The organism is Nonomuraea sp. NPDC046570 (assembly GCF_040645915.1).
GTDB lineage: Bacteria > Actinomycetota > Actinomycetes > Streptosporangiales > Streptosporangiaceae > Nonomuraea.
Map to the genome: position 1 here is coordinate 111,670 of NZ_JBEYZF010000007.1, position 113,474 is coordinate 225,143.

Here is a 113,474-nt window from a genome sequence, read left to right on the forward strand (position 1 = left end):
GAGCCGACCGGCGACTCCGAGAACACGACCGACCCGCTGGCCCCCGACCCCGCGGCGGTCCCCGTGACCACGCCGCAGGCCCCGCCGGTCCAGTAGGCCCGGTCAGAGCAGCCGGTAGCGGCCCTCGTGGTACACCAGGGGGGCCGCTTCCGCCGGGGTGTCCAGCGCCACGACCTCGCCGACCACGATCGAGTGGTCACCCCCTTCGTGCACCGCCGAGGTACGGCACTGCAACGTGGCGATCGCATGGTCGAACAGCGCCACCTCTCCCTGCCCCCGGTGGTGCGCCCACCCGTCCAGGTGCCCCTCCAGCGAACGCCCCCGATGCGCGAAGGCCCGCGAGGCCTCCTCCATCGACGCCGCCAGCACCGACACCCCCCACACCCCGGCCTCGATCACCGCGTCGTGGAAGCGCGCCCGTTTCTCCGCGCAGAACAGCACGAGCAGCGGATCGAGCGAGACGGAGGTGAAGGAGTTCACGGTCATCGCGTGGTCGATCCCGCCGAGCCTGGTGGTGACGATCGTGACGCCGGTGGGGAACCGGCCGACGACCTTGCGGTAGACACCCGGATCGACGTCCAGGGAGCCGTTGGGGGGACCTTGGTGCACGCAGCCACTTTATGCCGCTATTTCAGGGGAGGTCCGTAGTGCCCCCTCAACAACCACGACTTGCCCGACGAGGGTGACAGCAGCACCCCGATCACCACGGCGGCCATGCCCCCGTACAGGTAGATGTAGCCCGCCAGGTCGCCCGAGATGACCAGGTCACCGGCGGACAGCTTGACCGAGAACAGCATCGAGACCAGCAGCCACCCGGCCGCCACCATCAGGGCGGCGAGCTTGCCGCGCATCATCCGGCCCACCAGCAGGCAGATCACCAGCAGCCCGATCACCCACCCCACGGCCGCCGCGGGGATCGAGTCGCCGAGATACCACGACTGGGTGAACCCACCCACCACACCCAGGACCACGCCCAGCACGAACAGCATGCCGTACGCCGCCCCGGCCAGGGCCGACTCGGCCTGGCTGCGTTGCTCCATGTCGGACGAGGCTAGTGGATGCCCGCGAACAGGTCGTTCTCGCGGGTGTGCGGCTCGCCGAGCCCGCCCGCCTCGACCGGCGCCCCCGGCCCTGCCGGACCGCGCGCACCGGCGTACAGGATGAAGTGCTCGACGCCGAGCGCCTCCTGCCCGATGTTGTTGGACAGCGCGAACCAGGGGGCCCGCACCGAGATCTGGGTGGCGTGCGCCCGCATCGCGTCGAGCTTCTCGCCCACGTACGGCCGGGCGTCGATCTCCGTCGTGACGACCTCGTCCGCGCAGCCGAACGGCATGTCCTCGACGCTCTCGGCGACGAAGGCGACATCGGCGGCGCGGATCGCCTCGGCCGTCCGGTGCATCACCGACCTGGGCAACGCCGTGTAGTACAGCTTCACGACCGCCCACGGCTCCCCCGCGCCGAAGGCCGGGTCGGCGGCCAGCTCGGCGGCGCGCACCGCGATCCGGTGGGCCTGGATGTGGTCGGGGTGCCCGTAGAAGCCGTTGTCGTCGTAGGTGACCAGGACCTGCGGCCGGACCTCCCGGATGACCTCCACCAACTGCCCGGCGGCCTCGTCCGGATCGGCCTGCCAGAACGCGCCCGGCCGGTGGTTGGAGGCGACGCCCATCATCCCCGAGTCCCGCCACCGGCCCGCCCCGCCGAGGAACCGGTGATCCTCGACACCGAGCGCCGCGCAGGCCGCGGCCAACTCCCCGACCCGGTACGGCCCCAGCGTGTCGTCACGGTCGGCGGCCAGGTACGCGAGGTGCTCGGGGATGACCTCGCCCTCCTCGCCGAGCGTGCAGGTGACCAGCGTGACCTGGGCTCCCTCGGCGGCGTACTTCGCCATCGTGGCCCCGGTGCCGATCGACTCGTCGTCCGGGTGGGCGTGCACGAGCAGCAGGCGTCGGTCGTTCATGGCTCAGAGCGTAGGGCACCCCCTCGGGCTGGCAGGATTGAGGCCATGAGTGAGAGCTTCCCGCGTCTGCACGCCAGGACCCGCCGGTTCACCCTCGGAGTGCCGAGAGGATTCACCATCGCCCCCGACGGCGACCGGGTCGTCTTCCTGCGCACGCGCTCGGGCACCGACCCCGTCACCTGCCTGTGGGAGCTCTCCACCGCCGACCACGTCGAGCGCCTGGTCGTGGACCCGCGCGCGCTCGACGCCGACGAGGAGAACCTGCCGCCCGAGGAGCGCGCCCGGCGCGAGCGCAGCCGCGAGCAGGCCGGGGGCGTGGTCGCCTACTCCACCGACACGGCCGCCGCCAGGGCGGCCTTCGCGCTGTCCGGCGGCCTGTACGTCACCGAGCTGGCCACGGGCGAGACGCGCCGGCTGGAGACCCCCGGCACGGTCATCGACCCGCGGCTGTCACCCGACGGGCGGCATGTCGCCTATGTCACCTCGGGTGAGCTGCGCGTCCAGGAGGTGGCCACCGGCGTCGACCGGGCGCTGGCCGTACCCGAGAGCCCGACCGTGACCTACGGTCTGGCCGAGTTCATCGCGGCCGAGGAGATGGACCGGCACCGCGGCCACTGGTGGTCGCCGGAGGGTGACGCGCTGCTGGTGGAGCGGGCCGACGAGGCTCCGGTGCAGACCTGGTACATCGCGGACCCGGCCAACCCGGGCCGTGCCGCGGCCGAGCAGCGGTATCCCTCGGCGGGGACGCCCAACGCCACGACCGAGCTGTTCGTGCTCGGGCTGGACGGCTCGCGGGTGGCGGTGCCGTACGAGGACGAGTATCTGACCACCGCCGCGTGGGACTCGCACGCGCTGTCGATCGTGACCATGCCGCGTGACCAGAAGGCGCTGCGCCTGTTCACCGTCGATCCGGCCACCGGCGAGTCGGCGCTGGTCCGTGAGGACACCGACCCGGCGTGGGTGGAGATCGTGTCCGGTGTGCCGGGCCACCTCGACGACGGGTCGCTGGTCTGGGTCGCCGACGCCGACGGCGGTCGCCGCCTGTTCGTCGGCGAGCGCGCGGTCACCCCGCCCACCCTGCAGGTGCGCGACGTGCTGGACATCGACCGCGACACCGTGCTGTTCAGGGCCAGCGGCGACCCGACCGAGATCCAGCTCTGGACCTGGGACGGCACCTCGCTGATGCCCGTCTCCACCCGCTCGGGCGTCTACTCCGGGCGGCTGTCCGGCGGCGTCGGCGTGCTGACCGAGCAGACCCTGGACAACGAGGGCGTCTCCACCACCGTCGTCATGCCGAGCGGTATGACCATCCCGATCCCCTCGCTCGCCGAGCGCCCCGGCCTCGACCTGCGCGTCTCCCTGGGCCGCTCGGGCACCCGCGAGCTGGCCACCGCCGTCGTGTTCCCCTCCTGGTACGAGCAGGGCTCGCGCAAGCTCCCGGTCCTGATGGACCCGTACGGTGGCCCGCACGCCCAGCTGGTGCTGGCCCGCCACGGCGGCTACCTCACCAGCCAGTGGTTCGCCGAGCAGGGCTTCGCCGTCGTCGTCGCCGACGGCCGGGGCACTCCCGGACGCGGCCCCGCCTTCGAGCGCGCCGTGCTGAACGACCTGGCCACCCCCGTCCTGGAGGACCAGATCGACGCCCTGCAGGGCGTGGCGCAGCAGTACCCCGACTCGCTGGACCTGTCGAAGGTGGGGATCAGGGGCTGGTCGTTCGGCGGCTACCTGGCCGCGCTGGCCGTCCTGCGCCGCCCCGACGTCTTCCACGCGGCCATCGCGGGCGCCCCGGTCACCGACTGGCGCCTGTACGACACCTGCTACACCGAGCGCTACCTGGGCCACCCCGACGAGCAGCCGGACGTCTACGACCGCTCCTCGCTGTTCGCCGACGCGGCCAAGCTGGACCGCCCGCTCCTGCTCATCCACGGCCTCGCCGACGACAACGTGGTCGCCGCCCACACCCTCCGCCTGTCCTCGGCCCTGCTGGCCTCAGGCCGCCAGCACAGCGTCCTCCCCCTGTCCGGCGTCACCCACATGACCCCCCAGGAGGTCGTCGCGGAAAACCTGCTCCTCCTGCAGGTCGACTTCCTCAAGAAGTCCCTGGACGTCTAGGACCCCTGGTAGAGACGCCCCAGATCGACCAACTCCAGGTCCGTACGGCTCCTCGCCGCCTCCACCACCTGCGGCATGAACCCGCAGGCGCTGAACAGGAGGAGCCGTACGCTTCCCCGGGCCCGGTCGTCGCGGCTCGCCAGCAGGTCGCGAAGCCTCTCCAGCCGCTCCAGGTGCCCGCGACCGACGACGTCACCGCACTTGGCCTCACCGATCGCGAGGATGACCTCCTTGCCGTTGTCATCCCGCCCGAAGACGACGACGTCGAGCTCGTGACCGGTCTGGTTCGCCTGATCGGGCAGCACGCCCGCCCCGACCCGGGTGCGCAGCCCGCCAAGGGTCCGCTCGTCGGCGTACCAGCGCGCCCAGGTGCGGGCCAGGTGCTCGAAGTGGGGTCCGAGCACCTTGCTCCGGAAGGTCCCCTGCGAGCGCTCCCACACCTGGGCCGCGTACCCGGGCCGCTCCAGGTCCGTCCACTCCGGACGCATGATCGCGTGGTAGAAGCTCAGGATGGGTTCGGTGATGCGGTAGGCGGAACGCTTGCCGTGGAAGGCGTCCTGCTCACGGGCGACCATGCCGACGTCCTCCAGGACCGTCAGCACGTGCCCGAGGTCGGTGGACTTGCGACCGAGGTATCCGGCGATCCCGCCGCGCGTGTGGTTTCCGAGCGCGATCGCCGACAGCACGCCGTGGTAGAGGGCGGTGTCGCGTAGTTCGGGCTCCTCGGCGAGCAGGAAACGGGCCTCGCGGAAGAGCGGGCGTCCCGGATTCAGCACGTTGCGAATCACCCATGGGCCGAAGTCGTCCATGTCCTGCGGCGCATCTCCCAGGGTGAACTCGCGCCGGTACGCCGGGGTTCCGCCCACCACGGCGTTGACCCGCAGCGCCAGAGCGTGGTCGGCCAGTTCCCAGAACTCCCCGGCCAGTCTGAAGTCGAGGGTCGGGACGACCAGCTCCAGACTGGCCCTGCCGCGCAGCGGAGCCGTACCCGCGAGCAGCGACCCCATGAACGACAGAGCGGAGCCGCACAGCAACAACCGCACCGGGCTGCCCGCCCGCTGCCCCTGGGGGCCGAGCGCCCGCTGGATCAGCGAGGGAAGCTGCGGTGAGGCTTTGACGAGGTAGGGGAACTCGTCGATCACCACCGGGGTGGGACCGGAGGCGACCGTCATGAGCACATCGACGGCCTCGTCCCAGCGAGAGAACCTCCGTGGCGCGGGCTCACCGAGGTAATGGGCGAGCGCCGTGCCGAACTGGTGGAGGGATTCGGCCTCGGTAGCCTCGATCGCGGCGAAGTAGAAACCCCCTGCGGCCCTGCAGATCGCGTCCATGAGAAAGGTCTTGCCTTGACGCCGCCGTCCGGACACCACACCGAGTGTCGCCTCCGGCCCGGGATAGCGCACGAACCTGGTCAGCTCTGCCCACTCGTAGTCGCGGGCGAACATCTCGACGGGCTTGTCCACCAGACCTCCGGCAATGATAGGTGGACCTATTATAGGTCCACCTATCATTGCCTCAGCGAGGTGGCGTGCCGTGCCAACTCGACCACAGGGCCGCGTACGAGCCGCCCGCCGCCACCAGTTCGTCGTGGGAGCCGAGTTCGCTGATGCGGCCGTCCTCCACGACCGCCACCCGGTCCGCGTCGTGGGCAGTGTAGAGGCGGTGGGCGATGGCGATGACGGTGCGGCCGTCGAGGACCGCGGCCAGGGAGCGCTCCAGGTTGCGGGCGGCGCGCGGGTCGATCAGCGAGGTGGCCTCGTCCAGCACCAGCGTGTGCGGGTCGGCGAGGACGAGCCTGGCCAGGGCGAGTTGCTGGGCGTGGGCGGGTGAGATGGCCGTGCCGCCCGAGCCGACCTCGGTGTCCAGGCCGTCCGGCAGCGCCTCGACCCACTCCAGCGCGTCGACGGCGCGCAGTGCGGCGGTGACCTGGTCGTCGGTGGAGTCCGGCCGGGCGATCAGCACGTTGTCGCGCAGGGTGCCGCGGAAGACGTGGTGCTCCTGGGTGACCAGGGCGACGTGGCCGCGCAGGTCGTCCAGCGGCAGGTCGACCAGCGGCGTGCCGCCGACGGTGACCGAACCGGCGCGCGGGCCGTGGATGCCCGCCAGCAGCCGCCCGAGCGTCGACTTGCCCGCGCCCGAGGGGCCGACCATGGCCAGCCGTTCGCCGGGCGCCACGGTCAGGTTCACGCCGTGCAGCACGTCGTGGCCCTCCCGGTAGGCGTAGCGGACGTCCGTGGCGGCGAGTTCCTCACCGGCGGGGCGGACCGCTCCGGCGACCCGGTCGTCGGGCACGTTGGCCACGCCGAGCAGGCGCGACATGGCCGCGCCGCCGACCTGCAGCTCGTCGATCCACATGAGGAAGCGGTCGAGCGGGTCGATGAGCTGCTGGGCGTACAGGGTGGCGGCGGTGACCTGGGCGAGCGTCACCCAGCCGTTGGTGTAGAACAGCCCGCCGACCAGCAGCGTCGCCACGATCGGGATCACGTAGCCGAGCTCCACCGCGGGGAACCAGCGCGTGCGCAGGCCGAGGGTGTAGCGCTCGGCGCCCCAGGACCTGCGGATGTCGTCGTCGGTACGGTCGCGCCGCCGCCGCTGCAGGTTCAGCGCCTCGACGGCCCTGGCGCCCTCGACGGTCTCGGCCAGTCCCTCGGTCATGTCCGCGTAGGCGGCGTTCTCCCGCAGGTAGCCGTCCCTGGCCCGGTTCAGATACCACCGCGTGGCCACCCAGATCACCGGTACGGCGAGCAGCATCGGCAGCATGAGCAGCGGGCTGACCAGCAGCAGCGCCCCGATCGTGATCACACAGGTGACGATCGCGATCAGCGTCTCTGGCACGGCGTGGCGCACCGTCCTGGACAGCGAGTCCACATCCCGCGAGGTCCTGGTGATCAGGTCTCCGGAACCGGCCCGCTCGACGGTCGAGAGGGGCAGCCCGAGCACCCGGTCCACGAACTCCTCGCGCAGCTCGGCGAGGACCTTCTCGCCCAGCCGGGAGGAGGCCAGCACGGCGAAGCGGACCAGCGCGGCCTGCCCGACCAGGAAGCCGCCGATGCCGAGGGCGACCAGGACCGGGGTGACGGGCTCGCCGTCCTGGACGTTCTGGACGAGCCGGCCGAGCTGCCACGGCACGGCCAGTCCGGCCACCGCGGCGAGCCCGTGCAGGAGCAGGGCGACGGTCAGCTGGCGCGGGTACTTCAGCGTGAGCCGCCTGGCGTAGGCGCGCACCTGCGCCTGGTCGGCGACCGGCAGGATCTCCCTGGCCATCAGTCCTCCCCCCTCGTCACGGTGGCGCGGTAGGCCGGGGCGGTCGCGAGCAGCTCGCGGTGGGCGCCTTCGGCGGACACGGTTCCGTCCTCGATGTAGATCACGTGGTCGGTGCGGTCGAGCACCAGCGGGCTGGTCGTGCAGACCAGCGTGGTCTTGCCGGCTCTGGCCTTGGCCAGGCGTTCGGCGATGCGCGCCTCGCTGTGCGCGTCGACGGCGCTGGTCGGCTCGACCAGGATGAGCACCTCCGGGTCGGCGATCAGCGCGCGGGCCAGCCGCAGGCGCTGCTGCTGGCCGCCGGAGAACTCGCGGCCGGCCTCGGCCACGTAGGCGTCCAGCCCGTCGGGCAGTGCTTCGACGATGTCGTCGGCGCAGGCGGCGTGCAGCGCCTGCCGCACGTCCTCGTCGGTGGCGCCGCCGCGGACGTCCAGTTCGGCGCGGAGGGTGCCGGTGAACAGGCGGGCGTGGTTGTCGGCGACCAGGATGCGCGAGCGGACCTCGGCGACGGGCAGGTCGGCCAGCGGCGTGCCGCCGAAGGTGACCTCGCCCTCGCTGTAGCGGCCGAGCCGGTCGGCGATCTCGATGGCGTCCTCGGGGCTGGCCGCCGCGATGGCGGTGAGCACGCCGGCCCTGACGGTGACGCCGCTCGCCTCGTCGCACAGGTCGCCGCCGTGGCTCTGGCCGGTGCCGCCGGAGACCTCGGGCTCGATCGACAGGATGCGGGTCACCCGGCGGGCGGCGACGTGGCCCTTGGTGAGCTTGTCGGCGGCCTCGGTGAGGGTGCGCATGGGGCCGATCAGGAAGACGGCGTAGCCGTAGATGGCGACGAGCTGTCCCACGGTGATCTCCTCGGCGACGGCGAAGGAGGCGCCGAGGCCGGTGACGATCGCGATGAGCACGCCGGGCAGCAGGATCTGGGCGCCTTCCAGCAGCGACTCGACGCCCGCGACGCGGACGCCGGCGTGCCGTACCCGCTGGGACTCCTCGCGGTAGCGCTGGGCGAAGACCTGTTCGCCGCCGACGCCGCGGAGCACCCGCAGGCCGGCCACGATGTCGGCGGCCCTGGTGGACAGTTCGCCGGACAGGTCGCGCTGCGCGTGCTGGCGGCGGTGCAGCGGCTTGAGCAGCGGGCTGACGGCGGCGGCCATGAGCGGAACGCCGAACAGCACGATCAGGCCGAGCGGCAGCGAGGTGGAGAGCAGGATCACGGTCACCGTGACGATCGCGACGATGGAGCCGGTGCCGCGCAGCAGGATGTCCATGGCGCTGCCGATGTGCGCGATGTCGGAGTTGCCGACGCTGACCACCTCGCCGGTCGACAGGCGCTTGGGCAGCGTGGCGCCGAGGCGGGTGGCGTGCCTGGTGGTGAGCTGGACGGTGCGGTAGGCGGCGGCCAGCCAGTTGTAGACGGCCATCCGGTGGCGCATGATGCCCGCGAAGGCCTGCAGGAGGCCCAGCGCTAACAGCACGGCCGACCAGGTGATCAGCGCGCCGGAGTCCTTGGCGGTGACGGCGTCGATGCCCTTGCCGAGGACGGCGGGGACGAGCGCCTGGCCGAGCCACCACAGGATCGCGAAGCCGATGCCCGTCAGCAGTGGTCTCGACTGCATGCGGGCGTTCCACCACAGGTACCGAAGCGGGCTGCGGATGTCAGGGGTGCCGGGATCGGCCTGAGGCAAGGAGCGCATAGCCGTTCAAGGCTGGCAAAGAACCCGCTGACCAGGCAAATCATTTTCGACCAGGTGTTTTACACTCTGTCACGGAACGCGGACCCGGTGTAGATGAGTGCCGCCAGTGCCGTGGCGGCGAGCAACAGGTAGCCGATGGTGTACGCGGAGGTGACGGTGTAGATAGCGCCCATGACCACCGGCGGGAAGTAGCCGCCGAGCCCGCCGGCGGCGCCGACCAGGCCGGTGACGGTCCCCACCCTGGACGGTTCGACGAGCTTGGCGACCAGTGCGAACACGCCGCCGGCGCCGAGTCCGAGGAAGGCGGCCATCAGCACGAAGCTGAGTCCGGCCGCGAACTCCAGCGGCGGCTTGAAGCTCAGCACGAGCGCCATGACGGCCGTCCCCGCGAGCGAGGCGAGCAGCACCCGCACGGCCCCGACCCGGTCGGACAGGATGCCGCCCACCGGCCTCGCGACGACGGCCGCGATGGAGAACCCGGCGGTGCGCAGGCCCGCCTCGGTCTGGACGAAGGCGTAGACGTTCTGCAGCAGCGTCGGCAGGTAGGTGGAGAAGGCGACGAACCCGCCGAAGCACACCGCGTACAGGAAGGCGCACTGCCAGGTGGCCGTGATCCTGGTGGCCTCGCGCATCCTCGGCAGGGCGGGCGCGACGGAGGGCTGCCAGGCGGGCGAGTCGCGGCAGAGCAGCAGCACGACCACGCCCAGGACGGCCAGCATGACGGCCATCAGCACATGCGTGGCGCCCCGGCCGATCCACTCGACCAGGCGCGGGGTGAAGAAGGCGGACAGCGCGGTGCCGCCCATGCCCGCGCCGAACACGCCGGTGGCGAAACCCCTGCGCTCCGGGGCGTACCAGGCGTTGACGAACGGGATGCCGACCGCGAACGAGGTGCCGGCGACACCCAGCAGGAACCCCCACAGCAGCAGCGCACCGTAGGAGTCCGCCCAGCCCACCAGCAGCACGGGGATGATGCTGAGGAAGCAGATGACGGGGAACATCACCCGCCCGCCGAGCCTGTCGGTGAGCACGCCCACCGGGATCCTGCCCAGCGACCCGACCAGCACGGGGATCGCGACCAGCATCGAGGTCTGCGTCGGGGACAGGCCGAGCAGCCTGCTGTAGCTCCCCGACAGGGGACCGATCAGGTTCCACGCCCAGAACGTCAGGGTGAACACGACCGTGGCGAGGACCAGGTTGCGTACCTGACCGTGACGGAGATCCGACATGCCACCCTGTGTACCAGATTCGTGACTGTGTGTGATGAACTGGGGTCATGACACAGGCGGAGGATCTTCTGCTGCGTACCGGACGGTTCTTTCGCAGGTCGCCCACCAGCGATGATCTGCGGACGATTCATCTGCGCGGCGGGCGCGAGGGGGACGCGTTCTACCGCGACCGGTGGAGTCATGTGAAGGTCGTCCGTTCGACCCACGGCGTGAACTGCACCGGCTCGTGCTCGTGGAAGGTGTACGTCAAGGACGGGATCATCACCTGGGAGACCCAGCAGACCGACTACCCGAGCGTCGGCCCCGACCGGCCCGAGTACGAGCCGCGCGGCTGCCCCCGGGGCGCGGCCTTCTCCTGGTACACCTACTCGCCGACCCGCGTCCGCTACCCGTACGCCCGCGGCCTGCTGGTCGAGATGTACGGCGAGGCCCGCCGCCGCGGCCTCAACCCCGTCGAAGCCTGGGCCGAGATCACTACAGACCCCGACAAGCGACGCGCCTACCAGTCCGCCCGGGGCAAGGGCGGCCTGGTCCGCGTCACCTGGGACCTGGCCACCGAGCTGATCGCCGCCGCCCACGTTCACACGATCAGCGCCTACGGCCCCGACCGGATCGCCGGGTTCTCCCCCATCCCGGCGATGTCGATGGTCTCGCACGCGATCGGCTCCCGCTTCGTCTCCCTGATCGGCGGCACCATGCTGTCGTTCTACGACTGGTACGCCGACCTGCCGGTGGCCTCGCCGCAGGTCTTCGGCGACCAGACCGACGTGCCGGAGTCGGCCGACTGGTGGGACGCCGCGTACCTGGTGCTGTGGGGCGCGAACGTGCCCGTCACCCGCACGCCGGACGCGCACTGGATGGCCGAGGCGCGCTACCGGGGGCAGAAGGTCGTCGTGGTCAGCCCCGACTACAGCGACGCGACCAAGTTCGCCGACGAGTGGCTGGCCATCAACCCGGGCACCGACGGCGCGCTGGCCATGGCGATGGGCCATGTGCTGCTCAAGGAGTTCTTCGTCGACCGCCAGGTCCCCTACTTCACCGACTATGTCAGGCGCTTCACCGATCTGCCCTTCCTGGTCCGCCTGCGCGAACGGGACGGCGTCCACGTGCCCGACAAGTTCCTCACCGCCGCCGACCTCGGCGACACCGGGGAGGGCGCGGCCTGGAAGACCGTGATGGCGACGGAGGACGGCGAGCCCTTCGTGCCCAACGGCTCGGTCGGCTTCCGCTGGACCGCCTCCGGCAAGGGCCGCTGGAACCTCGACCTGGACCACACCCCGGCCCTGTCGGTGTACGGCGAGGACGCGGTGGAGGTCGACCTGCCCCGCTTCGACCAGGGCCCCGGCGAGATGCGCCGCGGCGTCCCGGTCAGGCGCGTCGGCGACCACCTGGTCACCACCGTCTTCGACCTCATGCTCGCCCAGTACGGCGTGCCCCGCCCCGGCCTGCCCGGCGTCTGGCCCACCGGCTACGACGACGCGACGCAGCCGAACACGCCCGCCTGGCAGGAGCCGATCACCTCGGTCCCCGCGCAGCGGGCCGTGAAGATCGTCAGGGAGATGGCGGAGACCGCGGAGAAGACCCGCGGCCGGTGCATGATCGTGCTGGGCGCCGGGACCACCCAGTGGTTCCACGGCGACACGATGTACCGCGCGTTCCTGTCGCTGCTGCTGCTCACCGGCTGCCAGGGCGTCAACGGCGGTGGCTGGGCGCACTACGTGGGGCAGGAGAAGTGCCGGACGTTCACCGGCTGGGCGCAGCTCGCGGGCGCGCTCGACTGGTCGAGGCCGCCGAGGCAGACCCCGGGCACGCCGTTCTGGTACCTGCACACCGACCAGTGGCGCTACGACCGCTTCGACGCCGGGGAGCTCTGCTCGCCGCTCGGCCCCGGCACGTTCAACGGCGCGCACACCGCCGACCTGGTGTCCCAGGCGGTCCGCAGCGGCTGGATGCCGATGGCGCCCGCCTTCGACCGCAACCCGCTGGAGCTGGGCGAGGCCGAGGACCCGGTGGCCTACACGCGCGAGGAGCTGCGGGCGGGACGGCTGCGCCACGCCGCCGACGACCCCGACGACCCGCGCAACTGGCCGAGGGTGCTCACCATCTGGCGGTCGAACCTGCTGGGCTCCTCGGCCAAGGGCAACGAGTACTTCCTGCACCACCTGCTCGGCGCCGACTCCAGCCTGCCGAACCCCGACGAGCGGGCGCCGCGCGGCAAGGTGGACCTGCTGCTGTCGCTGGACTTCCGGATGACCTCCACGACGCTGTTCTCCGACATCGTGCTGCCGGCCGCCACCTGGTACGAGAAGCACGACCTGTCCTCGACCGACATGCACCCGTTCGTGCACGCGTTCTCGCCGGCGATCAATCCGCCGTGGGAGTCCAGGACCGACTTCTCGGCGTTCCACGCCATCGCGCGGGCCTTCAGCGAGATGGCGGGGGAGCATCTCGGGGTGCGGAAGGACGTGGTGTGCGTGCCGTACCAGCACGACACGCCCGGGGAGACGGCGCAGCCAGGGGGGCGGGCGCCCGGGGACGTGGTGCCGAACCTGGTGGTGGTGGAGCGGGACTACGGGGCCGTGGCGGACAAGCTGGCGGCGCTCGGGCCGCTGGCGGAGAAGGCGGGGCTGCCGGTCAAGGGGCTGACGTTCCGGCCTGAGCGCGAGGTGGCGTGGCTGGGGCAGCGCAACGGCGTGGCCGCCAACGGTGCGGCCAGGGGCCGGCCGCTGCTGGACACCGACGCCAAGTGCTGCGAGGCCATCCTGGCGCTGTCCGGCACCACGAACGGGCGGCTGGCCGTCCAGGGGTTCGCCGAGCTGGCCGAGCGCACCGGGCAGGACATGTCCGAGCTCATGCACGGCGACCACCGGGTCGTCTTCGCCGACACCCAGGCCCGGCCGCAGCACGTGGCCGCCAGCCCGGAATGGTCCGGCAAGGAGTCGCACGACCGCCGCTACTCCCCCTTCACCATCAACGTCGAGCACAGCAAGCCGTGGCACACGCTCACCGGCCGCATGCACTTCTTCCTGGACCACGACTGGATGCACGAGTACGGCGAGGCCCTGCCGGTCTACCGCCCGCCGCTGGACATCCTGGCCCTGTTCGGCGCCGAGCACGGCGACGGGCTCGTGGTGCGCTACCTGACGCCGCACTCCAAGTGGTCGATCCACTCGGAGTACCAGGACAACCTGCTGATGCTGACGCTGTCCCGGGGCGGCCCGACGATCTGGATGTCCGTCCAGGACGCCGAGCGGATCGGCGCGGCCGACAACGACTGGATCGAGGCGACCAACCGCAACGGCGTGGTCGTGGCGCGGGCCGTGGTCTCCCACCGGATGCCGCAGGGAACCGTGTTCATGTACCACGCCCAGGAACGGGTCATCGACGTGCCCAAGTCGGAGGCGAACGGGCGGCGCGGCGGCATCCACAACTCGCTGACCAGGGTGCTGATCAAGCCCACCCATATGATCGGCGGCTACGCCCAGCTCTGCTACGGCTTCAACTACCTCGGCCCCACCGGCAACCAGCGCGACGAGATCACCGTGATCCGTCGCAGGTCTCAGGATGTGGAGTACTGACATGCGGGTGATGGCCCAGATCGCCATGGTGATGAACCTGGACAAGTGCATCGGCTGCCATACGTGCTCGGTCACCTGCAAACAGACCTGGACCAACCGGGCGGGCATGGAGTACGTCTGGTTCAACAACGTCGAGACCCGCCCCGGCCAGGGCTACCCGCGCCGCTACGAGGACCAGGAACGCTGGCGCGGCGGCTGGGAGCTGGACCGGAGGGGACGGCTCAGGCTCAAGGCGGGCGGGCGGCTGAAGAAGCTGCTGACCATCTTCGCCAACCCGGTCATGCCGTCCATGCAGGACTACTACGAGCCGTGGACCTACGACTACGAGACGCTCATCAGGTCGCCGCTGTCCGACGACGTCCCGGTGGCCAGGCCGCGCTCGCTGCTGACCGGCGAGCCGACGAGCGTGCGGTGGAGCGCCAACTGGGACGACGACCTGGGCGGCGGCCCCGCGCTCGCCTCGGCCGACCCGATCGTGCAGCGGATCGGGGACAAGGTCAAGTTCGAGTTCGAGCAGGCGTTCATGTTCTACCTGCCGCGCATCTGCGAGCACTGCCTGAACCCGTCGTGCGTCGCCTCCTGCCCATCCGGCGCGATGTACAAGCGGGAGGAGGACGGGATCGTCCTGGTCGACCAGGACCGGTGCCGCGGGTGGCGGATGTGCGTGACCGGGTGCCCGTACAAGAAGGTGTACTTCAACCACAAGACCGGCAAGGCCGAGAAGTGCACGTTCTGCTATCCGAGGGTCGAGGTCGGGCTGCCGACGGTGTGCTCGGAGACGTGCGTGGGGCGGCTGCGCTACCTGGGCGTCATGCTCTACGACGCCGACCGGGTGGGCGAGGTGGCCGCCACCGCCGACGAGCGGAGTCTGTACGAGGCGCAGCTCACCCTGTTCGTCGACCCCGACGATCCGGCCGTGGCCGCCTCCGGGCTGCCCGCCGACTGGATCGAGGCGGCCCGCAGGTCGCCGGTCTACGACCTGATCGCGCGCTACCGGGTCGCGCTGCCGCTGCATCCGGAGTTCCGCACGCTGCCGATGGTCTGGTACGTCCCGCCGCTGTCGCCGATCGTGGACGCGCTGGCGGTCGGCGGGCACGACGGCGAGGACGCGGGCAACCTGTTCGGCGCGATCGAGTCGCTGCGCATCCCCATCGAGTACCTGGCCGAGCTGTTCACCGCCGGAGACCCGGTGCCGGTGCGGGTCTCGCTGCGGCGGCTCGCCGCGATGCGCTCCTACATGCGGGCGGTCAACCTCGGCGAGGAGCCGGTGCTGGCCGACGTCGGGCTGACCGAGCAGGAGATGCACGCCATGTACCGCCTGCTCGCCCTGGCCAAGTACGACGAGCGCTACGTGATCCCCACCGCCGCCGGGGTCGTGCCGGGCGCGGTCGAGGAGGTCGGCTGCAGCCTCGACTACGACGGCGGCCCCGGCATGCAGGGCCCGTTCGGCGAGACCTCGGGCCGCCCGGTGCCGGTGTCCATCGAGTCCTTCCATGGCCTCAAGCAGCGCCAGCGCGGCGACGAGGTCTCCCACGACCGGGTGAACCTCCTCAACTGGGACGGCAAGGGCGCCCCGGAGAAGCTGTTCCCACCAAAGAAAGGAGAGGGCGAATGAGCGCCCACGCCGTCGTACGGCAGGCCGCCGCGCACCTGCTCGCCTACCCTGACGAGCACTTCCGGCAGCGGCTGCCGATGATCCGCGCCGCCGCCGGACGGCACTACGCCGACTTCCTGCGCGAGATCGACCGGCTCGGGGCCGGCGAACTCGCCGCCCACTACGTGGAGACGTTCGACCTGCGGCGCCGGTGCTGCCTCTACCTGACCTACTACAGCGACGGCGACACCCGGCGCCGGGGCGAGTCGCTGACGGCGCTGAAGGCGCGCTACCGGGCGGCCGGGTGGGAGCTGTGCGAGGACGAGCTGCCCGACTACCTGCCGGTGGTGCTGGAGTTCGCGGCGCTCGATCCGGCGGGCGAGGAGATCCTGCGCGAGCATCGGGCCGGGCTGGAGCTGCTGCGGACGGCGCTGCACGAGCGGCGGTCGCCGTACGGGCTGCTGGTCGACACGGTGGCGGCGACGCTGCCGCCGGTCACCGACGCGGAGCGGGCCGCCGCGCTGCTGCTGGCGCGGCAGGGGCCGCCCGCCGAGTCCGTGGGGGTGTACCGATGACCTGGGCCGAGGTCGCCCTGTGGGTGGTCCTGCCGTACCTCACGCTGGTGATCCTGGTCGGCGGGCTGATCTGGCGCTACAAGTACGACAGGTTCGGCTGGACGACGCGCTCCTCGCAGCTCTACGAGAGCAGGATGCTGCGGATCGGCAGCCCGCTGTTCCACTTCGGCCTGCTGTTCGTGATCCTCGGGCATGTCGTCGGGCTGCTGATCCCCGAGAGCTGGACCGCCGCGGTCGGCGTCTCCGACTCGCTGTACCACGTCAACGCGCTGATCGTCGGCGGTATCGCCGGGTTCTGCACGCTCGCCGGGATCGCGCTGCTGATCTACCGCAGACGCACCACCGGCCCCGTCTTCATGGCCACCACCCGCAACGACAAGCTGATGTACGTCGTGCTGGTCGCCGCCATCGTCGCCGGGCTGGTCACCACCGTGTACAGCACGGTGAGCCCCGGCACCGACTACCGGCAGACCGTCTCGCCGTGGTTCCGCGGCGTCTTCGTGCTGCAGCCCGACGCCGTGGCCATGACGCGGGCCGACTGGACGTTCAAGCTGCACGCCGTCATCGGCATGCTGCTGTTCGCCCTCTTCCCGTTCACCCGCCTGGTGCACGCCTTCTCCGCGCCGATCGGCTACCTCTTCCGGCCGTACATCGTCTACCGCAGCCGCGACTGACCCCGGCTGCGAGAGGATCGGCGCCTATGAGGCGGCCGGCTGGCAGGAGTAGCGTTCAAGGACGAACCACTGGATCACCCGCGCCCAGCAGCGTGGGCAGGTCGACCAGGAGGACGTCCCCGCGGCGGCGGGCCGTGGCGATCAGGTCGGGGTGGAAGCCCTCCGTCGAGAAGACGGCCAGCACGGTCGGCGAAGTGTCGTGACCGTGCTGCGCCAGAAGATCCTTCAGGCGGTCCAACCGATCGAGATCCGCCGTGGTCCTCCTGGTCAGCGTGGCCTTGGCCTCCCCTATCAGGCTGACCCCGGCCCGGCCGGACCTCCTGTCCAGCGCGATGACGTCGATCTCGTGCTTGGCCTGCCCTTTGCTGTCGTTGACGACCGTCGCGCTGACCAGCCCGGCGTGGCCGCGGATGGCGGGGTCCGGGTGTGCGCGCAGCCAGTCCCTGGCGCACTCCTCGAAGTGCGGTCCGAGGATGCGCGAGGTGAACGTCGGCCGTGCCCGTTCCCACGCCTGCGCCCGCTGCTCGGTGGCGACGAGGTCGCGCTGCGGGACGGTGACGAGGTTGTGGAACCGGATGATGGGGTCCGCGATGGTGATCACCGGCCGCCGCTCCCACAGGGGGTCGGACTCATGTCGCAGGTAGCCCGCGCTCACCAGCGCCTCGATGGGCCGAGTCAGCGACGCCCTGCCCTGCTCCAGCAGGCCACCGATCTTGGCGGGGCTGGTCGCGCCGGCCGCCACCGCGTTGAGGATGGAGTAGTGCAGCGCGCTGCCGGTGAACTTGGGATCTTCCCGTAGCAGGTACTCCGCCTCGCTCGCCGAGAAGAGCGCCTGTCGCGGGTCGAGGACCGTACCGGCCACCCAGGCGTCCAGTTCCGCCGTCGTGCGTGGTGGCGCGATGTTGGCCAGGCTTCGGTATCCCGGCGAGCCGCCGAGGATGGCGTGCAGGCGCAGCGCGGTGGCCGCGTCGTCGACTCCCCAGTGCCGGGCGGTCGTGGCCAGATCGAACGGCCGCAGGCGGAGGTCTATCGCCGCACGGCCGCGCAACGCCTTGGCCCCGGACAGCAGGTGGTCCATCACCGACATCGCCGAACCGCACACGATGACGCGCCCGCCCGCGTGCCCCTGCCCGGCCTGCGACCTGTCGTAGAGCAGTTGGAGGAGGCCGGGAAGCTCGGGCGAGTGCGCCATCCAGTACGGCAGCTCGTCGATGACCAGCAGGCCCTGCGGCCCGGAGCTCCGGATGGTCAGGTCGATCGCCGTGGTCAGCAGGGACTCCCAATCCGCGTCCCCAAGAAGATCAGGACCGATCCCCGCATACCTGGCGATCTCCCCCGCGAACCGCCGCCGGGCCGCGACCACACTCTCCTCGGCGACAGCGGTGACGTAGAGCCCTCCGCTCGCCTCGGCCAGCGCCCGCAGAAGGTAGCTCTTGCCCACCCTGCGGCGCCCGGACACCACACCCAGCCGCAGGTGGTCGTCGTGGTGGCCGAGGAACTGCGTGAGCGCCGACCACTCCTCGTCCCTGGCCAGCACCCGATCCGGCTTGCGCATAGCTGTCACCTCTTTTGTATGTTTCCAAGCATACAAAAGAGAGCCGTGCCCTCGTTGACGGCACGGCTCGCGTGGGCCGAGCTAGTTGGCCTTCAGGTAGTCGGCGTTCATGCGGGCGATCGTGTCCAGGGGGATGCCCTTGGGGCAGACCGCGGTGCACTCGCCGGTGTTGGTGCAGCCGCCGAAGCCCTCGGCGTCCATCTGGTCCACCATCGCCTTGGCCCGGGTGAGCCGCTCGGGCTGGCCCTGCGGGAGCAGGCTCAGGTGGGTGATCTTGGCGGCGGTGAAGAGGGAGGCCGAGCCGTTCGGGCAGGCCGCCACGCAGGCGCCGCAGCCGATGCAGGTGGCCGCGTCGAAGGCGTCGTCGGCGTCCTCCTTGCGGACCGGCACACTGTGCGCGTCGGGCGCGGATCCGGCGGGTACGGAGACGAAGCCGCCGGCCTGGATGATGCGGTCGAACGCCGAGCGGTCCACCACCAGGTCCTTCACCACCGGGAACGGCGCGGCGCGCCACGGCTCGATGGTGATGGTGGCGCCGTCCTCGAAGTGGCGCATGTGCAGCTGGCAGGTCGTGGTGGCGACCTGCTCGCCGTGCGCGACGCCGTTGATGACCATGCCGCACATGCCGCAGATGCCCTCGCGGCAGTCGTGGTCGAACGCGATCGGGTCGTCGCCACTCAGGATGAGCTGCTCGTTCACGACGTCGAGCATCTCCAGGAAGGACATGTCAGGCGACACATCCTTAGCCTGATAAGTCACCATACGTCCGGAGTCTGAGGGGCCGTGCTGGCGCCAGACCTTGAGAGTGAGGTCCATTACTTGTAGCTCCGCTGGGTCATCTTGACGTAGTCGTACTCGAGCGGTTCCTTGTGCAGCACGGGCTCGCCCTCCGGCGAGTACTCCCAGGCCGACACGTGCGCGAAGTGCTCGTCGTCGCGCAGCGCCTCGCCGTCGGCGTCCTGCGACTCGGCGCGGAAGTGGCCGCCGCACGACTCGGTGCGGATCAGCGCGTCCAGGCACATCAGCTCGGCCAGGTCGAAGAAGTCGGCGACGCGGCCGGCCTTCTCCAGCACCTGGTTCAGCTCCTCGGCGGTACCGGAGACCTTGACGTTGTTCCAGAACTCCTCGCGCAGCTCGGGGATCCGCTCCAGCGCCTTGCGCAGCGACTCCTCGGTACGCTCCATGCCGCAGTAGTCCCACATGAGCTTGCCCAGCTCGCGGTGGAAGGAGTCGGGCGTACGGGTGCCGTTGACCGCCATCAGCCGGTCGATCTTCGTCCGTACCCTGATCTCGGCCTCGGCGACGGCCTCCTCGTCGACCTCGCCGTACGGGCCGCTCGCCAGGTAGTCGCCGATCGTCGTCGGCAGCACGAAGTAGCCGTCGGCCAGGCCCTGCATCAGCGCGGAGGCGCCGAGCCGGTTGGCGCCGTGGTCGGAGAAGTTCGCCTCGCCGATCACGAACAGGCCGGGGATGGTGGACTGCAGGTCGTAGTCCACCCACAGGCCGCCCATCGTGTAGTGCACGGCGGGGTAGATGCGCATCGGCGTGTCGTAGGGGTTCTCCCCGGTGATCCGCTCGTACATCTCGAACAGGTTGCCGTACTTCTTCTGCACGGCGTCCCGGCCGAGCCGGTTGATCGCGTCGCGGAAGTCGAGGTACACGCCCAGCCCGCCGGGGCCGACGCCGCGGCCCTCGTCGCAGACGTTCTTGGCGGCGCGCGAGGCGATGTCACGCGGCACCAGGTTGCCGAAGGCCGGGTAGATGCGCTCCAGGTAGTAGTCGCGCTCGTCCTCGGGGATGTCCGCCGGGAACCGGTCGTCGCCCTTGCGCAGCGGCACCCACACCCGGCCGTCGTTGCGCAGCGACTCCGACATCAGCGTCAGCTTCGACTGGTACTCGCCGGAGACCGGGATACAGGTCGGGTGGATCTGCGTGTAGCAGGGGTTGGCGAAGTACGCGCCCCGCTCGTGCGCCCGCCAGATGGCCGTGGTGTTGCAGCCCTTGGCGTTCGTGGACAGGAAGAACACGTTGCCGTAGCCGCCGGAGGCGAGCACGACCGCGTCGGCCAGGTGCCGCTCGATCTCGCCGGTCACCATGTCGCGAACGATGACCCCGCGCGCCCGGCCGTCGGAGACGATCAGGTCGAGCATCTCGTGCCGGGTGTGCATCTCCACGGTCCCGGCCGCGATCTGCCGCTCCAGCGCCTGGTAGGCGCCGAGCAGGAGCTGCTGACCCGTCTGGCCGCGGGCGTAGAAGGTGCGCGAGACCTGGGCGCCGCCGAAGGAGCGGGTGTCGAGCAGCCCGCCGTACTCGCGGGCGAACGGCACGCCCTGCGCCACGGCCTGGTCGATGATGTTCACGCTCACCTGGGCGAGGCGGTAGACGTTCGACTCGCGGGCGCGGAAGTCGCCGCCCTTCACCGTGTCGTAGAACAGCCGGTAGATCGAGTCGCCGTCGCCCCGGTAGTTCTTCGCGGCGTTGATGCCGCCCTGCGCGGCGATGGAGTGCGCGCGCCTGGGCGTGTCCTGGTAGCAGAAGGACTTGACGTTGTAGCCGAGCTCGCCGAGCGTCGCCGCGGCCGAGCCGCCCGCCAGGCCGGTGCCGACCACGATGACGTTGAGCTTGCGCTTGTTGGCCGGGTTGACCAGCTTGGCGTTGAACTTCCGCTTCTCCCAGCGCTCCTCGATGGGACCCTCGGGAGCCTTGGTGTCCCGGATGTCCGAGCCCTCGGTGTACTTCACTTGATCACTCCGAACGTGATGGCGAGGGGCGGCGCGAGGAAGCCGATGACCAGGACCGCGGAGAGCAGCGCCGCGGTGCCCTTGAGCGCCTTGTAGCGGGCGCCGTTGGCCAGGCCGAGCGTCTGGAACGCGCTCCACACACCGTGCCTCAGGTGCAGGCCGACCATGACGACGGCGATCACGTAGATGAGCGTGACCCACCAGCGCGAGGCGTCGAATCCGGCGACCATCCGGTCGGCGGGGCTGGCGTCGAAGCCCTTCGGGTTGACCACACCGAAGGTCAGGTCCAGCAGGTGCCAGATCACGAAGAGCAGGATGGTGACGCCGCCGTACCGCATGATGTGCGTGGCGTAGCCGCCGGCCTGCGACTTCTTGGCGACGTACTTCACCGGCCGTGCCTTGCGCGCCCGGCGCGACAGCGAGATCGCGGCCCAGATGTGCAGCACCACGGAGACGCCGAGGACGACCTCGACGATGGTCAGCAGGGTGCGGTACGGCGCGAGCGGCTCCAGCAGGGTGCGCAGCGCGTGCGCGTACTCGTTGAACGAGTCCCGGCCGATGAAGATCTTGAGGTTGCCGACCATGTGTCCGATGAGGAAGAGGACCATGACGGCACCCGTGACGGCCATCACGACCTTCTTGCCGTTCGACGAGCCCAGGAACCCGCCGGACTTCTTGGGCGTTGGGCGCTTCGATGAAGCACCCTTGGGGGAGGTAACCGGCGCGGTGGCGGACCCGCGCTCAATCGTGGCTGTCACGCCTTCCGACGCTAGGCACCCCGCAGGGTTCCGTCCAAGTCATCACCGATCTGGTTTCCATAGCCTACGGCTATGACCCCTTCATCCGTACGGCTGGCGGCCCGGAGCCGTGACCTCGGATGCGATCAATCTCACACCGCGAACCCACACGAAACGTGTTCTGGCGATAGCCGTACGCTATGAAGACCATGCAGCTCCAGCAGCTCGCCTACTTCGTCGCCGTGGCGGAGACGAGGCACTTCACCCAGGCCGCCGAACGGATGCGCGTCGCGCAGCCGTCGCTGAGCAAACAGATCAAGGCGCTGGAGGCCGAGCTGGGCGCGCCGCTGCTGTCCAGGGCGCGGGGCAACGTCACCCTGACCGCCGCCGGCGAGGCACTGCTGCCGCTGGCCAGGCGCATGCTGGCGGACGCCGACAGCGCCCGCCAGGAGGTGGCCGAGCTGGCGGGCCTGCGCCGCGGCAGGGTACGGCTGGGCGCCACCCCCTCACTCTGCGCGGGACTGCTGGCCGACGCGCTGGCCCGCTTCCACCGCGACTACCCGGGCATCGAGCTGCTGGTCGAGGAGGGCGGCTCGCGGGATCTGGTCCGCGTCCTGGCCCGTGGGCAGCTCGACCTCGCGTTGCTCATCATGCCGCTGCAGAGCGACGACCCCTCCCTGGTCACCGAGGAGATACTGCGCGAGAACCTGGTCGTCGTCTCCCCCTCGCACGAGCGCCCGCACCGCGCCCACCTGCGCATCGAGGACCTGCGCGGCCGGCCCATGGTGATGTTCAGGCACGGCTACGACCTGCGCGAGGCGACGCTGAGCGCCTGCCGCCAGGCCGGGTTCGAGCCGCGTTTCGCGGTCGAGGGCGGTGAGATGGACGCCGTGCTGCGATTCGTCGAGGCGGGGCTGGGCGTGGCCGTGGTGCCGTCGATGGTGCTCGACGGGCGCCCGGGGCTGACCGGCACCCCGCTCGCCCCTCCCGGCTTGCGGCGCACCGTGGCGCTGGCCCACCGCAAGGACGTCGAACCTACCCGCGCGGCCCAGGCGTTCCGCGCCACCCTGCTGTTCTTCCTGGCCGAGGCGGCCCATGAGGGCACCCTTCCCCAGGGCGTCGAGCTCATCGCTGGTGCACAATAGGATCCGTCGCCCTGCCACCCGCGATCAATGCCAGAATTGTCCAAGAACCCTTCTCCCCCGAAGAGGCGTGTGTGACGGCGACGCTTTCGGTGACACTGACGCTGCTCCTCATCGAGGACGACGCAGGCGACGCTTTTCTGGTCGAAGAACTCCTCAAGCAAGCCGAGGCACCCCCGAAGATCATCTGGGCGCGCAGTCTCGCCGAGGCGCGTACCCGGCTCACCGATGAAGTGCAGTGCGTCCTCGTCGACCTGTCCCTGCCCGACGCCCACGGCCTCGAAGCCCTCGAACAGGTCCTGGAGCTGGCACCCCCGCACGCCGCCGTCCTGGTGCTCACCGGACTGCGCGACGTCCAGGTGGGCGTCGACGCGGTCCAGGCCGGCGCCCAGGACTACCTCGTCAAGCAGGACGTCGACGCGCGACTGCTGGCCAGGTCCGTCCGGTACGCCATGGAGCGCAAGCGGGCCGACCTGGCCCAGCGCCGCCTGGTCGAGGCCGACCTGCTGGCCCAGGAGAACTCCCGCCTGGAACACGGCCTGCTGCCCACCCCCCTGCTGCACACCCGCGCGCTCGACCACGTCACCCGCTACCTGCCGGGCCGCGAGCGCACCCTGCTGGCCGGCGACTTCTACGACACCGTGGAGACGCCCGACGGGTCGGTGCACATCGTGGTCGGCGACGTCTGCGGGCACGGCCCCGACGAGGCGGCGCTGGGCGTGGCCCTGCGCATCGCCTGGCGCACCCTGGTGCTGTCCGGCCAGTCCGGCGACCGGCTGCTGCGTACGCTGGACAAACTGCTGCGCCTGGAACGCAACGCCCCGGAGATCTTCACCACGCTCTGCACCGTGACCATCGCCCCCGACCTGCGCAGCGCCGCCATGCAGGTGGTCGGCCACCCGCCGCCGGTGCTGGTCCGCGGCGGCGTCGCCGACCTGGTGCCGAACGCGCCCTCGGGCCCGCCCCTGGGCATCTTCCCCGACGTCGAGTGGACCGTTCTGGACGTGCCGCTGGGCGACGACTGGTCGATGATGCTGTACACCGACGGCCTGATCGAGGCCACCGTCGGCGGCGCCGAACTGCTCGGCACCGACGGCCTGCTCAGCGTGGTCCGCGCGCACGGCTCGATCGACCTCGACCGGCTGATCAGCCACGTCGACTCGCTCACCGACGACCTGGCGGTCGTCCTGGTGAGCAGGAGGAGGGCACCATGAATCTGCGCCCGTTGCCGCCGCCCAGGGAACCGAGCGGGATCGGCAGGCTGCCCGTCGGCCGGTGGTTCCTGTTCGGCGGCGGGGTCATCGCCGTGACCTTCGTCGTCGCCGCCGTGATCGCCTGGATGATGATCTCCGCCTCGATGGAGCTGCAGCCGCGCCCCGAGGTCCAGGCCCAGCTCGAACGGCTCAACATCGCGCTGATCGGGCTCTTCGTCGTGGTGATCCTGGGCGGGGCCGCGCTGGCGCTGATCGTCCGCTTCACCGTCCTACGGCCCATCGAGCAGCTCGCCGAGCAGGTGCGCGCGGTCGCCGCCGGGGACTTCGACCGCAAACTGTACGTCGACCGGCCGGCCGAGCTGGCGGAGCTGTCCAGCCACGTCGACTCCATGCGGCGGCGCATCGTCACCGCCTGGCGCACCGCCGAGGAGCAGAGTGAGGAGCTGCGCAGGTCCAACGGGGATCTGGAGCAGTTCGCCTACGTGGCCAGCCATGACCTGCAGGAGCCGCTGCGCAAGGTGGCCAGCTTCACCCAGATACTGGAGCAGCGGTACGGCGACCAGCTCGACGACCGCGCCAAGCAGTACATCGCCTACGCCGTCGACGGCGCCAAGCGCATGCAGCTGCTGATCAACGACCTGCTCGACTTCTCCAGGGTCGGCCGGGTGGGCGGGGAACGGGTGCCGACCGCCTCCGGCGACGCGCTGCAGGCCGCGCTGGACAACCTCTCCGCCCCGATCGCCGACTCCGAGGCGCAAATCATCTGGGACGATCTGCCCGAGGTGGTCGGCAACCGGGTGCTGCTGACCCAGCTCTTCCAGAACCTGGTCGGCAACGCGCTGAAGTTCCGCTCCGAGCTGCCGCCCAGGATCGAGATCGGCGCGCGGCGGGTGAGCGGCGACCTGTGGGAGTTCCATTGCTCGGACAACGGGATCGGCGTCGAGGCGAAGTACGCCGACCGCATCTTCCTGATCTTCCAGCGGCTGCATCCCCGGGACGTCTATCCGGGCACGGGCATCGGCCTGGCCCTGTGCAGGAAGATCGTGGAGTACCACGGGGGCACCATGTGGCTCGACGACTCCGCGGAGCAGGGCACGACCTTCCGCTGGACCCTGCCCGCGACGGGAGAGACCGATGAATGACCTGCGGCCGATAGAGGTGCTGCTGGTGGAGGACGACCAGGCCGACATCGTCCTCACCCAGGAGGCCTTCGAGCTGAACAAGCTGCGCAACCGGCTGCACGTCGTCAACGACGGCGAGCAGGCGATGGCGTTCCTGCGGCAGGAGGGCGGCTACGCCGGGGTGCCGCGGCCCGACCTGGTGCTGCTGGACCTCAACCTGCCCAGGATGGACGGGATGGAGGTGCTCAGCGAGGTCAAGGCCGACCCCGGCCTCAGGTCGATCCCGGTGGTCGTGCTGACCACCTCCGAGGCCGAGGAGGACATCCTGCGCAGCTATCACCTGCACGCCAACGCCTACGTCACCAAGCCGGTCGACCTGACGCAGTTCATCAAGATCGTGCAGAAGATCGACGACTTCTTCGTGACCGTGGTGAAGCTCCCGACGGGCGCGTAGTCAGCGCGGGGTCAGCAGCCAGTGCCAGTCGTCGGGGCCGTCGGAGGCGACGTTCGGCGAGAGCCGGGTGCTGCGCTCGCCGTCCACGCTCACCAGCACCAGGCCGTTGCGGAACTCGTCGTCGCACACGTCGGCGCAGCCGAGCGCGATGAGGTTGTCGTCGGCCCAGGCGAGCAGCTGCAGCACCCGCTGGTTGCCCGCGACGTCCGGCGGTACATCGCCTGCCGGACGTACGCCTCGGGCGCGTCGATCGTGCTCCAGCGGGTGACCGCCTTGCTCAGCGCCGTCTGCACCAGGTCTTCGGCGGCGTGCTGGTCGCCTCCGGTGAGCAGGTATCCGAGCCGCATGAGCGCCAGGGACCGAGCCGAGACGAACTCGCGGAATCGCCGCTCTTGTTCGGCGTCCACTCCACCTCCAGGAATCGTTGACGTCCTTGAGACGCGGGGAGGGGGTGGTGGCTATGCGTGCCGTACCACAGGAGGAATATGGACATATGCGGATATTTCACAGAAGGGGCAGGCTGGGGGTGACAACAATCACACACCCGGGTGGAAATACTCGGTGACCCTTCTCACACCCGGCAGGGTTGATCGGCGTAACGTATCTCCACCGATAGGCGCGTGAGACGTCCACGGCGGGTAGTTGAACTCGACCGCACGCGCGACACAAATGAACCCGGACCCCACGGCGAGCAGGGTCCGCGGGAGGTGGAGAGGTCCGCGATGACCCAGACGACGCCTGAGAACCAGGTCAGGAGACAACGCGCGCAGATCAAGGTGCGCACGCTCCGTACGGACAGTTGGTGGCTTGCCCCCCTGCTGACGTTCCTGGGGCTCAGCTCATTCCTTGTTTACGGTTTTTGGGCGATCTTCGACGGATCCTACTTCGTCGATCCGTACATCGCCCCGTTCTCGTCGCCCTGTCTGGCGACGTCCTGCACCGAGGGAGCGCGCTTCCTCGGCCTCACCCCGTTCGGCGACTGGTACACCCTGCCGCCCGGCCTGCTGATCCTCGGCCTGCCCGGCGGCTTCCGGCTGACCTGCTACTACTACCGCAAGTCCTACTACCGGGCGTTCTGGCTGTCGCCGTCCGCGTGCGCGGTCCAGGAACCGCACGGGAAGTACACCGGCGAGACCCGCTTCCCGCTGATCTTCCAGAACATCCACCGCTACTTCTTCTACCTCGCGCTGGTGATCGGTGGCGTCCTCACCTACGACGCGATCCTGGCCCTCATCCACAAGCCACTCGGTGTCGGCACCTGGCTCCTGATCCTCAACGCCGTCCTGATCTTCGCCTACACGCTGGGCTGCCACTCCTGCCGGCACATCACCGCGGGACGGCTCAACCACTTCTCCCGGCACCCCGTGCGCTACAAGGCCTGGACCATCGTCTCCAAGCTCAACGCCAAGCACCAGCAACTCGCCTGGGCGTCGATGTTCTCGGTGATGGGCGCGGACCTCTATGTCCGCCTGGTCGCCAAGGGCATCATCCTCTTCCCGTACGCATAAGGATCTTCAGTGGAAATCGAGCGTCACGAGTACGACGTCGTCGTCATCGGCGCCGGCGGGGCCGGGCTGCGGGCGGCGATCGAGGCTCGCCAGCAGGGTAAGCGCACCGCCATCGTCTGCAAGTCGCTGTTCGGCAAGGCCCACACGGTCATGGCCGAAGGCGGCGCCGCCGCCGCGATGGGCAACGTCAACAGCGACGACAACTGGATGGTGCACTTCCGTGACACCATGCGCGGCGGCAAGTTCCTGAACAACTGGCGGATGGCCGAGCTGCACGCCAAGGAGGCCCCCGACCGGGTCTGGGAGCTGGAGGCCTGGGGCGCGCTGTTCGACCGCACCAAGGACGGCAAGATCAGCCAGCGCAACTTCGGCGGCCACGAGTACCCCCGGCTCGCCCATGTCGGCGACCGCACCGGCCTGGAGCTCATCCGCACCCTCCAGCAGCGCGTCGTCGCCCTGCAGCAGGAGGACTACGAGACGCACGGCGACTACGAGGCCTTCATCAAGGTCTTCGCTGAGTGCACCGTCACCCGCCTGCTCAAGGACGGGCCCGCCATCTCCGGCGCGTTCGGCTACTGGCGGGAGACCGGCAACCTCGTCCTGTTCGACGCCCCGGCCGTGGTGCTGGCCACCGGCGGCATCGGCAAGTCCTACGTGGTCACCTCCAACTCCTGGGAGTACACCGGAGACGGCCACGCGCTGGCCCTGCTGGCCGGCGCGAACCTGATCAACATGGAGTTCATCCAGTTCCACCCCACCGGGATGGTCTGGCCGCCCTCCGTGCGCGGCATCCTCGTCACCGAGTCCGTCCGCGGCGACGGCGGCGTGCTGCGCAACTCCGAGGGCAAGCGCTTCATGTTCGACTACATCCCCGAGGTGTTCAAGGACAAGTACGCCACCACCGAGGAGGAGGGCGACCGCTGGTACACCGACCAGGCCAACAACCGCCGTCCCCCGGAGCTGCTGCCGCGCGACGAGGTGGCCCGCGCGATCAACGCCGAGGTGAAGGCGGGCCGGGGATCGCCGCAGGGCGGCGTCTTCCTCGACGTCTCCACCCGCCTGCCCGCCGCCGAGATCGTCAGGCGACTGCCGTCGATGCACCACCAGTTCAAGGAACTGGCCGACGTCGACATCACCAGCGAGCCCATGCAGGTGGGCCCGACCTGCCACTACATCATGGGCGGCGTCGAGGTGGACGCCGACACCGGGGCCGCGGCCGTACCCGGGCTGTTCGCCGCCGGCGAGGTGTCCGGCGGCATGCACGGCTCCAACCGGCTCGGCGGCAACTCCCTGTCCGACCTGCTGGTCTTCGGCCGCAGGGCCGGAGCGGGCGCCGCCACCTACATCGACGGCCTCAGCGCCCGCCCGAAGGTCTCCCAGGACGCGATCGACAGCGCCAAGGAGGAGGCGCTGGCCCCGCTGGAGCGCAGCGGCGAGAACCCCTACGAGGTGCACCACGAACTGCAGCGCACCATGAACGAGCTGGTCGGCATCATCCGCAAGGCGGAGGAGGTCGGCGAGGCCCTGGAGGTCGTGGAGAAGCTCAAGGAGCGGGTGCAGCGGGTCGGCGCGGCCGGCAGCCGCATCTACAACCCCGGCTGGCACCTCGCCCTCGACCTGCGCAACATGCTGCTGGTCTCGGAGTGCGTGGCCAGGGCGGCGCTGCTGCGCCAGGAGAGCCGTGGCGGGCACACCCGCGACGACTACCCGGCCATGTCCCCCGAGTGGCGGCGCAAGCTGCTCGTCTGCGCGACCTCGGACGGCACGTCGATCAGCGTCGAGGAGAAGACTCAGCCCTCGATGCGCGACGACCTCATCTCCCTGTTCGACAGGGACGAGCTGAAGAAGTACCTCACCGACGAAGAGATGGCCGAGTTCGACGGGATCCAGTCATGAGTTACAAGGCGAAGTTCAAGGTCTGGCGCGGAGAGGGCGGCGAGGGCAAGCTCGAGGACTTCACCGTCGAGGTGAACGAGGGCGAGGTCGTCCTCGACATCATCCACAGGCTCCAGGCCACCCAGACACCCGACCTGGCCGTACGGTGGAACTGCAAGGCCGGCAAGTGCGGGTCGTGCTCCATGGAGATCAACGGCAAGCCAAGCCTGGGCTGTATGACCCGGATGTCCACCTTCACCGAGGACGAGACGATCACCGTCACGCCCATGCGCACCTTCCCGGTGATCAAGGACCTGGTGTGCGACGTGTCGTTCAACTACCAGAAGGCCCGGGAGATCCCCTCCTTCACGCCGCCCGCCGACGTGAAGCCGGGCGAGTACCGGATGAAGCAGGTCGACGTCGAGCGGTCCCAGGAGTTCCGCAAGTGCATCGAGTGCTTCATGTGCAACAACGTCTGTCACGTGATCCGCGACCACGAGGAGAACAAGCCCGCGTTCGCCGGGCCGCGCTTCCTCATGCGGATCGCCGAGCTGGACATGCACCCCTATGACGTGGCCGACCGCCAGGAGGCCGCGCAGAAGGAGCACGGGCTGGGCTACTGCAACATCACCAAGTGCTGCACCGAGGTCTGCCCCGAGCACATCAAGATCACTGACAACGCGCTGATCCCGATGAAGGAACGCGTCGTCGACCGCAAGTACGACCCGCTGGTCTGGCTCGGCAACAAGATCCTCCGCCGCCCGAACCGCTGATCCCCTCCCCCGAGAGGCCGGTCCCCCCACGACCGGCCTCTCGGGGGCTCATCCCTGCCCCCTACGCCTAGGACCGAGATTCCGCACTTCTCACCTTCGCTTCTCGCAGCCCTCCGGAGGGGTGGGCCTCGCCGTGGTCCAGCCGGACTCCGGAGCCGTGGCGGTGAAGGTCATGGGGTCGCCCTTGTCGGCCCAGACAGCCGTACGGGCCGCGTAGGAGACGTCGGCGAGCGTCTTGCCCGTGCCAGGATCGAGGAGCGTTCTGGAATAGACCTGCAGCTCCTTTCCCTTCTTGCTGTCGTAGACCAGCGCGTGCCGGGCGACGCCGAAGTCAACGGACAGGGCCGGCCTGCCCAGCGGATCCGTCACGGTGCCCACGACCTTGGTGCTCGGCACTCCGGCCAGGAGACGGATGAGCGCGGCGCGCTGGTCGGGGCGGAGCGGCAGGTCCAGGAGGTTCGCAGTGACGGGCAGGAACTTCTCGAAGGGCTCCTTGAAGCCGCGCTTGTACCAGGCCTTGTGGTACGCGCGGAGCTTCTCCCTCAGCCCATCCTGATCGGTGGGGAACGCCGCCAGGTCGGCCATGGTCAATGTGCCGACCGTGCGATCGGGCAGCACGCCCCCCGCAGCGGCGTCCTGTCGGTAGATGCACTTCCCCAGCTTGTCGGTAACCGACACGGAAGGGCAGCGCTCACCGTCCTCGCACAGGAGCTTGATTCGGCGCGGACTCCCGGCGGCCCGCCAGGCGCGCTCGTCCGCAGCCGTGGCCGGGCGGGCGATGGGTTCGGACCAGAACACCATGAGCATCGGATCGGCGGGGTCGCGCGACTGCCAAGTCTCCAGGCGGGTGGACGCCAGATAGGTGAGGCCATCGGCCTTCTGGTAATTGCCGGGGATCGACACCTGCCGCCAGTAGACGCCGCTCTCCTCGGGCAACCTCTCGATCCTGTCGGCCAGGTCGAACAGTGCCTGGTTGGCCCTCGGCGCGACCGCGACCGGCGCCGGCGTCAGGTACGCCACCAGCGAGAACACCAGCGTCACGATCGCCGCCGTGACCACCACGGCGGTCGCCGCAGCCCAGGTCCAAGCGCGCCGCCGCACCGGACGGACCGGCGGACCGGTCAGACGGGCACGGGCCCGGGCGACGACCTCGGGCGACGGGGGCCGCGCGTCGGGCAGGGCGCGGGCCAGCAGGTCCAGCTCATCCATGGGAGTCCTCCTTCAGCGGGTTGACGTCGCCGAGTGCCTGGCGCAACTGCCTGCGCGCCCGGCTCAGCCGGGATCCGACGGTGCCGGCGGGAATGCCGAGGGCCTCGCCCACCTCGGCATGGCTGAGCCCGCCCAGCGCGACCAGCAGCACCACATCCCGGTCGCGCCGCTTCAGCCCGGCCAGCGCCCCCGCCAGCGGGCCGGTGAAGCGCGCCGCCGTCACCCGGTCGAGCACCTCGTCCTCGTGGCCGCCGCCGTCGCGCTCGGCCGTCCGGCTGATCGCCTTCCACCGCCTGATCTCGGCGCGCCGGTGCCGGGCGACGAGATTGGTGGCGATGCCGTACAACCAGGGCCGCACCGCGCCGACCGCCGGGTCGTAGTGGCCCTGTAAGGCCGCCACGAAGACCTCTGCGGCCAGGTCGTCGGCCACGTCCTCGGGCAACCGCCGCGCGATGTAGCGGTGGATCTCGGCGAAATGCGCGTCGAAGAGGTCGGGCGGTAAGCGCAGCCCCACCCCGTCACGCGTGTTGTGCACTGTCACGCCCGTTCTTGCCCGTTCGGCGGAAATGCTTTCACGCCCCACGGCTCTTCTCAGAGGACCCGCTGGCACTTCCCTGGGTCAGCCCCACCGACTACGGGAAGGCGATGACGGCGTATCGCTCGTCCTGGATCGGGCGGCCCCACAGGCTGGGATCGGTAAGCGGCTCGACTCGCGAGTCTGCGGCGAGTGGCCGCAGTGCGCGCAGGAGCCGCTCGGCCCTGACTCCCCCCATCCACGGCAGCGACTCGGACTTCACGTCATACGCCTGGTCGCCGGACTCACCGTCGGCGGCTGCCCAGCGTCCCTCGATGAGCACCAGGCGCCCGCCCGGGCGCAGCAAGCCGACCCAGCGGCGCAAGGCTTGCTCGGGATCGGGCAAGGTCCACAGCAGGTGGCGGGAGAGGATCACATCGAAGGAGGGCCCCACCTCCGCCGGGGGACTGCTCGCGTCACCCACCATCATCGCGACGTCGAACCCGGCCGTGGCGAGCTTGCGCTGGGCCTGCTCGACCATACGCGGCGACAGATCCACCCCCACCGGCCGGTGTCCCTGCTCGGCGAGCAGCAGCGACAAGGAACCGGTGCCGCAGCCCAGGTCCAAGACATCGGCCGAAGCGCGCGGCATCCACGATCGCAGCCGGTCCGCCCACGCGGCCCTGACGCCGGGATCGCGAAGCCCGTGGTCGGCCTCCTCGTCGAAGGAAGCTGCGGCGGCATCCCAGAAGGATGAGATCGAGGTGGCATTCACTTCTGTCATCGACGGATGATGTCAGGCGCCACCGACAGACCCATCAGATCCGATCGGCAAACGGTGTACGTGAGCAGAACCACGAGGCCGGGCGAGCATCGTGAGTCACTTGCGGCGGCCCCAGCGGCGGCGTTTGCCGGGGGGCTCGTCGGCTGGGGGCTGATCCGGCAGCGGGTAGGTCATCGTGGTGTCGGGGGCGGCGGGCTCCTCGGGGGCACCGTGGCGCGGAGCCGGCCTGAAGAGGTCATCCACTCCGGCACCGCCATCGCGCCTGTCGGGAGCTGCCTGACTGTTCTCAGCGATGCCCGAGGCCGAACCGACCTCGACATCGTGCCCTGCCCAGGAACCCTCGCCGGCTCGCGAGTCCGCACCGGACCCGCCGAAGTCCGTGCTGGACCCGCTGGACCCGCCGAAGTCCGTGCTGGACCCGGCAGCGCCCGGCGGGGACGATGTGGCCATGCCAGGCGCGGGAATGCCTCCCAGGGAGTCATAGTCGTACTGCCAAGGTTCAGCGTCGCCGTGTTCGCCGGGGAGGGAGGCGTGGCGCTCGCCAGGGTCCCTGCTGGTGTGCGAGTCCGTGAAGGGCGCGGTGCCGCCGGGCGGCATGTCGCCGAGAGCGTCCGCAGGCGGCTTCAGCGGCTCGAAGAGGGAGCGAACACGCTCTCCATCCTCCGCCTGACCTGAGGACTCGGACCGCATGCCGCTCGACAGGCCCTGCGTGGCTACTCCCGGGTAGCTACCCCGACTCTCCGGCTCTCCGAAACCACCCTGCGCCCCGGCTGTGCCCGGCTCTCCGAATCCACCCTGCGCCGCGGCTGTCCCCGGCTCTCCGGGACCGTCCGGCTGGCCCATGGCCTCGTGGGTCAGACCGCCCTCATGACCGACCGCGCCGGGCTGCCCTGCGCCGCCCTCCTGAGCAACGCCGCCTTCCGGGCCGAAGGTCTCCGGCTGTCCCGGCACACCCTGCTGACCGTAGGGGTCCTGGAGGTGCATGTCCTGGGTGTAAGGGGCGTGGCCGTACACGGTCGGGTCCTGGGGATGGCCGTACGCGTTCGGGTCGGCGATGAACGGCTGCTGGTAGACCGGGGCGTACTGGGCCGGACCACCGGGGTAGGTCTGGACGGGGACGAAGCTGATGATCGGCGCGTAGGCCGGGATCGGGCCTGCGAAGCCGGGGCCGGCCGGGTAGCCGTAGGGCTCGGTGGGCTCGGCTCGGTGGCGGCCGGGGGGCTGTGGGCCCGCCTTGCGTACCGCTGCCGCGTGGGCCATCCGGCGGAGCCGTCCCTCGAAGATCAATACCGCGAACAGCGCCAGCAGGACCAGCACCAGGGCCGGGATGCCGAGCTTGCGGCTCAGCGTGACCTGGTCGTACTCGGGAGCCGCGTTGCGTACCTCCAGCGGCACCGAGTCCGGCCCTTGCGACGTCGGGGGCTGGTCACTCGGCACGATCTGCCCCGGGGGCGTGCCGGTGTCCACGGACGGCAGTGTGAACGACGGCGTCTCGACCGGGTCGTCCTCCTCGGAGGGAGTCACCGGAGGCTGGACGTTCGTCGTCGGGAGCGGCGGGGGATCCTGCTGCTCGGGCGTGGGGTTGGTGGTCTGCGTGGGGGTCGGCTTCTTGGTGGTCTGCTCCGGCGTCGACGAGGGCGTCACCGTCGTCGTCACCGTGGTGACGGGGTCCTCCGGCGTCGGCGTCGGCAACGACGTGGTGATGGTGATCGTGGTGACCGGATCTTCGGGGGTCATGCAGACGTCGACGTCGCACGGCTCGACCGGGTCGAGGACAGCCGCCGAGGCGTTCGCGCTCGCCCCCACTAAGGGGGCGACCGCGAGAAGCACCACGCCACTGAGTCCGAGGGAGAGGAGTACGGCGGACACGGCCGTCGCTCGCCTGGCTGCCACCGCTGCCCTCCGCGAATCCCCGGGACCTTGGTCAAGAGAATACTAGGCGGGTAAATGTAACAGCAAAGTCCGTTTTACAACATCGGTTGAGATGCGTCCTGGATCTGTCGGCGCTTCCTCCTGACCACCAGCCAGAGCCCCGCCAGCAACACCCCGATGCCGCCCGCCGCGAGCGGCAACCCCTGGGGACCGCTCACCAGATCCACCCGCTCCGCCGCCTCCACCTGCCGCTTCCCCACCGCGACCTCCCGCGCGAGCGGCACGCTCACAGCCTCCCCGGCCCCAGCCTGACCCGGTACGGCATCAGGCAACCGCGCCCCTGGAGCGCTCCACTGCCCCACGGCCAGCCCCGATCCGGCCGGCCTCACAGCACCCCCCGGCTTGGCACTCCCCAAAACTCCTGGGGTGACACTCCCCAAACTCCCTGGGGTGACACTCCCTGGACTCCTCGGCGCAGTACTCGCCGAAGCCCCCGGAACAACGCCCGGAGCCCTCGGCGTCACACCACCCAGAACCCCCGGAACCCTTGGAGTGACACTCCCCAAGCTCCCTGGGGTGACACTCCCCGGACTCCTCGGCGTGGTACTCCCCGAAGCCCCCGGAACAACGCCCACCGGAGCCCTTGGCGTCACACCACCCAGAACCCCCGGAGCCCTCGGCGTGACACCACCCAACACCCCCGGGCTCGTGGCCGCGGTGCCCCCCGGGGCCGTGCCCACCAAGGCCCTCGGATCCACGCTCAGCGGGGCTTTCGGGTTCGTGTTCCCCGAGCTCGCTCTCCCCTGCGCCTGCCCCCGGGTCGTGCCCTGCCTGCCGTACCGAGGAGTGTCCCACCGGCGATGCTTCACCAGCTCACCCTCAGCGCTCCTGGACGGCTTACCGATGTTGCCGAACGGAACCACACCATCCCATGGTATGCCGCTCCCCAGAGCCCCGAACCCGCCCGCCACAACCTGCTCATGTACGGACTTCTCCGGCGAAACACCCTGCGCGGGCTCCTCGTAGGACGGCATCTGCGCGTACCAGTCCGACGGCGAGCCCTCAGCCAGCGCGGTCCACCCTCCCGAGCCGACCTCTCCCGGAAGACCCTGCGCGTGCCCTACCAAAGCGTTCTGCGGGTGTCCTTCCGGGGCAGTCTGCCCGTAGCCTCCAGGGAACTCCTGCCCCTGACCTCCCGGGACAGCCTGCGCCTGCCCCTCCGGGATGGCATGCGCGTGCCCTGCCAAAGCGTTCTGCGAGTACCCTTCCGGAGCGGTCTGCCCGTAGCCTCCGGGGAACTCCTGCCCCTGACCTTCCGGAAGAGGCTGTGCGTGACCTTCTGAGAACTCCTGCGCCTGACCTTCCGGGACGGCCTGCGCGTGCTCCTCTGGGATGGCCTGCGCGTGACCTTCCGGGAGAGGCTGTACCTGATGTGGTGGCGGGCGCTCCGCCCCGAGGTCGGCCTCCACAGGAGTCCTGGCCAGCCTGCTGAGCACTTGCGGCCCGTTCGGCCCCTCCACCCGAGCGACGGCGGCCAGCACGACCTCCTTCACCCCGGCGGGCACGACGAGCTGCACATCAGCGGCCCGCTGCCCGGCCACCCCCCTCAGCTCGCAGGTCTGCGTACCCAACGCCTGAGCCCCACCGGAACCCGAGGAAGCACCCGACGCCGGAACGGCCGAGGGCAACGTGGCGGACGATGAGACCGCGGCAGGCCGGAAGCCCGGATGCGCGTCATCCGTGGGCGGGACGCCAGAAGACCTAGGACCAACCGAACGCGGCTCGTCCACAGCGGCATCGCCCAAACCCCGCGGGTTCCGAGCGGCATCGCCCAAACCCTCCGGACGCGGCACGGCGCGTGAACTCGGCAACTGATCCCCACAGGAGAGCCTCGACAGGGCCTCCGGCGGATTGGCCGCCACCGCGAGACTGCCGTCCGAGGCTCCCTCCAGGAGCACGCGGAACCGCAGGACATCCCCTGTCCGGACCCATGCCCCGAAGTTCGGATCGTCATAGATCCGCTCCAGCAGCAGCCCGAACTCCACCACCCGAGACTCCGCCACCCCGGCCGCCGCGGACGTGGCGGCCACGGCCAACGCGCCCGCCCCCACCGCCGACGCGATCCGGGCCCGGTGCCACCAATCGGCCATTGCGCTATCCCCCCGATTACGAACGCCCATAATCACGCTCAGTAATCGTTATGTCACGCCCTGACGCCCCTTAACCCTCTCTCAGCAGATTCTCCACCGCCCGAACCACGGGAAGATCCGCCTCCAGCCACGCGACGTCGTACAGCGACTCGCTGCCGAGCCACCGCAGCGCCAGATGCTCCTTGGCCTCCGGCACCCCGGACACGATCCGCGCCAGCCACACCCTGAGCACGTAGTCGCCGTTCAGCGGCCAGTCGCCGCCGACCCGGGCTCCGGGCGCGACCAGGACGCCGAGTTCCTCCTCGCACTCGCGGACGAGCGCGTCGAGGTCGTTCTCGCCGGGATCGACCTTGCCTCCGGGGAGCTCCCACCCGCCGGCGAGCGCGGCCGGTTCGGCCCGCTGCGCCGCGAGTACCCTGCCGTCCGAGACGATCGCCGCCCCTACCACCACCACTGTCATAGCGAAGAATTCTGCTGCTTCTTGAGCTGGTCCTGCACACCTGGATTCTGCAGGGGCCGGGTGAAGCCCACGATGCTGTCGCGGCTCCGGTAGCTGGTGACCTTGATCGGCCCGCACAGCCGGCACCTGGCCTCGACCATCTTGCCCTTGGACACCACCATGCCGACGTGCCCTGGCGCGTTCGGGCCGGTGCCGGGTCCGGCGTTGAAGAACACCAGGTCACCGGGCTGCTCCTGCCCGTCGGGGATCTTCACCCCGAACGGCCACTGCTGGAAGGTGGTGCGCGGGATCGACAGCCCGGCGCTCCGGTAGGCCATGTAGATGATCCCCGAGCAGTCGTAGGCGTCGGGCCCGGTGCCGCCCCACAGGTACGGCTTGCCGCGCTGGGCGAGCGCGTAGGTCAGGATCTTGGCCACCACCGTGTCCGGGGCCGCCTCCAGGAACGGCTCGTCGCAGGCGGGGTCGGCCTGCGGCGGGATCTTGACCTCGCCGCTCTTGGCGTACCGCTTGGCGATCTCCTCGACCTGGTCGACGTACCACCAGGCCCGGTTGTAGACGAACAGCGCGCGCCGTACGTTCTCCGGCGCCCCGTTTCGCTTCAGCATCCTGGCCGCGCCGAGGATCGCGTCGGCGGGGTTGTACACGTCGGCCCAGCCGTCGCCGTCGCCGTCGGAGGCGTAGCCGTTGAACTTCGACGGGATCGGGATGCGCGCCTTGCCGCCCCAGGTGCTGATCAGGAACTGCATGGGCCCGGCGGCGCCCGCGTAGTTGGTGCCGCTCTGCACGCCGGGCAGCGTGGAACGGCCGTGGTCGGTCTCGCGCTTGCCGACGCCGGCCAGGATGTTCCACTGCACGCCGATCTTCTTGCCGTGCTTCTTGTACAGCGCCAGGTACTCGGCCGGGATGTCCGAGGCGGCGCTGTCGGAGGCCGCCTCCGACTCCTGGGTGACCTCCTCGCAGTCCGGCATGAGGCCGTCCTGTCCCAGGAAGCTGGGGAAGGAGCTCATCAGCATCGGGGAGAGGATCAGTGTCACGAGCACCAGTCCGGCGAGTGCGACCACCAGGACGATGCGCGCACGGGAGGAGATGTTCACCCTTGGGCGTCTCCGTCCTGACCTTCGTCCGCGGGCTGCAGGTCGAAGACGCGCCAGTCGGCGCCCACCGGCGTCAGCGTCACGGCGTACTCGTCGGCCTTCTGGCTGGTGCCGCTCTTGGCGGTGACCTGCCGGGTGCCGGTCACCACGAAGACGACGGAGCTCTTGCCGACCTGCCTGATCTCCTTCATCTTCGCCGACCCCAGCGAGACCACCTGGTCGGCGCGGTTGGCCTCCACGATGCCGGGCGAGGTGATCGTCCTGGTGAGCACCTCGGCCAGGTCGCCGGTGGTGAACGCCATCAGCCGGGCGGCGTAGGCGGCGGGGTCCTCCGCGTGGCTGAAGGTGCCGTACGCGGCGACGAACCGCTCGGCCAGGTCCGCCGAAGCGGCCAGCTCCTGCTTCGACATCGGCAGGTAGGAGTAGATGTCGAAGGGCGCGCCACTGGCCGTGGCGAGCGGCCTGCTGGGCTCGGCCGCCGCCGTCACCACCGCCTGCCCGGTACGGCCCGCGCCCTCCGCCTCCTCCTCGGGTTCGTCACCCCCCGGCCACATGGTCAGGTAGAGCCCGACCACGGCGAGCACCACCACGATGGCGGCGAAGGCCACCCTCCGCCTGTCACCGGACCGCACCATCTTCAATCCTTGTCAGAGCTGTTGGGTCGCAGCCAGAACGGCACCTGGGGCTCATCGCCCCCTCTGCCGTCCCCGTTCCGGCCGGGCAGCCACAGCGGCGGCGGCTCGGCCGAGCGCGCCTGGGGCACGTCGGCGTGCCGGGGCGCCGAGGCGCCACGCGACCCGGACCCCGACCCGGACGATCCTGACGACCTGGACGAGCCGGATCCGCCGCGCGACCCCGAGGAGCCGTTCCTGGACCCGGAGGAGCCGCCGAACAGCCCGCCGCCGGGGGATCCGCCGCCGCCGGAGCCGCGTGAGCGGGTGCCGCCGCCCGAGGCGCCGCTGCGCGGCCCGCTCGAACCGCCGCGCGACGCCCATCCGCCGCCGGACCTGCCGCCGAACCAGCCGGACGTGCGCGCGCCGCCCCCCGACCCGCCGGAGGTCCCGGCGGGGGCTGAGCCGCCCGCTGGGGAGCCGCCGGAGGCGCGGGGGCCGCTGCCGCTGAGGTTGAGCGGCGGCGCGGCTCCGGTGCGCTGGGCGGGCGCGGGCCTGGCCCCTGCCTTGCCGCCTTGCGTGTCGGTGTTCAGCGGCGCGGCCTGGACGGGCACCCGGGTGCCGGACGCCGTGCCGGTGGCGCCCTCCTCGCCCCTGGCCCTGCCCTGGGCGACGGCGGCGCCCGCACCGGCCGCGGCGCCCATGCTGGCGCCGACGGCAGCGGCCTGGATCAGCGGCTCGGCCTTGCGCATGCTCCAGCGCCCCACCCGGTAGGAGGCGATCGGCGGCAGCGCGCCGCCCGCGCGTTCCAGCATCGGCGAGGAGGCGGCCTCGCCCAGCATCCGGGTGGTGAGCGTGTGGCCGTTCATCGAGGAGAACAGGTGCTGGAAGGGGCGCCGGTAGAAGAACACGGCGATCGTGAGCAGCGCCATGAACAGGATCTGGGTGCCCCAGGGCATGGCGGTGGAGATGATCAGGGCGTAGCCGTACACCAGCAGGCCGAGGACGAGGGCGAGGACCGCCTGGCGGAGCAGCGTGCCGACCAGCATCTCCACCCAGCGCATCGCGATGATGCGCCCGCTGCCCGGATGGACGCCGATCAGCAGGAACACCGGCCCGAGGATCAGCAGCAGCAGGAAGGCGATCTTCAGCACCAGCAGCGTGACCGCCACCAGGAAGATGAGGAGGCCGGCGATCATCGCGGCCATCAGCGCGAGGAACGCCACGCCCAGCCGGTTGCTCCAGTCCCTGCCCTGGAAGACCGGGTAGATGGGGGTGCCCTTGAGGGTGTTGGCCATCTCGGTGTAGCCCGCCTGGGCCCCGGCCAGGTTCTGCGCGCCCGCCGCCATCTCGGCACGGTCGACCGCCTGCAGGTCGATCAGCTTGGACGCGTAGTCGCGGACCACGGGGGCGTTGGGGTCGGCGGTGCCGAACTGGCCCATCAGCCACGGCTTGCAGACCAGCGTGGACCAGAGCGCGTCGGAGTTCTGCGCGATGCCGGACACGCCGGGCTGGCCGTACCCGCCGGGCTTCGCCTCGCCCGGTGTGCCCTTGGTGGGCAGGCAGGAGGTGCCGCCCGCGCCCGGCAGGCCGGAGAAGGCGGAGTTGACGACCTCGCCGGTCTTGTCGGTGACCACCTTGCCGAGGCCGGTGAAGTCGCCGGGGCGGCTGAAGAACCACACCGCGACCGTGACCGCCAGCACCATCCAGATGACGCCTTCGGCGGTGGTCGTCGCCCGCTTGCGGATCAGGCCGTACCAGGCCAGCCAGATCGCGCCCAGGATGACCAGCGGGCGCAGGTACGGCCAGTACATGGCCGAGGCCAGGTTGCCGACGATGTCGTCGGTCACGTCCTTGATCGCCTGGAGTGGGCCCTCGGTCGTGGCGGCCTGGTAGGTGGTGATGGTGAGCTGGTCGACGGCCTTGGCCCAGTCGAAGATCATGTTGGCCCACGTGTTGCCGAGCACCGCGGCGAAGTCGCTGCAGCCCAGCTCGTTGGTGTGCCAGAACTGGCCGGCCATGCCGTACCGGCCGTAGTTGGTGATGGGCTGCTGCTGTGCGGCGGGGGGCGAGCCCTCGGGCTCGCCCTGCGGCTGGAGCATGCCGCTCATGCCGGTGCCGACGATCTGGGGGGCCAGCTCCCCCGACAGGTTGCAGATGGGAGCCGCCGCCGAGGCGCTGGGCGGCAGCACCAGTGGCAGGGCGAGGATGCCGATGAACATGGCCAGGGCCGCCGCCAGCCTCCTGGCTAGCCGGACCTTAGACCGACGTCCGTTCCGAGGGCCCTTCATGACCGCACCTCCTGCGCTCCTGCCACTCCCCCGCGCTTATGATCATGCCCGTTCTCGCCGGGTTTGTCGTGGGTCGGGTTCGTGTCGAGCCACCGGAGCAGCTCGTCGGAGATCAGGTCCACGCCGATACGGCCGGCCCTGCCGTCAAGATCACGGAAAATGCACTCGCCGTTGCCCAGAGACCGGAGTACGGCCTTGTGCTCCTCCGACGGATCCACGCCCAGCAAAGCCATGACGTGATCGACCTCCACGCGCTCGGTTGACCGGAAGGCGAAGACAGAGGACAGACAGTTGGTCACCTGCTCGTTCAGCAGGTCGCCGGCGTTCTGCGAGACGAGCACCAGCGCGGTGTTGCGGGAGCGGCCCATCCGGCTCACCTCGGGAACCAGCTTGGCCCCCTCGGGCGTCGAGGTGATCGCCCACGCCTCGTCCAGGAAGATCGCCTTCGGCGCGCGCCGGTCGAGGCCGTTCATCAGCCTGCGGGCGAACTGCGAGACCAGGTACAGCAGAGCCACCGAGAGCCGCTGCTCGTAGGAGTAGTCGTCGCGGCCCGTGGCGACGTCCGGCAGCGTCAGCCCGCCCAGGGTGAACACGGTCGTCCAGCCCTCGCTGTCGATCTGGTCGCCGCCGGACGGGTCGAAGCAGAGCGTGGCCAGGTGCATCTCCGACATCGAGCGCAGCACCGCGCCCAGGTTCTTCGAGGCGGCGTCGTCGGACTCCTCCAGGAAGTCCACCACCTTGCCCAGCGACGGGTCGGGCTGGTTGGACACCGCCGCGACCGCCTGGATCATCGCCGACTCGCGCTCCTCCGACATCCTCGGCAGGAGCAGCCGCAGCGTCTCGGTCGCCATCGTCTTCTTCGCCGCGATGTCGTCGCCGAACGAGAACGGGTCCAGCAGGCCCGGCGCCGCCGAGCCGAGCGGGATGATCCGCGCCTTGCGGTCCCGCTTCTGCAGCAACTGCACCAGCGACTCCGCGTCGCCCTTCGGGTCGATCACCGCGACCGTGACCCCGCGCAGCGCCATCTGGTAGATCATCAGCAGCGCCAGCGTGGTCTTGCCGCCGCCCGGCTCACCGGTGATCGCGATGGCCGTCGGCCGGTTGCGCGAGGCGGCCACCAGCGGGTCGAAGTGCACGATGCTGCGCGCCCTGCCGACCGTCTCGCCGATGTACGGCCCGAGCCAGCTCGTGCTCGCCTCCTCGATCCGGTCACCCAGATCGACCGTCGCCGTGGCCATGCCGCCCGCGATCGTGCGCAGCGGCTGGCGCTGGGCGTAGGCGTTGACCCGCACCTTCTCACCCGGCAGCGCCTCGCAGAACAGCGAGAACTGGTCGCCGGTGGAGTTGACGATGTCGATGCCGAGGTCCCGGTAGTGCTCGACCACCGCCTCCACCCGCTGGACGCAGATCTCCTCCGTCGGGGCCGAGACGATCAGGCGGTGCCAGCCGTACACGAAGGGCAGTCGTTCCTTCGTGATGCCGTGTTCCAGCATGCGGGCCGCGTCGATCTGCTCGGCCAGCGCGATCGGGGCCTCCGCGCCCGCCTCGCGGATGTGGATGTCCATGTCGCGGGCGTGCGCGAGCTTGCGCGCGACGTCCTTCGACGCCTTGACCGGCGGGATCAGCCGCATCCGCGACGAGATCTCCACCGGGAACGGGAGCTGGTCGGCGAAGTGCATCCACGGCTCGCCGTCCGGAAAGGCCATCAGGTCGGGGAAGCGGGCGAACGACAGGTGCGCCACGTAGGAGTCGCCGAGCGGCTGCACGATCCGCAGGTACGACCTGCCGTTGTGGATCTCGCCCTCGACCAGCGACTCGATCTCGCCCCGGCCCCAGCGCCGGCGCGGGCTGGCCGACGGCGGCGGGTCACCGAGCGCGCCCGAGGCCGCGTGCTGGAACAGCCAGGCGACCTGGGTGGAGGTGGCGTGCCTGGCGTACAGCGCGCTGGAGGCCAGCGCCCGGCCCAGCCGCTCGGCCTGCTCGGTCCACCTGGTGATCTCGCCGTCCGGCACGTGGTCGTCGTCGAGGCCCAGGGCCTTCTCGCTGCGCTGGTAGAAGCCGAAGAGCTGGGAGAGCACCCCGGAGCCGAGCTGGCGGCCGCGCGGGCCGAGCCGTACCCCGAGGTAGACCTCCTTCGACCAGAAGTCCTTGGCCCAGACGTGCCGGTACATCTCCTCCAGGTAGTCGCGCCAGCCCGGCCCCTCGTCGGAGGTGCCGTTCAGCGTCATCGCCCACTCGGCCGCCGGGTAGGTGCGGTGGGCGACCCTGAGGTGTACCTCGGCGTCCGGCATCCTGATCGCGGCCAGCGCGATCGTGATGTTGGTGGCCAGCGCCTCGCGCTCCTCCGGCGTGACGAACTCGTAGCTGACCGTGGGGAGCCGGAAGTAGGCCCACGCGGAGGTCTCGGTGAGCAGGATGCGGTCGTCGAAGTAGCGGACCGCCAGGCGTTGATGCCCGCGCGACGTCCTGCTCATGCCGCCACCCTCTTTCGTGCCCGTGGGGTCACTGGGCAAGCTCCTCCTCGCTCGGCCGTGCTGTCTGTCCCGACGCCCCTGCCGCGAAGCCCGCGACCACGACCCCGGCGAGCGCCAGGTAGGCCCGCCTGCCGGCGGGGCGCAGTTGCCCTGGCTCGACCAGGTCGCCGTTCGCGCCCGGCGCCAGGTCGTCCTCCCAGGGCACCCGGACGATGGCCCGGCACCTGCCGCGCGCCACCGCCTCGGCCTGCTCCACGTCGGACATGCTGCGCCGGCTCACGCCGTTGACCACCATCACCGCGCGCCTGCGCAGGTCCGCGCAGCCGTGCCCGTCGAGCCACTCGAAGGTCATCGCCACCGCGTCCGCGGCGTCGTCGCTGGCGGGGACGACGAGCACCAACTGGTCGGCGTACGGCAGGACCCGCGCGGCCAGGGCGGCCGCCGGGTCGATGACGGCGAGCTTGTAGTGCCGGTCGAGCAGGCGCATCGCCTGCCCGAGGCGGTGGTCGGAGAAGAGGGTGCGGTCGGCCAGGCGCTGCTCGGCGCCCAGCTCGGTGTCGGCGGCGACCACTTCCAGGCCCGAGGCGGTACGGGTCGTGTAGGCCCGCATGCTCAGGTACCCGCTGACCTGGTCCAGCCCTGACAGCAGCGACGTCAGCGTCTCCGGCGACTCGGCCTTGATCTTGCTGGTCAGCGTGCTGCCGCCGGTGTTGGCGTCCACGGCGAGCACCCGGTCGTCGCGGAACCGGGCGAAGGTGTGCCCGAGCATCAACGCCGTCGTACTCTGCCCCGCACCCCCCGTGCACCCCAGCACCACAACCCGCCTGCTGCCCACGAACACACCCCTGGCCCGAGCCTCGTCAACCTCGGACCCGTCGGTACGGCCACCGCTCCCCCCGACGACCACCTGCGCGAGCCGCCGCCACCCGCCGCCTGAGCCGTCCCGCCCGACCACGGACTCGACCCGGCGAATCCGCGTCTCCCCTTCCCCGGGGCGCGGCACGGGCACGGCGGCCCCCGGCGCGGCCTCAGCGGCCCTGCCCACCGTGGGAACGGCCCTGATCGACACAGGCGGCTTGACGGGCCCCGCCTTACCGGGCACCGCCTTCGACGGCGCCGACGCGGGAGCACCCTGCTCCGGCGCCTCCTGTCCGGGCGCGCCCGACGCGGGTGCTCCCGACGCAGGCGATCCCGGCGCGGATGCTTCCGGCGTAGGCGTGCCCGGCGCGAGCGTTCCCCGTGCGGGCAGGGAGGGCTCGGATGCGGCGGGCCTTGATACGCCTGGCTTCGAGGGGATCGGGTGACCCGTGGGAGGTGTGCTCGGGTCGTCGATCTGGGGTCCCGTGCGCACGGAGCTCACGGCGTTCCTGAGGGACGGGGGCAGGAGACCCGGCTTGGGCTTCGACTTCGGCGAGAGCGGCCAGACCTGCTGGGTTTCGGGAGCTGACGCCGCGGCCCCCGCCCTCGGCGGCTGCCCCTTGCGATGCTGCTCCCGCAGATCCCTCGGCACCCCGGAATCCCGCGCGACAGCGGAAGCGTCATCCCCGGGGCCGCGTTCCGCAGCGGCCGTGTCGTCCGCGGAGGCGCGGGCGACGGGGGACGTGACATCCCCTGAGGCGCGTACTGCGGCGGATGGGGCATCTCCCGAGACGCGGGCGGAGGTGGACGGATCGACGCCCTCAGAAGCGTGGGCGGTATCCGGCCTCTCGGCGTCTCCACTCCCCTGATCGGCGGGAGACACCTCGGCGTCCCCGGAAGCCCGCGCGTCGGCGTCCCCGGATGCGGGTGCGGGTGCGTCAGTGTGGGTGGGGTGGAGATGGGGGGAGTCGAGTTCTGGGCGGGGGGCCGCGGGGGCTGAGTCGGCGGTGGCCGCGAGCCTGCGCAGTCGCCGCAACGCCTCGGTCCCGATCGGTTTCACCTCGGCCTGCGACCCCTCAACCCATGCCGCGGGCGAAGCCTCGTCCTGGACCGGAGGCGCGCTCTCTTCATGCGCCGGTCTTGGGCCCTTGTCGCCCCACCGGGGAGTGCGCGGCGCCTCGGCTCGCTGGGGAGTGCGCGGTACCTCGGCTCGTGGGGCGGGCACCGGTTCCGCTTTGGTCGCGGGCTGGGTGGTGGTTCTGGGGGGAAGGTCGTCGTGCCGTACCGGATCGGGGGTTTTGGGGGCGGCGGCGCTGCCCAGGGCGGGGGCGGTGCCTCGGCGGGGAGTGACCACGCGGCCCCAACCCGTGCGGGGCTGGGGGGGTTCGGCCACGGGGGCGTGGGTGGCGGCGGCGGCCGCGGCGGCGACGGCGGGCCGTACCTCGCGGGCCGTGGCCGGGGTGGCGCGGACCGGTGTCTTGCCGCGCATCCCGTGGCGGGCCTTGCGCGGGGCCTTGACGCGGACCGTCTCGGGCGACACCCGCCATACCCGGCCCGCGAAGGCCAGCGTCTCGGGCTCGGCGGTCGGCGCCATGCGGCACCAGGAGCGGGGCTCGCCCATGTACCGCACCTGCGACTGCAGCAGCTCGGTGAGCCGCTTGTTCTCGATCACCGGCCGGGTGGACAACCACGTCACGATGCCCGGCGGCACCAGGTAGAGGACGTGCCAGGGCGCCTGGAACTTGATGCCGATCAGCCAGAGCAACAGGGACCACGGTGCGAGCACGCCGACGAAGACGCCGATCCAGACGATCGGGAGTGGCATGGGAAGCCGCAGGTCATACAGCTTGTAGAGCCGCTTCTCGATACGCCAGATGTTCGTGTACGTGGGCAGATCCACGCAGTCCTCCTCTCCACCCTCGCTCGCGGTCGCCGCCGCTCGGGAGTCCTCCGCTCTCGTTCAATGACCGCCACAGAGCAGTCTCAACCCTCCGAGACCGCTCTAGAGAGGTCTCTTCGGAGAACTCATTTGATGCCCAGTGCCCCCGCTATCGCCTTGGCCGTCACTTCGATGATGTTGGGAACGTAGAAGATCACGCCAATCGCCACGGCGAGAATCAGGAACTGTACGAATCTCGTGATCTCACGGGTGAAGAGGAAGAACAGCGCGACCACGGACACCACGACGAGGAAGAGCGGGGCGAAGAAGGCGCGCAGGAAGTTGGCGAGCCCTTCGGTGTCCACGCCTGTCGGGGCCGGTGTCGGCGTGGCTAGTTCGATCATGTTCAGCACTATGGTCTTCAGGATCACTTCTGTCCTCCCGGGGGGTACCGATCAGCAGTGCGGGTCGTGCGTCTATCCAACGGCCCGACCGGCGCCGCGGATGTCGTCGACGAACCACTTGTCGCCCTGCTTCTCGACAGTGAGGCGGTAGGCCTGCTCAAGGCGGCCGGCGACCGCGCTCGGGTCGGTGGCCCCTGGCTCGGCCGACGGCGTCGCGCCGGTCGGCACGCTCCACACCACGACGGCCGTGATCTCTCTGGTGGCACCCCCCACCGGCACCACGACGCTCTTGAGCTCGGCGAAGGTGAAGGCCCCTCCGAAGCTCGGCAGGTCGACCCCCGCGGACAGGTAGCGGCGCATGCCCTCGCTGTCCCCCTCGGCGTAGGCCTTGAAGAAGCCCTCCAGCTGCGGGCGCAGCTCCGTCTCCGCGTCCCGGTCGCCCTCGGGCCCGGCGACCTGCGGCAGGTCGGCGCGGCCGGGGGCGGGCAGCAGCGCGGGCCTGCCCGACACGACGAACTTCTCGCCCGAGTAGTAGACGGGCACCGACAGGTGCAGCCTGCGCCCGCCCGTCTGGCAGGCCACGGTGACCACGGCGTTCTGCGCGTCGACGACCTCGACGGCGAACGGCTCGATGTTGGTGACCGACAGCTTGCCGTTGCCGTCCCAGCCGAACTGCGCGTCGGACGCGTCCGGCAGGTACGGCGCGAGCCGCGCGGCCCTGCCCTGCGGCTGGGTCGCGTCGAAACTCAGGTAGTTGTTGGCGAACTGGGTGGCGAAAGCCGAGGCCCGGTCGGAGGGAAATCCCTTGCCGGTCGCGGGCGCCTGCTGCACGGGCGCACTCGCCTGAGTAAATCGCTCAAATGGTGCACGGACCCCATTGACCACGATAACTACAATAAGCGCCCAGAGAATGGCGCGGCCTGTCCACACCAGCCAGCGCCCGCCACCACCGGACCAGCGCCCGCGCCTGGGGCCGCGACGCCCTCGGGGCGGCGGATCGCCGAAGCCTGGTGTGTCCGGGTACGCCGACAGCTCAGGGTCGCCAGCGATCCGAGGACCCTGCTGGACGGTTGACCTACGAGCCATCACGCCTCCGCTCGCGCCGATCCCCCCGGCTGGCGCGGTGTCGTCCGTAGCCGATCCCCATCATCCGTGGTGAAGCTGTCACCCTATCGAGTCCCGCCAATTCTTCCAGGAAAGCCACGCCCATGCTGCAGGCATCGCCGCTCCGGAGCAAACCGAGTGTGCATGACAACTCTCAGTACCGGTTCCTGTCACATTCCTGTGGAATTGGCGTGTGACCAGCGACAACGCCACGCGCTATTACCTTGAGGCCACGGATTGCTATCCAAAGGGCGTGGCGACTGTACCGAAGTGCCCGTTTGGTATAAGACACCACAGGCCGCACACCCCTCAGGGCATGCGGCCTGGTCAGCGGGCCGGTCAGGCGGGGTCGGGCCCCTCCACGGCCTGCAGATGGCGCCGCTTCGGGAACTCCACGACCTTCGCGGGACCCTCGATCCCCTCACGCCGCGGACCCACCCGCTCCAGGCAGCCGCGGAGTTCGGTGAGCATGGCGGCGGCGTCACGGCGGTAGAGCCTGCGGGTCAGCTCATCCCGCTCCTCCATCTTCCGGCGCAGATAGGCCTCACGGTTCACCCGCAGGCCGTACATGAGCTCGACGCGCAGCAGCGCGAGCTCCTCCTCCAGGCTGATGCTCGCCAGCGAAGGGGTCGTCGAACGACGGGTGCGAAGGATGCGACGGATCATGGGGGGCCTCCCGAGTCAGCGTGAACGCCGTGACGATTCGACGCGCGGGAGCCGAAAGGGGTTGACGCGGCCCATGCCCCTCTTGTCCGCACAAAGCCAGACTCAGACGTTGAAGCGGAACTCCACCACGTCGCCGTCCCGCATCACGTAGTCCTTGCCCTCGATGCGGGCCTTGCCCGCCGAGCGGGCGTTGGCGATGGAGCCCACGTCGACCAGGTCCTCGAAGGAGACGATCTCGGCCTTGATGAACCCGCGCTGGAAGTCGGTGTGGATGACCCCCGCGGCCTCCGGCGCCGTGGAACCCCTGTGGATCGTCCAGGCCCTGGTCTCCTTGGGGCCCGCCGTGAGGTAAGTCTGCAGCCCGAGCGTCTCGAACCCGATCCTGGCGAGCTGCGACAGCCCCGACTCCTCCTGGCCGACCGACTGCAGCAGCTCCAGCGCCTCGTCGTCGGGCAGCTCGACCAGCTCCGACTCGATCTTGGCGTCGAGGAAGACCGCCTCGGCCGGGGCGACCAGCGTGGCCAGCTGCTCGCGCAGCGCGGTGTCGGTGAGCTCGTCGGCGTCGAGGTTGAAGACGTACAGGAACGGCTTGGCCGTCAGCAGGTGCAGCTCGCGCAGCTCGGCGCGGTCAAGGCCGCTCTCAAAGATGGTCTTGCCGGTCTCCAGCACCTTGGCGGCAGCCTCGGCGGCCTCCAGCGCGCCCTTCTTGTCCTTGTTGGTCCGCGCCTCCTTCTGCAGGCGCGGGATGGCCTTCTCGACCGTCTGCAGGTCGGCGTAGATCAGCTCGGTGTTGATCGTCTCGATGTCCCGCTTGGGGGAGATCTCACCGTCGACGTGTGTGACGTCGGGGTCGTTGAAGACGCGGATCACCTGGCAGATGGCGTCGGTGTCGCGGATGTTGGCCAGGAACTGGTTGCCGCGCCCCTGCCCCTCCGAGGCGCCGCGGACCAGCCCGGCGATGTCCACGAACTCCACCTTCGCCGGCAGGATCCGGGCGGAGCCGAAGATCCCGGCGAGCACCGGCAGGCGGTCGTCGGGCACGCCGACGACGCCCACGTTGGGCTCGATGGTGGCGAACGGGTAGTTGGCCGCCAGGGCGTTCCCGCTCTTGGTCAGGGCGTTGAAGAGCGTGGACTTGCCGACGTTGGGCAGGCCGACGATCCCGATGCTGAGGCTCACGTGGCCCGAGTTTAGTCGTCCAGAACACTCAAACAGGTCACGGGGCGAAAGGCCCCCCTCGCCCTGAGGTACCGGTCGGAGCCCTTCGGGCAGCGGGTGCCCGCGCTATCGAACGACGAGACCCGCGCCCAGGCGCCCGGCGAGGCGCACGGGATCGCGGCGATCGCGGACCTGTCGACCACCCGCTCGGGCGGCCTGGCCACGCACATGCCCTCGGCCAGCACCTGGCCGCCCGCGCCCAGGCAGGCCGTGGCGCGGTCGTCGAGCGTCAGCGCGTCCACGGTGCCCGCCGGGCAGGCGGACGCGGCCGTGACGACCGCGACGACCTTGCCGTACCAGCCGGAGGGGGTGCACGGGCGTTCGCGGCCGTCGGCGGCGAGGCAGTCGCCCGCGCGCAGGACGCCGCCGCCCGCGCCGGGCGCGCCGGGGTGCGGCGCGACGCGCCCGCGGACGCACGCGGTACGGCCCTGGCCGACGCGGAGCACGTCGTCGGTGTCGTCGGGGCAGTCGCCGAGGCCGGGCGGGTCGGCGGCCATGGCGACCACCTCGGCGCGGGCGTCCTCGCAGGGCGCGAGCTCGTAGCGCGGGCCGGAATCACGCACGCAGGCGCCCGCCTCCCAGCGCAGCGCGCGCGGGGACGCCGACGGGGTGGCCGCCTGCCGCCTCTCGACATGCTGGGCGATGACGGCACCGGCCGCGGCGACCACCACGGCCGACACCACGAAGGTGCCCACGAGGGAGATCACCATCTTCGGGCCGGTAGTCATATCGATACTCTGAGTGACGCACATGCGCTCGCACAAGTGGAATGCGGGACTCGTCCCCGCCAGGCGTGTCGGGACGACCCGGGAGCCGCGCCCTGGAATCATGCCCATGGTGGATGTCGTCTCGCTGCTCATCGGGCTCGCCGTCGGACTCGCCATCGGCTTCATGCTGGCCAGGACGCGGTCGGCGGTGCGGGTGGCGGAGGCGGACGCGCGCGCCAAGTCGGCGGCCGACAAGCTGGTGTACGTCGAGGAGCAGCTCGCCGAGCGCTTCCAGGCCCTGTCCACCCGCGCGCTCGACGTCAACAACGTGCGCTTCCTGGAACTGGCCGAGACCCGCATGGCCGCCAGCCGCGCCGAGGCCACCGGCGACCTGGAGCAGCGCAAGCAGGCGGTCGAGCACCTGGTCGAGCCGCTGAAGGACGCCCTGGCGCGAGTCGAGACCCAGCTGCGGGACACCGAGTCGGGCCAGCGCGCGGCGCGGGCCGAGCTGGCCCAGCAGATGGAGTTCGTCCGGCAGAGCAACACCGAGCTGCGTTCCCAGACCACGTCCCTGGTCCGGGCGCTGCAGCGGCCCGAGGCCCGCGGCCGGTGGGGCGAGCTGCAGCTCCGCAGGGTCGCCGAGATCGCCGGGATGTCCAGGTTCTGCGACTTCGACGAGCAGGCCACCGTGCACACGGTGAACGGCCCCCAGCGTCCCGACATGGTGGTCCGGCTGGCCGGCGGCAAGAACATCGTGATCGACTCGAAGGTGTCGCTGGCGGCCTACCTCGAAGCCGCCGAGGCGGGCGACGAGAATCTGGAGTCGGTACGGCTCGACGCCCACGCCAAGCACGTGCGCGACCACATCGACCGGCTGTCGGCCAAGGCGTACTGGCAGGCGTTCAGCCCGACGCCCGAGTTCGTGGTGCTGTTCATCCCCGGCGAGGCGTTCCTGGCGCCCGCGCTGGAGCGCGACCCCGCGCTGCTGGAGTACGCGATGTCCAGGCGGGTGCACATCGCCACCCCCACGACGCTGATCACCATGCTGCGCACCGCCCAGTACGCCTGGCAACAGGCCGCCCTCAGCGAGAACGCCCGAGCGGTCTTCGACCTGGGCAAGGAGCTGTACGAGCGGCTCAGCAGCCTCGGCCGCAACGTCGAGACCCTCGGCCGCTCGCTCACCAGGTCGGTCGAGGCGTACAACAAGACGGTGGGCTCTCTCGAAAGCCGTGTGCTGGTCACGGCTCGCAAACTGAACGATCTGGGCGTAGTGGACGGCGAGCTCGAGGCCCCCGAGATGCTCGACGGCCTGCCCCGGCCTCTCGCCTCTCCCGAACTGCTGGAAACCTCGTCTCCGATATCTCACGCGAACGGTAAGTTGGCCAACGACCTGTCCTGACGCAGGATGACGGCAGGTCGCAGTTAGGGGGCGGGCACATGAGTGAGAAAGGTCGGCCGAAGCGCGGACCAGCCGTGCGCCTGACCGCGCGCGGCGGCATCGCCCTCGTCCTCATCACCACGCTCACCGGATACGTGCTGGCCGCGGCGCTGAACCTGCCCGCGCTGGTCGGCCCGGCCTTCCTGGTCGCCTGCCTGCTCGGGGTGTTGCTGGTCAATCCGCGCGAGCTGCTGTCGCTGGTGGTCACGCCCCCGCTGGTGTTCTTCCTGGCGACGCTGGTCGTCCAGCTCGGCTCCGCGCTGGGCTCGGTGTCGGTGCTGCAGGCGCTCGCCCTCGGCCTCTACACCTCGCTGTCGGCGGGCGCGCCGTGGCTGTTCGCGGGCTCGGCGCTGGTGCTCCTGGTGGCCTGGCGGCGCGGGCTGCGCGCCAACGTGCGCGAGCTGCGCGAGGAGCTCAAGGCGGGCGCGGAGGTCCCGCGCCCCCGCTCCCCCAAGGACCAGACGTTCGCCCCCGAACCGGAGGGCTACTTCGAGCCCAAGGTGTACGGCACCCCGCGCACCGAGGACTGACCGCCCCCCTCCACACGGAAGGCGGCCCCCGGATCCACCCGGGAAGCCGCCCCCGCACAGGTCAGACGCTCGCGCGCAGATCCTTGCGAAGTTCGTGAGGCAGGGCGAAGCGGACACTCTCGTGCACCGACTCCACCTGCCGGACGTCGCCGTAGCCGCGCTCGGCCAGGTAGGCCAGCACCTGGTCCACCAGCTCCTCCGGCACCGAGGCGCCACTGGTGACCCCGACCGTGGTGACCCCGTCGAGCCACTCCTCCTTGATGAAGGAGGCGTTGTCGACCAGGTACGACGCGTCCGCCCCAGCGTCCTTGGCGACCTCGACCAGGCGCACCGAGTTGGAGGAGTTGTTCGAGCCGACCACGATGACGAGCTGGGCCTCGGCGGCGATCTCCTTCACCGCGACCTGCCGGTTCTGGGTGGCGTAGCAGATGTCGTCGCTGGGCGGGTCGAGCAGGTTGGGGAAGCGCTCGCGCAGCCGGGTGACGGTCTCGGTGGTCTCGTCGACCGACAGCGTGGTCTGCGAGAGCCAGACCAGCCGCTCGGGGTCGCGCACCTGGACCTTGCCGACGCCGTCGAGGCCGTCGACGAGCTGGATGTGGTCGGGCGCCTCGCCTGCCGTACCCTCGACCTCCTCGTGGCCTTCGTGGCCGATGAGCAGGATGTCGTAGTCCTGGTTGGCGAAGCGCTTGGCCTCGTTGTGCACCTTGGTGACCAGCGGGCAGGTCGCGTCGATGGTGCGTAGCTGCCGCCGCTTCGCCTGGTCGTGGACCGCGGGCGAGACGCCGTGGGCGGAGAAGACGACGATCTCCCCCTCGGGCACCTCCTCGGTCTCCTCCACGAAGATGGCGCCCTTGGCCTCCAGCGTCCGCACCACGTGCGTGTTGTGCACGATCTGCTTGCGGACGTAGATGGGTGCGCCGTACTGCTCCAGGGCCTTCTCCACCGCTTCCACGGCTCGGTCGACTCCGGCACAGTAACCGCGCGGCCTGGCCACGAGTACACGTCGGGTGGTGAGGGTCTGCGGCTCCATGTACCTATGCTACGTGGCGGGACAACAGGGCCGGGCGTGCACGGAGGCCCAGCCTTTGCCACACTGGCCGTCCAGTACTGACCTCCCAGGGAGCCGGCATGTCTCTCAGCGACGTGATACGCAACATCACCAAGACAGTCACCGACAAGGACGAGCTGAAGGAGAAGGCCAAGGACCTCCCGATGTTCGTGGTGCAGACCACCCTGAGCGCGGCGGGGCAGGTGCTCCTGCTCGCCGACCGGGTCAAGAACGTCTTCAGGGGGAAGGGCAAGGAGGAGCAGGAAGAGGAGGAGCACGTCTCGGCCGCCGACCAGCTCGCCGCCTCCGCCGAGGATGCCAAGCCCGCCCGCCGGGAGCCGGTCATCTTCGCTCCCCGCCCCACCGAGGACGCCAAGCCCGCGGCTGACGCCAAGCCGGCCGCCGACGCCAAGCCCGCCGCCGAGGCCAAGCCCGCTGCCGCGCAGGCCGAGCCGGCCGCCGAGGCCAAGCCCGCTGACACCGAGCCTGTTGCCGCCGAGCCCGTCGCTGCTGAGGTCGTTGCCGCCGAGCCTGTCACGGAGGGCAAGCCCGCGGTCGGCCATGAGGCGGTCGCCATCGTGCCCGACACCTCGGCGCAGACCACGAACGGCGTGGCCAAGGACCCGGTCAGGTCCGCCAAGGCGGGGAAGGCGGCGCAGGCCGTACAGGCTGAGCCCGTCGAGGAGCCTGCGGCCACCAAGGCCGCCGACGCCAAGGTCGCTGACGCCAAGGTCGCTGTTGAGGCCGCCGCCGTTGAGTTGGCTGAGCCGCTGCCCGGGTATGCCGGGCTGACCGTGGCGTCGTTGCGGGCCAGGCTGCGTGGGAAGAGTGCCGCGCAGATCCAGGAGCTGCTGGACTACGAGCGGGCCACCAGTGGCCGGCCCGAGGTCATCCGGATGTTCGAGAACCGGCTCGCCAAGCTCGAAGCCGCCGAATAGTCGGTGCCCTGCCCTAGCCTTCCCCTATGAGCGCCAAGACCTCGCCGGAGCAGCCACTGCCGGTCCGCACCGTCCTGCAGATGGTGGCCGGATGGATCGGCAAGCTCGGCACCGTCTGGGTGGAAGGTCAGATCACCGACCTCACCGCGCGTGGCGGCACGGTGTTCCTGACCCTGCGCGACCCGGTGGCGAACGTCTCGGCCAGGGTCACCTGCCCGCGCGGGGTCTACGAGGCGGCCGTCCCGCGCCCCGCCGACGGCGCCAGGGTCGTGGTCAACGTCAAACCCGACTTCTGGGTCAACCGGGGGTCGTTCGCCTTCACCGCGCTGGAGATCCGCCCGGTTGGGGTCGGCGAGCTGTTGGCCCGGCTCGAACGGCTGCGCCAGGTGATGGCCTCCGAGGGACTGTTCAACACCGACCGCAAGCGGCGGCTGCCCTTCCTGCCCGGCACGATCGGGCTGATCTGCGGGCGTGACTCCGCCGCCGAGCGGGACGTCCTGGAGAACTCCAGGCGGCGCTGGCCGGCGGTCAGGTTCAAGGTGGAGCAGGTGGCCGTCCAGGGGCCGTACGCCGTGGGCGAGGTCACCGAGGCGCTGCGCAAGCTCGACGCCGACCGCGAGGTCGAGGTGATCGTCGTCGCCCGGGGCGGCGGGTCGCTGGAGGATCTGCTGCCGTTCTCGGACGAGTCGCTGGTGCGGGCCGTGTCGGCGTGCCGTACACCGGTGGTGAGCGCGATCGGGCATGAGCAGGACAATCCGCTGCTCGACCTGGTCGCCGACGTACGCGCCTCGACGCCGACGGACGCGGCCAAGAAGGTCGTGCCGGATGTGGGTGAGCAGCTCACGCTGGTGCGGCAGTTGCGCGACCGGGGGCGCCGGGTGGTGGGCGGCTGGCTGGACCGGGAGATGTCCTGGCTCACCTCGGTGCGTTCGCGGCCGTCGCTGGCCGATCCGGTGCGCGAGCTCGAACGCCGGGCCGAGCAGGTCGACGCGCTGCGGGAGCGGGCCAGACGCAGCCTGGGCGGCTCCCTGGACCGCGCCGAGGACTCCCTGACCCATCTGCGCGCCCGCCTGGTGGCCCTCTCCCCTGCGGCGACGCTGGAGCGCGGCTACGCGATCGTCCAGTTCCCCTCGGGCGAGGTCGTGCGGCTCGCCCGCGACGTCACTCCCGGCGACCTCTTGACGATCCGCCTCCCCGACGCCCGCCTCGCCGCCCGCGCCGAATCCGCTGAATCCGCTGAATCCTCAGAAGAATGATGCCGGGGCGTCGTGGCGCGGGGGCCTTCCTCGGCACGTTTGTCGGCCGGTGACCCTAGGGTGGTGCGCGTGGCAGATGAGAAGGCACCCTCGTACGAACAGGCCCGCGAGGAGCTGACCGAGGTGGTGCGCCGGTTGGAGACCGGCGGGCTCACCCTGGAGCAGTCCATCGAGCTGTGGGAGCGCGGCGAGAAGCTGGCCGCGATCTGCGAGGAGTGGCTCCAGGGCGCCCGGGTGAAGCTGGCGGCGGCCATGGCCAGACGCGCCGAGCCGAGCCCCCCGGGGGACGACGACACGCCCTTCTGAGCGAGCGGGAGGTGGGTGTTCAGGCCTCCACGCGGTACAGCGCGAGGACGGGGATGCGGCGGGTGGTCGCGGCCTCGTAGTCGGCGAAGCCTGGCGCGATCGCCACCATCCGGGCGTAGAGGGTGTCGCGCTCGTCGTCCGAGACGGTCACGGCCTTGATCTCGTAGGTCTCGGTGCCGACCTCGGCGGTGGCCTGCGGGTTGGCGGTCAGGTTGTGGTACCAGGCGGGGTGGTGGTCGGCGCCGGCGTTGGAGGCGATGACCACGATCCGGTCGCCGTCGGGCAGGTACATCACCGGCGAGGTCACCTGCCGCCCGCTCTTGGCGCCGACGGTGGTCAGCAGCACCAGGTCCGCCCCCTCGAAGGGGCCTCCCACCTTGCCACCGTTCGCCCGGAACTCTTCAATGACCTTGGCGTTGAAATCGTTCGACACGTTCGACTCCTTCTAAGTGGAGAATTCTCCACTTACTCTAAGCGGAGAGATCTCCACTTACAAGGTTGAGCGTCGAGGGAGGGGACGGGCATGCCGGAATCGCTGCCGATCATCGGCCAGCCGCCGGGCGAGCGCGCGGACGCCGCACGCAACCGGCAGAAGATCTTGGACGTGACCCGCGAACTCATCGCCGAGCGGGGCGCCACCCGCCTGTCCCTCGACGAGGTGGCCCGCGCGGCGAACGTCGGCGTCGGCACCGTGTACCGGCGCTTCGGCGACCGGTCCGGCCTGATCTACGCGCTGATCGACGACAACGAGCGCCGCTTCCAGGCCGCCTTCATCAGCGGCCCGCCGCCCATCGGCCCCGGCGCTCCCCTGGCCGTCCGCCTCCGCGCCTTCCTGCACGCGCTCGTCGACCGGATCCTGGATCAGGAGGAGCTGTTCCTGCTGCTGGAGAAGGGCACCGGCAGCTCCAGGTACACCGGCCCGTACCGGGTCTACCACACCCACGTGGCCACGCTGCTCGCCCCGCTCCGCCCCGAGGCCGACGTGCACTACCTGGCCGACGCGCTGCTCGCCCCGGTCAACGCCGGGCTGATCAGCCACCAGCGCGCCGAGCGGGGGATGACCCCCGAGGTCATCAAGTCCGGCCTCGACGACCTGCTAAAGCTGCTCTGACCGCCCCGGACGTCTTGAGCCACGACCCCTGCAACGGCACCAGGAGCGTCGGCTCCGGCCAGCGCGATGGGCTCGCTCCAGGTGCCGGGGTCGATGACGAGGACCCGCCCCTCGTGCTCCAGCCGTACGCAGGCATGGGTGTATTTCGTGATCTTCATGGGTCAAGCAGACCACGATCAGCTTGTCGGCTTCGGGTGGAGCTTGAGGGTGGCGGCGTAGGTGGCGAGCTGGTCCCAGTCGGCCGTGCCGGTCACGATGAGCGTGGTGTCGGGCAGGAAGCGGATCAGCGAGCGCTGGTTCTTGTCCTCGCGGAAGCGCCGCTCCCACGCCTGTCCGCCGATCTGCTGGGTGCCCGCGGCCTTGTCGGTGTTGGCGAGCCTGCTGGCGAACGCCGCGGCCGGCTGCTCACCGCTCTGCGCGAACATGGCGTGCGCCCGCGTGTCGCCGCCCCTCTTGTCGGTGGCGTACCCGAGGTACAGCACGTCGGCGCCCTTGTCACCCTTGGCGATCCGGTTGCTGTTGGGCACCCAGTCCACGGGATCCTTGGCCGGCCCCCACACCTGGTACGGCACGGCCCGGTTGAAGTTGGCGACGGTGATGGTGTAGTCGAGCCGGGGAATATGCTCTTCCCTGCTCTGCGGCGTGATCAGCAGGAACAGCCCTGCCGCAGCCACACACACCAACAAGGCAACCGCGTATCCGTAGAAACCCTCTGTGAACCGTCGCACGTCACGCGAGGTTACCCGGTGACGGGGCCGCCCGCCGCAGTGACCGGTTGGATCTGGCCGATGATGGCCAGCACGTCCTCGACCAGACGCCGCGCCTCGCTCTCGTCACCGCAGAGCACGACCTCCGACACCGCGCCCGCGAGCGCGCCGGTGACGACCACGACGAGCGCGCCGTTGTCCCCCTCGAACAGGGCCGCGTTGCGCTTGGCCCAGGTGCTCAGCCGCTCGCGGACGACCACCTCGAAGCCGGGCGGCCCGTCTCCGCGCAGGAACAGCGCGGCCAGCTCGCGCTCCTCCAGGCTGCCCTCCAGGTAGGCGCGGGCGGCGGCGACGAACACCCGCATCGGGTCGGTCTCGCCCGCCGCGCGGGCCTGCCTGGCGGCCCGCTTGGTGCGCTGCATCTGCCGGGTCTGGAACTCCTCCCACAGCGTGAGATAGAGATCCGCCTTTCCCGAAAAATGATGGTAAAGACTGCCGACGCTCGCCTGGGCCCGTCCCACTACGTCGGTGACGCCCGCCTCGGCGAAACCCTTGGTGACGAAGATCTCCCTGGCCGCCTGTAGAAGCGCGGTACGCGTGGCGGCGCCGCGTTCGGAGGTGCGCACCGGCACCGCTGTCACCGGCCGTTCCGCATCGCTGCTCATGGTGGGCACATTATCTCCCTCTGTCCGGAGAGAAGGCGCCAACTACGATCGAGTCAGTTGTCCAACAGGAGGCGCATCACCATGTCCGAGCAGTCGTCCGTTCCCGCCGCTCTCGCCACGGGTGAGCACGCACCCGACCGAAACCTCGCCATGGAACTCGTGCGCGTCACCGAGGCCGCCGCCATGTCCGCCGCCAGATGGGTGGGACGCGGCGACAAGAACGGCGCCGACGGCGCCGCCGTCAACGCGATGCGGCAGCTCATCAGCACCGTCTCGATGAAGGGCGTGGTGGTGATCGGCGAGGGTGAGAAGGACCACGCGCCGATGCTGTTCAACGGCGAGCAGGTGGGCGACGGCAGCGGTCCGGAGTGCGACGTGGCCGTCGACCCGATCGACGGCACCAGGCTGACCGCGCTCGGCATGCCCGACGCGATCTCGGTGATCGCGGTGAGCGAACGCGGCTCGATGTACGACCCGTCGGCCGTCTTCTACATGGAGAAGCTGGTCACCGGCCCCGAGGCGGCGGACGCGGTCGACATCAACGCCCCCGTGGCCGACAACATCAACGCCGTGGCCAGGGCGAAGGGCGCCGAGCCTGCCGATGTCACGGTGGTCATCCTGGACCGGCCGCGGCACGAGCGGATCGTGAAGGAGGTCAGGGAGACCGGGGCGCGGATCAAGTTCATCACCGACGGGGACGTCGCCGGGGCGATCATGGCGGCGCGCGCGGGCACCGGCGTCGACCTGATGCTCGGCATCGGCGGCACCCCCGAGGGCATCATCGCGGCCTGCGCGCTCAAGTGCCTCGGCGGCGTGATCCAGGGCCGGCTGTGGCCGCAGGACGACGCCGAGCGGCGCCGCGCCCTCGACGCCGGGCTCGACCTCGACCAGGTGCTGACCACCAACGACCTGGTCACCTCCGACGACGTCTTCTTCGCCGCGACCGGCATCACGCAGGGCGAGCTGATGTCGGGCGTGCGGTTCCGGGGCGGCGTGGCGGTGACCCACTCGCTGGTCATGCGCGGGCGCTCCGGCACGATCCGCAAGGTGGAGAGCGAGCACCAGCTCTGGAAGCTGCGCGCGTACAGCGCGATCAACTTCGACACCGCGGGCTGACCACTCCCCGGGTACGGCTCGCGCGGGCCGTACCCGGAAGGGGTTACCTGCGGCGCTTGCGGCGGGGAGGTTCCTTGACCTTGACCTCGCCCAGCGAGCTCGCGGTGCGGACCTCGATCACCGGGCAGTCGGGCAGGCACTGCTGGCGGGTGAGGACGACGGTCTTCTCCTTAGAGACGCGGACCACCTCGACGCCCTCGGGCACGTGGATCTCCAGCGAGCCGAGCATGAGCGTCGCGTTGATCACTACCCGCCTGGTCTGCATGATCGCGTCGCGCAGGTCGAGCGTGGTCGTGCCGAACATCGCGGTCACGGCCAGCTCGGCGGGCACCACCCAGCGGCCGTCGCGGTGCTCTTTCCGGAAGATGGCCGACACCGGCTTGCCGCCGTCGAGCCGGAACGGCTGCTGGTCCGGGGGCAGCAGGTCCGCGGTGAGAGCGGCCAGCTCGCCCAGGGTCCTGGCCTTGTAGGTGGCCTCAAGGCGCTCCTCGAACTCCGCCATGCCGAGCCGCCCGTCGGCGACCGCCTCGTTGAGGACCTGGGAGATCCGGTCCCGGTCGGCGTCGGAGGCGCGGAGTTCGTGCGGCTCGGGGAGAGCGGGGTCGCTGCTGCGGGGCCTGCGGGCCGCCTGCCACTCCTCGGCCAGCCGCTCGCCGACCTCGGACAGGCGGGGGAGCCACGATCCCTGGCGTTCGTTCACGCCTTCCACCGTAACCGGGAAAACCTGTTGAGGTTCTGTCGGTGTCATTGTTTACCGTGGCCGGTATGCGGATGCTCGCCGATGTCGCGATCAGCTTGCGGCAGGTCACCAAACGTTACGGCGACATCACCGCCGTCGACCGGCTCGACCTCGACGTTCCCGAGGGCATCTGCCTGGGGTTGCTCGGACCTAACGGAGCAGGGAAATCGACCACGATGCGCCTGCTCACCGCGCAGTCGCTGGCCGACGAGGGCGAGATCAGCGTGCTCGGCCTGCCGCTGCCCCAGGAGTCGAAACGGGCCAGGGCGCTGATGGGCGTGGTGCCGCAGCTCGACAACCTCGACGAGGAGCTCACCGCCCGGGAGAACCTGGAGGTCTTCGCCCACCTCTACCGCGTGCCCAGGGCCGGGCGCCGCGCGGCGGTCGACCGGGCGCTGGCGATCGCCCAGCTCACCGACCGCGCGGGCACCCGTACGGTCAAGCTGTCCGGCGGCATGCGCAGGCGGCTGCTGATCGCCCGCGGGCTGGTCCACGAGCCGCGGCTGGTGCTGCTCGACGAGCCGACCGTGGGGCTCGACCCGCAGGTCCGCCAGGAGCTGTGGTCGCTGGTGGCGCGGCTGCGCGACGAAGGGGTGACCACGCTGATGTCCACGCACTACATCGAGGAGGCCGAGCGGCTGGCCGACGACTGCGCGCTGATGTCGCACGGCACCGTGGTGGCCAGGGGCACGCCGGCACGGCTGGTGAAGGAGTACGCGGGGGCCTCGGTGCAGGAGCACTACGTCCCGGCCGAGCGGCTGGCCGAGATCGAGCGGCTGGCCGCCGCGTCCGGCATCCCCACCAGGCGTACCGGGCCGTCGGTCTCGGTGCTGAAGGCCGAGCAGCTCGGCGAGGGCCTGCGGGCCGAGCTGGGCGAGCCGAGCGTGCGCCGCCCCGCCAACCTGGAGGACGTCTTCGTCGTGCTGACCGGGGAGAACGTCGAATGAGCAGCTTGCTGGAATGGGCGCCGGTGCGTGCCGTGTGGCGGCGCGAGGTGGCCCTCTACCGCCGCTACTGGGCCTCCACCTCGTTCGCCGCGGTGAGCGAGCCGACCATCTACCTGCTCGCCTTCGGCTATGGCTTCGGGTCGGTCGTCGGGGAGCTCTACGGGTACGACTACAAGGAGTTCGTGGCCACCGGTGTGGTCGCCACGGCGGTGCTGTTCATCGGCGCGTTCGGCGGGATGTTCAACACCTTCATCAGGCGGACCTTCCAGCACACCTACGACGCGATGCTGGCCGCGCCGGTGGACGTGCACGAGCTGGTCACCGCGGAGGCCTCGTGGCTGGCGGCCAAAGCGGGCGTGTACGGCTGCGCGCCGGTGCTGGTGGGCATGGCGTTCGGGCTGGATCCGAGCTGGGGCATGCTGCTGGTGCCGTTCATCGGGTTCCTCACCGGGCTGGCGTTCGCGCTGTTCGGGGTGTGGGTGTCGGCGATCGTGCCGTCGATCAACACCTTCGACTACGTCATCACCGGGCTGCTGACGCCCATGTTCATGGTGGCGGGCACGTTCTTCCCGGTGACCCAGTTGCCCGCGTGGGCGGCGACCGCGGCCTGGTTCAACCCGCTGTTCCACTGCGTCGAGCTGGTCAGAGGCGCGGTGTTCGGCCGCCTCGGCATCGACGACCTGGTCCATGTCGGGGTGCTGGTGCTGTTCGCGGCGGTCATGTGGGGGCTCGCGGTGTGGAAGATGCGGGCGAGGCTCATCGACTGACAGCGTGCGACTCGGAATCCGTGGCGCTTTTCGCCCGTTGGAGTGGGCAGGAGCAGGGGAGGAGAGGCCGTTGCATCAGCCCGCACGAGCCGGTCTGGTCGCCGTCGGCGCCGGGATCGTCATGATCCTCGGCCTGGACGTGGCCTACCTCGGTGAGGTCAACCCGCTGCGGCGGACGATCAGCGAGCACGGGCTGGGCGAGCAGGGCTGGGTCTTCGGGCTCGGCGTGGCGCTGCTGGCCGCCGGGTCGCTGGCCATCGCGGTGTCGCTGGTACGCCGGAGGCTGGCCGGCGTCGTGGGCACGATCGCCCTGCTGGGCTGGAGCCTCGGCCTGCTGGTCACCGCGTACTTTCCCAAGCACGACTGGTCGGTGGGCCCGAGCCTGAGCGGCAGCATCCACCGGGTGGGCAGCCTGGTCGCCTTCCTCTGCCTGCCACTCGCGGCCCTCCTCATCGGCCGGATCCGCCACCGCCCCACCGCACTGCCCGCCCCGAGGATCGGCACCCAGAAGGGCGGCACCCAGAAGGGCAGTGGCTGGGGCGATGGCGGGCGTGGCCGGGTGGCGGCGATGGCCGCCTTCCTGCTGGGGGCGGGGTCGCTGCTATGGGTGGCGGGTATCGCGGCCGTGGTGACGGTGGCCGAGCGCGAGGGCCTGGCGTGGTGGCAGATGATGCCGCTCGGCCTGGTGGAGCGCGGCCTGGCGGTGACCGAGGTGGCCGCGCTCATCGCGCTGGGCATCTGGGCGTCCCAACGCCCCTCTCAGCCCGCCTCCATCCCCCTGGACAGCCCGGCCCGGTAGCGCCCCGCACGTTCCCGGTGCGGTAAGTGATGTCTGGCGGAGGTAGGGGGCGAGAGACTAACCTGACGGGGCCTCACGTTTACCCCCCTCTTGGAGGTCGCTGTGCCGACCCCGCGTGACCGCCTCGCCCGCCATGCCACGTTCGTCGTGTTCGCCGTGCAAGGGCTGTCCTTCGCCGCTCTGCTCACCCAGGTCGCCACGCTCCAGCACAAGCACGAGCTGGACGAGGGCGACCTCACCCTCCTGCTGCTCGTCATCCCCGTACTGGCGGGCGCGGGCAGCGTGGCGGCCGGGTCGCTGGCCGCCCGCGGGGGCAGCAAGCGGCTGTTGCGCCTCGCCCAGCCCACGGTGGCCGTGGCCGTCGTCGGAGCGGGCCTGGCGCCGAGCCTGCCCGTCCTGGTGGCCGCGCTGGTGCTGTTCGGGCTGGCGGTGGGCGCCGTCGACGCGGGCATGAACATGCAGGGCGTCGCGGTCGAACGCCGGTACGGCCGGCCCGTGCTGAACGGTTTCCACGCCCTGTGGAGCGTGGCGAGCCTGGCCGGAGCGCTGTGGGCGTCGGCCGCCGCGGCCCTCGACCTCAGCTTGGCACTCACCCTGGCCATCCCCATGGCCCTGGCGGTCGCGGGCTCCCTCTACGCGGGCCCGTCGCTCTGCACCCACCTGGAGGAGAGGGTCGAAACCGTCAAGGCAGGGACCAGGTTCCCGTGGCGCCCCATCATCCCGCTCTGCCTCGCCATGGCCTTCCTGTACGTCGGCGACGCCGCCGTCTCGAACTTCAGCACCGTCTACATGCAGGACATCCTGACCGCCGCCCCCTCGGTGGTGCCACTGGCCTACGCCGCCTACCAGGCCACCACCCTGCTGGTACGGGCGGGCGGAGACCTGGCGGTCAGAAGGTACGGCCCGGCCGCGATCGTCAGGATCGGCGGCGCGATCGCCACGCTCGGCTTCCTCGGCGTCCTGCTCGCGCCCTCCCAGCCGGTGGCCATCGTGGCGTTCGGCCTCACCGGCATGGGCCTGGCGGTCGTCGCCCCGCAGTCGTTCTCGGCCGCGGGCAGGCTGGACCCGGCGGGGACCGGGGTGGCCATCGCGCGGGTCAACCTGTTCAACTATGTCGGCTTCATCGTCGGCGCCGCCCTGGTGGGCGGCATCGCGGACGCGGCGGACATGCGGGTGGCCTTCGCCGCCCCCTTGGTGCTGGCCGCCGGGATCATCACCCTGGCCCGCGGCTTCCAGCCCAGCGCCGCCCCCGCGACACGGGCGTAGCCCTTGACCCAGCGTCGGGGGCGGGAACGCCGGACGAGGCCGAAGACCGACTCCGGGTCAGGGGGCCGGAGGCAGGGGCTAGAGGTAGGGGCGTTGGTCTCGTTTGGCTTGTAGGTAGTGGTCGTGGATGTCGCCGGGTTGCTGGGCGACCGGGACGTCCCACCAGGCCTCTGAGCCGGGCGCGTCCCCGCCGGGCACCGTCTCGACGTACACGACCGTCGTACGCGCCGACTCGCGGGCCTTGACCAGTGCGGAGGTCAGGGACTCGCGGGAGGTGGCGCGCAGGACGTCGGCCCCGAGGCTGGCCGCGTTGGCGGCCAGGTCGACGGGGAGCGGGGGGCCGTCCAATTCGCCGGAAGCGCCGCGCATCCGGTAGGCGGTGCCCAGCCGCCGCGCCCCCACCGACTCCGACAGGTTGCCGATGGAGGCGAAGCCGTGGTTGTCCACCAAGACGACGACGAGCTTGACGCCCTCCTGCACGGCGGTCGCGATCTCCTGCGCGAGCATCAGGTAGGAGCCGTCCCCGACCAGGACGAACACCTCGCGCGAGGGGTCGGCGAGCTTCACCCCGAGCCCTCCGGCGATCTCGTAGCCCATGCACGAGTAGCCGTACTCCACGTGGTAGCCCTTGGGGTCGCGCGCCTTCCACAGCCTGTGCAGATCCCCGGGCATCGACCCGGCCGCGTTGACCACCACATCGCTCGGATGCATGACCTCCCGCAGCGTCTCCAGCACCGCCGGCTGGGTGAGCTCGGGGCCGGGGAACGACGCCCGCCGCCACCAGTCCTCCGTGAGCCGCGCGGCCTTGGTCCGCCATTCGCGCGGAGCCCGCCAGTCCGCCAGGTCCAGGGCGCGCAGCGCCTCCCGGGCGTCGGCGACGAGCATCAGCCCGGCGTGCTTGGCCGCGTCGAACGCGGTCACGTTGATGTTGACGAATCCGGCCCGCCCGAAGAGCGTGCGGGAGGCGGTGGTGAAATCGGTGTACCGGGTGCCGACGCCGATCACCAGGTCCGCCTCGCGGGCCAGCGCGTTGGCCGCCGCCGTCCCGGTGTGCCCGACGCCACCCACGGCGAGCGGGTCGTCGTACGGCAGGACCCCCTTGCCCGCCTGGGTCTCGGCCACCGGGATCCCGTACATGGAGGCGAAGTCGCGCAGGTCGCTCCACGCCTCGCTGTAGATCACGCCGCCGCCCGCGACGATCAGCGGCCGGTCGCTGGCCCTGATCGCCTCGATCACCCTGGCCAGCGCCGCAGGTTCGGGCACCGGGCGGGCCACATGCCACACCCGGCGCTCGAACAGCTCCTCCGGCCAGTCGTACGCCTCGGCCTGCACGTCTTGCGGCAGCGCGAGCGTCACCGCCCCGGTCTCGGCGGGGTCGGCCAGCACCCGCATCGCGGCCATCAGCGCCGAGGGAAGCTGTTCGGGCCGGTTGATCCGGTCGAAGAAGCGGGAGACGGGCCGGAAGGCGTCGTTGACGCTGACGTCGTACGAGCGCGGGTCCTCCAGTTCCTGCAGCACCGGGTTGGCGACCCGGGTGGCGAAGACGTCGCCGGGCAGCAGCAGCACCGGGACGCGGTTGATGGTGGCGAGCGCGGCCCCGGTGACCATGTTCGTGGCGCCGGGCCCGATCGAGGTCGTGCAGGCGAAGGTGGACAGGCGGTTGCGCATGCGGGCGAAGCCGACCGCGGTGTGCACCATGGCCTGCTCGTTGCGGGCCAGGAAGTACGGCAGGTCGGAGCCGAGCCCCGCCCCCTGAGCGGCCAGCGCCTGCCCGATCCCGGCCACGTTGCCGTGCCCGAAGATGCCGAAGCAGCCCTCGATGAGCCGGTGCTCGACCCCGTCCCGCTCGGTGTACTGCCGGGCGAGGAAACGCACGAGCGCCTGGGCGACCGTCAATCTCATGGAGTTCCTCCGAAGGGAACCCGGTCGTCCACCCGCTGGGCGTCCCAGGTGCCTCTGATCCAGGCGTGCCTGGGGTCGTCGCAGAAGGCCATCGACCGCTTCTCGGCGGGTCCGGCCAGCACGTTCAGGTAGTAGAGGTCGTAGCCGGGCGCGGCCATCGATGGGCCGTGGTAGCCGCGCGGCACCAGCACCGCGTCCCCGGCCGACACCTCGGCCAGCACCTCGTGCCCGCCGTAGACGCGCTGGTAGCCGGGGCCGCCCTCGAAGTAGTAGATCTCCTCCAGCACGGCCTCGCGCTCGGAGAGGGTGTCGTGCTTGTGCGGCGGGTAGGACGACCAGTTGCCGCCGGGGGTGAGCACCTCGACGGAGATGAGCTTGTCGCAGTCGAAGGCGTCCGGCGCGCAGAAGTTGTTGACCTGACGGGTGGACTGCCCGGCGCCGCGGGTCTCGACGGGGACCTTCTCAGCCGGGCCGTACCGGATGGGGAACGTCCGGGTGGCGGCGGCGGAGGGGAGGGCGAAGCGGCCGTGGCCGGTGAGGCGGGCGGTCGTCCCGATGGGCAGGTAGGCGAAGTCGGTGACGGACTGGAAGACCGAGGGGCGGCCGGACAGCTCCAGCCGTTCCCCGTCGGCCTCGACCTGGCACGAGCCGGACAGCGGGAGGACCAGCATCTCCTCGCCGCCGGTGTCGAACTCGACGCTCTCGCCGGAGAGGTTCAGCACGCGCAGCCCGCAGTAGGTCCACCCGGCGGACCGGGGCGTGATCTCCAGCGACCACGGCTTGCGGGCCGTGGTCCCGGCTGGAATGTACGTCATGAGACCTCCAGCATCGCGACGGCGGTGTCGACGGCGGCGGCCACGTCGTCGCCGGGCGGGTAGAGCAGCGCGCGGCCGACCACGAGCCCGCGCACTCCCGGCAGCCGCAGGGCCTTGCGCCAGGCGGCGTAGGCCAGGTCGGGAGTATCGCCGGGGTCGCCGCCGAGCAGCAGCGTGGGCAGGGTGGTGGCGCGCATGACCCGTTCCATGTCCTCGACGACCGGGATTTTCAGCCAGGTGCGTGCCGAGGTGGCGCCAAGGGCCTGGCCGACGTTGATCGCCCTGATCACGCCTTCGGGCGTCAGGTCGTGCCCGGCGCGGGTGGACCAGAACGGCTCGATCATCGCGACCAGCCCTTCGCCGGCCAGCTCGCTCACGGCCGCGCCGCAGGCTTCCAGCGTGGCGGCGGTGCCCGGTTCGTCGAGCGCGATCCGGCAGAGCATCTTGCCGCCGTCCAGGCGCATCCGGACGATCGTGGCGGTGTCGTAGGCGGTGAACCTGTCGTCGAACTCGAAGACCGCGCCCTGGAGGCCGCCGCGGTTCATCGAGCCGATGACCACCTTGTCGTCGAGCACGCCGAGCAGCAGCAGGTCCTCGACGATGTCGGGGGTGGCGAGCAGCCCGTCGACGCCGGGCCTGGCCAGCGCGATCTGCAGCCGGTCGAGCAGCTCGATCCTGCTGCCCATGGCGAGCGGGCGTCCGCTGACGCCGAGCGCGCCGCGCGCCGGATGGTCCGCCGCGATGATCATGAGTTGGTCGCGTTCGCCGATCAGCGGCCTGCGCCGCCTGATGGCGGCCGCCTCCTCGATCCGCTTCGGAAACCTCGCCCTGATCTCCCGTAGGTCACGGTAGTCACGCATCTCCCAGCACCCCCTCGACCTCCTGGACGGTGGGCATCGCGGGCGCGCACGCCAGCCGCCCCGCGACGATCGCGCCCGCCGCTCCGGCGAAACGCAGCATGCGCGCCAGCGGCCAGCCCGAGAGCAGCCCGTGGCACAGCGCCCCACCGAAAGCGTCCCCCGCGCCGAGGCCGTTGACCACCTCGACGGGCACGGGCGGCAACTCCACGGTCTTGTCCTTGGTCATCCCGAGGACCCCGGCACTCCCCTGCTTGACCACCGCGAGCCCGACGCCCGCGTCCAGCAGAGCCTTCGCCGCCTGGTACGGCTCCCGCACCCCCACGGCCACCTCGACCTCGTCCAGGTTGCCCACGGCGACGGTGACGTGCTGCAGCGCCCGCCGGACCTGCTCGGACGCCGCTTCGGCCGACTCCCAGAACATCGGCCGGTAGTCCAGGTCCAGCACGGTGTGCTCGCGCCGGTCGCGGGCCTGCCAGGCGTGGAAGTGGGCGGCCCGCGACGGCTCCTGGCACAGCCCGGTGACGGTCGCCCAGAACAGGCGCGCCCCCTTGACGGCGTCGAGGTCGAGCGAGCCGGGTTCGATCTCCAGGTCGGGGGCTTTGGGCTCCCGGTAGAAGTAGAGCGGGAAGTCCTCGGGCGGCCTGATCTCGCAGAACGTCACCGGGGTGGGCAGGCCCTCGACGGCGGTGACGTGGGAGTCGTCCACGCCGTAGGAGCGCAGGGCGTCGTGCAGGAACTCGCCGAACGGGTCGGCGCCGGTCCTGGTGATCACCCCGGCCGACCTGCCGAGCCTGGCGGCGGCCACGGCCACGTTGGAGGGGCTGCCGCCAAGGTACTTGCCGAAGGTCTCGACCTCGCGGAGCGAGACTCCGACCTGAAGGGGGTAGATGTCCACCCCGATCCTGCCCATCGTCAGCACGTCCAGAGTCAAGAGAGACCGTCCAGGTAGGCGAGGCTTCGCCGTACGTCGTCGATGGGGTGGGCGTCGTTGTCGGTGAGGGTGACGTCCTGTTCCATGACGTACCAGCCGGTGTAGCCGTGCCGGGTCAGGGCGGAGACGATGCCCGCGATGTCCACGTCGCCCTGGCCGAGGGGTCGGTAGATGCCCTCGCCGACGGCCTTGGTGTAGGTGAGCTCGCCGGCCCTGACCCGTTCGGCCGTGGCGGTGGTGACGTCCTTGAGGTGGACGTGCGCGATCCGGCCGGGGTCTCGTTTGACCAGGTCCAGCGGGTCGGTGCCGCCGATGAGCAGGTGGCCGGTGTCCAGGCAGAGCGGCACCGAGCTGCCCTCCAGTACCCGGTCGACCTCCTCGGCGGTCTCGACCATGGTGCCGACGTGCGGGTGCAGCGTGACCGTGCGGCCGAACTCCGCGGCGTCGGAGACGATCCGGTCGAGGTTGCGCAGCAGCGTCTTCCAACCGGTCGCGTCGAGCGTGGGGCGGCGGTCGTAGCCTTCCACGTCGCTGTCGGCGGCCAGCACCATCACCCCGACGTCGCCTTCGGCGAAGTCGCGCATCCTGGCCCGCATGGCGGGCAGCGGGTCGTGCCCGGGGTCGTGCAGGACGCACGGCAGGAAGCCGCCGATCGCGATCAGCCCGAAGTCGTCGAGCAGCGCCTTCCTGCGGGCCGGCGAGGGCGGCAGGAAGCCCTCGGGCCCTAGCTCGGTGGCGGTCAGGCCCAGCTCGCGCATCTCGCCGAGCACGCGCTCGCGGTCGAGCTGGACGCCCCAGCCGGGCACCTCGCACACGCCCCACGAGATGGGGGCCGCAGCGGTCTTCATCGGCGCACCTCCGCGACGGCGACGGGACGGCCTTCGCGGCGGGACAGGTCGGCCGCTTCGGCGATGTAGAGGGCGGCCAGGGCGTCCTCGATCGAGCACAGGCTGGTCGTGCTGCGCAGGAAGCCGTCCATCTCGGCCACGTAGGCGTCGTGGAAGCGGCTGACGAAGTCCGGCCACGGATCGCCCGGTGGTTGCAGTCCTTCCGCGCTGGTCAGGGGGGCTCGGGGATCGAGGCCGACGACCTGGGTTCTGAGCGTCCCGGCTAGTTCCATCCTGACGTCGTACCCCGCGCCGTTGTAACGCGACCCCTGCATCGTGACGAGTGTGCCGTCGTCCATGGTCAGCAGGGCGGCACTGGTGTCGACGTCGCCCGCCTCGGCGAAGAAGGCCGCGCCCCGGTTCGCCCCGGTGGCGTACACGGTGACCACCTCGCGGCCGGTCACCCAGCGCAGGATGTCGAAGTCGTGGATGTGGCAGTCGCGGTAGATGCCGCCGGACAGCGGGATGTACTCCGCGGGCGGCGGGGCGGGATCGGCGGTGAGCAGGTGCACCCGGTGCAGGTCGCCCAGTTCGCCGCCGCGCAGTGCCATGGCCGCGGCCACGTAGCCGGGGTCGAAGCGGCGTTGGAAACCGATCTGCACGCGGTTGTCGCGCCTGGCCTTCAGCACCTCGACGGTCTCCTGAACGCCCATCGCGACCGGTTTCTCGCAGAAGACCGGGATGCCCAGCCGGCAGGCCTTGACCAGCAGCTCGGCATGGGTGGCCGTCGGAGTCGCGATGACCAGGGCGTCCGCCTCGAAGGGGTCTCCCGGGCGGCCGTACGGGGAACTGCGCACCGGGTCGGACACGATCAGTTCGTCAACCAGCGGGTGCGCGGCCAGGGTCGCGGCATGGAAGGCTCCGATCCTGCCCAGGCCCAGTAGACCGACACGCATGACGCCTCCAGGGGGTAGGGATTCCCTTTCTAGGCGAGCGCCAGAACTCAGTCAATACTTTGTCCTGACATTCTGACTTTTAGAGCTCTCACGACATCCGGGGCGCGGTGCGCCAGCAGGCGGGCGAACCCCACGACGATCGCCGGCGGACCGGGGCGATGCCGCATCGGGCCGAGCGGTTCGGCGGACAGGCCGAGCGCCTGCGCCTCCTCCGCCACCACCTGCTCGTCCCATCCTCGCGGCAGGTGGAGGTAGGCGTGCAGGCCGGCCTCGATGCCGCGCACCTCGACCTCGGGCAGGTGCTCGGCGAGTGCCCTGACCAGGGCGTCGCGCCGGGTCTTGTACTCCCTGCGCATCCGGCGCAGGTTACGGTCGTAGCCGCCGGTGCGCAGGAAGTGGGCGAGGGCGTACTGGTCGATCACCGGGGAGCCGAGATCCAGCTCGCCGCGCGCCCGCCGTACCGCCTTGGCCAGGTGGCGCGGGGCCGCGATCCAGCCCAGCCGCAGGCCGGGCGCCAGCGACTTGCTGACGCTGCCGGCCAGCACCACCCGGTCGGGCGCCAGACCCTGCAGGCAGCCGACCGGGTCACGGTCGAACCTGAACTCGGCGTCGTAGTCGTCCTCCAGCACCAGGCCGCCCCACTCCATCAGCGCGGCCCTGCGCGCGGGCGAGAGCACCACGCCGGTCGGGTACTGGTGGGCCGGGGTCACCAGCGCCACCTCGGCGCCGCTCGCGCTCAGCGCGGCGACGTCCAGCCCCTCTCCGTCGACGGGCACATGGACGAGCTCCGCGCCCGCCCGGCGCAGCAGCGGCTTCTGCCGGTCGCTGGTCGGGTCCTCCACGGCGAGGCCGACCTCGCCCAGGACCTGCAGGATGAGGCTGAGCCCCTGGGCGACCCCGCCGACGATCACCAGGTTGTCCGGGCCGACGTCGGCCGCGCGGACCCGCCGCAGGTGCCCGGCCAGCTCCTCGCGCAGTTCCGGCACGCCGCCGGGGTCGCCGTAGTCGAAGGCGTCGCCCGGCACGGTGCCGAGGACGTGCCTGATCGAGGCCAGCCAGCGCTCGCGGGGGAAGGAGGTCAGGTCGGGCGAGGTGGCCCGGTAGCCGTAGAAGGGCAGTCCCGTCTCCGCGCCGGTGCGCGGCGGCTCGGGGCCGCGCCTGGCGGCCTCGGCCACCAGGGTTCCGGCGCCGACCTTGGAGACCAGGAACCCTTCGGCGACAAGCTGCTCGTACGCCTCCACGACGACGCCGCGCGACACCCCGAGGTCGCCCGCGAGTTGCCGCGTCGCGGGCAGCCGCACGCCCGGCCGCAGCCGTCCCTCGCGGATGGCCCCGCGCAGCTCGGACGCGATCTGCCCCGCGATCGCCCCCCGCTCCCGCCTGATCTCCACATGCAGATCGGCCAATTGGTCCCCTCCAGCGCTAGGCGATTGGACTCTACGAGAGAGCCATTCCCTTCCTAGCATCGCTTCCATGAAAAAGGGAGCCCTCGGCGCCGCCTCGGCCATGCTCATCGTCGGCACACTCGCCGGCGTCTCCGGCGTGATCAAGGACTATCCGCTGTACGGCGGGCAGGCCGTCCGCTACCTCGCCGCCGCCGTCATCCTGCTGATCGTCACCCGCGCGATGGGCCTGCGCGCGATCAGGCTCACCCCCCGCGAGTCCCTGCTGCTGGGCGCGCTGTCGCTGCTCGGCCTGGTCGTCTTCAACGTGTGCGTGGTGGAGGCGACCCGGGCCTCGGGACCCGCCCTGGTCGGCACCGTGCTCGGCACCGTCCCCCTGGTCCTGGCCCTGGTCACCGGGCGTCCGTCGGGCCGGGTGGTGATCGGCGCGACCGTGGTCGTGGCGGGGGCGACGCTGGCCACCGGCCTCGGCAGCGGCAACCTGCCGGGGCTGCTCTGGTCGCTGGGCGCGCTGGTCGGCGAGGTGAGCTTCTCGCTGCTGGCCATCCCGCTGCTGCCCAGGCTCGGGGCGATCCGGGTGTCCGCCTACAGCGTCGCGCTGGCCGTCCCCATGCTGGCGGCGGTCGGGCTCGTCGCCGAGGGGACCTCGATGCTGCGGGTGCCCACGCTCGCCGAGGCGCTCGGCTTCGCCTACCTCGCGGTGGTGGTGACGACGATCGCGTTCTTCCTCTGGTACACCTCGCTGCCCAAGCTGGGCGCGGGCGTCGCCGGGCTGTTCGCGGGCATGATCCCGGTCGGCGCGATCGCCACCGGGGCGCTGCTGGGGGTGGCCGCGCCCACCGTGCCCGACCTGGCCGGGGCCGGGCTGGTGGTGGCGGGCATAGTCGTGGGGCTCACCGCGAAGCGAACCCCAGCGACGACGCTGGTCATTTCACCGGCCACTGGCCGCTCTTGATCCCCTTGAGCACGATCATGATCAATGAGACGCCCAGGCCGGCGACAACGAGCACGCCCAGCACGAACATGACGATGTAACCCGCTTCCATGGCAGCCTCCTCCCTCTTCAGTAGTACGCCGGAATCGGGTCACAAAGCCTCCACGGTTCGCCCAAAAGACGGCACCGAACACGGGCGCGCCGTGCGGGCCGTACCCTCTAGGGGACCGAAAGGATCGAGGGACATGCCCGAGTTCGACTACACCGACCTGCTTCCGCTTGGCGCCGACGAGACCGAGTACCGGCTGATCACGACGGAGGGGGTGCGGAAGGTCGAAGCGGCGGGGCGCACGTTCCTCGAAGTCGACCCCGAGGCGTTGCGGCTGCTCACCGAGACGGCGATCCACGACATCTCGCACTACCTGCGCCCGTCGCACCTCGCCCAGCTCCGGAAGATCGTCGACGATCCCGAGTCCAGCGGCAACGACCGGTTCGTCGCGCTCGACCTGCTGAAGAACGCCTCCATCTCGGCCGGCGGCGTGCTGCCCATGTGCCAGGACACCGGCACCGCGATCGTCATGGGCAAGCGCGGACGGCACGTGCTGACCGACGGCCGCGACGCCGAGCACATCTCCCGAGGCGTGTACGACGCCTACACCAAGCTCAACCTGCGCTACTCCCAGATGGCGCCGCTGAGCATGTGGGAGGAGAAGAACACCGGCAGCAACCTGCCCGCCCAGATCGAGCTGTACGCCGAAGGCGACGACGCCTACAAGCTGCTGTTCATGGCCAAGGGCGGCGGCTCGGCCAACAAGTCGTTCCTGTACCAGGAGACCAAGGCGGTCCTCAACGAGAAGCGCATGCTGGCCTTCCTCGAAGAGAAGATCCGCTCACTCGGCACCGCCGCCTGCCCGCCGTACCACCTGGCCATCGTCGTCGGCGGCACCTCGGCGGAGTACGCGCTGAAGACCGCCAAGTACGCCTCGGCCCGCTACCTCGACTCCATCCCCACCTCGGGCTCGGCCGCCGGGCACGGCTTCCGGGACCTGGAGTTGGAGCAGAAGGTGTTCGAGCTGACCCAGAAGCTCGGCATCGGGGCGCAGTTCGGCGGCAAGTACTTCTGCCACGACGTGCGCGTCATCCGGCTGCCCCGGCACGGCGCGTCCTGCCCGGTGGCGATCGCGGTGTCCTGCTCGGCCGACCGGCAGGCGCTCGCGAAGATCACTGCCGAGGGCGTCTTCCTGGAGCAGTTGGAGACCGACCCGGCGCGCTTCCTGCCCGACACCACCGACGAGCACCTGTCCGACGACGTCGTCCGGGTGGACCTCAACCGGCCGATGCCGGAGATCCTGGCCGAGCTGACGAAGTACCCGGTCAAGACCCGGCTGTCGCTGTCGGGGCCGCTCGTGGTGGCCCGCGACATCGCGCACGCGAAGATCGGCGAGCTGCTCGACGCGGGCGGCGAGATGCCGCAGTACCTCCGCGACCACGCCGTGTACTACGCGGGTCCGGCCAAGACGCCGCAGGGGTACGCCTCGGGCTCGTTCGGGCCGACCACCGCCGGGCGGATGGACTCCTACGTGGAGCGCTTCCAGGCCGAGGGCGGCTCCATGGTCATGCTGGCCAAGGGGAACCGCTCGAAGCAGGTGACCGAGGCGTGCCAGAGGTACGGCGGTTTCTACCTGGGGTCCATCGGCGGCCCGGCGGCCCGGCTGGCGCAGGACTGCATCAAGAAGGTCGAGGTTCTGGAGTATCCGGAACTGGGCATGGAGGCGGTCTGGAAGATCGAGGTGGAGGACTTCCCCGCGTTCATCGTGGTGGACGACAAGGGTGAGGACTTCTTCACCGACCGCACCGGCCCCGTGCTGAACATCGGCCGCCGCGCCTGAGACCACGTCCCGGCCGGGCCCGCGAGGGCTCGGCCTCTCCCCGCCTGAGCGACCATCCGGCCGTATCCTCGCGGATCTTCCCCGTTGTCGCGGCTTCCGCCGCCTTCCCCGTCCCCCACCCGCCCCTCAGGTTGGACCGCCGAGGCGGGTCAGGCGGCCACGTGAGCGCGGTGCGGTGCGACGACGCTGCCGTCGGGGAGCAGCAGACCGGTGTCCTCGAAGACCACGACGCCGTTGCACAGCAGGCTCCATCCCTGGTCGGGGTGGGACGCGATCACATGCGACGCCTCACGATCGGCGGCGTCCGCGGCGGGACATAGGGGTCGGTGGCTGCACATCATGCACCTCTCAGATGAAGCTCCTGCTCGAATGTGTTCAGTAGGGCATCTCTCGCCCTGACGGTGTCCGGAGGTCCGGCTCTATCCGGGTCGCTTTGACGACCGGTCGACGGATCTTGAGTTTTCGCATCCTCATCACGTCCCCACGAAGACTGCGGTCACCTTCGATCACCTGGCCTTATGTCCATCATGACGACCGGCACCGACAGTTTCGACGCCCGGGGGCCGAGGATCTGGGGGACATTCACATCTTCATGCTGCATCACGCGGCTGACGAACGACTTACAAGTCGCTGACCAATCACAATATGCGCACTGTCAAAGTGCCCGATACACGACATGGCGGGGGCCTGCCCGCGCACGCGAGTGGCGGCGGCGCGAGGCCCGCAGCACTCGGGGCCCAAGAGATGGTGCCAGGCACGGGCGGACGGGCCGCCCGCGCCTGCGGGACCAAACTGACTCTGCCATCATGACCCACCTGCAACTAAGTTGCAATAACTGAGAGTCCTAAGACCAAGGTCTGATGCAGATGCATAGAGGTTGCAATAGTGTCGGATCGCAGTTGATCCACTAGGAGGCAGATCATGGGTGACTACACCCTTCCCGACATGCCCTACGACTACGCGGCGCTGGAGCCCGCCATCACCGGCGAGATCCTGGAGCTGCACCACTCCAAGCACCACGCCGCCTACGTCAAGGGCGCCAACGACACCCTGGAGCGCCTGGCCGAGGCCAGGGACAAGGGCGAGTTCGGCGGCCTGGTCGGACTGGAGAAGACGTTCGCGTTCAACCTGTCCGGGCACGTGCTGCACTCGATCTTCTGGGAGAACCTGTCCCCCGACGGCGGCGACCGCCCCGACGGAGCGCTCAGGGCCGCCATCGACGAGCACTTCGGCACCTTCGAGGCGTTCCAGAAGCAGCTCTCCGCCGCCACCGCCGGAGTCCAGGGCTCCGGCTGGGGCATCCTGGCCTGGGAGCCGCTGGGCAAGCGCCTGATCGTCGAGCAGGTGTACGACCACCACGGCAACGTCGGCATGAACAGCACCCCGCTGCTCGTGTTCGACGCGTGGGAGCACGCCTACTACCTGCAGTACCGCAACGTCCGCCCGGACTACGTCGAAAAGCTGTGGGGCCTGGTGAACTGGGATGATGTGGCGCGCCGCTTCTCTGACGTGACGAGTCAGGGCAGTTGACTGAAGTTCGCAACATTTTATCGGCCCGGCCTCTACAGGTCGCTTTAGGCAAATAGGTAAGCTGCCTGCCATGCGTGCGCCGTCCGGTTACCTCCTTGCCGCGCGCTATCGGCTTTTGGAGCCGGTTGGGCGCGGCGGCATGGGCACCGTTTGGCGAGCGCACGACGAGTTGCTCGACCGGGACGTGGCCGTCAAGGAAGTCAGGCTTCCGGTGGTCCTGGACGAGGACCTGCGGGCCGAGCTGTGCGCGCGTACCGAGCGCGAGGGCCGGGCCACGGCCATGGTCACCCACCCGTCGGTCATCACCGTCTTCGACGTGGTCACCGAGGACGAGCGGCCGTGGATCGTGATGGAGCTGCTCCAGGCCAGGTCCCTGGAGCAGCTCATCCTGGACGCCGGGCCGCTGCCGCCGCGCCAGGTGGCGGAGATCGGGCGGCAGATCCTCGGCGCGCTGCGGGCCGTACACGCCAAGGGCATCCTGCACCGCGACGTCAAGCCCAGCAACGTCCTGGTCACCGAGGACCGCGCGGTGCTCACCGACTTCGGCCTGGCCGCGCTCGAAGGCGACGCGTCCATCACCCAGGCCGGCATCGTGCTCGGCTCGGCCGGGTACATCGCGCCCGAGCGGGTGCTCGGCGCCAAGGCCAGCCCGTCCGGCGACCTGTGGTCGCTCGGCGCGACCCTCTACACGGCCGTCGAGGGCCGGGGCCTGCACGGCCGCCGTACGGCCGCCGCCGCGCTCGCCGCCCTCAGCAGCGGCGAGCCCATCCCGATGCTCAGGGCCGGGCCCCTGGCCCCCGTCCTCGACGCCCTGCTGCGCATCGACCCGGCCAACCGGCTCGACTCGGTGCGCGCCTCGCTCATGCTGGCCCGGGTGGCCGCCGGCGGCTCGGCCGAGGAGCCCCTCGCGCAAGCCGCCCGCAAGTCGGTCCGTACGGCTCCCGCGCTCGCCGTACCCTCCTTCACGCGCCGCCCCACCCACCGTGGCCTGCACCGGGCCGAGACCACGGGCTCGACGCCGGCCGTCCCCTCACCCAGGGGCGTGCACCGGAAGGTGCTCGAATCCCGACCCACGCCGTCCCCGTATGCCCGTTTTATGCAAGCGATGATTAAGCTGTGCTTGCCCAGGCGTTTTTGGCCGCGCGAACTTCGCAAGCGCGGGTAAAGCGTTATCCAAGCAAGAATAGATATCTTCTTCTCATGCCGGAACAGCAAGCGCGCCTGCTGGCGGATCGCTACGAGCTGATCACGCCACTCGGCCGGGGGACCATGGGTACCGTCTGGCGGGCCCGTGATCGCGCCCTGGGTCGCGAGGTAGCGATCAAGGAAATTCGCCAGGACCCAGGCCTCACCGAGGAACAGCGCGCCGAGCTACGCGAGCGCATGGTCCGCGAAGGTCGCACCGCGGCACGCGTCAGCCATCCGTCGGTGGCCTCCATCCACGACGTGATCATCCATGACGACAGCCCGTGGATCATCATGGAGCTCGTCGAGGCCCGCTCCCTGGAGCAGGTCATCGACGAGGAGGGGCCGCTGCCGCCCCGCCTGGTGGCCGAGATCGGCGTCGACCTGCTGGGCGCGCTGCGCGCGGCGCACGCCCAGGGCATCACCCACCGCGACGTCAAGCCCGGCAACGTGCTGATCAGCGAGACCGGCCGGGTGGTGCTGACCGACTTCGGCATCGCCAAGACGGAGGGCGACTCCAAGCTGACCCAGACCGGCATGGTGATCGGCTCGCCCGGGTACACCGCGCCGGAACGGGCCCGCGGCGAGTACACCGGGCCGGAGTCCGACCTGTGGTCGCTCGGCGCGACGCTGTACTTCGCCGTCGAGGGGCGGCCCGCGTACGAGCGCAAGACGGTGGCCGAGACGCTGGCGGCGCTGATGTCCGAGAGCGCCGACCCGCCCACGCAGGCCGGGGTGATGCGGCCGGTGCTCGACGGGTTGCTGCACAAGAACCACCACCAGCGACTGACCGCGGCCAAGGCGGAGACCATGCTCAGGATGGTCGCCGACACGCCCACAGGGGAGATGAAGGCGCTGCAGGCCGACGAGGGGTTCGACCCCGATCGCACGATGACGGTGCACCGTCCCAAGGGGCCGCCGCCCGCATCGTCGGACGAGGGAGCCCTCGTCACATCCCGCATCGACCCACTGCCGAACGGCCTGCCCGGCAAGCCGGTGTTCCCCGTCCCCGGCCGCCCTGGCACACCCACTCCCCCGGCTCCCGGCACGCCTGGTAGACCCGGAGGTCCTGGAGCCCCCGGCGGACCTGGCGGACCTGGGCAGGGTGGGTCTGGCGGGCCTGGCGGTCAAGGAGTGCCCGGGTTCCCGCCTCCGTCTGGGGGTGGGCCTGGTGCCTTCGGTCACCAGGGTGGGCCTCACGGTCCCGGAGCACCCGGTGCTCAGGGAGGGCCGGGAGCGTTCGGGCGATCCGGTGGTCCGAACGGACCCAACGCCTTCGGCGGACCGGGCGGGCCTGCTCAGGCCGGGCTCTCCGGTGAGCCGGCCACCCTCCCCGGCGGCCCAGGTGGCCCCGGGTACCCAGGCGGACCGGGATACCCTGGTGGACCTGGTCAGCCCGGCGGACAGGGCCCTGGGGGCGCTCCTGGCCCCGGCCAGCCCAGTGGTCCGGGAGGTCCCGGCCCTGGCGGGCCAAGCGGTCCAGGATCCGGCATGCCCAGCGGTCCCGGCGGCCCTGGAGCGCCCGGAGGCTCGCGCGGGCCTGGGGGCCCTGGCGGGCCGAACTCGCCCGGTGGGCGCGACAGGTCCGGGCCTGGAGGCCCCGGGCCGTACGGCGGACCGGAGCAGTACGGCGCGCCCGGCCAGCGTGGCGGGCCGGAGCAGTACAACGGACCGGAGCAGTACGGCGGGCCCGACCAGTACGGCGCGCCTGGGCAGTACAACGGCCCGGGTGGGCAGCAGGTTGGTGTGGGATTGCCCGGTGGGCAAGGTTTTCGGGGGGAAGCAGTGGAGGAAACCGGTTCCGAGAGGGGCACAAGCCTCGGTACCGACTTGTTCGCGATCGCCGGAGGCCAAGCCTCCGACGCCAAGGAAGGCAACCGAGCGGGAGTCCTCATCCTCATCGGCGTCGCCATCATCGCCCTGGCGGTGATCGCCATCCTGGTCATCGCGGCATTCAACGGCTAACCCGAAACGGAGAGCAACCGGCCCCGGGGCTGGCGACGAAACTGCCGCCCCGGGCCGTCGTGTTCGATTCGGATCGCACAGACTTAGACACATGAGCGAGTTTCGGATCGAGCGCGACTCCATGGGCGAGGTGCGCGTCCCCGCCGGTGCACGCTGGCGGGCGCAGACCCAGCGTGCCGTGGAGAACTTCCCCATTTCCGGCCGTACCCTCGAACCTTCCCACATAGCCGCCCTGGCCCTGATCAAGGCCGTCGCGGCCGAGGTCAACGGCGAGCTGGGGGTGATCGACAAGGAGCTGGCCGAGGCGATCGCGGAGGCCGCCGCGGACGTGGCCGAGAACGAGCACGACGAGCACTTCCCCATCGACCTCTTCCAGACCGGCTCGGGCACCTCGTCGAACATGAACGCCAACGAGGTCATCGCCACCCTGGCCGAGCAGCGGCTGGGCCGGGCCGTACACCCGAACGACCATGTGAACGCCTCGCAGTCGTCCAACGACGTCTTCCCCACGTCGATCCATGTGGCGGCGGCCACCGAGGTGATCTTCCATCTGGTGCCGTCGTTGCAGCATCTGGCGACAGTGCTGCGGGCGAAGTCGCTGGAGTTCGCCACGGTGGTCAAGTCCGGCAGGACGCATCTGATGGATGCCACGCCGGTCACCCTGGGGCAGGAGTTCGGCGGGTACGCGGCGCAGGTCGAGCATGGTGTGAACCGGGTCAAGTCGGCCCTCGTGCACGTGGTCGAGCTGCCGCTGGGCGGCACGGCGGTCGGGACGGGGGTGAACACGCCGCCGGGGTTCGCGGAGAAGGCGATCGCGAAGCTGAGCGAGGCGACAGGCATCAAGTTCGTGGAGGCCGAGGACCACTTCGAGGCGCAGAGCGCGCAGGACTCCCTGGTGGAGCTCTCGGGGCAGCTCAAGGTCATCGCGGTCTCGCTCAACAAGATCGCGAACGATCTGCGCTGGATGGGGTCGGGCCCCCGCGCCGGCCTGGGCGAGATCAACCTGCCGGACCTGCAGCCGGGGTCCTCGATCATGCCGGGCAAGGTCAACCCGGTCATCCCCGAGGCGACGGCGATGGTGGCGGCGCAGGTCATCGGCAACGACGCGACGATCACGTTCGCGGGGGCGTCGGGCAACTTCGAGCTGAACGTCATGCTGCCGGTGATCGCCGGCAACCTGCTGGAGTCGATCCGCCTGCTGGCGAACGTCTCCCGCCTGCTGGCCGACCGGTGCGTGGCGGGCGTCACCGCGAACGTGGAGCGCTGCCTGGAGTACGCCGAGTCCTCCCCGTCGATCGTCACCCCGCTGAACCGCCTGCTGGGCTACGAGGAGGCCGCGAAGATCGCCAAGCAGGCACTGGCCGAGCGCAAGACCATCCGCGAGGTGGTCATCGAGCGCGGTCACGTCGCGGGCGGCAAACTTACCGAGGCCCAGCTCGACGAGCTGCTCGACGTCCTCTCCATGACAGGGCGCACATAGTGGAGCACCTTTCTATGTCGCCGAACCCCATGTGCCCCCCGCCGGGCTGCGGCTAGGGTCCTGGGCATGGCGAACGAGCTGACCGGGCGCACCGCCCTGGTGACGGGGGCGGGCGGGGGGATCGGCCGGGCCTGCGCGCTCCGGTTGGCCTCGGCCGGGGCGCGGGTGCTGGTCGTCGACATGGACGGGGAGGCGGCGGGGAAGGTCGCGGTGGAGACGGGCGGGGTGGCCGTGGCCGCCGACCTGGCCGATCCCGGCTTTCTCGGCCTGCTGCCGGAGGAGCCCGTCGACATCCTGGTGAACAACGCCGGGTTCCAGCATGTGGCGCCGATCGAGGAGTTCCCGCCCGCGGTCTTCTCGAAGATCCTGAAGGTGATGGTGGAGGCGCCGTTCCTGCTGGTCAGGCGGGTTCTGCCGGGCATGTACGAGCGGGGGTGGGGCAGGGTGGTGAACATCTCGTCGGTGCACGGGTTGCGCGCTTCGCCGTACAAATCCGCATATGTCACGGCGAAGCATGCGCTTGAGGGGCTCAGTAAGGTGATCGCGCTCGAAGGGGCGGCCAAGGGGGTCACCTCGAACTGCGTCGCCCCGGCCTATGTGCGTACCGAGCTGGTGGAGAAGCAGATCGAGGACCAGGCGCGGGCGCACGGCATCGGGGCCGCGCAGGTGGTCGAGGACATCATGCTCCAGCCCGCCGCGATCAAGCGGCTGATCGAGCCCGAGGAGGTGGCCGAGCTGGTCGCCTACCTCTGCGGCCCGCAGGGCTCGTTCGTCACCGGCGTCTCCCTCCCCGTCGACGGCGGATGGACCGCCCGCTAGGACAATGAACCCCATGCGCGTCTACCTCGAACTCCTGGCCAGGCAGGCTTCCGCCGTCGAGTTCGAGGGGCCGGTGCTCAGAGCGCGAGCCGAAGGCGCGAGCCCGGCCCAGATCGAGGAACTGGAGCAGGCCAAGGTCGAGGCGCTCAAGGTACGCGACCTGCTGCGCCGCAGGGCCAGGCGCGAAGCCGAGCTGTCGGCCCTGTACGACACGGCGGGCGACCTGGCCGGGCTGCGCGACCTGGACGCGGTGCTGGAGGCCATCGTGCACCGGGCCAGGCAGTTGCTCGGCACCGACACCGCCTACCTGACGCTGCACGCCCCGGACCGGGGCGACACCTTCATGCGGGTCACCGACGGCTCCATCTCGGCCTCCTTCCGGGCGCTCAGGCTGGCGATGGGCGCGGGGCTCGGCGGGCTGGTCGCGCAGACGGGCACGCCGTACACCACGGCCGACTACTTCGCCGACGGGCGCTTCCGGCACAAGGAGCACATCGACTCGGCGGTCATCGAGGAGGGCCTGGTGGCGATCCTCGGCGTACCACTGAAGCTGGGCCGCCGGGTCATCGGCGTGCTGTTCGCCGCCAACCGCAGCGCCCGCCCGTTCGCGCAGGAGGAGGTCGCGCTGCTGGCCTCGCTGGCCGCGCACGCCGCCGTGGCGATCGACAACGCCAGGCTGCTGCAGGAGACCAGGAACGCCCTGGAGGAGCTCTCCCAGGCGCACGCGCTCGCCCGCGCGCACGGCGAGGCGGTGGAGCGGGCGGCGCTCGCGCACGACCGGATGACCTCGCTGGTGCTGCGCGGCGGCGGCATCGAGGACGTCGCGGCGGTGGTGACCGAGGTGCTCGGCGGCTCACTGGCCGTCCTGGACGACCTGGGCAGGCCGATCACCGGCGACGTCGGCGACCTGGCGCCCGGCGTGCTGGACGCGGCGGCGCTCGGCCGTACCGTGCGCCGGGGCGACCTGCTGATCACCTCGGCCGAAGTCGGCGGCGCGCCGCTGTGCACGCTGGTGCTGCGTAGCGACGACGCCGACGAGCGCATCCTGGAGCGGGCCGCCCTGGTCTGCGCGCTGCTGCTGCTGTTCCGCAGGACGGTGGCCGAGGCCGAGGGCCGGGTGCGCGGCGAACTGCTCGACGACCTGATCTCGCGCGCCTCCGACGACCCGGAAGGGCTGGCCGACCGGGCCCGCAGACTCGGGGTGGATCTGGCCGCCCCGCATGTGCTGGTCTCGGTCAGGCACGGCGGCCAGCGCGAGCGGGCGGCGTTCTGGGCCTCCTCGCAGGCCGCGACGCACCACGGGCTGGCCGCGGCGCGCGGCGGCGAGGTGGTGCTGCTGCTGCCGGGCGAGCGGCCCGGCGCGACCGCCCAGCGCGTCGCCGCCGAGCTAAGCGCCTCGCTCGGCAGCCCGGCGACCGCCGGCGCGGCCGGGCCCGTGCGCGGGCCCGGCGAGGTCGCCACGGCCCACCGGGAGGCTCAGCGGTGCGCCGAGGCGCTGCTCGCGCTCGGCCGGGCGGGAGACGGCGCGAGCGCCGCCGAGCTGGGCTTCGTCGGCCTGCTGATGAGCGACGGCCACGACGTGTCCGGCTTCGTCGGCTCGGTGCTCGGCCCGGTCGCCGACTACGACGCCCGGCGCGGCACCGCCCTGGTGCGCACGCTGGCCGCCTACTTCGGCTCAGGCACCTCACCCTCGCGTACGGCCGAAGCCATGCACATCCACGTCAACACCGTCACCCAGCGCCTCGACCGGATCGGCCGCCTGCTGGGCGACGGCTGGCAGGAACCCGACCGGTCACTGGAGATCCAGCTCGCCCTCCGCCTACACCGCCTGCGTGGTCCCGCCGGACATGCCTCCTGAGCCGACTATGGGGATCTGATCCATATGAGTGACGTCGGTCACTCCCTAGCGTGAGGCGTACATCCCCGACTCCCGCACCTGGAACACCCGGCCGCCTTCCAGCGCGCCCTCGTCGAGCACCTGCGGGGGTAGTGCCGCGTCAGTCCCTGAGGTAGCGGTGCTTGCCCGCCCGTGCCAGCCGTACCGCGTGTCGTGCCCCCGGCACGCGGCGGGCCAGCCGGTGCAGCAGCGAGTCGCGGCCCATCGGGGAGCGCTGCACCGGGTCCATGGCCGTCGACTGCCGGACCGCCACCCGCCCGCCGCGCACCTCGAGCCCGAACCTGAGCCCGATCTCCTGGTCCTGGGTGCGCAGGAAGGGCGCCCAGGCGCCGGGGCCCAGCTGGTCCCGGCCCGGCATCAGCCGCTTGACCGGCACCTTGGCCACCAACTGCCCCGCGATCTGGCCGGGCACCCCTGGCTCGACCAGCGCGGGCGCGGTGATCTCGCGGTCGCTGCCGTCGGCGTTGCGCAGCACCAGCTCCAGCGTGGGCCCACCGCTCGGCGGCACGTACGGCACCGGCACCACGACGTAGACGTGCCCTTCCCGCCTGGTGACCGTGGCCCCCGGCGAGACCAGCGCGACCGACTCGGGGAAGGAGCGCGGCTCCACGCACAGGCCCAGCTCGCCGGCGTCGCTCCAGCAGGGCACCACCAGGCGGCGGCGCGGCCGTTCGGCGAGCACGCCCAGGCAGGTGAGAGGGCCTTCGGAGCGCCTGACGCGCGTTCTGGCGTGGTGGGCGCCGCCGTACATCCTGACGTGTACCTCCCACTGGCCGGAGCCCAGCGGCTCGCCCATGGCCGCCGTGGCGATGTCCACCCTGGCCTCGCCCTCGACCCTGAGCCGCAGGCGGCGGCCGTCGCCGACGCGCACGACCTGGCAGGTGACGGGGACGAAGTGGGTGACGCCGCTGTCGGCGTGCCTGATGTACACCTCCAGCCTGGCCCGTTCGACGGCGGCGGTGACGTCCATGGCGTCCTCGGGCAGCAGCGCGCCGTCCACCGCTCTGGGCGGGCGCCAGAACACCCGCTCGCCGGCGGCGCGGAAGGTGGCCGGCTCGCCTTCGTTGTCGTGGATCTCCACGCCGAGGCCGAGCACCAGGACCTCGTTCTCCCAGCGCACCCGGCCGAGGTCGGCGCGGAGTCCGGTGCGGCGCGAGGCGTTGGCGAACACCACGATCTGGTCCAGGCGGCCCGCGCGCAGCAGGACGGCCACGACCCGCAGATGGACCGGCAGGAAGCGGTCGAGGTCGGCGGGGAAGCTCTCCAGCACCAGTTCCCTGAAGGTGGTGAAGAGCAGCCCGCGGTCCACCGAGGAGTTGGCGAAGCGGGGACTGAGGAAGGGCTTGAGCACGGCCGTACGCAGCAGGTGGGCGTTCATCCGGTCGCGCTGGCGGCCGTGCGGGGTGTGCGCGTCGATGAGCGCGAGCAGCGCGCGCACCTCGGCCGCGACGGCCCTCGGCTGCTCCTCGACCGCCTCCTGCTCCCCCAGATGGCAGCACACCTGGTCAGCCATGATCGCGACGACCTTGGCCAGCAGGTACGCCTTCACCGAGAACGCCTGCTCGGCCACCCGCCCCCCGGGTACGGCGAAGCCCAGCTTGTGCTCCTCGACGAACGCCCGGCGGTACAGCTTGTGCGGCGTGAGCAGGCTGAGCAGCCGGTCGCGCAGGAGGTCGGCGCGGGCCTGGTTGGCGGCGAACGCCGACAGCGGGGCGCCGCCCCGGACCAGCCTGCCCACCAGCACGTCGGCATCGGTCTCCACGGCCCGCGCGTGCATCTGCTCGAGCGCGGTGCGTTCCAGCCGGTCGCCCTGTCCCATCAGGTAGACGTAGTCGCCGCAGGCCGCGGCGAGGCCGACGTTACGGCCCCGCATGGGCGAACCGGTATGCGGCAGGTGCAGGACGCGCACGTTCCGCCTGACCGTCGCCACGGTGTCGAGGCGTTCGGCGATCCCGTCCGTGGAACCGTCGTCCACGAAGATCACTTCATAGGCGTCCGCCGGCAGGGTCTGCTCCAGGACCGAGCGGATGCACGCGTCTGCGCCGTTTCCGGGATTGTGGATACTCACGATCACGCTGACCTTCACACCCATGCGGCCAAGGGTGCGACGTCACTCCCGGGCGCGGCGCGCAGGCTTGCCGATCGCGGGCAGAAGCGTGACCGCTCAGTACCACCCCTTGGCCTGGGAATGGCCCCAGGCGCCGCAAGGCGAGCCGTAGCGGCCCTTGATGTAGCCGAGGCCCCACTTGATCTGGGTGGCGGCGTTGGTCTGCCAGTCGCCGCCGGCGCTGGCCATCTTGCTGCCGGGCAGCGATTGCGGGATGCCGTAGGCGCCGGAGTAGCGGTTCATCGCCCGCTCGTTCCAGCCGCTCTCCTTGTGCCAGAGCTTCTCCAGGCAGCCCCACTGGTCGTCGCCGAAGCCGAAGCCGGACAGCATGCCCTTGGCGGTCGCCTTGTTGCTGCCGGGCGAGGGGTCGCTGCCGGGCGGGAAGTTGGCGGGCGGGAACCCGTTGCCGCCGGGGCCCCGGTCGGGCACCTCGATCGGCGACAGGTCGCCGGCCGCCCTGCCCGCCTTGAGCCGGTCGCGCTTGAGCCGCTCGACGGCGGCGGCCTTGAGCTGGTCGGCGTTGGGGTCGGCGGCGAACGGGTCGCCTCCGCCGAAGAATCCGGCCATCTCCTGCAGCGTCAGCGGGTTCTCCGGCGGCGGGGCGGTGGCGTTCTGGTAGGCGGTGTAGGCGACGAAGCCGCCACCTCCGAACACGACCACGGCGGCGATGCCCAGGACGATCACACGCTTGGGGGTCAGCCTGGAGGAACCTGGCGGCCGGCGCCGGCCTCGGGGGACCTCGGACGAGGAGCGCTCTCTCAACTGCGGACCTGGGTTCACGACCTATGAGCTTGCCGTGTCAGGGGGGGTGCTTCGCAACCGGAACGTGGCATTCGGTTGGCGTTCCTTTGACTAACCGGCAGGTAACCGGGGCATTCCCATGCAATGTGATATTCGTCACATTGAGAAGTGGTGTCCGCCCTCCGTGCCCCCGCCCGAAGGGTGGACGCTCTTCAGGTTGCCCGCCGTTCGTCGTGATGAGATGCGCACGATGTCACAGTTTCATGACACGGAACGGATTTTCCCTGGTTAGAACAATAATATCGACGTGGCAGGCATCCTTCTCGTCGAAGACGACCCCTCCGTGCGCACGGGCCTCGAACTCGCGCTGACCAGGCAGGGACATTCGGTCACGTCCTACGCCACCGGCGAGGAGGCGCTCGACCACATCCGCGCCCGGCGGCCGGAGATCGCGATCCTGGACGTGATGCTGCCCGGCATCGACGGCGTCGAGGTCTGCCGCCGCATCCGCCGCCTCGACCAGCTCCCGGTCATCCTGCTCACCGCGCGGGGCGACGACCTGGACGTGGTGGTCGGCCTGGAGGCGGGCGCCGACGACTACGTGGTCAAACCGGTCGAGCCGCGCGTGCTCGACGCGCGCATCCGGGCGATCCTGCGCAGGGCGGAGTCGGCCACCTCCGACCGCATCACGTTCGGCGACCTGGTGATCGACCGGGGCGCGCTCAAGGTCAGCCTGGCCGGCAAGGAGATCCACCTCACGCCCACCGAGCTGCGCCTGCTGCTGGAGCTGGTGCGCCACCCCGGCCAGGTGCTCAACCGGCGCTACCTGCTGCGGGTGGTCTGGGACCACACCCACGTCGCCGACTCGCGCCTGGTCGACGCCTGCGTCCAGCGGGTAAGGGCCAAGATCGAGCCGCGCCCCGCCGACCCGACCTTCATCCACACCGTCCGCGGCTTCGGCTACCGGTTCAACCCCCCGTGATTCCCCTGTTCACCGGCCTGCGCGCGCGGCTGGTCGTCACCTTCACCCTCGTCGCCGTCACCGCGTCGGCCCTCGTCGCGGGCATCGGCTACGAGCTGGCCAAGGGCGCCATGATCGACCGCAGCACCCAGAACGCCAAGGACACCCTGGCCAAGGAGCTGCAGCGGATCAACTTCGCGGTCGGCGAGCTGCAGCCGGGCGAGGTACAGCCGAGCAGCCAGGACCTGGAGAACCTCGTCGGCGCGCTGGAGGGCCCGGGACGGCACGTGCTGGTGGAGTACCAGGGCCAGATCTTCCCCGACTCCGGCAGCAACATGGGCACCAACGAGGTGACCGGCGAGCTGCGCGGCCAGGCGCTCAGCCGGATGGTCGCCCAGCGCCGGATCTACAACGACCAGCCCTGGCTGATCGTCGGCACCCAGGTCAAGCGCATCGACAAGCAGGGCCTCCCGCAACCCACGGGCCTGAGCGTCTTCCTGTTCATGTCGCTGGCCGAGGAGGAGGCGACGCTGAGCAACCTGAGGGGCGCCTTCACCCAGGCGGGCGGCATCGTCCTGCTCATCGCGCTCACGGTCGCCCTGCTGTCCGCCCGCCAGGTGCTGCTGCCGATCGGCAGGCTCAGCGCCGCCGCCCAGGCGCTCGGCGGCGGACGCCTGGACACCCGCCTGCCGGTCAGGGGGAAGGACGAGCTGGCCGCGCTGACCGCCCGGTTCAACGACGCCGCCGCCGCGCTCGAGCTGAGCGTGTCCGAGCTGCGCTCGCTGGAGGCCATCTCGCGCCGGTTCGTGGCCGACGTCTCGCACGAGCTGCGCACCCCGCTGACCGCGATGACCGCCGTCGCCGACATGCTCTCCGAGGAGGCCGACCGGCTGCCCGAGCAGCCCGCCGAGGCGGTCAGGCTGGTCCTGCACGAGGTCGCCAGGCTCAGGGAGCTGGTCGAGCACCTGATCGAGATCAGCCGGTTCGACGCCGGCACCGCGACCCTGCGCCGCGAGTCGGTGAGCGTCTCCGACGCGATCAGCGACTGCCTGGAGGTGCGCGGCTGGGACGAGGGCATCCGCGTGCACACCCCGGTGAACCTGACCGTCAACCTCGACCCCCGGCGCTTCGACGTCATCCTGGCCAACCTCGTCGGCAACGCGATGAAGCACGGCGGCCCGCCGGTCGTCATCACCGCCCGCAGCACCCCGAACGGCCTGGAGGTGAAGGTCCGCGACCACGGCAAGGGCATCTCCGCCGACGCGCTGCCGCATGTCTTCGACCGCTTCTTCAAGGCGGGCGCGGGCCGCAGCCGCAGCCAGGGCAGCGGCCTGGGCCTCTCCATCGCCAGGGCCAACGCCCACCTGCACGGCGGCACGATCTCGGTACGCCGGGAGGACCCCGGCACACTCTTCACCGTCTGGATCCCGCACTCGTGAACGCCTGCCGCCTGTCCCTCGCCGCCGCGCTCGTACTGGCCGCCACGAGCGCCTGCGGCATCACCCCGACCAACGTCGTGACGGTCGGCGACGCGCCGGTGATCCGCACCCGCCCGCAGTACAGCGACGTGTACCTGCTGCGGGCCGGACGCCTGGTGCTCAACAAGGTGCGGGTGCCCTCGAACTCGCTGGCCGACCACATGCGGGTGCTGTTCGACATCGCCAACCAGACCCCGGCGGTCCTGCGCGAGGACGGCGACCTCAGCGGGCTGTCGCTGCGCGAGGCCGACCCCCGGGTGTTCGGCACCCAGCCGCAGCGCACCGACCCGGGCGTGCGTGGCCTGCGCCTGCATGTCTACCTGGAGGGCGACAAGAAGCTCAGCGAGGCCGGGCTCGCCCAGATCGTCTGCACCGCGCGACTGCGCCCCGAGGTGTGGGAGGTGCGGGTCAGCCAGTTCATGCCGGGCAAGTCGCCCAAGTCTTGGGGGAAGCACACCTGCAGGGAGTTCCACCATCTCGCTCCCCAGGGTGCTCCCCCCTGACCTGTCAGAGGTTGATGTCCTCCAGCATCTCGGTGACCAGCGCCGCGATCGGCGAACGCTCGGACCTGGTCAGCGTCACATGGGCGAACAGCGGATGACCCTTGAGCTTCTCCACCACCGCCACCACGCCGTCGTGCCGGCCGACGCGCAGATTGTCGCGCTGGGCGATGTCGTGGGTGAGCACCACCCGCGAGTTGGCGCCGATCCGGCTGAGCACCGTGAGCAGGACGCCGCGCTCCAGCGACTGCGCCTCGTCCACGATGACGAACGCGTCGTGCAGCGAGCGCCCGCGGATGTGGGTGAGCGGCAGGACCTCCAGCATCCCGCGCGCGAGCACCTCCTCGATCACCTCGGGCGTGGTGACCGCGCCCAGCGTGTCGTAGACCGCCTGGGCCCAGGGGCCCATCTTCTCGCCCTCGGACCCCGGCAGGTAGCCGAGCTCCTGGCCGCCCACGGCGTACAGCGGGCGGAAGACGACCACCTTGCGGTGCTGGCGGCGCTCCAGGACGGCCTCCAGGCCCGCGCAGAGCGCCAGCGCCGACTTACCGGTGCCGGCCCGGCCGCCGAGCGAGACGATGCCGACCTCCGGGTCCATCAGCAGGTCGAGCGCGATGCGCTGCTCGGCCGAGCGGCCGTGCAGGCCGAACACCTCGCGGTCGCCGCGGACCAGCCGCACCGACTTGTCCGGCAGCACCCGGCCGAGCGCGGAGCCGCGGCCGGACAGCAGCCGCAGGCCGGTGTGCGTGGGCAGGTCCCTGGCCTCCTCCAGGTCCGCGGTGCCCTGCTCGAAGAGCGCCCCCACGTCCTCGGTGGTGACCTGTATCTCGGCCATCCCCGTCCAGCCGGACTCCGAGACCAGCTCGGCGCGGTACTCCTCGGCGACCAGGCCGATGGAGGCGGCTTTGACCCGCAGCGGCAGGTCCTTGGAGACCAGCACCACGTCGCAGCCCTCGGCGGCCAGCGTGCGGGCCACGGTGAGGATGCGGGTGTCGTTGTCTCCCAGCCTGAACCCGACGGGCAGGATCGAAGGATCGCTGTGGTTGAGCTCAACCCTTATGGTGCCGTCACCTGTCGGCATCGGCTCGTCGAGCCTGCCGTACTGCACTCGCAGGTCGTCGAGGTAGCGCAGCGCCTTTCGTGCGAAGTAGCCGAGTTCGGGATGGTGACGCTTGGCCTCCAGCTCCGTGATCACGACGATGGGAAGGACGACCTCATGCTCGGCGAAGCGGGTCATGGCCGCCGGGTCGGCGAGCAGGACCGAGGTGTCCAGCACGTAGGTGCGCCGCCCGGCGGGCGAGTGCGAGGTGGGCGACGTAGGGTTGCTCGAGGACACTGCCACACGTTCTCCCCCGGGCGCCTGTGAGGATAGGCGCCCTGCAGACGAGGTGGGATTCGGACCGGCCCCGCCGCCTCATCTCCGTCCTGCGGAGCAGGTGCCGGGTTCCGGCCCCCCTCGGCAGGTCGGGATGCAAAGGCGGGCCCTCTCCGGAGCGTCCGGCCTGTGGTCGGACACTTCCAACGTTAGGTCCTGAATACCCCACCCCCGGGCGGCCAAGCCTGACCGTCCGGGGGAGTTCACCTGGCGTTTCAGGAACCGTAGCGCCGGTGTCTCGCGGCGTAGTCGCGCAGCGCCCGCAGGAAGTCGACCCTGCGGAAGTCAGGCCAGTAGGCCTCGCAGAAGTAGAACTCCGAATGGGCGCTCTGCCAGAGCATGAACCCGGACAGGCGTTGCTCGCCCGACGTCCTGATGAGGAGGTCGGGATCGGGCTGGCCGCGAGTGTAGAGATGCTCGGCGATGTGCTCCACATCGAGGACCTCGACGAGGTCCTCAATGCTCGCCCCCTTGCTGGCGTGCTCCTGGAGGAGTGAGCGCACCGCATCAGCGATCTCACGTCTTCCTCCATACCCAACCGCAACGTTCACAATCAGCCCTGGACGGTGCGATGTGACTTCTTTTGCGTTTTTTAGGACATGGGCGGTGCGATCGGGCAGCAGGTCGAGCGCGCCCACCGGGCTCACCCGCCAGCCCTCGGCGACGAGCTCCTCGACCACGTCCTCGATGATCTTCATGAGGGAGTCGAGCTCGTCCTTGGAACGGTTCAGGTTGTCACTGGAGAGCATCCAGACGGTGACGACCTCGACGCCCGCCTCCTTGCACCAGGTGAGCAGCTCGGAGATCTTGTCGGCGCCCTTGCGGTGCCCTCTGCTGACGTCGGCGAGACCCAGGGCCCGCGCCCAGCGGCGGTTGCCGTCGATGATGACCCCGACATGGCGGGGGATGTTGTCGCTGTCCTGGGACAGCTTGGCCTCCAGCCGGCGCTCGTACAGCCGGTAGACCAGGTCACGCAGGTCCACGGAGTCCCTCCAGCGGTGCAGTGCCCTACAGCCGGTTCATCCGGGTTTCTCCTGATCCGGATTCCCGACCTAGGCAATTATCACCGCCTTTCGAGACTACCCGCCCCCTCAACGGGATTCCGGCCGAGTTCCCGGCCGCCCAGGCACGCCTCGGCGTCGGCCACCAGCGACCGCACGAACGCCCCCAACTCCCCCGAGGTCAGCACCGCCCGCATGCCCACCCCCGGCGTCCCCCAGGCCTCCAGGTAGGCCCTGCGGGTCACCCGCCACTCCCCCGCGCCGCCCGGCCCCGGCACCCAGACCGGGATCGTCCTGAGCTGGCAGCGCAACTCCCCGCCGCCGATCGCCCCGGCCCGCGTGCGGTACCGGAAGGCGAACAGCTCCCCGTCGGGCTCCTCGGGGAAGCGATCGTCGGGATCGGGCCACAGCCGCGCCCCGCCCCGGCCCTCACGGGCCTCCTCCACCCCACGCGCCAGCCGCGCCAGGAACCAGCCACAGCGCTCCCCCACCAGCCCGTACGGCGTGCCGTCGCGGTGGAGCTCCAGGGTGATCTCGTACGGCACGCCGACGCTGTCCGTGCATGCGACCGGCGTAACGGTCAGATATGAACCATCTACGCAACGTAGTCCCCCCACCCCAGAGAGGGTATCCGTCCTAAAGTTCGTTAAACCCGTAGAAACGGACAGCCGTACCGCCCAGAACCTGGTCCCGGTCCGTGCCGCCGAGCAGCGCCGCCGTGACCTCCCACACCGTCCGGTAGTCCGAGGCCAGCAGCGCGACCGGCCAGTCGCTGCCCGCCATCAGCCGCTCCGGCCCGAACACCTCGACCGCGTGCTCGACGTACGGCCGCAGGTCCTCGACCGTCCAGTTCGCCTGGTCGGCCTCGGTGACCAGCCCCGACACCTTGGCGTACACGTTGGGCGCGCCCGCCGCGGCGGCGAGCAGCGAGGCCCACGGCTCCCACTCGCGGTCCCTGATGCGCGGCTTGGACAGGTGGTCGACGACGATGTTCAGCGTGGGGTGGCGTTCGGCCAGTGTGACCACGTGCTCCAGGTGGCGGGGCAGCAGCGAGACCACGTCGAAGGTGAGCCCGGCGGCGGCCACCAGTCCCAGGCTCTCCAGCACGGTGTCCCGGACCAGCCAGTCGGGGTCGGGCTCGGTGTGGATGAGATGCCGGACCCCGGCAAACTTCGGATGTCTCCGGTAGCGCTCGATCGCCTCGGCGGCCTCGTCCGGCCGGTCCAGCGGCACCCAACCGACTACGGCGGCGATGAACCCGTGCGCGTCGGCGTGCGCGAGCATCGCGTCCGTGTCCGCATACGAGTCGTCGGCCTGCACCAGGACGGTCGCGTCCACGCCCGCGACGGCCAGCTCGGGAGCCAGGTCGGCGGGCCCGAAGGTGCGGTGGATCGGCGCCAGGTCCGGGGTGGGCCAGGAGTAGATGCCGCTGTCCAGATCCCAGAAGTGCTGATGCGCATCGACAATCACCCGGCAAACATAGGATCTCTCCTCCTATCAGAGCAAGACAGGCCACGCCTGAGCGGCAAGCCCCGCGCGGGCCGCTACGCGTCTCCGGCCAGCCGCCCGATCGCCCGTCGCCACCAGCCCGGTCCTTCACCGCCTGGGCGAGGTTCCGTGGCCGCCGGGGGCTCGTCGAGGAGGAGGCCCTTCGCCCGGAGCCAGGCGGCGAAGTCGTCGGCGTCGGCGTGGTAGCCGGGCGGCGGGGCGGTCCGGGCGGCGGCGTAGGCGGCGAACTCCTTCGCCAGGCCGTCACCCGCGGCCCTGGCAGCGTCGGGACGCATCCTGGCCACCACCGACCGCCGCTTGGCGACCAGGCTGACCGCCTGGACGCGCATCCTCTCGGGATCGAACCCCTCAGGCGTCTCCGCGCCGTCCACCAGCGCGGCCAGCACCCGTGCCTGCGCCTCCGCCAGCCGCCGCCGTACCTCCTCCTCCGGACCGCTCCGGGCGTCTGCCGTGCTCACCGGGCGGCCTTCGCCATCGCCGACCTGATCCGGTCCAGTTCGGCGGTCAGGGTCGCGTCGCTCGGGTAGTCGTCGTCCCACTCCAGCAGCACGCCCGGCGGGTCCACCCGGACGCACAGCTCGTACAGCAGGTCGAGCACCGCCTCGGGCGCCGGTGCCGCGTGCGTGTCGTGCCAGACGCCGTGGTGCTCGTAGCCTCCGGCGACGTGCACGTACGACAGGTGCTCCAGCGGCAGGACGTCCAGCGCCGCCACCGCGGGAAGGCCGAGGTTGATCTGGTTGGTGTAGAGGTTGGCCACGTCCACGAGCAGCCCCACCCCGGTCCGTTCGACGAGTTCGGCCAGGAACTGCGCCTCGGTCAGCTCGTCCTCGGGCCAGCCGAAGATGGCGGCCACGTTCTCCAGGGCGAGCGGCACCGGCAGGGCGTCCTGGGCGCGCCGGACGTTCTCGGTGACGACGTCCAGCGCCTCGCGGGTACGCGGGACGGGCAGCAGGTGGCCCGCCTCCATCCCGCCCGCCCTGACGAACGCCAGGTGCTCGCTGACCAGGGGCGCGCCGAGCGCCTCGGCGCAGGCGGCGAGGTGGGCGAGCCTGGCCGGGTCGGGCAGCTCCGCGCCGCCGATCCCGAGCCCGACGCCGTGCGGGATGACCGGCGTGCCTCTGCCGCGCAGTACGGCCAGCGACTCGGGCAGGTGGCCCGGCCTGATGTTCTCGGCGACGACCTCGACGAAGTCGACCCCCGCCATCCGCTCGACGGACAGGTCGATCTCCGCCCGCCAGCCGATCCCGACCCCGAGCCCACCCATGTCGGCCACCTCCGAGTTCAACGACACACCCGCCCTGGTCGGCGGCCCCGGCGAAGCGTCGGCCATGTCAGCCGCCTCCGCAGCCGCCGCCTCCGCAGCCGCCGCTGCTGCACGACGAGCCGCCTCCGGAGCTGCAGGACGAGCCGCCCGAGGACGACCCTCCCGAGGACGACCCGAAGTCACCGCCGCCGAAGTCGCCGGAGGACGAGCCGCCGCCGCACGCGCCCGCCGCACAGCCGCCGCCGACGCTGAACCGGTGGTTCTCCGAGCCGAGCTCGGACATCAGTTGCGGGTCGTCGAGTTCGCTCAGGCCGTACAGCGCGACGGGGAAGCCGATCGCGAAGGCCATCTCGGGGGCGGCCGAGCGGGTGGCGCCGGGAACGTGAACGCGGCGGAGCCTGCTCAGTTCGTCGCTGCCCGCGCTGGTCAGCGTGTTCCGCAGGGCCTTTCGGCCCTCGATGTGGCCGACGACGCCGATCATGGAGGCGACGCCGAGCACGAGCGCGGCCAGCGAGGTTCCCGCGTCCCACGCCACGACGTCCGCGAGCAGCGCGACGATGACCGCGACCAGGAGTGTCACCGAGGCGCACACGAGCAGCAGCAGGATGTTCACCCGCGTGCGGACGGTCGTCATGGAGCCGTCGGGGAGGAGCAGGCCGAGGCCGGTCAGGTGGAACCTGAGCCCGTCCATCACCGGCCCGTTGCCCACCTCGTGGCGCAGCGTCGCCGCGGACACGCCGCCGGGGTGCGCGGAGACCGCTTCGAGCACCACCCGCTCGACGGGGTCCTGCGCGGACCTGACATCGGAGACGGCGTGGATGTTGCCGCCGCGCGAGACCCGGACCATGCCCTGCCGCGCCATGAGGGCCAGCGCGGTGTTGACCACCCGCCGGGGGCCGCCCGACAGATAGGCGAGCTCGTACGGGGTGAAGCTGTCCTGGCGTCCGGCCGCGACGACGGCGCGCACCCGGCGGTGTTCCCTGTGGATGGCGGTGGTCACTCCGATGACGCCGGAGACGACGATCACCGCGATGATGAGCAGGAGAATTCCCATGGACGACCTCCCTGACACGCCTGTGTACCGGTAGACGTGCACCGAGGCCGGATGGTTTCCGCAAAGAGGTATCCGGATTTTCCGGATACCTCCTTGTGGCGGGCGCGTCTCAGCCCAGGCGGGCCCGCAGGGCCTCGTACTCCTCCCAGAGCTGCTTGGGCAGGTGGTCGCCGAACGTCTCGAAGTGCGCGGGGATCAGCGCCGCCTCCTCGCGCCACACCTCGGGGTCGACGCTGAGCAGCGTCCGCAGGTCCTCGGCGGGCAGATCGAGGCCGTCGGTGTCGAGCTCGGCGGGCAGCAGCCCGATCGGCGACGGTACGGCCTCCGCCTCACCGTTCAACCGGTCCACGATCCACTTCAGCACCCGGCTGTTCTCGCCGAACCCGGGCCAGATGAACTTGCCCTCGGCGTTCTTGCGGAACCAGTTGACGTAGTAGATGCGCGGCAGTCTGGCCCCGTCACGGGCGCCGATCTTCAGCCAGTGAGCGAAGTAGTCGCCCATGTTGTAGCCGCAGAACGGCAGCATCGCGAACGGGTCGTGGCGCAGCTCGCCGACCTTGCCCTCAGCGGCGGCGGTCTTCTCGGAGGCGACGTTGGCTCCGAGGAAGACGCCGTGCTGCCAGCTCAGCGACTCGGTGACCAGCGGCACCGCGGTGGCCCGCCGTCCGCCGAACAGGATCGCCGAGATCGGCACGCCCTTGGGGTCCTGCCACTCCGGCGCGATGGTGGGCGCCTGCGAGGCGGGGGTGGTGAAGCGGGCGTTGGGGTGCGCGGCGGGCTCGGCGGACTCCGGCGTCCAGTCGCGGCCCTTCCAGTCGGTCAGGTGGGCGGGCGGCTCGTCGGTGAGGCCCTCCCACCACACGTCGCCGTCGTCGGTGAGCGCGACGTTGGTGAAGATGCTGTTGCCCCAGAGCGTCTCGATCGCGTTGGCGTTGGTGCTCTGCCCGGTGCCGGGCGCGACGCCGAAGAATCCGGCCTCGGGGTTGATCGCGTAGAGGCGGCCGTCGTCGCCGAAACGCATCCAGGCGATGTCGTCGCCGATCGTCTCGACCTTCCAGCCGGGGATCGTGGGCTGGAGCATGGCGAGGTTGGTCTTGCCGCAGGCGCTGGGGAAGGCCGCGGCGATGTAGCGGGTCTCCCCGGCGGGCGGGGTGAGTTTGAGGATCAGCATGTGCTCGGCCAGCCAGCCCTCGTCGCGGGCCATGACGCTGGCGATGCGCAGCGCGTAGCACTTCTTGCCGAGCAGCGCGTTGCCGCCGTAGCCGGAGCCGTACGACCAGATCTCGCGGGTCTCCGGGAAGTGGCTGATGTACTTGGTGGAGCTGCACGGCCACGGCACGTCGGCCTGGCCCTGGGCGAGCGGCGCGCCCACGGAGTGCACGGCCTTGACGAACTCGCCGCGCTTCTCGATGAGCCGCAGCGCGGGCTCGCCCATCCGCGTCATGATCCGCATGGACACGGCGACGTACGGCGAGTCGGTGATCTCGACGCCGAGCTGCGAGATCTCACCGCCGAGCGGGCCCATGCAGAACGGCACGACGTACATCGTGCGCCCGCGCATGCTGCCCTTGAACAGCTCACCGAACGTCTGGCGCATCTCCGCTGGAGCGATCCAGTTGTTGGTGGGACCGGCGTCCTCTTCCCGCTCCGAGCAGATGAACGTGCGGTCCTCGACCCTGGCGACGTCGCTGGGGTCGGAGGTGGCGAGGAAGCTGTTCGGCCGCTTGGCCAGGCGCGTGAACGTCCCCTGCTCGACGAGAAGGTTCGTCAGGCGGGTCCATTCCCCCTCCGAGCCGTCACACCACTCGATCCGCGCGGGCTGGGTCAGGGTCGCGATCTCGTTCACCCACGCCACCAATTCGGAATTGGTCGTCGGTGCGGGCACATCCACGGAAACGGACACGGCAGCGGCTCCTCCACTTCTCTGGGCCAAAACATCATTACGGCGATCGCCTGCAAAAGCCAATTGGCGTAGACCTTTTGCGGGACTGTCACCGCAGGCAGCGGCCTGGTGATTGGAGGACTCTACCCACCTTGAACAGGATTAAAGAAAGCAGTTCTTTCAGTGGTTTAGGCCAATGTAAGAGGTCTAAACCAATGACCGCAGAGGTTTAGTCCATTCGGTCGCGAGTTTCTCCTGCCCAGCCTAGGAATTGACGTCGGGCCCGGCGGCGCGGACGCGGTCGACGTGCTGCAGCGCGTCGCGCAACTCACCCAGCCAGGTGTCGGTGTTCCGGCCCACCAGGCGTACGCACCAGGCGAGCGCGTCGCTGCGACTGCGGGCCACCCCGGCGGCCACGAGCGTGTCGAGGACCTGCCGTTCGGACTGCCTGAGCCTGGTCATCACCGGCACCGACAGGGTGGTGAACATCACCGTCTCGTCACCGCAGACGACCCCCCAGGACACCTTGCGCCGGAAGCGCCGCTCGGCCTCGGCGGCGATCTCGATGCGCCGCTCCCTGGTCTCCTCCCGGAAGCGCCTGACCAGTCCGTCGACGATGGCGGACCGCTCCACCTCCGTTTCGGCGGCCGGCACGGGCAGCGTGCCGAGCACGGCGATCTCCTCACGATCGAGCACGATCTCCGGCGGCCCCTCGAACCAGCCCTCCGGAAGACGACCGGTGAACCACCCGCGGAGCTGGGCTACCGCTTCATCTCTTTCCATGTAATCAACATTACATCGCAAATCAGCGAATGCCCAGATCGGGCCTTCCCTCCCCATATCGTTGATCACTAGGGTGAACGACCGCCCCTGACCTAGGAGAAGCCGGTGCCCAAGCGAGTCCTCACCCTCGTCGCGGGAGCGAGCCTGCTGCTCGCCACCGCCGTGGACGGCGCCGCGGCCGAGACCGCCCGCCCCATCAGCGTGGCGAGCTGCGAGCCCCTCCAACTCAGCCTGGCCGCTTCCACCTGGTGCGGCAGCGACGTGCTCGACGCCCTGTTCACCGGCCTGGTGGAGTACGACCCGAAGACCGGCGCGACCGTCAACGCGATGGCGCGATCCATCACCACCACGGACAACAGGCTCTTCACCATCCACCTCAAGAAGGGCTGGACCTTCCACGACGGCACCGAGGTGACCGCGCGCCACTACGTGGACTCGTGGAACAGGGCCGCCGCCACCAACTCCTACCTCTTCGAGCGGATCCAGGGGTACGGCAGCCGCCGCATGTCCGGCCTGCGGGTCACCGGCGAGCACTCCTTCACGGTGCAGCTGGCCAAGCCGTACGGGCCGTTCCCCAACCTGCTGGGGGCGCTCGCCTTCTCTCCCGCCCGCGACTCCCGGCTGAGCCTCGGGCGGGTCGTCGGCAACGGCCCGTACGAGCTGGTGAGCTGGAAGTCCGGCGGCAAGGCCGTGTTGAAGGCGGTCAAGGGCTATCCCGGGCCGCGCAAGCCGCAGGCCGCGACGCTCCACTACGACATGATCGACGGCGGTCTGGGCCACCTCGCGCTCAAGAAGGGCCTCGTCGACGTCGCCGACCTGCCCGACAGAGCCTCCCACCCCCGCCGGGTGGTCCAGCCGTTCGCCGAGATCATGACCATCGACCTGCCCTTCAACAAGCCCGCGGTGGCCCGCTCGGTGGATTTCCGCAGGGCGCTGTCGATGGCGATCGACCGGAAGAAGGTGCTTGGCGCGGCGTTCGGCGCCGAGCGGGCGCCCGCCGACGCGCTCGTCCCGCCCGGCGCGCTCGGCGCGCGGCGGGACACCTGCGGCGTCTGGTGCACCTACGCCCCCGCCAAGGCGCGCGCGCTGCTCAAGGGGCCGGAGGTCACGCTTCCGCTGCACTACAACAGCGACGGCGGCCATCGGAAGTGGGTCGAGGCGGTCGCCCGCAGCATCAACACCACGCTGGCCGGGAAGGTGAAGGTGGTCCCCACCCCGCGCCCCCGCTTCGGCGTCATCTCCGACGAGGCCGCCAAGGGCAGGCTGAACGGCGCCTTCACCATGGCCTGGCTGTTCGACCAGCCGCACATCGCGAACTTCCTGGCCCCGATGTACCGCACCGGCGCCCCCGCCAACTACCAGGGCTACCGGAACAAGCGGTTCGACGCGCTCGTCGACGCCGCCGACCGCCAGCCGTCCTCTTCCCGCGCGATCGGTATGTACCGGGACGCCGAGCGCCTGCTCATCAACGACATGGTGGCCATCCCGGTCGGCTTCTACCGCAGCGTCACCGGCTACTCCGCGCGTGTCGCCCCGCCCGCCCTGACGCCCTTCGGCTGGGTCGACCCCACGTCGCTGCGGACGCGGTAGTCGCTCTCAGCTGGCGGGAGCGGGACAATCCTGGCATGAGTCCAGCAGCGTACGGGCTTCGACCTCTAGCGAACCTTCGCGGCGACCACCGGGCTGACCCTGACGATGCCCGCCAGGTTGCGGGTGTTCAGGGGGGAGATCTTCACCACGTCACCGGTCCGAGGCGCCTGCAGGACCTTGTTGTCGCCCCAGTAGATCGCCACGTGCGAGATGTAGCCCGGGTTGGTCGGGTCGCTGCGCCAGAAGACCAGGTCGCCCGGCTGGATCTGGGACAGCGGCACCTGCGGCCCAGCCACCCACTGCTGGTGGGTGACCCGCGGCATGCGCACCCCCGCCCGCGCGAAGGCCCACTGGACCAGACCGGAACAGTCGAAGGTGTCGGGCCCTTCGGCGCCCCAGACGTACGGCCGGCCGAGCTTGCCCGCCGCCGCGGTCAGCGCCGCCGTGATCTGCGGGCCGGACATGAACGAGCCGGTCGTCCACTGCTGCGGATTCTGCTGCCGCACCGGCTGGACCGGGTTGATCGCGGCCACCTGGGAGCCCTTGGGCAGCACCCGCAGCAGCGCGCCGCGCAGCCTGTCGCTGTCGGTCTTGGGGGCGCTCAACACGAGCGCGTTGTTCTGCGGGAACCCGAGAGTCTTGGCGGTGTCGCGGGAGACGACCGCGTCGATGGCGCCCATCCCCATCGTGGCGTAGGCGCCGATCCTGAGCCGCCCGAGCCCGCCGGTGACCGTACGGCCGAGCGTGAGTCCTCCGTCGTTGCCCAGCACGAACGAGACCGCGACGTCGCCGCCCGCCACGTTGGACCAGAGTCCGTCGGAGGCGGCGGTCACCTTGGGGGTGTAGGCGCGGAAGCTGGACGGGTTCACCCCCAGCGTCTGCACCTGCTTGCCGTCGATCGTCACCGTCGCGGCGTCGGCCAGCTCCATGGCCTGGATGCCGGAGATCTTGACGACCTTCTCCAGCACCGACCTCGGCAACGGCTTGCGCGCGACCACGAACAGGTGGGGTTTGCGCAGTTTGCGGAGCGGTTCGACGGGTGGCGCGGTCCGCGTACCGGCGACCAGGTTCTCCTGCGGGAGTAATCGGTGCCGGACGGCCGCCGGCTGGGGTCTGCGGACGGTCTCGGGCTCGCTGTTCAGCTCGCCCAGCACGACCACGTCGGCGGCGAGCACGGCGGCCACGGCCGCGGCGATGTACGGGACGAGCCTGCGGTGGTCGCGCCGGCGCCCGCCGTGCACCAGGAACGACAGGTCCTGCCGGATGCCGGAGACACGATAAAGATCCGCCGGACTGGTCGGTGCCCGGCGGATCTCCTCGTCTGGAATCAGTTGCCGATGTACGGCACGGCCTCAAGGATCTCGACCGTGTTCTGACGGCCGTTGGGCATGGCGTAGGTGGCCTTCTCGCCGATCTTCTTGCCGTTGATCGCGGCGCCGAGCGGGGACCTGGGCGAGTAGACGTCGATCGGAGCCCCGCTCTCCTCGCGGGAGGCGAGCAAGAAGGTGACCTCGTCCTCGTCACCGACGAACCGGATGGTCACCGTCATTCCGGGCCCCACCACGCCCTCGGCCTTGGGGGCCTCGCCCACCTTGGCGTTGTCGATGATCTGCCGGAGATGGAAGATGCGGGCCTCCATCTTGCCCTGCTCGTCCTTGGCCGCGTGGTAGCCGCCGTTCTCCTTGAGGTCACCCTCTTCGCGGGCGGCCTCGATCTTCTTGGCGATGTCGACGCGCCCGGGGCCCGAAAGGTGTTCGTACTCCGCCTTCAGGCGGTCGTACGCCTCCTGCGTCAGCCAGGTGACGTTCTCATCGCGAGAGTCGGCCACGGGTTCTCCTTGCTTCCTTAGGGGGCCCTGATTCACTCGGGGGGCGAATTGCGAAAGGCTAACAACTCAGCCGCTCGAACGCTTCCCCAAATGTCTCACTATACGAGATAGCAGTACTGGATGTGGACGGAAGTGGCTTGGGCACTCGTGTCCAACCGCTCCTTCAGACGGGTATACCCCTCTCCGGCCGGAATCTTTACCTCCCGGCTGCCTACTTCCACATGCAGACTGTCCGTGGCCCGGATCCGGCAGACGGCGGCGCTGTCGGCGGGCTTGGCGATCTCGAACGTGATCTCGGCCGTGTCGGGCCTGCTGGCGTTGAACGACACGACCTGCTTCACGACTTCCACATTGCCGGTGGCCGACCACATCACGTAGCCCCAGCCGCCCGCGATGATCGCCACCAGCACACCGATCACGACATGCACGACCAGGCGACCGCGCTGCTCAGGGCGGTCAGGGTAGTCGTCGGGTGTGCCGAGAACGGGCCCGTTCGCGGCATCTCTGGTGGCCATGGCGGAATCTCCCTGCACTACCTCAGTGTTATCCGAGACAATTGTCGCCCGTGGGGGCCGTGCCTCCGCGACCGCCCAAGAGAAACTAACCTCTGTAGGCGAGTGACCAGGTCGATCTGAGGAGACATCGAGCCCGTGAGTGCACCGCTGAGGCTGATGGCCGTCCACGCCCACCCCGACGACGAGTCGAGCAAGGGTGCCGCGACCATGGCCCGTTACGTAGCCGAAGGCGTGGAAGTCCTGGTCTGTACCCTCACCGGCGGTGAACGCGGGTCGGTGCTGAACCCCAAGATGGACAGGCCGGAGATCGTGGACAACATCGCCGAGGTGCGCCGCTTGGAGATGGAGCGCGCGCGCGAGATCCTCGGCGTCCAGCAGCGCTTCATGGGGTTCGTCGACTCGGGCCTGCCCGAGAGCGACGAGGAGGAGCTGCCCGAGGGCTGCTTCGCCGTACAGCCGCTGGAGGCCGCGTCGGCGCCGCTGGTCGCGGCCGTGCGCGAGTTCCGGCCGCACGTCATCATCACCTACGACGACGACGGCGGCTACCCGCACCCCGACCACATCATGACCAACAAGGTGTCCGTCGAGGCGTTCGAGGCGGCCGGCGACCCCGACCGCTACCCCGGCGCCGGGGACCCCTGGCAGCCGCTGAAGCTCTACTACCAGATGGGCTTCACCAAGGCGCGGTTCGAGGCGCTGCATGAGGCGATGGACGAGCGCGGCATGGGCTCGCCGTACGCCGACTGGATCGCCCGCTGGGAGGACCGGCCGGAGAAGTGGCCGGTCACCACCCGGGTGCCGTGCGGCGACTACTTCGACAGGCGTGACGAGGCGCTGCTGGCGCACGCCACCCAGGTCGACCCGGACGGGTTCTGGTTCGTCTGCCCGCGCGACCTGCAGCGGGAGATCTGGCCGACCGAGGACTACCACCTGGCGCGCTCGCTGGTCGACACCGACCTGCCGGAGAACGACCTGTTCACCGGGATCCACGCGGCCGAGGTCTCGCCCGCCTGCCACTGACACGACCACGGGGTGCTGGTGGCAGACTGGACGTGTGACGTACTTCGCTGTAGGTGACGTGAGCCCGGGCATCCTGGGCTTCACCGTCGTCGCTCTGATGGGCTTCGCCCTGTTCTTCCTGATCAAGTCGATGAACAAGCAAATCTCGAAGATCGAGGTCCCGCACGAGGCAGACCTGGACAAGAAGGCCAAGTAGGTTGTCGTTCATGACTGACGGCATCCAGGTTGTGGACAACGCGGCGAAGAGCCGGTTCGAGGTCCTGGTGGACGGGCAGGTCGCCGGATTCGCCGTCTACCGGCTGCTGCCCACCGTGATCGTCTTCACCCACACCGAGGTCCAGCCCGAGTACGAGGGGCAGGGGCTGGCCGCCAGGCTGGTCGGCACGGCCCTCGACATGAGCAGGGACACCGGCCTCGGGGTGCTGCCCGCGTGCCCCTATGTCGCGAAGTACATCAAGAAGCACCCCGAGTACGCCGACCTGGTGGTCGAAGACCCCCGCCGCTAGTCCTCCGGCGTCGCCCAGGCCCGCTTGAGCGCCTCGGGCAGACCCCACCAGCCCAGCGGCGTCAGCACCTCGTCCGCGTCCACGATCCCGAGGTGGCCCCACAGCGCCGTGACCGGCGCGAACAGCGTCTCCGTCGTGTCGAGGTCGTCCGGGTCGTCCAGGTCGACGTCGATGTCCTCGGACTCGGCGACGAGGCGGGCGATCCGCTCCGGCGAGGCGAGCACGCCCGGCCCGAGCCTGGCCAGCGCGGCCACCGCGGCCAGCCAGTCGGCGTGGTGGATCGCGCACAGCGAGGCGAGCACCGAGTCCTCGTGGCTGAGCGGGGCGTGCAGGTCCCCGAACTCGTCCTCGTCCTCCTCGTCGGCCAGGTCGGAGACCGGTCCCGCGATGCCCGCCGCGACCGCCAGCCAGAGCTCCACGTCGTCGTCGGCCAGGGGCACGCCCTCCAGACCGGCACAGGCCCGCAGCACGTTGCCGGGGTAGCCGGGCAGGGCCAGGACCTCGCGCAGCCGTACACAGGCCGCGGCCAGGTCGGCGGCGGGTAGCTGGGGCCGGTGGGGCAGGTCGGCGAGGATGCGGTTCAGCTCGGCGAGGGCGTAGGCCTCCTCCTCGTCCCAGGCGGCGAACAGTTCGTCGTCCTGCTCGTCGCTCACCGCCTGGCCGGGCACCCGGCCGTCCGGCAGCGGGCTGGTGAGCCAGCGCTCCTGCAGCGCCTCGTAGGCCTGGCGGGCCACGCCGTCGCCCTGGGCCAGCGCGTCCGGGTCGATCTCTCCCGCCGCGATGCGCTCCTCCAGGAAGCGGACGAACAGGTAGTGCATCTCCTCCGCGACCGGCCCGCGCTCGTCCTCCTCGGGCCAGACGAAGTAGCTTGGAGTCAGGAGGATCGGCTCGCTGCCGGTCGCCTCGATCCAGCGCTGCACGTCGCCGATCGTCGCGATGCCCGCCTCGATGGCGCTGAGCGTCTGCTTGGCGGACTCCCAGAACGTCACCGACAGCGGGTTACCCGCCGCGAGCATCTCCCTGCGGAGATCGGGCAGGGCGACCAGCGCCACCCCCGAGGGTACGGCGAGCAGCGCCCTGGCGATGTCCCTGCGGGTGAGCGCGGCGGCCGGGCGGCCGGCGTGCGAGCAGACGAAGTCGAGATCCACTCTCGGTAACCTACGCCTCCTAGCCCCGCGTCACACCTGGCGTCCGGGACTCACCACGGGGAAGGAAGCTCCCATGAACCGGCTCAAGGACGCGACCAGCCCTTACCTCCTGCAGCACGCCCACAATCCCGTCGACTGGTGGGAATGGGGACCGGAGGCGTTCGAGGAGGCCAGACGGCGCGACCTACCGCTGCTCATCTCGGTCGGCTACAGCGCCTGCCACTGGTGCCACGTGATGGCACACGAGAGTTTCGAGGACCTGGAGACCGCGCGGCTGATGAACGCGCACTTCGTCAACGTCAAGGTGGACCGCGAGGAGCGGCCCGACGTGGACGCCGTCTACATGAGCGCGACGCAGGCGATGACGCAGCACGGCGGGTGGCCGATGACGGTGTTCGCCACGCCCGAGGGCCACCCGTTCTACTGCGGCACCTATTTTCCGCGCGCCCAGTTCCAGCGGCTGCTGGCGGGGGTGCACAACGCGTGGGCGGGCGACCGGGAGGCGGTGCTCAGCCAGGGGTCGAAGATCGTCGAGGCGTTGAACGAGAGCTCGGCCATGCCCGAGGGGCCGGTGCCGACGGCGGACACGCTGGCGCTGGCCGTACAGAATCTGCGGGCCTCGTTCGATCCGGTGCGCGGTGGGTTCGGCGGGGCGCCGAAGTTCCCGCCGTCGATGGTGCTGGAGTTCCTGTTGCGGGCCGGTGAGCGGGAGATGTCGTCGGCGACGCTGGAGCGGATGGCCCGCGGCGGGATCTACGACCAGCTCGGCGGCGGGTTCGCGCGCTACAGCGTGGACGCCGACTGGGTGGTGCCGCACTTCGAGAAGATGCTCTACGACAACGCGCTGCTGCTGCGCGTCTACACGCACTGGTGGAGGGCGGGCGGCTCGCCGCTGGCCCGCAGGGTGGCGCTGGAGACGGCCGACTGGCTGCTGCGCGAGCTGCGCACGCCCGAGGGCGGCTTCGCCTCGGCCCTGGACGCCGACACCGAGGGCGAGGAGGGCCGGTTCTACGTCTGGACCCCCGCGGAGCTGGAGCAGGTCCTGGGCGAGGCGGACGGCGCCTGGGCGACGGCGCTGTTCGAGGTGACGGGCACCTTCGAGCACGGCACCTCGGTCCTGCAGCTCCCCGCCGACCCGGACGACGCCGAACACTACGAGAGCGTGCGCGCGCGCCTGCTGGCCGCCCGCGAGCAGCGGGTACGGCCAGGCCGCGACGACAAGGTGGTGGCCGCCTGGAACGGCCTGGCCATCGCGGCGCTCGCCGAGACGGGCCTGGCGTTCGAGCGCCAGGACCTGGTCGAGGCGGCGGTCGCGGCGGCGGAGCTGCAGGCCGAGGTCCACCTGGACGGCGGCCGGCTGCTGCGCACCTCGCGTGACGGGCGAGCCGGCCACAACGCGGGCGTCCTGGAGGACTACGCCGACCTCGCCGAGGGCCTGCTCGCGCTGTACGGCGTGACAGGCCAGACCCGCTGGTTCAGGATCGCCGGCCAGTTGCTCGACGCGGTCCTGGAACACTTCCCCGACGGCTCCGGCGGCTTCTACGACACCGCCGACGACGCCGAACGGCTCTTCCAGCGCCCGCAGGACCCGACCGACAACGCGACCCCCTCGGGCCGTTTCGCGGTCGCGGGGGCGCTGCTGAGCTACGCCGCGCTGACCGGCTCGGCCGGGCACCGGCAGGCCGCCGAGGAGGCGCTGGGCACAGTGTCGGTGCTGGCCCAGGGGCATGCAAGATTCGCCGGCTGGGGGCTGGCGGTGGCCGCCGCCGCGCTCGCGGGGCCGGTGGAGGTGGCGGTCGCCGGACCGCTTGACGACCCGCGTACCCAGGCGCTGCACCGGGCCGCGCTGCTGGCCGACGTGCCGGGCCTGGTCGTCGCCGTGGGCGCGGCCGACGGTGGGGTGGCGCTGCTGGAGGGGCGCGGGCCGGTCGACGGCGCGCCGGCCGGCTACGTGTGCCGGAACTTCACCTGCCGCCTGCCGGTGACCACGCCGGAAGCGCTGCGGGCCGAGCTACTGGCGGCCGCTGCCAGGTGACTCACCGGTCTCGCCGGGGCCGGGGCCCGTGGACGGGGGGAGCGGGGGCGGCTCCGGCTGGGTCGTCTGCTCGCCCTGGTCCGGGCCTGGGCCCTCCTCCTCCGGGTTCTCGGGCCCCATGCTGGGCGGGCCGGTGGGGAACTCGCTGGGGTCGGGCTGCGGGGTGAAGCCGGTGTCGCCGTCGTCGTTCCAGTCGCCGCCGTCGTCGTCGAACCGGTCGCCCCGGCCCTCGTCGGGTTCGTCGACGGAACCGTAGCCATAGCCGTAGCCGGAGGGCGGCGGGAACTCCACGACGGGCTTGCCCGCCATGGCCTCGGTCATGAACGCCCGCCAGATCTGCGCGGGAAGCTGGCCGCCGAACTGGGCGCTGCCGTTGACCACGACGGTCTTGTTGTCGTCGCGGAACATGTTCACGGCGGTGGCGAGCTGCGGGGTGAAGCCGTTGAACCAGACGGCGCCCGAGCTGTCGGTGGTGCCGGTCTTGCCGGCCACCGGCCGGTCGTACAGGTCGGCGGCGCGGCCCGTGCCGTACCGCACGACCTGCTGCATGGCGTAGGCGGTGTCGGCCGCGGCCTGCTTGCCGACGACCTGCGTGGACTTGGGCTTGACCACGGCCTTCTTGCCCTTGGCGCTGGTCACCGACTTCACCACGTGCGTCTCCACGTGGGTGCCGCCGTTGGCGAAGGTGCCGAAGCCGCCCGCGTTCTGCACCGCGCTGACCGAGGCGACGCCGAGCGGGAAGGAGGCCGCCGCCTTGTGCTGGGCGAGCTGGTCGGCGGGGATGCCGGCGGACTCGGCGAGTTCGGCGACCTTGTCCAGGCCGACCTTCTGGCCGAGGTCGACGAAGGCGGTGTTGACGGAGTTCTGGGTGGCGCGGACCAGGTCGATCTGGCCGTAGGAGCGTCCGCTGTCGTTGGGGATGGGGTGGTCGGGGGCGGAGGCCACCCTGATCGGGGAGTTGCCGTCCACCCTGGTGCCGAGGTCGAAGCCGTTCTCCAGGGCCGCGGCCAGGGTGTACGGCTTGAAGGTGGAGCCCGCCTGGACCTTGGCGGAGAAGGCGTTGTCCCACGACTGGTCCTTGCGCCCGCCGTAGAAGGCGACCACCTCGCCGGTGGCGGGGTCGACGGCGGCCAGGCCGGTGCGCACCTTCTTGGACGTGCCCTCGGGCAGTACGGAGGTGACGGCCCGCTCGGCGGCGGCCATCAGCTTCTTGTCGAAGGTGGTGACGATCTTCAGGCCGCCGCTGTTGATGTCCTCGTCGGTGTAGCCGCGGCGGTTGAGCTCCTCGCGTACCCGGTCGACCATCACCTGGCTCTGGCCCTTGAGGGTGAAGGCCGCCTTCGGCTTGCTCAGCTTGGGGAAGGTGGTCGTGGCCGCCTGCTCGGCGCTGAGCGAGCCGGTCTGGACCATGGCGTCGATCACCGACTTCCAGCGGGCCTTGGCCGCGTCGAGGTCGGCGCCCTTGGGGTCGGCGAAGGTGCTGGGCTGCTGGATGACCGCGGCCAGGTAGGCGCCCTGGGCCAGGTCGAGCTTGTCGACGTCCTTGCCGAAGTAGGCCTGGGCGGCGGCCTGGACGCCGTTGGCGCCGCGGCCGAAGTAGATGGTGTTGAGGTACTGCTCCAGGACCCAGTCCTTGGACTTGGACTGGTCGACCTTGATGGAGATCAGGATCTCCTTGAACTTGCGGGTGATGGACCGTTCCTGGCTGAGGCCGCTGTAGTAGTTGCGCACCATCTGCTGGGTGATCGTGGAGCCGCCCTGGAGTTGCTGGCCGCTCACCGTCGACCAGAGGGCGCGCATCGTGCCCTTGAACGACACCCCGCTGTCCTGGTAGAAGCTGCGGTTCTCGGCGGCGATGACCGCGTCCCGCACCGGTACGGGCACCCGCTTGAGCTCCACGGTCTTGCGGTTGACGCCCTGCCTGGCCAGGACGCTCTTGCCGTCGCGGTAGTAGATGACCGAGCCCTGCGCGGTGGCCTGCTTCTGGGTGCTGTCGGGGATGGGGGTCATCGCCCAGGCGATGCCGAACAGGCCGATCAGCACGAGGACCGACGCGCCGAAGCCCATCAGAACGAACCGGAGAATCCGCCGCTTTCGCATGCCCTTCTCCCCACCGCTCGACACGGGCACCCCCCGATCGCATTCCCGGCAAACCCCCGTCGGCCAGGCGAACGCCAAGGATAAACGACCGGTAACGATGCTTGAGATCGTACGTCTACCGAGGTCCGCGACGCGGGACATCCGCGACCAATGGCAGCACTCGGTATGGGACAGGCGTGTCGAGCACGATCACCGAGGACGTCCTGAGCACCCCGTGCACCTCCACGATCTGGTCGATGACCCGCTGCAGATCGGCGTTGCTGCGCGCGACGACACGGCAGAACAGGTCGCTGCCGCCGGTGATGGTGTGCACCTCCAGCACCTCGGGGATGTGCGCCAGCCGGTGGGCCACCGGGTCGTGCCCGGCGACCTGCCGGATCTCCATGGTCACGAACGCGGTGACGCCGTAGCCGAGCGCGGCGGGCGACACGTCGGGCCCGAAGCCGGTGATCACTCCTCTGGCGAGCATCCGGTCCAGCCTCGCCTGGACCGTGCCGCGGGCCACGCCGAGGCGGCGCGAGCACTCCAGTACGCCGAGGCGGGGCTCGCGGGCGAGCAGGGCCACGAGGTCGGCGTCGAGTTGATCAATCGTCATGGTGTACAGATCTCCGGGTCGGATCCTCCGTGGACTGGACAGATTGTCCACCTATTCAAGTAACTGTTGCACAAGCAGTCCAGATGATTCGACAGTGTCGCTTATGACCGACATCTTTCCTGTGAACGGTATGGACGCCGTGGTGTTCGCCGTGGGCAACGCCAAGCAGGCCGCCCACTACTACTCGACCGCCTTCGGCATGAAGCTGGTGGCCTACCGGGGGCCGGAGAACGGCAGCAGGGACGAGGTCGCCTACGTCCTGACCTCCGGCAGCGCCCGGTTCGAGCTGCGCGGCGCGGTACGGCCCGGCACGGACGTGGCGCGGCACGTCGCCGAGCACGGCGACGGCGTCATCGACCTGGCCATCGAGGTGCCCGACGTGGAGTCGGCCTACGAGCACGCGCTCGCCCACGGAGCGCAGGGCGTGGCGGCGCCGTACACGCTGGAGGACGAGAACGGCAAGGTGGTGCTCGCGGCCATCGCCACCTACGGCGAGACCCGCCACACGCTGGTGGACAGGTCGAACTACTCGGGCGTCTACCTGCCCGGCTACCTGCCCGCCCAGCCGCTCGTCGCCGCGCCGGACGTGAAGAACGCGCGGCTGTTCCAGGCCGTCGACCACTGCGTGGGCAATGTCGAGCTCGGCAAGATGGACGAGTGGGTGGAGTTCTACAAGCGCGTCATGGGCTTCACCAACATGGCCGAGTTCGTCGGGGACGACATCGCCACGGAGTACTCCGCGCTGATGTCGAAGGTCGTCGCCGACGGCTCGCGCAAGGTGAAGTTCCCGCTGAACGAGCCCGCGATCAGCCGCAAGAAGTCGCAGATCGACGAGTACCTCGAGTTCTACGGCGGCCCCGGGGTGCAGCACATCGCGCTGGCCACCAACGACATCCTGACCACCGTCGACCACATGCGCGCCGCCGGCGTGCAGTTCCTCGACACGCCCGACTCCTACTACGACGACCCCGAGCTGCGGGCCCGGATCGGGCAGGTGCGGGCACCGATCGAGGAGCTGAAGAAGCGCAAGATCCTGGTGGACCGGGACGAGGACGGCTACCTGCTGCAGATCTTCACCAAGCCGGTGCAGGACCGGCCGACGGTCTTCTTCGAGCTGATCGAGCGGCACGGCTCGCTCGGCTTCGGCAAGGGCAACTTCAAGGCGTTGTTCGAGGCCATCGAGCGTGAGCAGGAGCGCCGCGGCAACCTCTGAGGGTTTGTCTTGACCAGGTGGTGGTGATCTAGGCCACATGGGATCACCACCATCGACGCCGCCGCTGGCAGGCCGCTGGCGGCGGCTGTTCGCGGGCATTCTGGACGCCATCATCGTCAGCCTCGTCGCCACGCCGTTCACCTGGACGAGCTGGCAGTACGTCTGGGACGCCGACCGGGGGATCTGGGAGCGCTACCCGATCGAGCACACCTTCGTCGCCGCCGTCCTCGCCTTCCTCTACTTCTGGCTCTTCCACGCCTACTGGCACGGCCAGACCCCCAGCAAGAAGCTGTTCCACATGCGGGTCGTCCAGGTGAGCGGCCGGCCGATCACCGTCGGCCAGGCCGCGATCAGGCAGCTCGTCTTCGCCGTCCTCGCCGCCCTGTGCTGCCTCGGCATCGTCGACCTCGCCTGGATCCTGTTCGACCCGCGCAAGCAGGCCCTGCACGACAAGGCCGCCGGAACACTAGTCGTAGACGCCTGACCAGGCATCACCACGTGGCGTAGGCTTCCCCCTACCGTAAGAGAGGGGACAGTCGACGATGGGGTCACTCCGGCCGGTGCCCGCGCTGCTCGCCATGGTCTGCGGGGTGTTCGCCTGCGCGCCGTCCACCGGCGCCACCCTGCCCTCACCCATCACCTCCCCGGCGCATTCGCCGTCCGACGTGGGAGCGCCCGGGATCGGCGACCCCGGCTTCCCCTTGGACGGCAACGGCGGCTACGACGTGGCGCACTACCACCTCAAGCTCGGCTACGACCCGGCCACCGACCACCTGACCGGGGTGGCCACCGTCCAGGCCGAGGCCACCCAGCGGCTGTCCCGCTTCAACTTCGACCTCGCCGGCCTGAAAGTGGACAGGATCGCGGTGAACGGCGCCGCCGCGAGGTTCGCGCGCGACGGCGACGAGCTCACCGTGATCCCGGGCGAGCCGCTGCGCCGCGGCGATTCCTTCACCGCCACGGTCTCCTACTCGGGGCGGCCCGCCCCCATCAAGGACTCCGGCAACCTCGGCACCTACGGGTTCATCCCGACTCCCGACGGCGCGTTCGTCGTCTGCGAGCCCAACGGCGCCAAGACCTGGTTCCCCGCCAACGACCACCCGGCCGACAAGGCGCGGTTCGACTTCGAGGTCACCGTGCCCGCCGGGTTGACCGTGCTGGCCAACGGCGAGATGACCGGCACGCCGCGGACATCCGGGGGCAAGACCACCTACTCCTGGCGCGAGCAGCACCCGATGGCCACCTACCTGGCGACGATCACCCTCGGCCGGTTCGAGCTCAGGCAGGGCAGGACCCGGGCGGGCGTCGCCAACCTGGCCGCCGCCGACCCGAAGTTCCGCTCCTCGCTGGACGGCGTCTACACCCTCTCCGCCGAGATCACCGACCACTGGAGCACCGTCTTCGGCCCCTACCCGTTCGGCTCGACCGGCGGCGTGATCGACGACTTCCCCACCGGCTACGCCCTGGAGAACCAGACCAAGCCGATGTACGGCGGATTCGCCCCCGAAACCGGCGTCATCGCCCACGAGCTGGCCCACCAGTGGTTCGGCAACAGCCTGAGCATCCGCAGGTGGAAGGACCTGTGGCTGAACGAGGGCTTCGCGACCTACGCCGAGTGGCTGTGGGGCGAGCACAAGGGCAAGGCGAGCGCGGAGAGCGTCTTCAAGACCTACTACGGCAGGCCCGCCACCGACCCGATGTGGTCCTACCCGCCCGGCAATGCCCAGTCGAAGGACCTGTTCAACCAGTCGATCTACATCAGGGGCGCGATGACCCTGCACGCCCTGCGCCGGCGCGTCGGGGACGAGACCTTCTTCCGGCTGCTGAAGGAATGGACGAGCGCGCACGAGTACGGCAACGTCACCACGGACCAGTTCGTCGCCCTGGCCGAGAAGCTGTCCGCCCGGCGGCTCGGCCCGCTGTTCGACGCGTGGCTGTTCCAGCCCAGGCGACCGGCCGAGTGGTGAGGTCAGACCACGAAGACCTTGTAGCCCTCGCGCCTGAGCGTGCCCAGCACCTCCTCGCAGTGGGCGGGGCCCCTGGTCTCCAGTTGTAGCTGCACCTCGACCTCGTCCAGGTGCAGGCGGGCGCTGATCCGCTCGTGGGTGACGTCGACGACGTTGGCGCGCAGCCCGGCGAGCTTGCCGAGGAGCGCGTACAGGGCACCAGGGCGATCGGCCAGCCGTACTCTGACGCTCAGGTAGCGGCCGGCGGCCGCCATGCCGTGGCGCAGGACCCTGGCCAGCAGCAGCGGGTCGATGTTGCCGCCGGACAGCACCGCGACCACCGGCGCCTCGAAGGCGTCGGGCTGCGCGAGCAGCGCGGCCACGCCCACCACCCCGGCCGGCTCCACCACCAGCTTGGCCCGCTCCACGCAGAGCACCAGCGCCTTGGAGATCTCCTCCTCCGAGACCGTGACCACCTGGTCGAGCAGGTAGTGGATCAGCTCGAACGGCAGCTCGCCGGGCCGCCCGACGGCGATGCCGTCGGCCATCGTGGCGGCCGGTTCGACCAGCGTCGGCTCGCCCATCGCGAGCGAGGCGGGGTAGGCGGCGGCCCGTTCGGCCTGGACGCCGACGATCCTGATGCCGGGCCGCAGCGACTTGGCCGCGAGCGCGACGCCGGCGGCCAGCCCGCCGCCGCCGATGCCGAGCACGATCGTGCCCGTCTCGGGAAGCTGCTCGATGATCTCCAGTCCGATGGTGCCCTGGCCGGCGACGACGTCCTGGTGGTCGAAGGGGTGGATGAACACCGCCCCGCTCTCCCGGGCGTGCTCCCTGGCGGCGGTCAGCGCCTCGTCGACGGTCTGCCCGGTGAGGATGACGTCGGCCCCGTAGGCGAGGGTGGCCTCGACCTTGGGCAGCGGCGCGCCCTCCGGCATGTAGACGACGGCCTTGGTGCCGACCAGGCCCGAAGCGAGGGCGACGCCCTGGGCGTGGTTGCCGGCGCTGGCCGCCACCACGCCCCTGGCCCGCTCCTGCTCGGTGAGCCTGGCGATGCGCACGTAGGCGCCCCTGACCTTGAACGAGCCCGCGCGCTGCAGGTTCTCGCACTTGAGGTGGACGGGGCCGCCGACCAGTTCGGACAGCAGGCGCGAGTGCACGACGGGGGTGCGCACGGCCACGCCGCCGAGCAGCTCGCGGGCGGCGACCACGTC

Annotated in this window: 102 protein-coding genes (2 of these 102 only partly in view); 43 read left to right on the plus strand and 59 right to left on the minus strand. The window is 70.6% G+C overall.

Features of this window, described 5'->3' with window-relative positions:
* Positions 1–96, plus strand: partial view of a hypothetical protein gene (locus ABZ911_RS14085; protein WP_358054945.1) — the 3' end only. Its footprint begins 882 nt before the window's first position; 96 of the gene's 978 nt are visible here — the last part of the coding sequence; the start codon falls outside the window, past its left edge; the stop codon is at positions 94–96.
* Positions 97–102: 6 nt separating this feature from the next.
* On the opposite strand, the gene ABZ911_RS14090 is transcribed toward ABZ911_RS14085, so the two are convergent.
* Genes ABZ911_RS14090 through mshB form a run of 3 tightly spaced genes read right to left on the minus strand, consistent with a single transcriptional unit; the run spans position 103 to position 1,957 of the window.
* The gene (locus ABZ911_RS14090; RefSeq protein ID WP_358054946.1) at positions 103–609 is read right to left on the minus strand and encodes a flavin reductase family protein; all 507 of its coding nucleotides are present in this window, start codon (positions 607–609) and stop codon (positions 103–105) included.
* A gap of 17 nt (positions 610–626) precedes the next feature.
* Positions 627–1,040, minus strand: a complete 414-nt coding sequence (locus tag ABZ911_RS14095) for a DUF6113 family protein (protein WP_358054947.1) — start codon at positions 1,038–1,040, stop codon at positions 627–629.
* Positions 1,041–1,051: 11 nt separating this feature from the next.
* On the minus strand, positions 1,052–1,957 hold the full coding sequence (gene mshB / locus ABZ911_RS14100) for an N-acetyl-1-D-myo-inositol-2-amino-2-deoxy-alpha-D-glucopyranoside deacetylase (protein ID WP_358054948.1): 906 nt from the start codon (positions 1,955–1,957) through the stop codon (positions 1,052–1,054).
* Between the two features lie 45 nt (positions 1,958–2,002).
* Between mshB and ABZ911_RS14105 the strand changes: the two genes are divergently transcribed.
* Positions 2,003–4,069 (plus strand): prolyl oligopeptidase family serine peptidase, encoded by a 2,067-nt coding sequence (locus ABZ911_RS14105; protein ID WP_358054949.1) that lies wholly within the window; start codon positions 2,003–2,005, stop codon positions 4,067–4,069.
* On the opposite strand, the gene ABZ911_RS14110 is transcribed toward ABZ911_RS14105, so the two are convergent.
* The 4 genes from ABZ911_RS14110 to ABZ911_RS14125 are packed head-to-tail and all read right to left on the minus strand — an operon-like array spanning position 4,066 to position 10,250.
* On the minus strand, positions 4,066–5,532 hold the full coding sequence (locus tag ABZ911_RS14110; protein ID WP_358054950.1) for an ATP-binding protein: 1,467 nt from the start codon (positions 5,530–5,532) through the stop codon (positions 4,066–4,068). The two genes, ABZ911_RS14105 and ABZ911_RS14110, sit on opposite strands and share 4 nt — an antisense overlap.
* 52 nt (positions 5,533–5,584) lie before the next feature.
* Entirely contained in the window at positions 5,585–7,333 is a 1,749-nt protein-coding gene (locus ABZ911_RS14115; RefSeq protein ID WP_358054951.1) for an ABC transporter ATP-binding protein, read from the minus strand.
* On the minus strand, positions 7,333–9,021 hold the full coding sequence (locus ABZ911_RS14120) for an ABC transporter ATP-binding protein (protein WP_358054953.1): 1,689 nt from the start codon (positions 9,019–9,021) through the stop codon (positions 7,333–7,335). The genes ABZ911_RS14115 and ABZ911_RS14120 overlap by 1 nt, the downstream gene beginning before the upstream one ends.
* A 59-nt stretch (positions 9,022–9,080) precedes the next feature.
* On the minus strand, positions 9,081–10,250 hold the full coding sequence (locus ABZ911_RS14125; protein ID WP_358054955.1) for an MFS transporter: 1,170 nt from the start codon (positions 10,248–10,250) through the stop codon (positions 9,081–9,083).
* A 47-nt stretch (positions 10,251–10,297) separates the two neighbouring features.
* On the opposite strand from ABZ911_RS14125, the gene ABZ911_RS14130 reads away from it, so the two are divergent.
* From ABZ911_RS14130 to narI, 4 genes are read left to right on the plus strand one after another with little or no spacing between them, the layout of a single operon-like run.
* The gene (locus ABZ911_RS14130) at positions 10,298–13,828 is read left to right on the plus strand and encodes a nitrate reductase subunit alpha (RefSeq protein WP_358054957.1); all 3,531 of its coding nucleotides are present in this window, start codon (positions 10,298–10,300) and stop codon (positions 13,826–13,828) included.
* 1 nt (position 13,829) lies between these two features.
* On the plus strand, positions 13,830–15,443 hold the full coding sequence (gene narH, locus ABZ911_RS14135; protein ID WP_358054959.1) for a nitrate reductase subunit beta: 1,614 nt from the start codon (positions 13,830–13,832) through the stop codon (positions 15,441–15,443).
* Positions 15,440–15,997, plus strand: coding sequence for a nitrate reductase molybdenum cofactor assembly chaperone (narJ, locus tag ABZ911_RS14140; RefSeq protein WP_358054961.1), 558 nt, complete (start codon positions 15,440–15,442; stop codon positions 15,995–15,997). Before narH ends, narJ begins: the two co-directional genes overlap by 4 nt.
* Positions 15,994–16,671 (plus strand): respiratory nitrate reductase subunit gamma, encoded by a 678-nt coding sequence (narI, locus tag ABZ911_RS14145; RefSeq protein WP_358054963.1) that lies wholly within the window; start codon positions 15,994–15,996, stop codon positions 16,669–16,671. The genes narJ and narI overlap by 4 nt, the downstream gene beginning before the upstream one ends.
* Positions 16,672–16,726: 55 nt before the next feature.
* Here narI and ABZ911_RS14150 read toward each other — a convergent pair whose 3' ends face one another.
* From ABZ911_RS14150 to ABZ911_RS14165, 4 genes are all read right to left on the minus strand, one after another.
* Entirely contained in the window at positions 16,727–18,226 is a 1,500-nt protein-coding gene (locus ABZ911_RS14150; protein ID WP_358054965.1) for an ATP-binding protein, read from the minus strand.
* A gap of 81 nt (positions 18,227–18,307) precedes the next feature.
* Positions 18,308–19,042, minus strand: coding sequence for a succinate dehydrogenase/fumarate reductase iron-sulfur subunit (locus ABZ911_RS14155; RefSeq protein WP_358054967.1), 735 nt, complete (start codon positions 19,040–19,042; stop codon positions 18,308–18,310).
* On the minus strand, positions 19,042–20,967 hold the full coding sequence (locus ABZ911_RS14160) for a fumarate reductase/succinate dehydrogenase flavoprotein subunit (RefSeq protein ID WP_358054969.1): 1,926 nt from the start codon (positions 20,965–20,967) through the stop codon (positions 19,042–19,044). The genes ABZ911_RS14155 and ABZ911_RS14160 overlap by 1 nt, the downstream gene beginning before the upstream one ends.
* Entirely contained in the window at positions 20,964–21,725 is a 762-nt protein-coding gene (locus tag ABZ911_RS14165; protein ID WP_358054971.1) for a succinate dehydrogenase cytochrome b subunit, read from the minus strand. Before ABZ911_RS14165 ends, ABZ911_RS14160 begins: the two co-directional genes overlap by 4 nt.
* Before the next feature lie 188 nt (positions 21,726–21,913).
* Between ABZ911_RS14165 and ABZ911_RS14170 the strand changes: the two genes are divergently transcribed.
* The 4 genes from ABZ911_RS14170 to ABZ911_RS14185 all read left to right on the plus strand — a co-directional run bounded on the left by ABZ911_RS14170 (position 21,914) and on the right by ABZ911_RS14185 (position 25,635).
* On the plus strand, positions 21,914–22,849 hold the full coding sequence (locus ABZ911_RS14170) for a LysR substrate-binding domain-containing protein (protein ID WP_358055357.1): 936 nt from the start codon (positions 21,914–21,916) through the stop codon (positions 22,847–22,849).
* A 71-nt stretch (positions 22,850–22,920) separates the two neighbouring features.
* Entirely contained in the window at positions 22,921–24,060 is a 1,140-nt protein-coding gene (locus ABZ911_RS14175; protein ID WP_358054973.1) for a SpoIIE family protein phosphatase, read from the plus strand.
* A complete protein-coding gene (locus tag ABZ911_RS14180; RefSeq protein WP_358054975.1) occupies positions 24,057–25,202 on the plus strand; it encodes an ATP-binding protein in 1,146 nt (381 codons plus the stop codon). The genes ABZ911_RS14175 and ABZ911_RS14180 overlap by 4 nt, the downstream gene beginning before the upstream one ends.
* The gene (locus tag ABZ911_RS14185) at positions 25,195–25,635 is read left to right on the plus strand and encodes a response regulator (RefSeq protein ID WP_358054977.1); all 441 of its coding nucleotides are present in this window, start codon (positions 25,195–25,197) and stop codon (positions 25,633–25,635) included. Before ABZ911_RS14180 ends, ABZ911_RS14185 begins: the two co-directional genes overlap by 8 nt.
* Here the strand turns inward: ABZ911_RS14185 and ABZ911_RS14190 are convergent, their stop codons facing one another.
* Positions 25,636–25,821, minus strand: coding sequence for a hypothetical protein (locus ABZ911_RS14190; RefSeq protein ID WP_358054979.1), 186 nt, complete (start codon positions 25,819–25,821; stop codon positions 25,636–25,638).
* A 536-nt stretch (positions 25,822–26,357) separates the two neighbouring features.
* On the opposite strand from ABZ911_RS14190, the gene ABZ911_RS14195 reads away from it, so the two are divergent.
* The 3 genes from ABZ911_RS14195 to ABZ911_RS14205 are packed head-to-tail and all read left to right on the plus strand — an operon-like array spanning position 26,358 to position 29,791.
* The gene (locus tag ABZ911_RS14195) at positions 26,358–27,143 is read left to right on the plus strand and encodes a hypothetical protein (protein WP_358054981.1); all 786 of its coding nucleotides are present in this window, start codon (positions 26,358–26,360) and stop codon (positions 27,141–27,143) included.
* Between the two features lie 9 nt (positions 27,144–27,152).
* A complete protein-coding gene (locus tag ABZ911_RS14200; protein ID WP_358054983.1) occupies positions 27,153–29,039 on the plus strand; it encodes a fumarate reductase/succinate dehydrogenase flavoprotein subunit in 1,887 nt (628 codons plus the stop codon).
* Positions 29,036–29,791, plus strand: coding sequence for a succinate dehydrogenase/fumarate reductase iron-sulfur subunit (locus ABZ911_RS14205; protein ID WP_358054985.1), 756 nt, complete (start codon positions 29,036–29,038; stop codon positions 29,789–29,791). The genes ABZ911_RS14200 and ABZ911_RS14205 overlap by 4 nt, the downstream gene beginning before the upstream one ends.
* A 90-nt stretch (positions 29,792–29,881) precedes the next feature.
* On the opposite strand, the gene ABZ911_RS14210 is transcribed toward ABZ911_RS14205, so the two are convergent.
* The 16 genes from ABZ911_RS14210 to ABZ911_RS14285 form a co-directional block, all read right to left on the minus strand.
* Positions 29,882–31,000 (minus strand): hypothetical protein, encoded by a 1,119-nt coding sequence (locus ABZ911_RS14210; RefSeq protein ID WP_358054987.1) that lies wholly within the window; start codon positions 30,998–31,000, stop codon positions 29,882–29,884.
* A complete protein-coding gene (locus tag ABZ911_RS14215) occupies positions 30,993–31,541 on the minus strand; it encodes an RNA polymerase sigma factor (protein ID WP_358054989.1) in 549 nt (182 codons plus the stop codon). The genes ABZ911_RS14210 and ABZ911_RS14215 overlap by 8 nt, the downstream gene beginning before the upstream one ends.
* 91 nt (positions 31,542–31,632) lie before the next feature.
* Positions 31,633–32,298, minus strand: coding sequence for a class I SAM-dependent methyltransferase (locus ABZ911_RS14220; protein WP_358054991.1), 666 nt, complete (start codon positions 32,296–32,298; stop codon positions 31,633–31,635).
* A gap of 96 nt (positions 32,299–32,394) precedes the next feature.
* Positions 32,395–34,191 carry a hypothetical protein gene (locus ABZ911_RS14225; protein WP_358054993.1) on the minus strand — a complete coding sequence of 599 codons (1,797 nt, stop codon included), beginning with the start codon at positions 34,189–34,191 and terminating at the stop codon, positions 32,395–32,397.
* 74 nt (positions 34,192–34,265) lie between these two features.
* Complete coding sequence (locus ABZ911_RS14230) at positions 34,266–34,460, minus strand: LPXTG cell wall anchor domain-containing protein (RefSeq protein WP_358054995.1); 195 nt, start codon at positions 34,458–34,460, stop codon at positions 34,266–34,268.
* 1,930 nt (positions 34,461–36,390) lie between these two features.
* Entirely contained in the window at positions 36,391–36,780 is a 390-nt protein-coding gene (locus tag ABZ911_RS14235; protein WP_358054997.1) for a (deoxy)nucleoside triphosphate pyrophosphohydrolase, read from the minus strand.
* Positions 36,777–37,874: a bifunctional lytic transglycosylase/C40 family peptidase gene (locus ABZ911_RS14240; RefSeq protein ID WP_358054999.1), complete on the minus strand. Its 1,098-nt coding sequence runs from the start codon at positions 37,872–37,874 to the stop codon at positions 36,777–36,779. Before ABZ911_RS14240 ends, ABZ911_RS14235 begins: the two co-directional genes overlap by 4 nt.
* Positions 37,871–38,509: a hypothetical protein gene (locus ABZ911_RS14245; RefSeq protein WP_358055001.1), complete on the minus strand. Its 639-nt coding sequence runs from the start codon at positions 38,507–38,509 to the stop codon at positions 37,871–37,873. The genes ABZ911_RS14240 and ABZ911_RS14245 overlap by 4 nt, the downstream gene beginning before the upstream one ends.
* Before the next feature lie 2 nt (positions 38,510–38,511).
* Positions 38,512–40,776, minus strand: a complete 2,265-nt coding sequence (locus ABZ911_RS14250; protein WP_358055003.1) for a type IV secretion system protein — start codon at positions 40,774–40,776, stop codon at positions 38,512–38,514.
* Positions 40,773–43,250, minus strand: a complete 2,478-nt coding sequence (locus tag ABZ911_RS14255) for an ATP-binding protein (protein WP_358055005.1) — start codon at positions 43,248–43,250, stop codon at positions 40,773–40,775. Before ABZ911_RS14255 ends, ABZ911_RS14250 begins: the two co-directional genes overlap by 4 nt.
* A 28-nt stretch (positions 43,251–43,278) precedes the next feature.
* Positions 43,279–46,008 carry a TcpE family conjugal transfer membrane protein gene (locus ABZ911_RS14260; RefSeq protein ID WP_358055007.1) on the minus strand — a complete coding sequence of 910 codons (2,730 nt, stop codon included), beginning with the start codon at positions 46,006–46,008 and terminating at the stop codon, positions 43,279–43,281.
* A gap of 125 nt (positions 46,009–46,133) precedes the next feature.
* Positions 46,134–46,391, minus strand: coding sequence for a hypothetical protein (locus ABZ911_RS14265; RefSeq protein ID WP_358055359.1), 258 nt, complete (start codon positions 46,389–46,391; stop codon positions 46,134–46,136).
* A gap of 72 nt (positions 46,392–46,463) precedes the next feature.
* Positions 46,464–47,222, minus strand: a complete 759-nt coding sequence (locus ABZ911_RS14270) for a conjugal transfer protein (protein ID WP_358055009.1) — start codon at positions 47,220–47,222, stop codon at positions 46,464–46,466.
* Between the two features lie 612 nt (positions 47,223–47,834).
* Entirely contained in the window at positions 47,835–48,161 is a 327-nt protein-coding gene (locus tag ABZ911_RS14275) for a hypothetical protein (RefSeq protein WP_358055011.1), read from the minus strand.
* Positions 48,162–48,263: 102 nt separating this feature from the next.
* Positions 48,264–49,340 carry a redox-regulated ATPase YchF gene (gene ychF / locus ABZ911_RS14280; RefSeq protein WP_358055013.1) on the minus strand — a complete coding sequence of 359 codons (1,077 nt, stop codon included), beginning with the start codon at positions 49,338–49,340 and terminating at the stop codon, positions 48,264–48,266.
* Positions 49,341–49,351: 11 nt separating this feature from the next.
* A complete protein-coding gene (locus ABZ911_RS14285) occupies positions 49,352–50,107 on the minus strand; it encodes a hypothetical protein (protein WP_358055015.1) in 756 nt (251 codons plus the stop codon).
* Positions 50,108–50,207: 100 nt separating this feature from the next.
* On the opposite strand from ABZ911_RS14285, the gene rmuC reads away from it, so the two are divergent.
* Positions 50,208–51,485, plus strand: a complete 1,278-nt coding sequence (gene rmuC / locus ABZ911_RS14290; protein WP_358055017.1) for a DNA recombination protein RmuC — start codon at positions 50,208–50,210, stop codon at positions 51,483–51,485.
* Between the two features lie 38 nt (positions 51,486–51,523).
* Positions 51,524–52,054 (plus strand): DUF6542 domain-containing protein, encoded by a 531-nt coding sequence (locus ABZ911_RS14295; RefSeq protein ID WP_358055019.1) that lies wholly within the window; start codon positions 51,524–51,526, stop codon positions 52,052–52,054.
* 61 nt (positions 52,055–52,115) lie between these two features.
* Here ABZ911_RS14295 and ABZ911_RS14300 read toward each other — a convergent pair whose 3' ends face one another.
* Complete coding sequence (locus ABZ911_RS14300) at positions 52,116–53,084, minus strand: 4-hydroxy-3-methylbut-2-enyl diphosphate reductase (protein WP_358055021.1); 969 nt, start codon at positions 53,082–53,084, stop codon at positions 52,116–52,118.
* Positions 53,085–53,182: 98 nt separating this feature from the next.
* Here ABZ911_RS14300 and ABZ911_RS14305 point away from each other — a divergent pair, with 98 nt between their 5' ends.
* The 3 genes from ABZ911_RS14305 (at position 53,183) to ABZ911_RS14315 (ending at position 55,602) form a co-directional block, all read left to right on the plus strand.
* A complete protein-coding gene (locus tag ABZ911_RS14305; protein ID WP_358055023.1) occupies positions 53,183–54,040 on the plus strand; it encodes a hypothetical protein in 858 nt (285 codons plus the stop codon).
* 26 nt (positions 54,041–54,066) lie between these two features.
* On the plus strand, positions 54,067–55,296 hold the full coding sequence (xseA, locus tag ABZ911_RS14310; RefSeq protein WP_358055025.1) for an exodeoxyribonuclease VII large subunit: 1,230 nt from the start codon (positions 54,067–54,069) through the stop codon (positions 55,294–55,296).
* A gap of 69 nt (positions 55,297–55,365) precedes the next feature.
* Positions 55,366–55,602, plus strand: coding sequence for an exodeoxyribonuclease VII small subunit (locus ABZ911_RS14315; RefSeq protein ID WP_358055027.1), 237 nt, complete (start codon positions 55,366–55,368; stop codon positions 55,600–55,602).
* Between the two features lie 19 nt (positions 55,603–55,621).
* On the opposite strand, the gene ABZ911_RS14320 is transcribed toward ABZ911_RS14315, so the two are convergent.
* The gene (locus ABZ911_RS14320; protein WP_358055029.1) at positions 55,622–56,035 is read right to left on the minus strand and encodes a nitroreductase family deazaflavin-dependent oxidoreductase; all 414 of its coding nucleotides are present in this window, start codon (positions 56,033–56,035) and stop codon (positions 55,622–55,624) included.
* A gap of 90 nt (positions 56,036–56,125) precedes the next feature.
* Here ABZ911_RS14320 and ABZ911_RS14325 point away from each other — a divergent pair, with 90 nt between their 5' ends.
* The gene (locus tag ABZ911_RS14325; RefSeq protein ID WP_358055031.1) at positions 56,126–56,713 is read left to right on the plus strand and encodes a TetR/AcrR family transcriptional regulator; all 588 of its coding nucleotides are present in this window, start codon (positions 56,126–56,128) and stop codon (positions 56,711–56,713) included.
* A 176-nt stretch (positions 56,714–56,889) separates the two neighbouring features.
* Here the strand turns inward: ABZ911_RS14325 and ABZ911_RS14330 are convergent, their stop codons facing one another.
* Complete coding sequence (locus ABZ911_RS14330; RefSeq protein WP_358055033.1) at positions 56,890–57,441, minus strand: DUF4245 domain-containing protein; 552 nt, start codon at positions 57,439–57,441, stop codon at positions 56,890–56,892.
* A gap of 11 nt (positions 57,442–57,452) precedes the next feature.
* Positions 57,453–58,085 carry a TetR/AcrR family transcriptional regulator gene (locus ABZ911_RS14335; RefSeq protein ID WP_358055035.1) on the minus strand — a complete coding sequence of 211 codons (633 nt, stop codon included), beginning with the start codon at positions 58,083–58,085 and terminating at the stop codon, positions 57,453–57,455.
* An 81-nt stretch (positions 58,086–58,166) separates the two neighbouring features.
* On the opposite strand from ABZ911_RS14335, the gene glpX reads away from it, so the two are divergent.
* Complete coding sequence (gene glpX, locus ABZ911_RS14340; RefSeq protein WP_358055037.1) at positions 58,167–59,201, plus strand: class II fructose-bisphosphatase; 1,035 nt, start codon at positions 58,167–58,169, stop codon at positions 59,199–59,201.
* Positions 59,202–59,244: 43 nt separating this feature from the next.
* On the opposite strand, the gene ABZ911_RS14345 is transcribed toward glpX, so the two are convergent.
* A complete protein-coding gene (locus ABZ911_RS14345; protein ID WP_358055039.1) occupies positions 59,245–59,901 on the minus strand; it encodes a DUF1707 domain-containing protein in 657 nt (218 codons plus the stop codon).
* Positions 59,902–59,966: 65 nt separating this feature from the next.
* Between ABZ911_RS14345 and ABZ911_RS14350 the strand changes: the two genes are divergently transcribed.
* The 4 genes from ABZ911_RS14350 to ABZ911_RS14365 all read left to right on the plus strand — a co-directional run bounded on the left by ABZ911_RS14350 (position 59,967) and on the right by ABZ911_RS14365 (position 63,719).
* On the plus strand, positions 59,967–60,887 hold the full coding sequence (locus tag ABZ911_RS14350; RefSeq protein WP_358055360.1) for an ABC transporter ATP-binding protein: 921 nt from the start codon (positions 59,967–59,969) through the stop codon (positions 60,885–60,887).
* Positions 60,884–61,654, plus strand: a complete 771-nt coding sequence (locus ABZ911_RS14355; protein ID WP_358055041.1) for an ABC transporter permease — start codon at positions 60,884–60,886, stop codon at positions 61,652–61,654. Before ABZ911_RS14350 ends, ABZ911_RS14355 begins: the two co-directional genes overlap by 4 nt.
* Before the next feature lie 70 nt (positions 61,655–61,724).
* Positions 61,725–62,453: a DUF998 domain-containing protein gene (locus ABZ911_RS14360; protein ID WP_358055043.1), complete on the plus strand. Its 729-nt coding sequence runs from the start codon at positions 61,725–61,727 to the stop codon at positions 62,451–62,453.
* Between the two features lie 102 nt (positions 62,454–62,555).
* The gene (locus tag ABZ911_RS14365; RefSeq protein ID WP_358055045.1) at positions 62,556–63,719 is read left to right on the plus strand and encodes an MFS transporter; all 1,164 of its coding nucleotides are present in this window, start codon (positions 62,556–62,558) and stop codon (positions 63,717–63,719) included.
* Positions 63,720–63,797: 78 nt separating this feature from the next.
* Here the strand turns inward: ABZ911_RS14365 and iolD are convergent, their stop codons facing one another.
* From iolD to ABZ911_RS14400, 7 genes are read right to left on the minus strand one after another with little or no spacing between them, the layout of a single operon-like run.
* Positions 63,798–65,621, minus strand: coding sequence for a 3D-(3,5/4)-trihydroxycyclohexane-1,2-dione acylhydrolase (decyclizing) (gene iolD / locus ABZ911_RS14370; protein WP_358055047.1), 1,824 nt, complete (start codon positions 65,619–65,621; stop codon positions 63,798–63,800).
* A complete protein-coding gene (iolB, locus tag ABZ911_RS14375; protein WP_358055049.1) occupies positions 65,618–66,436 on the minus strand; it encodes a 5-deoxy-glucuronate isomerase in 819 nt (272 codons plus the stop codon). Before iolB ends, iolD begins: the two co-directional genes overlap by 4 nt.
* Positions 66,433–67,296, minus strand: a complete 864-nt coding sequence (locus tag ABZ911_RS14380) for a deoxyribose-phosphate aldolase (RefSeq protein ID WP_358055051.1) — start codon at positions 67,294–67,296, stop codon at positions 66,433–66,435. The genes iolB and ABZ911_RS14380 overlap by 4 nt, the downstream gene beginning before the upstream one ends.
* Positions 67,289–68,206 (minus strand): 5-dehydro-2-deoxygluconokinase, encoded by a 918-nt coding sequence (gene iolC, locus ABZ911_RS14385; protein WP_358055362.1) that lies wholly within the window; start codon positions 68,204–68,206, stop codon positions 67,289–67,291. The genes ABZ911_RS14380 and iolC overlap by 8 nt, the downstream gene beginning before the upstream one ends.
* Positions 68,207–68,223: 17 nt before the next feature.
* Positions 68,224–69,075, minus strand: a complete 852-nt coding sequence (locus ABZ911_RS14390; protein WP_358055053.1) for a TIM barrel protein — start codon at positions 69,073–69,075, stop codon at positions 68,224–68,226.
* Positions 69,072–70,010, minus strand: coding sequence for a Gfo/Idh/MocA family oxidoreductase (locus ABZ911_RS14395; RefSeq protein ID WP_358055055.1), 939 nt, complete (start codon positions 70,008–70,010; stop codon positions 69,072–69,074). Before ABZ911_RS14395 ends, ABZ911_RS14390 begins: the two co-directional genes overlap by 4 nt.
* A gap of 47 nt (positions 70,011–70,057) precedes the next feature.
* Complete coding sequence (locus tag ABZ911_RS14400; RefSeq protein WP_358055057.1) at positions 70,058–71,416, minus strand: PLP-dependent aminotransferase family protein; 1,359 nt, start codon at positions 71,414–71,416, stop codon at positions 70,058–70,060.
* A gap of 67 nt (positions 71,417–71,483) precedes the next feature.
* Between ABZ911_RS14400 and ABZ911_RS14405 the strand changes: the two genes are divergently transcribed.
* A complete protein-coding gene (locus ABZ911_RS14405) occupies positions 71,484–72,368 on the plus strand; it encodes a DMT family transporter (protein ID WP_358055059.1) in 885 nt (294 codons plus the stop codon).
* Between the two features lie 224 nt (positions 72,369–72,592).
* Positions 72,593–74,236, plus strand: coding sequence for a fumarate hydratase (locus ABZ911_RS14410; protein ID WP_358055061.1), 1,644 nt, complete (start codon positions 72,593–72,595; stop codon positions 74,234–74,236).
* Positions 74,237–74,385: 149 nt separating this feature from the next.
* Here the strand turns inward: ABZ911_RS14410 and ABZ911_RS14415 are convergent, their stop codons facing one another.
* Positions 74,386–74,574, minus strand: a complete 189-nt coding sequence (locus ABZ911_RS14415; protein WP_358055364.1) for a DUF5999 family protein — start codon at positions 74,572–74,574, stop codon at positions 74,386–74,388.
* Between the two features lie 583 nt (positions 74,575–75,157).
* Here ABZ911_RS14415 and ABZ911_RS14420 point away from each other — a divergent pair.
* From ABZ911_RS14420 to ABZ911_RS14445, 6 genes are all read left to right on the plus strand, one after another.
* On the plus strand, positions 75,158–75,766 hold the full coding sequence (locus ABZ911_RS14420; RefSeq protein WP_358055063.1) for a superoxide dismutase: 609 nt from the start codon (positions 75,158–75,160) through the stop codon (positions 75,764–75,766).
* Positions 75,767–75,836: 70 nt separating this feature from the next.
* The gene (locus ABZ911_RS14425) at positions 75,837–76,931 is read left to right on the plus strand and encodes a serine/threonine-protein kinase (RefSeq protein WP_358055065.1); all 1,095 of its coding nucleotides are present in this window, start codon (positions 75,837–75,839) and stop codon (positions 76,929–76,931) included.
* A 35-nt stretch (positions 76,932–76,966) separates the two neighbouring features.
* Positions 76,967–78,916 (plus strand): serine/threonine-protein kinase, encoded by a 1,950-nt coding sequence (locus ABZ911_RS14430; RefSeq protein ID WP_358055067.1) that lies wholly within the window; start codon positions 76,967–76,969, stop codon positions 78,914–78,916.
* A 91-nt stretch (positions 78,917–79,007) separates the two neighbouring features.
* A complete protein-coding gene (locus ABZ911_RS14435) occupies positions 79,008–80,396 on the plus strand; it encodes a class II fumarate hydratase (protein ID WP_358055069.1) in 1,389 nt (462 codons plus the stop codon).
* Between the two features lie 66 nt (positions 80,397–80,462).
* Positions 80,463–81,215, plus strand: a complete 753-nt coding sequence (locus tag ABZ911_RS14440) for a 3-hydroxybutyrate dehydrogenase (RefSeq protein WP_358055071.1) — start codon at positions 80,463–80,465, stop codon at positions 81,213–81,215.
* Positions 81,216–81,228: 13 nt separating this feature from the next.
* A complete protein-coding gene (locus tag ABZ911_RS14445; RefSeq protein ID WP_358055073.1) occupies positions 81,229–83,073 on the plus strand; it encodes a GAF domain-containing protein in 1,845 nt (614 codons plus the stop codon).
* A 139-nt stretch (positions 83,074–83,212) separates the two neighbouring features.
* Here ABZ911_RS14445 and ABZ911_RS14450 read toward each other — a convergent pair whose 3' ends face one another.
* The gene (locus tag ABZ911_RS14450) at positions 83,213–85,204 is read right to left on the minus strand and encodes a glycosyltransferase family 2 protein (RefSeq protein WP_358055075.1); all 1,992 of its coding nucleotides are present in this window, start codon (positions 85,202–85,204) and stop codon (positions 83,213–83,215) included.
* A 72-nt stretch (positions 85,205–85,276) separates the two neighbouring features.
* A complete protein-coding gene (locus ABZ911_RS14455; RefSeq protein ID WP_358055077.1) occupies positions 85,277–85,903 on the minus strand; it encodes a lytic transglycosylase domain-containing protein in 627 nt (208 codons plus the stop codon).
* Between the two features lie 364 nt (positions 85,904–86,267).
* Between ABZ911_RS14455 and ABZ911_RS14460 the strand changes: the two genes are divergently transcribed.
* Genes ABZ911_RS14460 through ABZ911_RS14470 form a run of 3 tightly spaced genes read left to right on the plus strand, consistent with a single transcriptional unit; the run spans position 86,268 to position 88,902 of the window.
* A complete protein-coding gene (locus ABZ911_RS14460; RefSeq protein WP_358055079.1) occupies positions 86,268–86,942 on the plus strand; it encodes a response regulator transcription factor in 675 nt (224 codons plus the stop codon).
* Positions 86,939–88,360, plus strand: a complete 1,422-nt coding sequence (locus ABZ911_RS14465; protein ID WP_358055081.1) for a HAMP domain-containing sensor histidine kinase — start codon at positions 86,939–86,941, stop codon at positions 88,358–88,360. The genes ABZ911_RS14460 and ABZ911_RS14465 overlap by 4 nt, the downstream gene beginning before the upstream one ends.
* Positions 88,357–88,902 (plus strand): hypothetical protein, encoded by a 546-nt coding sequence (locus ABZ911_RS14470; RefSeq protein ID WP_358055083.1) that lies wholly within the window; start codon positions 88,357–88,359, stop codon positions 88,900–88,902. The genes ABZ911_RS14465 and ABZ911_RS14470 overlap by 4 nt, the downstream gene beginning before the upstream one ends.
* Positions 88,903–88,906: 4 nt before the next feature.
* On the opposite strand, the gene ABZ911_RS14475 is transcribed toward ABZ911_RS14470, so the two are convergent.
* The 9 genes from ABZ911_RS14475 to ABZ911_RS14515 all read right to left on the minus strand — a co-directional run bounded on the left by ABZ911_RS14475 (position 88,907) and on the right by ABZ911_RS14515 (position 97,767).
* Complete coding sequence (locus ABZ911_RS14475) at positions 88,907–90,235, minus strand: PhoH family protein (RefSeq protein WP_358055367.1); 1,329 nt, start codon at positions 90,233–90,235, stop codon at positions 88,907–88,909.
* A gap of 254 nt (positions 90,236–90,489) precedes the next feature.
* Positions 90,490–91,257 carry an isoprenyl transferase gene (locus ABZ911_RS14480; protein WP_358055085.1) on the minus strand — a complete coding sequence of 256 codons (768 nt, stop codon included), beginning with the start codon at positions 91,255–91,257 and terminating at the stop codon, positions 90,490–90,492.
* Between the two features lie 80 nt (positions 91,258–91,337).
* A complete protein-coding gene (locus tag ABZ911_RS14485; RefSeq protein WP_358055087.1) occupies positions 91,338–91,820 on the minus strand; it encodes a hypothetical protein in 483 nt (160 codons plus the stop codon).
* Positions 91,821–91,911: 91 nt separating this feature from the next.
* Positions 91,912–92,745, minus strand: coding sequence for an amidohydrolase family protein (locus ABZ911_RS14490; protein WP_358055089.1), 834 nt, complete (start codon positions 92,743–92,745; stop codon positions 91,912–91,914).
* Between the two features lie 74 nt (positions 92,746–92,819).
* Positions 92,820–93,242: a hypothetical protein gene (locus ABZ911_RS14495; protein ID WP_358055091.1), complete on the minus strand. Its 423-nt coding sequence runs from the start codon at positions 93,240–93,242 to the stop codon at positions 92,820–92,822.
* Positions 93,239–94,114, minus strand: coding sequence for a DUF692 domain-containing protein (locus ABZ911_RS14500; RefSeq protein WP_358055093.1), 876 nt, complete (start codon positions 94,112–94,114; stop codon positions 93,239–93,241). The genes ABZ911_RS14495 and ABZ911_RS14500 overlap by 4 nt, the downstream gene beginning before the upstream one ends.
* A gap of 1 nt (position 94,115) precedes the next feature.
* Positions 94,116–95,102: a TIGR04222 domain-containing membrane protein gene (locus ABZ911_RS14505; protein WP_358055095.1), complete on the minus strand. Its 987-nt coding sequence runs from the start codon at positions 95,100–95,102 to the stop codon at positions 94,116–94,118.
* Between the two features lie 109 nt (positions 95,103–95,211).
* Positions 95,212–97,005 carry a phosphoenolpyruvate carboxykinase (GTP) gene (locus tag ABZ911_RS14510; RefSeq protein WP_358055097.1) on the minus strand — a complete coding sequence of 598 codons (1,794 nt, stop codon included), beginning with the start codon at positions 97,003–97,005 and terminating at the stop codon, positions 95,212–95,214.
* A 243-nt stretch (positions 97,006–97,248) separates the two neighbouring features.
* Positions 97,249–97,767, minus strand: a complete 519-nt coding sequence (locus tag ABZ911_RS14515) for a hypothetical protein (RefSeq protein WP_358055099.1) — start codon at positions 97,765–97,767, stop codon at positions 97,249–97,251.
* A gap of 105 nt (positions 97,768–97,872) precedes the next feature.
* Between ABZ911_RS14515 and ABZ911_RS14520 the strand changes: the two genes are divergently transcribed.
* Entirely contained in the window at positions 97,873–99,357 is a 1,485-nt protein-coding gene (locus ABZ911_RS14520; protein ID WP_358055101.1) for an ABC transporter substrate-binding protein, read from the plus strand.
* 65 nt (positions 99,358–99,422) lie between these two features.
* Here the strand turns inward: ABZ911_RS14520 and ABZ911_RS14525 are convergent, their stop codons facing one another.
* From ABZ911_RS14525 to ABZ911_RS14535, 3 genes are all read right to left on the minus strand, one after another.
* Positions 99,423–100,598, minus strand: coding sequence for a C40 family peptidase (locus ABZ911_RS14525; RefSeq protein WP_358055103.1), 1,176 nt, complete (start codon positions 100,596–100,598; stop codon positions 99,423–99,425).
* Positions 100,599–100,684: 86 nt separating this feature from the next.
* Entirely contained in the window at positions 100,685–101,185 is a 501-nt protein-coding gene (gene greA, locus ABZ911_RS14530; protein ID WP_358055105.1) for a transcription elongation factor GreA, read from the minus strand.
* A 98-nt stretch (positions 101,186–101,283) separates the two neighbouring features.
* Positions 101,284–101,700 carry a DUF4307 domain-containing protein gene (locus ABZ911_RS14535; RefSeq protein ID WP_358055107.1) on the minus strand — a complete coding sequence of 139 codons (417 nt, stop codon included), beginning with the start codon at positions 101,698–101,700 and terminating at the stop codon, positions 101,284–101,286.
* Between the two features lie 135 nt (positions 101,701–101,835).
* Here ABZ911_RS14535 and mca point away from each other — a divergent pair, with 135 nt between their 5' ends.
* From mca to ABZ911_RS14550, 3 genes are read left to right on the plus strand one after another with little or no spacing between them, the layout of a single operon-like run.
* Positions 101,836–102,720 carry a mycothiol conjugate amidase Mca gene (gene mca, locus ABZ911_RS14540; RefSeq protein ID WP_358055109.1) on the plus strand — a complete coding sequence of 295 codons (885 nt, stop codon included), beginning with the start codon at positions 101,836–101,838 and terminating at the stop codon, positions 102,718–102,720.
* 34 nt (positions 102,721–102,754) lie between these two features.
* Positions 102,755–102,916 (plus strand): hypothetical protein, encoded by a 162-nt coding sequence (locus ABZ911_RS14545; protein WP_358055111.1) that lies wholly within the window; start codon positions 102,755–102,757, stop codon positions 102,914–102,916.
* Between the two features lie 10 nt (positions 102,917–102,926).
* Positions 102,927–103,226, plus strand: coding sequence for a GNAT family N-acetyltransferase (locus ABZ911_RS14550; RefSeq protein WP_358055113.1), 300 nt, complete (start codon positions 102,927–102,929; stop codon positions 103,224–103,226).
* On the opposite strand, the gene ABZ911_RS14555 is transcribed toward ABZ911_RS14550, so the two are convergent.
* Positions 103,223–104,374 carry a hypothetical protein gene (locus ABZ911_RS14555; protein ID WP_358055115.1) on the minus strand — a complete coding sequence of 384 codons (1,152 nt, stop codon included), beginning with the start codon at positions 104,372–104,374 and terminating at the stop codon, positions 103,223–103,225. The two genes, ABZ911_RS14550 and ABZ911_RS14555, sit on opposite strands and share 4 nt — an antisense overlap.
* Positions 104,375–104,447: 73 nt before the next feature.
* On the opposite strand from ABZ911_RS14555, the gene ABZ911_RS14560 reads away from it, so the two are divergent.
* Positions 104,448–106,409, plus strand: a complete 1,962-nt coding sequence (locus ABZ911_RS14560; protein WP_358055117.1) for a thioredoxin domain-containing protein — start codon at positions 104,448–104,450, stop codon at positions 106,407–106,409.
* Here ABZ911_RS14560 and ABZ911_RS14565 read toward each other — a convergent pair.
* Both ABZ911_RS14565 and ABZ911_RS14570 read right to left on the minus strand, forming a co-directional pair.
* Complete coding sequence (locus tag ABZ911_RS14565) at positions 106,386–108,509, minus strand: transglycosylase domain-containing protein (RefSeq protein ID WP_358055119.1); 2,124 nt, start codon at positions 108,507–108,509, stop codon at positions 106,386–106,388. The two genes, ABZ911_RS14560 and ABZ911_RS14565, sit on opposite strands and share 24 nt — an antisense overlap.
* 115 nt (positions 108,510–108,624) lie before the next feature.
* Entirely contained in the window at positions 108,625–109,104 is a 480-nt protein-coding gene (locus ABZ911_RS14570; RefSeq protein WP_358055121.1) for an Lrp/AsnC family transcriptional regulator, read from the minus strand.
* A gap of 103 nt (positions 109,105–109,207) precedes the next feature.
* On the opposite strand from ABZ911_RS14570, the gene hppD reads away from it, so the two are divergent.
* The 3 genes from hppD to ABZ911_RS14585 are packed head-to-tail and all read left to right on the plus strand — an operon-like array spanning position 109,208 to position 112,284.
* Entirely contained in the window at positions 109,208–110,317 is a 1,110-nt protein-coding gene (gene hppD / locus ABZ911_RS14575) for a 4-hydroxyphenylpyruvate dioxygenase (RefSeq protein ID WP_358055123.1), read from the plus strand.
* 37 nt (positions 110,318–110,354) lie between these two features.
* Entirely contained in the window at positions 110,355–110,801 is a 447-nt protein-coding gene (locus ABZ911_RS14580) for an RDD family protein (protein ID WP_358055125.1), read from the plus strand.
* 58 nt (positions 110,802–110,859) lie between these two features.
* Positions 110,860–112,284, plus strand: a complete 1,425-nt coding sequence (locus ABZ911_RS14585) for a M1 family metallopeptidase (RefSeq protein ID WP_358055127.1) — start codon at positions 110,860–110,862, stop codon at positions 112,282–112,284.
* 2 nt (positions 112,285–112,286) lie between these two features.
* Here the strand turns inward: ABZ911_RS14585 and ilvA are convergent, their stop codons facing one another.
* On the minus strand, positions 112,287–113,474 hold the 3' portion of the coding sequence (gene ilvA, locus ABZ911_RS14590) for a threonine ammonia-lyase (protein WP_358055129.1). The gene runs 27 nt beyond the window's last position; only the last 1,188 of its 1,215 coding nucleotides appear in the window; its start codon lies off the right edge, out of view; the stop codon is at positions 112,287–112,289.

Excerpts from the sequence above, each read along its gene's own strand:
- ABZ911_RS14220 (WP_358054991.1), bottom strand. The coding sequence starts at position 32,298 with ATGACAGAAGTGAATGCCACCTCGATCTCATCCTTCTGGGATGCCGCC.
- ABZ911_RS14295 (WP_358055019.1), top strand. The coding sequence starts at position 51,524 with ATGAGTGAGAAAGGTCGGCCGAAGCGCGGACCAGCCGTGCGCCTGACC.
- ABZ911_RS14500 (WP_358055093.1), bottom strand. The coding sequence starts at position 94,114 with ATGGCCGACGCTTCGCCGGGGCCGCCGACCAGGGCGGGTGTGTCGTTG.
- ABZ911_RS14585 (WP_358055127.1), top strand. The coding sequence starts at position 110,860 with ATGGGGTCACTCCGGCCGGTGCCCGCGCTGCTCGCCATGGTCTGCGGG.
- ABZ911_RS14355 (WP_358055041.1), top strand. The coding sequence starts at position 60,884 with ATGAGCAGCTTGCTGGAATGGGCGCCGGTGCGTGCCGTGTGGCGGCGC.
- ABZ911_RS14210 (WP_358054987.1), bottom strand. The coding sequence starts at position 31,000 with ATGGATGAGCTGGACCTGCTGGCCCGCGCCCTGCCCGACGCGCGGCCC.
- ABZ911_RS14275 (WP_358055011.1), bottom strand. The coding sequence starts at position 48,161 with ATGATCCGTCGCATCCTTCGCACCCGTCGTTCGACGACCCCTTCGCTG.
- ABZ911_RS14435 (WP_358055069.1), top strand. The coding sequence starts at position 79,008 with ATGAGCGAGTTTCGGATCGAGCGCGACTCCATGGGCGAGGTGCGCGTC.
- ABZ911_RS14335 (WP_358055035.1), bottom strand. The coding sequence starts at position 58,085 with ATGAGCAGCGATGCGGAACGGCCGGTGACAGCGGTGCCGGTGCGCACC.
- ABZ911_RS14105 (WP_358054949.1), top strand. The coding sequence starts at position 2,003 with ATGAGTGAGAGCTTCCCGCGTCTGCACGCCAGGACCCGCCGGTTCACC.
- ABZ911_RS14245 (WP_358055001.1), bottom strand. The coding sequence starts at position 38,509 with ATGGTGCGGTCCGGTGACAGGCGGAGGGTGGCCTTCGCCGCCATCGTG.
- rmuC (WP_358055017.1), top strand. The coding sequence starts at position 50,208 with ATGCCCATGGTGGATGTCGTCTCGCTGCTCATCGGGCTCGCCGTCGGA.
- narH (WP_358054959.1), top strand. The coding sequence starts at position 13,830 with ATGCGGGTGATGGCCCAGATCGCCATGGTGATGAACCTGGACAAGTGC.
- ABZ911_RS14570 (WP_358055121.1), bottom strand. The coding sequence starts at position 109,104 with ATGACGATTGATCAACTCGACGCCGACCTCGTGGCCCTGCTCGCCCGC.
- ABZ911_RS14395 (WP_358055055.1), bottom strand. The coding sequence starts at position 70,010 with ATGCGTGTCGGTCTACTGGGCCTGGGCAGGATCGGAGCCTTCCATGCC.
- ABZ911_RS14255 (WP_358055005.1), bottom strand. The coding sequence starts at position 43,250 with ATGAGCAGGACGTCGCGCGGGCATCAACGCCTGGCGGTCCGCTACTTC.
- ABZ911_RS14325 (WP_358055031.1), top strand. The coding sequence starts at position 56,126 with ATGCCGGAATCGCTGCCGATCATCGGCCAGCCGCCGGGCGAGCGCGCG.
- ABZ911_RS14445 (WP_358055073.1), top strand. The coding sequence starts at position 81,229 with ATGCGCGTCTACCTCGAACTCCTGGCCAGGCAGGCTTCCGCCGTCGAG.
- ABZ911_RS14095 (WP_358054947.1), bottom strand. The coding sequence starts at position 1,040 with ATGGAGCAACGCAGCCAGGCCGAGTCGGCCCTGGCCGGGGCGGCGTAC.
- ABZ911_RS14560 (WP_358055117.1), top strand. The coding sequence starts at position 104,448 with ATGAACCGGCTCAAGGACGCGACCAGCCCTTACCTCCTGCAGCACGCC.
- ABZ911_RS14565 (WP_358055119.1), bottom strand. The coding sequence starts at position 108,509 with ATGCGAAAGCGGCGGATTCTCCGGTTCGTTCTGATGGGCTTCGGCGCG.
- ABZ911_RS14300 (WP_358055021.1), bottom strand. The coding sequence starts at position 53,084 with ATGGAGCCGCAGACCCTCACCACCCGACGTGTACTCGTGGCCAGGCCG.
- narI (WP_358054963.1), top strand. The coding sequence starts at position 15,994 with ATGACCTGGGCCGAGGTCGCCCTGTGGGTGGTCCTGCCGTACCTCACG.
- ABZ911_RS14120 (WP_358054953.1), bottom strand. The coding sequence starts at position 9,021 with ATGCGCTCCTTGCCTCAGGCCGATCCCGGCACCCCTGACATCCGCAGC.
- ABZ911_RS14390 (WP_358055053.1), bottom strand. The coding sequence starts at position 69,075 with ATGAAGACCGCTGCGGCCCCCATCTCGTGGGGCGTGTGCGAGGTGCCC.
- iolC (WP_358055362.1), bottom strand. The coding sequence starts at position 68,206 with ATGGGCAGGATCGGGGTGGACATCTACCCCCTTCAGGTCGGAGTCTCG.
- ABZ911_RS14580 (WP_358055125.1), top strand. The coding sequence starts at position 110,355 with ATGGGATCACCACCATCGACGCCGCCGCTGGCAGGCCGCTGGCGGCGG.
- ABZ911_RS14305 (WP_358055023.1), top strand. The coding sequence starts at position 53,183 with ATGTCTCTCAGCGACGTGATACGCAACATCACCAAGACAGTCACCGAC.
- ABZ911_RS14535 (WP_358055107.1), bottom strand. The coding sequence starts at position 101,700 with ATGGCCACCAGAGATGCCGCGAACGGGCCCGTTCTCGGCACACCCGAC.
- ABZ911_RS14195 (WP_358054981.1), top strand. The coding sequence starts at position 26,358 with ATGACCCAGACGACGCCTGAGAACCAGGTCAGGAGACAACGCGCGCAG.
- ABZ911_RS14250 (WP_358055003.1), bottom strand. The coding sequence starts at position 40,776 with ATGAAGGGCCCTCGGAACGGACGTCGGTCTAAGGTCCGGCTAGCCAGG.
- ABZ911_RS14125 (WP_358054955.1), bottom strand. The coding sequence starts at position 10,250 with ATGTCGGATCTCCGTCACGGTCAGGTACGCAACCTGGTCCTCGCCACG.
- ABZ911_RS14265 (WP_358055359.1), bottom strand. The coding sequence starts at position 46,391 with ATGATCGAACTAGCCACGCCGACACCGGCCCCGACAGGCGTGGACACC.
- ABZ911_RS14235 (WP_358054997.1), bottom strand. The coding sequence starts at position 36,780 with ATGACAGTGGTGGTGGTAGGGGCGGCGATCGTCTCGGACGGCAGGGTA.
- ABZ911_RS14350 (WP_358055360.1), top strand. The coding sequence starts at position 59,967 with ATGCGGATGCTCGCCGATGTCGCGATCAGCTTGCGGCAGGTCACCAAA.
- xseA (WP_358055025.1), top strand. The coding sequence starts at position 54,067 with ATGAGCGCCAAGACCTCGCCGGAGCAGCCACTGCCGGTCCGCACCGTC.
- ABZ911_RS14185 (WP_358054977.1), top strand. The coding sequence starts at position 25,195 with ATGAATGACCTGCGGCCGATAGAGGTGCTGCTGGTGGAGGACGACCAG.
- ABZ911_RS14425 (WP_358055065.1), top strand. The coding sequence starts at position 75,837 with ATGCGTGCGCCGTCCGGTTACCTCCTTGCCGCGCGCTATCGGCTTTTG.
- ABZ911_RS14205 (WP_358054985.1), top strand. The coding sequence starts at position 29,036 with ATGAGTTACAAGGCGAAGTTCAAGGTCTGGCGCGGAGAGGGCGGCGAG.
- ABZ911_RS14285 (WP_358055015.1), bottom strand. The coding sequence starts at position 50,107 with ATGACTACCGGCCCGAAGATGGTGATCTCCCTCGTGGGCACCTTCGTG.
- iolB (WP_358055049.1), bottom strand. The coding sequence starts at position 66,436 with ATGACGTACATTCCAGCCGGGACCACGGCCCGCAAGCCGTGGTCGCTG.
- iolD (WP_358055047.1), bottom strand. The coding sequence starts at position 65,621 with ATGAGATTGACGGTCGCCCAGGCGCTCGTGCGTTTCCTCGCCCGGCAG.
- ABZ911_RS14450 (WP_358055075.1), bottom strand. The coding sequence starts at position 85,204 with ATGGGTGTGAAGGTCAGCGTGATCGTGAGTATCCACAATCCCGGAAAC.
- ABZ911_RS14380 (WP_358055051.1), bottom strand. The coding sequence starts at position 67,296 with ATGCGTGACTACCGTGACCTACGGGAGATCAGGGCGAGGTTTCCGAAG.
- ABZ911_RS14515 (WP_358055099.1), bottom strand. The coding sequence starts at position 97,767 with ATGGAAAGAGATGAAGCGGTAGCCCAGCTCCGCGGGTGGTTCACCGGT.
- hppD (WP_358055123.1), top strand. The coding sequence starts at position 109,208 with ATGACCGACATCTTTCCTGTGAACGGTATGGACGCCGTGGTGTTCGCC.
- ABZ911_RS14170 (WP_358055357.1), top strand. The coding sequence starts at position 21,914 with ATGCAGCTCCAGCAGCTCGCCTACTTCGTCGCCGTGGCGGAGACGAGG.
- ABZ911_RS14420 (WP_358055063.1), top strand. The coding sequence starts at position 75,158 with ATGGGTGACTACACCCTTCCCGACATGCCCTACGACTACGCGGCGCTG.
- ABZ911_RS14415 (WP_358055364.1), bottom strand. The coding sequence starts at position 74,574 with ATGTGCAGCCACCGACCCCTATGTCCCGCCGCGGACGCCGCCGATCGT.
- ABZ911_RS14155 (WP_358054967.1), bottom strand. The coding sequence starts at position 19,042 with ATGGACCTCACTCTCAAGGTCTGGCGCCAGCACGGCCCCTCAGACTCC.
- ABZ911_RS14115 (WP_358054951.1), bottom strand. The coding sequence starts at position 7,333 with ATGGCCAGGGAGATCCTGCCGGTCGCCGACCAGGCGCAGGTGCGCGCC.
- ABZ911_RS14150 (WP_358054965.1), bottom strand. The coding sequence starts at position 18,226 with ATGCGCAAGCCGGATCGGGTGCTGGCCAGGGACGAGGAGTGGTCGGCG.
- narJ (WP_358054961.1), top strand. The coding sequence starts at position 15,440 with ATGAGCGCCCACGCCGTCGTACGGCAGGCCGCCGCGCACCTGCTCGCC.
- ABZ911_RS14130 (WP_358054957.1), top strand. The coding sequence starts at position 10,298 with ATGACACAGGCGGAGGATCTTCTGCTGCGTACCGGACGGTTCTTTCGC.
- ABZ911_RS14505 (WP_358055095.1), bottom strand. The coding sequence starts at position 95,102 with ATGGGAATTCTCCTGCTCATCATCGCGGTGATCGTCGTCTCCGGCGTC.
- glpX (WP_358055037.1), top strand. The coding sequence starts at position 58,167 with ATGTCCGAGCAGTCGTCCGTTCCCGCCGCTCTCGCCACGGGTGAGCAC.
- mshB (WP_358054948.1), bottom strand. The coding sequence starts at position 1,957 with ATGAACGACCGACGCCTGCTGCTCGTGCACGCCCACCCGGACGACGAG.
- ABZ911_RS14180 (WP_358054975.1), top strand. The coding sequence starts at position 24,057 with ATGAATCTGCGCCCGTTGCCGCCGCCCAGGGAACCGAGCGGGATCGGC.
- ABZ911_RS14410 (WP_358055061.1), top strand. The coding sequence starts at position 72,593 with ATGCCCGAGTTCGACTACACCGACCTGCTTCCGCTTGGCGCCGACGAG.
- ABZ911_RS14440 (WP_358055071.1), top strand. The coding sequence starts at position 80,463 with ATGGCGAACGAGCTGACCGGGCGCACCGCCCTGGTGACGGGGGCGGGC.
- ABZ911_RS14405 (WP_358055059.1), top strand. The coding sequence starts at position 71,484 with ATGAAAAAGGGAGCCCTCGGCGCCGCCTCGGCCATGCTCATCGTCGGC.
- ABZ911_RS14430 (WP_358055067.1), top strand. The coding sequence starts at position 76,967 with ATGCCGGAACAGCAAGCGCGCCTGCTGGCGGATCGCTACGAGCTGATC.
- ABZ911_RS14550 (WP_358055113.1), top strand. The coding sequence starts at position 102,927 with ATGACTGACGGCATCCAGGTTGTGGACAACGCGGCGAAGAGCCGGTTC.